This window comes from Streptomyces sp. NPDC088745 (genome assembly GCF_044751045.1).
Classification (GTDB): domain Bacteria; phylum Actinomycetota; class Actinomycetes; order Streptomycetales; family Streptomycetaceae; genus Streptomyces; species Streptomyces cremeus.
The window spans coordinates 121,904-235,254 of the sequence record NZ_JBIVLB010000008.1; the positions used below are offsets into that span (position 1 = coordinate 121,904).

A 113,351-nucleotide genomic window follows, 5' to 3' on the forward strand; every position below is an offset into this window, starting at 1 on the left:
TGTTGCCGATGATCGCGTCGCCGCCCGCGGCCATGAAGGTCGCGATCTTGTTGACGAACGCCCCGAAGGACTCACGGCCGAGCATGTCGGGCTGGCCGAGGCGGATGAGCAGCGCGCCGGCGGGCAGCACCGCGACCGGCAGCATGAGGCTGCGGCCGATGCGCTGCATGACCGACATCACGCCCGCGCCCTTCTTCTTCTCGGCCGCGGGGGCGGCGGCGCTGGCCTTGGGCATCTGATCCTCCAGGGGGGCAAGGCGCCGCCAGGGGACAGGAAAGAAGAGGGGACGGCGGCGTCTCCGGGGGTACGCGGCCCGAGGACTTCGGGGTCGCGTGGTCTAAACCACTCAGTGGTTTAGACCAGTTGTAACACGATGAGGGCGAGATAAGGAACCGCCGATTCCGGGGAGCCCTCCATAGCGCAAGAAAGCAGACAAAAGCCCCCGGACCGCAAGGGTCCGAGGGCCTGGGGGAGGAGGGGAGGAAGCCCCTAACCCGTTGCCATGTGCAGTTACTTGGCCGGTGTCCGCGGCGGGTGCGCCGCCGTGGTCACTTCGTGTTCTCCTTCTCCAGTTCCTCCTCCAGCTCCTCGGGCTCGCGGCCCGGGGTCGGCAGGTTGAACCTGGTGATCGCGAACCGGAAGAGCACGTAGTACACGACCGCGAAGCACAGTCCGATCGGGATGATCAGCCAGGGGTTCGTCGCCAGCTTCCAGTTGAGCAGGTAGTCGATCAGCCCCGCCGAGAAGGTGAACCCGTCCTTCACTCCGAGCGCCCACGAGACCGCCATCGACACACCCGTCAGCACGGCGTGGATCGCGTACAGCACCGGGGCGATGAACAGGAACGAGTACTCCAGCGGCTCCGTGATGCCGGTGACGAACGACGTCAGGCCCACCGACAGCATCAGACCGCCGACGGCCTTGCGCCGGTGCGGCTTGGCGCAGTGCGCGATGGCCAGCGCCGCCGCCGGGAGGGCGAACATCATGATCGGGAAGAAGCCCGTGGTGAACTGGCCCGCCGTCGGGTCGCCCGCCAGGAACCGTCCGATGTCCCCGTGCGCCTCGGTGCCGTCCGGCTTCTCGTAGCTGCCGAACTGGAACCAGATCGGCACGTTCAGGAACTGGTGCAGGCCGATCACCAGCAGGGCGCGGTTGGTGACGCCGAAGATCCCCGCGCCGATCGAGCCGAGCCCGATCATCCAGTCGCTGAAGCTCTCCAGCGCGTTGCCCACCGGCGGCCACACCCACAGGCACACCACGGCGAACAGGACCGCGACGAACGACATGATGATCGGCACCAGCCGCCGCCCGTTGAAGAAGCCCAGCCAGTCGACGAGCTTCGTGCGGTGGTACTTCTGCCAGAAGTACGCGGCCAGCAGCCCCATGACGATGCCGCCGAACACCCCCGGATTCTGGTACGTGAAGGCGCTCACCGTGCCGTCCGCCGCCTGGCACCCGGTGGCCGCGGCCTTCGCGCCGTCCACGCAGTCCTTCGGGAACTGGCGCAGCACGTTGTAGTACACGAGGAAGCCCGCCACCGCGGCCAGCGCGGTCGAGCCGTCCGCCTTCTTGGCCATGCCGATCGCGACACCGATGCAGAACAGCAGGGGCAGCCCGATGTTGGCGTCCAGCAGGGCGCCGCCCGCTCCGGCCATCACCTTGGCGACGTTGGTCCACCCGAGCCCGTCGTCGCCGAAGACGTCCGGCTGGCCCAGCCGGAGCAGGATTCCCGCCGCGGGCAGGACCGCGATCGGCAACTGGAGGCTGCGGCCCATCTTCTGGAGCCCCTGGAAGAGGCCGTTCCACCACTTCGGCGACGATGCCGTCGTGCTCTGCACACTCATGGGCGTCCTCCCGGAACAAGCCGACCTGCACGGGTGTTGCACACTGGTGTAGACCAGTTGCGATACGGTCCCCGGAGTACGACCGACCACGCACCACCGGTGATCGTCATCTTTCGTCACCGCCCGCACGTGCGCCCGAGAAGTTGGGCCAACCGTGGGTTAACGTGACAAAGCGGCCAACGCTGGGCCGACGCAGCGTGACGCAGCGACCTGTGACCACTCAAGGAGAAACACCATGGCCACCAAGGCTGAGAAGATCGTCGCCGGGCTCGGCGGGCTCGACAACATCGAAGAGGTCGAGGGCTGCATCACGCGCCTGCGCACCGAGGTCGTCGACCCCGAGCTCGTCGACGAGGCCGCGCTGAAGGCCGCCGGCGCCCACGGCGTCGTCAAGATGGGCACCGCCATCCAGGTCGTCATCGGCACCGACGCCGACCCGATCGCCGGCGAGATCGAAGACATGATGTGAGCCGCTGAGCTCCTCGCCGTGAGGGCCCGTTTCCAGCCACGGAAACGGGCCCTCACGCATGCGCGGAACAGCCCCCTCACCCGCACCCACTAGGCTCGGCCCCATGTCTCGAATCGACGGCCGCACCCCCGAACAGCTCCGCCCGGTCACCATCGAACGCGGATGGAGCAAGCACGCCGAGGGCTCCGTCCTCGTCTCCTTCGGCGACACCAAGGTCTTCTGCACCGCCTCCTTCACCGAGGGCGTCCCCCGCTGGCGCAAGGGCAGCGGCGAGGGCTGGGTCACCGGCGAGTACTCCATGCTGCCGCGCGCCACCAACACCCGCGGCGACCGCGAGTCCGTCCGGGGCAAGATCGGCGGCCGCACCCACGAGATCAGCCGCCTGATCGGCCGCTCCCTGCGCGCCGTCGTCGACTACAAGGCCCTCGGCGAGAACACCATTGTCCTGGACTGCGACGTCCTGCAGGCCGACGGCGGCACCCGCACCGCCGCCATCACCGGCGCCTACGTCGCCCTCGCCGACGCCATCGCCTGGGGCAAGTCCAAGAAGCTCGTCAAGCACAACCGCCAGCCCCTCACCGGCACCGTCGCCGCCGTCTCCGTCGGCATCGTCGACGGCGTCCCCCTCCTCGACCTCTGCTACGAGGAGGACGTGCGCGCCGACACCGACATGAACGTCGTCTGCACCGGCGACGGCCGCTTCGTCGAGGTCCAGGGCACCGCCGAGGCCGAGCCCTTCGACCGCAAGGAGCTCAACGCCCTCCTCGACCTCGCCGCCGGCGGCTGCGCCGACCTCTCCGCGCTCCAGGCACGCGCGCTGGCAACCGTGGACACCCCCGACGCGTCCTGACGGGTACGGGCGTACGGCCTCAACCCCGTACGCCCGTCCAGCCGCCGCAGTCCCTCGGGGGAGGAACCGCTTCCATGCAGTCGTACGCACGCCGCACCGCCCTGGCCCTGGCCGCCACCACGCTCACCCTCGGCGCGCTCACCGGCTGCGAAGCCGTGAACAAGGTCCTGGACTGCGCCGGCACGGCCGCCACCATCGCCGCGAGCGTGGACCGCCTCCAGACGGCCGTCTCCAACGCCGCGAACGACCCCCTCGCCTCCCAGCAGGCCCTCAACGACATCGACCGCGAGCTGAAGTCCCTCGGCGACAGGACCGACAACGCGGACCTCGCCAAGGCGGTCAAGGACCTCGGCACCGGCGTCGACAACGTCCGCAAGGCCGTCGACGGCGGCGACCCGACCCCCGACCTCACCCCCGTCACCAGCGCCGCGGGCGAGATCGGCAAGATCTGCACCCCGTAACTTGGGACGCATGACGACCCGCCTCATCCTCGCCACCCGCAACGCGGGCAAGATCACCGAACTCCGCACGATCCTCGCGGACGCGCAGCTCGGGTACGACTTGGTCGGCACGGACGCCTACCCCGACATCCCCGACGTCAAGGAGACCGGCGTCACCTTCGCCGAGAACGCCCTCCTGAAGGCCCACGCCATGGCTCGCGCGACGGGCCTGCCCGCCGTCGCCGACGACTCGGGCCTCGCGGTCGACGTCCTGCACGGCGCCCCCGGCATCTTCTCCGCCCGCTGGTCCGGCACCCACGGCGACGACCGCGCCAACCTGGACCTCCTGCTGGCCCAGCTCGCGGACATCGGCCCCGACCACCGCGCCGCCCACTTCGCCTGCGCGGCCGCCCTCGCCCTCCCCGACGGCACGGAACGCGTGGTCTCCGGCACGATGCCGGGCACCCTGCGCTACGCCCCGGCGGGCACGAACGGCTTCGGCTACGACCCGATCCTCCAGCCGGACGGCTACGACATCACCTGCGCCGAACTGACCCCCGCCGAGAAGAACGCCATCTCCCACCGCGGCAAGGCGTTCCGGGGACTGGTCCCGGTGCTGCGGGAACTGCTGGGCTGACGCCCGGCACCGTGCAGACGCCGAAGGGCCGCCCGTACCCGACGGGCGGCCCTTCGTGCTGTGTGCGGCCGGGGGGACTCGAACCCCCACGGGTTTTACCCCACTGGGACCTAAACCCAGCGTGACTGCCAATTCCACCACGGCCGCCTGCGCGCCCCCATCGTAAGGTGCGCGCACCGCCGGGCGGTGCGGGCCGTCAGAACTTCGGCTCGCGGGCCTGGGCCTCGACCAGTTCCGCCGCCTCCTCCTTGGTCCCGACCGAAGGGGGCGAGCCCTCCAGGGGCTGCTGGGCGGTCTCCTTCATGCAGGCCACCGCGATGATGCCGACCAGGGCCGCCGCCATCGAGTAGTAGGCCGGCATCAGGTTGTCGCCGGTCCAGGCGATCAGGCCGGTGACCACCAGCGGCGTCGTGCCGCCGAAGATCGAGGCGGAGAGGTTGTAGCCGACCGACAGGGAGCCGTACCGGACCGGGGTCGGGAAGAGGGCCGGGAGGGCGGCGGACATCGTGCCCAGGAGGCAGACCAGGGAGAGGCCCAGCATCAGCAGGCCCCCGACGACCGCCGGGATGCTGCCCTGGCCCAGCAGGAGGAAGGCCGGCAGGGAGAGGACGAAGAAGCCCACCATGCCGGTCATCAGGAGCGGCTTGCGGCCGAAGCGGTCGCTCAGCCTGCCGACCTGGCTGATGATCACCATGAGGAAGGCCATGACGGCCAGGAGGATCAGGAGGCCGTGGGTCTCCGAGTAGCCTAGCTCCTTGGAGAGGTAGGTGGGCATGTAGGAGAGCAGCATGTAGTCGGTGATGTTGTACGCGCCGACCAGGCAGATGCAGAGGATGAGGGTGGGCCAGTAGTCGCGGAAGATGCGGCCGAGGTCGCCCTTGGTGGACTTCTCGACGGCGTCGGCGGCCTCCGAGGCGCGGGCGTTCTCGGCTTCGAGCTTCTGGAAGGCCGGGGTCTCGTCCAGCCTCATCCGCAGGTAGAGCCCGATGAGGCCCATCGGCGCGGCGACGAGGAACGGGACGCGCCAGCCCCACTCGCGCATGACGTCGTTGCCCAGGAGCGCGGTCAGCGCCGTGACCAGGCCGGCCGCGCCGACGTAACCGGCGAGCGTGCCGAACTCCAGGAAGCTGCCGAAGAAGCCGCGGCGCTTGTCGGGCGCGTACTCGGCGATGAAGGTGGACGCTCCGCCGTACTCGCCGCCGGTCGAGAAGCCCTGGAGCATGCGGAAGAAGATCAGCAGGATCGGCGCCCAGACGCCGATGGAGTCCCAGGACGGGATGAGGCCGATGGCGAGCGTGCCGACCGACATCAGGATCATCGTGAGGGCGAGGACCTTCTTGCGGCCGATCTTGTCGCCCATCGGGCCGAAGAACATGCCGCCGAGCGGCCGCACCAGGAAGGCCACCGCGAAGGTCGCGAAGGAGGAGAGGAGCTGGGCCGTGTCGTTCCCGGACGGGAAGAAGACCTGACCGAGGGTGACCGCCAGATAGGAGTAGATGCCGAAGTCGAACCACTCCATGGCATTGCCGAGGGAGGCGGCCTTCACGGCTCTCTTCACGGCCGCTTCGTCGGTGACGGTGATGTCGGAGCGGCGCAGCGGCGGGTTCCTGCGGCGGTTCAGGGCGCGGAAGAGGACGCGGTGACGCTTGACCGCCTCGGGGTCCTCGGCCCGGCGGGGGGCGGTGGGCGTCATGGTCGGGTCCTCCTGGGGCAGGTGATGCGGGTGTTCCAGGAGGTACGTCTGCACGATTGCGCCGGGGGCAAACAAAAATCCCACCGCCCGGCGGTGGGATTTCCATCACGCGGTTCTTACACAGGGTGATAAGGGTCAGATCTTCAGGTCCTTCATGATCTTCGCGACATGGCCCGTGGCCTTGACGTTGTAGAAGGCGTGCTCGACCTTGCCGTCCTCGTCGACGACGACGGTGGAGCGGATGACGCCGGTCACCGTCTTGCCGTACAGCTTCTTCTCGCCGTACGCGCCGTACGCCTCCAGCACCGTCTTGTCCGGGTCGCCGACCAGGGTGACCTTCAGGGACTCCTTCTCGCGGAACTTCGCGAGCTTCTCCGGCTTGTCGGGGGAGACGCCGATGACGTCGTACCCGGCGGCGGCCAGCACGTCGAGGTTGTCGGTGAAGTCGCAGGCCTGCTTGGTGCAGCCGGGGGTCAGGGCGGCCGGGTAGAAGTAGACGACGACCTTGCGGCCCCGGTGGGAGGCGAGGGAGACGTCCTTGCCGTCGGCGTCGGGCAGGGTGAAGTCGGGGGCGGTGTCGCCGGGCGCGAGGCGCTCGCTCATGAGGACTCCCGGGAGGGGGTAGGGGGCGGGTGATGGCTTGAGCGTAATGGGGGTGCCGATGGGTGCGAGCGCCCGGGAGCTGACAGACTGTCGTGACGGATTACCGGACCGGACCACGGAGGCGGCGCAGTGTCGGAAGCCAGGACCCCTGCGCAGATCGAGGCGGACATCGTCCGCAGGCGCGACCAGCTCGCTGTGACGCTGGACGAGATCGGTGTACGGCTGCACCCCAGGACCATCGTGGGGGACGCCAAGGCGAAGGCGAGGTCGGCTGTCGACGAGACCGCCGGGCGGGCGTTCGTGGCCGTGAACCGCAAGGTCACGGAGGTGCGGTCGCAGTTCGTGGACGCCGACGGCGCGCCCCGCGTCGACCGGCTGGTGCCGGTGGCGGTGGTCGCGGTGGCGGTCGTGGGGCTGCTGCTGGTGTCCTCGCGCCGTCGTAAGGGCTGACCCGCTCTCGGCCGGCGCCGGTCCGCAGAGGTAGGTTCGTGGTGTGAGCGAGAAGAACCAGCACGACGACAAACTGCCCATCCGGATGCTGCACGACCGTGTGCTGGTCTCCTCGGACACCCCCGAGGGCGAGCGCCGTTCGGGCGGCGGCATCCTGATTCCGGCCACGGCGGCCGTCGGCAAGCGCCTGGCGTGGGCCGAGGTGGTCGCCGTCGGGCAGAACGTGCGGAGTGTGGTGCCCGGCGACCGGGTGCTGTACGACCCGGAGGACCGGGCCGAGGTCGAGGTGCGCGGCACGGCGTACGTGCTGATGCGCGAGCGCGACCTGCACGCGGTGGCGTCGGAGCGGGTCTCCGAGGACGCGACAGGGTTGTACCTGTAGAGCCATACCGCTGGATTCGTACTTCCGGAGCCATACCTCCAGAACCGTGCGCCGAGGGCCTGGTGACCGTTGTCACCAGGCCCTTTCGCATGCCCTTTGCTACCGTGGAGGGACCCCGACGAGACGCGCCGTACCGGGACGGGCCCTGGGCTCATCGCAAAGACGACGCACCCGTGAGTTGTTCCGCGTTCTCGTTCTCGGAGGTGCCGTCATGGCATGGGTCCTGTTGGTCGTCGCCGGTCTGCTCGAAGTCGCCTGGTCGATCGGGATGAAGTTCACCGACGGGTTCACCCGGCTGTGGCCGAGCGTGTTCACCGGCGCCGGGATCGTCGTCAGCATGCTGCTGCTCTCGCAGGCCGCCAAGACGCTGCCCATCGGCACGGCGTACGGCGTGTGGGTCGGGATCGGTGCGGCCGGTGCGGCGGTGGTCGGGATGATCGTGCTGAACGAGCCCGTCACCGCCGCCCGGATCTTCTTCGTCTGTCTGCTGCTGGTGGCCGTGGTCGGCCTGAAGGCGACCTCGGGGCACTGACGTCAGCGCGGCGGCGCGTTCCCGTCGGCCGCCGGGCGGCGGCCCTGTTCGCCGCCGCCGATCAGGCCGCCGACCGGGTCGGGGACGCCGCCGTCGCCGCCCCCGTTGTCGCCGCCGCCCTGGTCGCCGCCTCCGTCGGCGGCGGCGGCGCCGTCGTTGCCGCCGGTCGGACCGCCGCCGGTGTCGTTGCCTCCGTCGGCGGCCGCACCGCCGTTGTCGCCGCCGCCCTGGTCGCCGCCGGTGGCCGCCGCGCCGCCGGTCCGGCCGCCCTGCTGGCCGCCGTCCGCCGCCGCGCCGCCGTTGTCGGTGCCGGGCCGCTGTCCGCCCGTGTCCTCGCTCGGCGGGGGCGCGACGGGCGGTGCGACCGGCGGCGGGACGACCGGGGCCTCGGAGCCCGCCTCGACCTCCAGGTCGAACTCCTTGGCCTCCTTGTCCTTGAGAGCGGCGGCCGTGTACTGCGCCCAGGTCTCGGCGGGCGCGCCGCCGCCGTTGATCCGGTCCTGGCCGAGCGCTCCGTACAGCGGCTTCTGGACGGCCGTGTCGGGGTCGGCCCCCATGACCGCCACGACGGTCGCCAGGTCCGGGGTGTAGCCCGCGAACCAGGCGGCCTTGTCCTCCTCGGCGGTGCCGGTCTTGCCCGCCGCCGGGCGTCCCGCGGCCTTCGCCGCGGCGCCCGTGCCGCCGTCGACGACGCTCCGCAGGATCGAGGTGGTGGTGTCGGCGGCGGTCCGCGAGACGACCTGCTTGGTCTCCTGTTGGGGCAGGGGCAGGTCCTCGCCGTTCTTGGAGATCTTTTCGACGAGTGAGTACGTGCCGCGCTTGCCGTGGTTGGCCAGGGTGGCGTACGCCTCGGTCATGTCGAGCACGCTCGCGGTGGCGACGCCGAGCGCGATGGAGGGGTAGGCGTTGAGCTCGGGCGTCTCCTCCGGCAGGCCCAGCGCGACCGCGGTCTCCTTGACCTTCGTGGGGCCGACGTCCACGGCCAGCTGCGCGTACACGGCGTTCACGGACTTGTCGGTGGCGGTGCGCACGGAGATGTTCCCGTACGACACGTCGTCCTCGTTCTCGGGCGCGAAGGGGATGGCGCTGCCGACCACGGGCCGCCTGTTGGTGCCGTCGTACACGGTGTTGGGGGTGATGGGCGTCCCGGCCTGGGTGGTGGAGCCGTTCTCGACGGCCGCGGTGAAGACGAAGGGCTTGAAGGTGGAGCCGACCTGGAAGTCGCGCCGGGTGGCGTTGGAGACGTACTGCTTGGTGTAGTCGATGCCGCCGTACAGGGCGACGACCTTGCCGGTGACCGGGTCGATGGAGGCGCCGCCGACGCGCACGTTGCGGTCGGCCCTGCGCTTCGCGGCGTCGGCCTTCTTCATGACGTTGTCCTCGACCGCCTGCACGAAGGCGTCCTGGCGGGGCTTGTCCAGGGTGGTGGTGATGCGGTAGCCGCCGGAGTTGAGGGTCTCGTCGTCGATGACCTTGTGGGCGGTCAGGTAGTCCTCGACGGCCTGCACGATGTAGCCGCGCTGCCCGGAGAGCCCGGCGGCGGGCCTGGCCTGCTGGGGCTGCGGGAACGTGATCTTCGTCCGGGCGGCCTGCTTGAGCCAGCCCTCCTTGACCATGCCGTCCAGGACGTAGTTCCAGCGGCCGAGCGCCTTGCCCCGGTTCTCGGGGTGGGTGGCGACGTCGTAGGCGTTGGGGGCGTTGAGCAGGGAGGCGAGGTAGGCGCCCTCGGGGGCGCCGAGCTGCTCGATGTCCTTGCCGTAGTAGGCCTGGGCGGCGGCCTGGATGCCGTAGGCGTTGCGGCCGAAGTAGCTGGTGTTGAGGTAGCCCTCCAGGATGTAGTCCTTGGACTTCTCCCGGTTGAGCTTGATCGCGATGAAGAACTCCTTCACCTTGCGGGTGACGGTCTGTTCCTGGGCCAGGTAGTAGTTCTTCACGTACTGCTGGGTGATGGTGGAGCCGGACTGCTTGCCCTTGCCGGTGGCGGTGTTCCAGGCGGCGCGGATCATGGCCTGCGGGTCGACGGCGGGCTCGCCGTAGAAGCCGCGGTCCTCGGCGGCCAGGACGGCGTGCTGGATCGCCTTGGGGACCTGGGAGAGCTGGACGTTCTCCCGGTTGACCTCGCCGTCGCGGGCCAGCGGGGTGCCGTCGGCGTATAGGTAGACGTTGGACTGGGCGGTCGCGGTGTCGTTGGCCGCGGGGATCTTGACCATGGTGTAGCCGGCGACGAACGCGCCGCAGAGCAGCACCGCGACGAGCAGGAACGCGGCGAGCAGCATCCGCCAGGTGGGGAGGAGGCGCCGCCAGCCGGTGCGCCGGGGGCGCTTCTTCTTGCCCGGGGCGTCCTCGGGAGCGTCGGGGCCCGGCCCCCGATCCGGGTCCGGGTCCGGGACGGAGGGGTCCCGGGGGGCCCAGCCCGGCTGCTGCTGCGGCTCGTCGCTCATGCCTGTGGAGACTCCTCGGACGCGGCCAGAGGTTCACACTCCGGCATAACGGTGTCGTGTCGGGCGATTCGCATGTTCTCCCATGAAACACCGTGTTCCACCGCGAATCCCACTCGTCCTCACGGGGGGCGAGTAATCGCTCGCGGGCGGTGACCCCGTTGGGCTAGGGTCGTGCGCTTCGGTGCCGGGCGGCCTGCGGTGAGCCAAGTGGCACAACGAGCGAGGGGGTGGGGAGGTGCGGGTGCGCTCGCGGCTGTACGCACTGGTGGCCGCCGGCGGGTTCCGCCGGTACGCCACCTACCGCGCGGCGACCTGGGCGGGGGTCTTCACCAACACCGTCTTCGGCTTCATCCTCGCGTACACGTATACGGCCCTGTGGACCCAGCGTCCGCACCTGGGCGGCTACGAGCTCCCCCAGGCCCTCGCGTACGTGTGGATCGGCCAAGCCCTGCTGGCCGCGGCCTCGTTGATGGGCGGCGGCTTCGAGAACGACCTGATGGAACGCATCCGCACCGGCGAGATCGTCACCGACCTCTACCGGCCCGCCGACCTCCAACTCTGGTGGCTGGCAGCCGACTTGGGCCGCAGCGCCTTCCAGCTCCTGGGACGCGGCGTGGTGCCGATGGCGGTCGGCTCGCTCGCCTTCGAGGTGGCCGTGCCGTCGCCGTGGTGGCGCTGGCCCGCCTTCCTGGTCTCCGTCTTCCTGGGGTTCGTGGTGAGTTTCGCGCTGCGCTACCTGGTGGCGCTGAGCGCGTTCTGGCTGCTGGACGGGGCCGGGGTCAGCCAGCTCTCGTGGCTGGCGGGGATGTTCTTCTCCGGGATGCTGCTGCCGCTCAACCTCTTCCCCGGCACGCTGGGCGAGGTGGCGCGGGCGCTGCCGTGGTCCGCGCTGCTCCAGGTCCCGGCGGACGTGTACCTGGGGGTGCGCTCCGGATGGGACCTGCTGGTCGCGTACGCCTTCCAGGCGGGCTGGGCGGTCGCGCTGTTGACGGTGGGGCGGCTGCTGCAGGCGGCGGCGACCCGTCGGGTGGTGGTGCAGGGTGGCTGAGGAACGGCTGGTGCCCGCGCGCGGGCGGGCGGCGCTCGCGCGCGACGGGTTCCGTGCGTACGGGCTCATCGCGATGATGTGGATCCGCTCCACGATGGCCTACCGGACCTCCTTCGCGCTGACGACCGTCGCGCACTTCGCGGGGACCGGGCTCGACTTCGTGGCCGTGCTGCTGATGTTCGGGCACGTGGAGCGGCTCGGCGGCTTCTCGCTGGGCGAGGTGGCCTTCCTGTACGGGGTGGCGGGGGCGGCCCTGGGGATCGGCGACCTGGCGATGGGCACCATGGGCCGGGTGGGCCAGCGGGTCCGCGACGGCACGCTGGACACGCTGCTGGTACGGCCGGCGCCGGTGCTGGCGCAGCTCGCGGCGGACCACTTCGCGCTGCGCAGGATCGGCCGGATCACCCAGGGGCTGGCCGTGCTGGCGTACGCGATCACACAGTTGGACGAGGTGGAGTGGACGCCGCTGAAGGCGTTGCTGGTGCCGGTGATGATGCTGAGCGGCGGGGCGATCTTCGCGGCGCTGTTCACGATGGGCGGCGCGTTCCAGTTCCTGGCGCAGGACGCGGCGGAGGTGCAGTCCGCGTTCACCTTCGGGGGCAACACGCTGCTCCAGTACCCGCCGACGGTCTTCGCGAAGGACCTGGTGCGCGGGGTGACCTTCCTGCTGCCGCTGGCGTTCGTGAACTGGATTCCGGTGATGTACGTGCTGGGGCGGCCGTATCCGCTGGAGGTGCCCGGGTGGTTCGCCTTCCTGTCGCCGGTGGTGGCGGTGGGGTTCTGGGTGGCGGCGGGGCTGTTGTGGCGGCTGGGCCTGCGGTCGTACCGCAGTACGGGGAGCTGACTTCGGGTGGAGGCGGGATGGATCTCATCGAACTGGACAACGTCGAGAAGGTCTTCGACGTACGCCGCAAGAAGGGCTTGCTGCGCAGGGAGAAACGGCAGGTCAGGGCGGTCGACGGGATCAGCTTCACGATTCCGCGCGGTGAGGTGGTCGGTTGCATCGGCCCCAACGGGGCGGGCAAGTCCACCACCATCAAGATGCTCACCGGCATCCTCACCCCCAGCGGCGGCCGGCTGCGGGTCGCGGGCATCGACCCGGCGCGGGAGCGCACCCGGCTCGCCTCCCGGATCGGGGTGGTCTTCGGACAGCGCACGACGCTGTGGTGGGACCTGCCGCTGAAGGACTCCTACCGGCTGATGCACCGCATGTACCGCATCCCGGACGCCCGGTTCGCGGCGAACCTGGCGCGGTGCGTGGAGCTGCTGGACCTCGCCGAGCTGCTCGACGTTCCGGTACGGCAGCTCTCGCTCGGGCAGCGGATGCGGGGCGACATCGCGGCGGCGCTGCTGCACGACCCCGAGGTGCTGTACCTGGACGAGCCGACGATCGGACTCGATGTCGTCTCCAAGTCCAAGGTCCGCCAGTTCCTGCGGGACCTGAACGCGGAGCTGGGCACGACGGTGCTGCTGACCACCCACGACCTGACCGACATCGAGCAGCTCTGCAAGCGGGTGATGGTCATCGACCACGGGCGGCTGATGTACGACGGGGCGCTCGCCGGGCTGCACGAGGTGGGGGAGAGCGAGCGGACGCTGGTGGTGGACCTGGAGCGGGAACTCCCGCCCCTGGTCACGCGGTTGGCGCGGGTGGTGAAGGTGGAGGGCCCGCGGCAGTGGCTCGCCTTCCCGGCGTCCGTTTCGGCGGCCCCGCTGGTGGCCGAACTGGCCGCCGCGTACCCCTTGTTGGACCTGTCGGTGCGCGAGCCGGACATCGAGGCGGTGATCGCGAAGATGTACGCGGGCGGGGCGGACGGGGCGCGGGGAGCACGGCTAACCTGACCGGTATGACGAGTGCTGGGGACCACCACCTGCCCGAACTGCGTTCCGAACTGCGGGCTTCCGACGCCGACCGCGAGCGGGTGGCCGAGGTGCTGCGCGAGGCCGTCGCCGAGGGGCGGCTCGACATGGAGGAGTTCGACGAGCGTCTCGGCGCGGCGTACACGTCCCGTACGCAGGGGGAGCTGCAGGTGCTCGTACGGGACCTGCCGGCCGCCGCCGGGACGGCGCCGATGGTGCTTCCCGGGGAGCGGGGGGACGCCTCCCCGGCGTCCTGGGCCTCGCGGATCGGGGTTCCGGCGACCTCGAAGGGGGCGTTCGCCTTCTGGGGCGGCTTCAAGCGGTGGGGGCAGTGGAGCGTGCCGCGGGTCTTCACCTCCTTCGCGATGTGGGGCGGCGGGGAGATCGACCTGCGCGAGGCGCGGTTCGCGGAGCGCGAGGTGACGATCCGGTGCGTCACGATCATGGGCGGCATCGTGGTGAAGGTCCCCAACGACCTGCACGTGGAGGTGCGGGGCGTCGGCATCATGGGCGGCTTCGACGACAAGGCCACGGGCGAGGGCACACCGGGCTCCCCGCGCGTGACGGTGACGGGCTTCGCCCTGATGGGCGGCGTGGGCGTCGAACGCAAGCTCCGCCGCGCGGAGAAGGAGAGGCTGCGGGGGGAGCGCCGCAAGGAACTCTGACGGGGGTTCGCTGCCGCGGAGGCCGGGAGGGCTGCCGACGGCACCCCCCTCCCGGCCTCGGGCTCCCCACCCCGCCCCTCCTGGGCCAACGCAGCCGCCCTCGCCCCGTCCCCTTGGCCCCCTTGGCCTCCTTGGGCGACGGGCCGCCCCAAGGGGGCGAGGGGGGTCCCCTGCTCAAGCGAAGCCGAGAGCTTGGGGGAGGGCGGGCAAGGGGGCGGCCCCTCCCGCTCCCCGCTCACCGGGTGCCGCCCCCGCCCCAGCGCCTGTGCCGGGTACGCTCCTCCGCCAAGGCCCGGACCCCCGCTCCGATACCGGACGCGTCAGCCCCGCCCGGCTCGGACAGAGAGGCCCCGGACCCTTCCCCAAGCTCTCGACTCCGTCCGAGCAGGGGAGACCCCGTCCTTTCCCTGAAGCGCTCGCCGCACGGCCGCCTCCGGTTCCCGTGCAGGAGCGTCGTGGCTGGGCGCGCAGTTCCCCGCGCCCCCGGCGGGGCGCATCGCCGGACAGGAGCCGTGCAGGAGCGTCGTGGCTCAGCGCGCAGTTCTCCGCGCCCCTGAACGGGGCTCCGCCCCCGGGCGGCCCCGGGCCGGGAGGTCAGGAACGTAGCGGCGAAGCCTCCGGGCGGCCCGCCCGCAGGGTCCGCCAGTCCAGCGTCAGCCCCATCCGCCGATACCCCGCGTCGCTCGGATGCAGATGGTCCCCCGAGTCGTACACCGCCGCCATCCGCACCCCCTCGGCCCCCTCCCCCCGCACCGCCCGGTCGAAGTCGACCACCGCGTCGAAGACCCGCCCCGCGCGGATCTCCGCGTTCACCGCGCCCCGTACCGCCTCCCGCTCCCAGGTCCACGCCGGATGCCCGCCGAAGGGCAGCAGCGTTCCGCCGATCACCCGCTGCCCCCGCGCGTGCCCCTGCCGCACCAGTTCCCGCAGCCCGGCCACGATCCGTCCCGCGTCCCGCTCGTGCGGCGGCGCGATGATGTCGTTGATCCCCAGCAGCACCACCACCGCCTTCACTCCCGGCCGGCCCGCCGCGTCCGCCTCGAAGCGGGACAGGCCCCGCGGGCCCCGGCCGTCCGTCAGGAGCCGGTTGCCGCTGATGCCCTGGTTGAGGACGCCGTAACGCGGCGCCCCCGGCTCCGCCCGCAGCCGGTCCGCGAAGACGTCCGGCCAGCGGCGGTTCGCGTCCACCGTCGACGTCATGCCGTCCGTGATCGAGTCGCCGAACATCACCACCGCCCCTTCGGCGTCCGCGTTCAGCACGTCCACGCCGGTCAGGTAGCGCCAGTTGTTCGTCCGCGTCCGGTACCCGGCGCCGGACACGTCCTCGGTGTGGTCGCCCAGCGCGCTGTACCCGGTCTGCTGGGCGTGCGGGTGGTACGTCACCGAGCCGCTCGGCTGCGGCGAGTAGGTCGTCACCAGCAGGTCCCCGTCGTACGGCACCCGGAGCGCCGTCCGGTCGCCGACCACGCTCCCGCCCGCCGGGACGGTCACGGACGGCTTCCCCCCGAAGGTGACCTGCCGCATGGTCCCCGGCGCGGCCGCCGGAGCGCCCTGCTGGGCGGCCACGGCCACCGAGGCGTGCGATATGAGGAGCGGCCGGTCCCCGAAGCGGTTCGAGAGGGTGATGCGGGCACTGGTGCCCCCGATGCTGGTGTGCACCACATTGCGTACGGAATGACCGGCCAGCCCTCCCGCGGTCCGCGGTTCGGGGCCCACCGGGGAGGCCGCCCACGTCCCGATCCACCGCTCGGAGCCGGCGGGCACCGACCCGGCCCCGCCGTGCTGCCCGGCGCGCGCGGAGCCGTCGCCGACGAGACCGGTGAGGGCGAAGATGCCGCAGGAGATGAGCACGACCACTGCCGCCAGAGCGGCCAGCAGGGTGTAACCGTGGCGCCGGGTCATGCTGGTGGGCACTCCTCGTATCGCTGTCCGTACGTTCGTGATCTCCGCACGGTTCGTGCGGTTCGTGCGGGATCGTCCGAGCACCATGATGCGGTACGCCGACGAGGACCGGGAGGTCGGGAACTCGGCGCGCGTTCCGGGAGTAGGACAGGTAAGGACGGTACGGGGGAGTCTTCGGGTACGGAGGTCTCCCTCCGCCCCGCGGGGCCGCGCCCCGCGCGTACGCGGGCCGGGACACGGGAACCGGAAGCAGGACGGCAACGGGCCGGGACGGCGAAGGGCGACGGACGAAGCGCATGGACGAACGCAACGACAACGGGCGGACGGAGCCCGCACGGGCACCGGGGAGCGGCGCTTCCCGGACCGACGGGCCTGCCCACGCCACCCCGCCCGCCGCTCCGCCCCCCACTCCCCGCCAACCCTTCGCGTTCAGCGAGGCGGACGCGGAGAAGCAGCGGGGCGTACGCCGCATGAAGGCGACGGCGACGGGTCTGCTGCTCTTCGTCGCCCTGGTCTACGTCCTGGCCAAATGGGCGCAGCACAGCGGGCTCGGCGGCTGGGCGGGCTACGTCGCGGCGGCGGCGGAGGCGGGGATGGTGGGCGCGATGGCGGACTGGTTCGCCGTCACGGCGCTCTTCAAGCACCCGCTCGGCATCCCCATCCCGCACACCGCGATCATCCCCACCAAGAAGGACCAGTTGGGGGTGTCCCTCGCGGACTTCGTCGGCGAGAACTTCCTCTCCGAGGACGTCATCCGCGCCCGCCTCGCCCCCCTCGACCTGGGCGGCCGGCTGGGCGCCTGGCTGGCCGACCCGGCGCACGCCGACCGGGTCACCGAGGAACTCGCCACGGCGCTGCGCGGGGCCCTCACCGTCCTGCGCGACTCCGACGTGCAGGCGGTCGTGGGCGAGGCCATCACCCGCCGCGCGGAATCGGCCGAGATCGCCCCGGGCCTGGGCAAGGCCCTGGACAAGGTCGTCGCCGACGGCGCCCACCACCGCGCCGTGGACCTGATCTGCACCCGCGCCCACGACTGGCTCGTCGAGCACGGCGACTCGGTCATGGACGCGGTCCAGGGCGGCGCCCCCGGCTGGACCCCGCGCTTCGTGGACCGCAAGATCGGCGACCGCGTCTACCGCGAACTGCTGCGTTTCGTCACCGAGATCCGCGACATGCCCACCCACCCGGCCCGCGGCGCCATCGACCGCTTCCTCGCCGACTTCGCCACGGACCTGCAGTCGGACTCCGAGACCCGCGCCCGCACCGAACGCCTGAAGTCCGACATCCTCAACCGCCCCGAAGTCCAGGACGTGATCGCGTCCGCCTGGTCCGCCGTCCGCGCGATGATCATCGCCGCCGCCGACGACGACCGCTCGGAACTGCGCCTGCGCGTCCGCGCCTCCCTCATCTCGCTGGGCACCCGCCTGGCCACGGACGACCGCCTGCAACGCAAACTCGAAGGCTGGGTCGAAGGCGCGGCGGTCTACGTCATCACCACCTACCGCTCCGAGATCACGTCCCTCATCACCGACACCGTCGCGGGCTGGGACGCGACCCACACCTCCCGCAAGATCGAGGCGCACATCGGCCGCGACCTGCAGTTCATCCGTATCAACGGAACGGTGGTCGGCGCGCTGGTGGGGCTGGTGATCTACACGGTCTCCAAGGCCTTCGGAGCCTGACCCCGCCGCCGGCGGGGCCGGGCCGGGCGCCCCTTGCTCACAACCGGGCGCCCCTTACTCACAGCACCGACGGCCCCGGGTCGCGGCCCACGAAGCGACGGCGACCCCGCCCGCCACCGCGAACACGGAGGGCCACGCCCCGACCTTCTTCGCCAGCGGATGCGACCCGGCGAACCCGGCGACGTACAGCCCCGTCAGCCCGGCCGCGACCTTCCCCCCGGCCTCCTGCTGCCACTGCCGCGCGGCCACGGCCCCCGCCGCCGCCAGGGCCACACCCCCGAGCGGCCGCTTCTTCGTCCACCGGGCCACCCCGTACCCACCGACGAGCCCGGTGGCGGCGACGAGGGATGCGGGCACCTTGACCATGACTTCTGCCTCCAGCTGTGACGCGAATGTGTACTGCGAGGCTATCGACCACTCTCCTGGCTCGGTTCGGCACATGCACCGCCGCGTCATCCGCTGCGGAGCGCGACGAGCGGACGCGGAATTGGTTACGCACAGTCACTCTTAGTGGTGGTTGGAGCGGGTGCGACGAACCGGGGACCGGCCGTTCGGAGTCATGTCGGGCCAGTGATCCAAACGAGCTGGGGAGTCTCATGCAGATCTTCAATGCCGCCCGATTCAACGCCACCCGATTCAAGACCGTCGCGGTGCTCACCGCCGCCCTCAGCTTCACCGCACCCGCCGTGCCGGCCGAAGCCTCAGCGGCCGGGTCAACCGCGGTGAACACCTTCACGTACACGGTCGGGGGAGCGGCTGTGAAGGTGCCGACGGGGTGTTTCTTCACGCACATCATCAAGGGGAGCGGCAAGCGGATCGAGTACCAGAATGCAGGCGTGGACTGCGGTTTCGTGGCTGCGCTCGGACCCGGTTTCTGCAACTGGCGTATTGATTTCACGTACGTGGACACCAACAACAGGACCTACAAGACGTCCAGGGGCAAGACGCACCCCGAGTGCAAGATTGACCCCATGAGGAACAACTCGCCCCAGACGCTCCCGCGTTACGGCAAGTCGTGCACGCACCTCTACGTCAATGGAGTTCGCCGCTCCAGCCAGTGCCACTACATCAAGAAGTAGGCGACGCATCGTGAAGCTGAAGCAATCGCAAGAGCGCCGTCACCTGCTCATGGGTGTCGGCTTCGGAGTCGGCCTGTTGGCCTCACTCGCCTTCTTCGCTTTCGCTCCCGGACTTCCCCACGTGATCGACGGTGGTGCACTGTTGGTGTCCGCCGGGGTGGGGGCATTGTCCGCGTGGGCGTGCGGGCGGCGGTTCGGAGCAGGGGACTGACCCGTACGTGCGCGAGACGGGACGGCGTTGCAAGCGGGTGCGCCACCCGGCGCACCCGCACAGAACGTCGACTTCACTCGAGTTCTACCGCTCGCAGGCGACCCCGTCGCCGTCGCGGTCGAGGTGGGCGCCGAAGCCCGGCTGGCCCGTGCGGATCGGGGCGGCGCCGGCGGCGCGTACGGCGGCGCAGTTCTTGTAGGTGAAGCCGGTGCCGGTGCCGCCGGAAGTCTTCTTGGGCGTACCGGCCGCGCCGGACCCGTCCGTCGTCCGGGCGGGCTTCCTGAGGGGCTTCTTGGTGGGCTTCTGGGCGGGCTTCTTCGCGGAGGAGGGCGCGGGGGTGTTCATGGTGACGCGTACGACGGCCGTGCCCTCGACGGGCTTGGCGCCGACGGGCTTGCCCTTGAACTCCTTGACCTTCACCTCGTACATGAAGTCGTCCTCGCCCACATAGGCGGCGGACGGCGTGTACGTGACGCGGGTGCCGTCGACGACGGCGGACCCGTGCCGGGGCTTGCTGTGCAGGGTGAGCTCGTACCCGGACTCGTCCACAGCGCCGAGGAAGGGCGCGGCGGGCGTGCCGGCCGGGGAGAGGGTGTCGTTCTTGAGCACGTCGACGACGACCTTCTTGCCGCCCTCGGTGTCGTCGGCGTCGTCGACGAGCTGCATCCAGGGCGGCCCGGCCTTCGCCGCCTGCGCGACGACACCGTCACTGGTGCCCGCGGTGGGCTTCGCGGCGCCCGCGTCCTTCTCGCAGGCGACCAGGGCTGAGGCCATGCCCATGACAGCTCCACCGACGACCACGGACCGCCGAAGGGCGGCACCTCTCACCCACTGCATGTGCCCCCCAGGGCATTCGATCCGGAACGCGGTATTCGTCCGGAGGTTCGAAAGCGAATCAAGAGGCTGATGATGACAGTGTGACGGGGGCGCGGGCAGGGCCGGGGCGGCTCAATGACCGAAAGTCGCCGCTCGAAACCCTCAAAAAGGACACTCAGCCTCTTCGCTCTCCCCTCCCGACCGCGCTCCCGCGGCCCCGGCGGCACGATTTCTCGCCACCGGGGCCGCGAGACCGACGGGCCACCGGGACGTGCGGGACCTTCAGGGCCTGCACACGGCCCACGGGGGCCATGAAACCTACGTGGCCCGCGTCGGGCCGACCCCGCCGGTACTACTACTCGCAGCCGACCCCGTCCCCGTCGCGGTCGAGGTGACGCCCGTACCCGGGGTCGCCGCGCCGGATGGGCGCGGCGCCGGCGGCCCGCACGGCGGAGCAGTTCTTGTACGAGACACTCCCGCCGCCCCCGGACCCGCTGCCGCCGGAAGCCGACCCGCCGCCGGAAGCGGACCCGCTTCCGCCACCGGACCCACTCCCGCCACCGGACCCGGTCCTCCCCTCATTGGCCTCACAGCCGACCCCGTCCCCGTCCCGGTCGAGGTGCGGCCCGTACCCGGCCTGCCCCTCCCGGATCGGCGCGGCACCGGCCGCCCGTACGGCGGAACAGTTCTTGTAGGACGCCTTCACCGGCGGCTTCTTGGGCTTGGCGGGAGTCTTGACCGGTGCGGGTTTGGCCGCGGCCACCTGCAACCGCACGACCGCCGTCCCGCTCACGTCCTCGGCGCCGCCCGCACCGTCGACGGTGACCTTGTACGTGAACTCGTCCTCGCCGCCGAACCCCGCCTGCGGCGTGTACGTGAAGCTGCTCCCGCCGGCCCCGACCACGGCGGTCCCGACCTTGGGCGCGACCTCCACCGCCAGCGTGAACTTCCCCTTCCCCACCGCTTCCTTGAAGGCCTCGGCGGCACCGCCCGCCGCCTTGAAGGTGTCGTTCACCAGCACATCCACGACCACCGGCCGGACACTCTTCACGCTCGCGGTGTCGTCCACGGCCCCGACCACCCCGGCAGCGGCCGCGGACGCGGTCTTGCTGGGCGACGGCGTCGCCGTCACGCTCCCCGTCGCCGTCGGCGTGGACACACCCCCCACCGGCTTCGCGTCGACCGCACTGCCACCCCCGCACCCGGCCAGGGTCACCGCCGCCACGACGGCGACGGCACCCCCCACCGCTCCACGCTGCCGCACCCCACCTGCGCGTATCCCGAACAACATGAGCCCCCCAAGGCATCAGAAACAACCGAGACGCCGATGATGACAGTGGTGTGGAGGCCATGTGCCCACACTGTGAACACTTGGCTTGAAGCAGCCGTTTATGGCGGCCTCTGCGCGGAAGCCCGCTGTCTCAACATCCTCAGGAAGAAGGCCCATTGCCTCGGAGTGCTGCGGTGAACTGAAGTCAGGGGCCATCGGTGCAGCTAACCGGAGCCCTCAGCCGCTCTGCCAACCAGCTCGCTGTTCCTAGCTCCTGCGGCTTCTGGGCATTCAGTGCCCGCGCCTACGCTGCACGAGAGATCTGAACCAGCCAAGAATCGCGCAAGTCCCGGCCACCGCCAGGACCCGGTGTCAAGAGCCGGACCATCGGCCGCGGGTCCGGTTCGGCCGGCAGTTCCTGCCTGCTCACACGCATGATGATGAGTCCACTGCACCTACGAGGCGCTGGACCTGGCGCACACGTACTTGGAGGCCGGCGCCGCGTAGCGATTCCGGCGAGCGGGCTGCGCGCGTCACTCGGCGTCCTCACCCAGGTGTGCGAGGAGCGCGTTGCGGTCTGCCGTGTCCATGCCCCAGAAGCCTGTCTCTTCGGCTGGATCAGCCAGTTCCTGCACTGAAGGATCATCGAGGATCTGCCCCATGAACTCCAGCTTGCGGCTGAGACGTTCATGGACACGGTCATCGATCGTCCTGGCAGCAGTCAGCACGGTGATGTGGGTGTGCGTGTCCGGGCTGAGGCCGAGACGGTGAATCCTGTCGAGGCTCTGGAGGAATCTTCCGGCAGAGAAGTCACGGTCCACGTAGATGGCGTCGTGGCATTCGTGATGGAGGCTGATGCCTTCACCGAGCGTGGCAGGGTTCGACAGCAGCACAGTGCAGTCGGGATCAGTGCGGAAACGATGAATCTGCTCATCGCGGTCCAGGGTCCCGCCATGGACCATGGCGGGCTGGAAATCGTGCAGGGCGCTCTTCAAGGTGGTGAGATTGCGGATGAAAGTGGACCAGACGAGGGTTTTTCTCCCTTGGCGGCTGTTCTCCGTTACCAGGTCGAGAACCGCCTTGTATTTCGGAGACAGCTCGTAGTGAGGAAGGTTGCGCAGCAGCTCCCGCAGTGAGGAGTCCACTGGAGTGCGGAACTCAGAGGTCAAAACCGTTACCGGCTCATACCGGTCCGTTCTGTCATCCAGCAGAGCAGGGTTCGTACTGGCCATCATGAGGTAAGACAAGACTTTGCCAAGCCGGGCAAACTCCTCCTGGTCCGGGCTCTCCAGCTCCAGACCCTTTTTCTGCAAGGCCCTGTACACCCGGCGGTGGGCGGGCGGGAGTTCCACGGAAAGCCGTTTGACGTCCAGCGGAGGAAGGCCGAGCTCCTTCTTCGTGGTCCGGGTGAACAGCGGCCTGAGCACCTTGCTCGCGTGGGCTAGGTCGCCGCCGGCCATCGCCCGGTCTACCGCACGGCGGCCGTGTCCGGGCCAGACGAAGGAGAGCAGGCTCTCCAAGTCCTTGGCACCATTGGGGGCGGGTGTGCCGGTGAGGATCAGCCGGTGGCGGGCCAGGGGGCCGAGTGCCATGCAGGTGGCACCGAAGGTTCCCCTGATGCCGAGCTTCATCCGGTGCGCCTCGTCCAGCACCATGAGGGCCGGCGCCGCACTCAGCCAGTCCGCCAATTCGGTCTGGTACCGGTAGAGCCGCTCGTAATTCACCAGCAGGACGTCCACGGCCTCTTCCGGGCGGCGTTCGAAGACCTGTACTTCCAGTGGTGACGTGAAGCAATGGCCGCTCTCTTCACGCCACGCCTCATAAGCGGATTTGGGACTGACGACGAGTAGCCGCTTCACCTTGCCCGCGTGCCGGAGGGCCGCGAAGACGGCCATGCTGGCACGGGTCTTGCCGGCGCCTGGCACACTGAAGTTCGCCCCGTGTGTCAGGGACAGCAGCCTGGCGATATCACGCTTCTGGAAACCGGTCAGCGGGGCCCTCCAGTCAGGCCCCAGTCGTATCGGCACCTCTTCCGGAGAGAGTTCCCCGGCTACCGCCTCGCCCTGGGTGCCCGCGGCCAGCCGCGATTCGACCGCGCTCGCGTCTCGTACGGAGCCTTCTGCCAGCGCCCGCAGATCCGCGTCAAAGCTCACTCCAGCCGGGTCGTACCAGGTGGCGAGCAGGGGGAGCTGGGCGAGGAAGTCCTCCAGACCGACCTCCGCTGTGTACCTTCCCCGCTGGCTGCCGGTGCCGTACCGGGCGCTCAGCCGGACCAGGTGTCCATGGTCGACGGGTTCCGCGCGCAGGAGCACCTTGGTGCGGGTCGGGTCGAAGCCGATCCGCAGCGAGGGCTGCCCGGCCCCGGTCACGCCTCGTATCCGCTCGCCTTGAGCAGCCACGTCATGCCCTCATCCCGAGAGGACACACCGCGGTGCGCCGACCTGGCGAGTTTGGCCAGGCTGTCCTTGAGCCGGACGAGCGCGGCGTCAAACGCTTCCTCGTCCAGGCTGCTGGCGGAGAAGGCCACGGTGAGGTCGCTGACGCACTGGTCAACGGAGGCGCGCGCGTCGTCGAGCCGTTCGGCGGCGGTCTGCTGCACCTTCTTGAGCCGGTCGTCGCGGGCAGCGGCGTCCAGCGCGCGCCGCACTCCCTTGCTTACGTCGGCGACCACCTTCTGCGCCTCCTGGCGGGTTTCCGCCGGGACGGCGCGGGCCGTGGCCAGGGCCTTCGCCTGCAGAACCTGATCGGTGACGGCACGCGCTTGAGCCACAGAGCCTGAGGGGGCGGATACGGACACACTGAGTCCTGGAATGCCGATGGTTCCGGAACCCTCAGGAGCCGTCCTGATGTTCTGAGGCAGGGATTTTTCCAGATACTTGCTGTGGAACTGGTCGCCGATCAGGCGGGTCTGAGTCTTCGCGAAATCCAGAATGATCGCGACGATTCGATTCTCTTTGATCTGATCAGCGAGATCCTGGTTGCTCGCAGCGGCCTTGGAGTAGATCCGATGCAGTTCCTTCAGGTTTTCCTGGTGCCCTTCGAAATCAGAAAACGCGAGCTGAACTCCTTCGCCCGTCCTGCTGCGCCCGATCATGTCCTGGATTACTCCGAGGATCCAGCGTTCCTGGTAGAAGGTCTTCTTCTGGATATGGAAAGACCGGGCGATGTCCTCCGCTGAACGCCCCATCAGTTCCTGCTCCTCCATCGCGAGCAGCCGGTTGATGTAGGAGTACTCCCTGCGCCGGTCGGGCCTCAGCTGGAGGGAGAGCTCCACCTCGTTGATGTCCTCCCAGGTGAAGGAGGGCGGAAGGACACCGACCCGGATGGAAGTCTTCTTCAGCTCCCTGAGGGCGGCTGCTCGCGTGTTTCCGTTGACCAGGATTCCAGCATGGGTGATCAGTCCCGGCTCCTGCTGTTCCACTTCCCTCAGGCTGTCCATGAGGGCCACGAACTCAGGGTCCGGTTCATCCGGGTTGGTTGGCTTCCCGACGAGCAGACGGTTCAGGTAGTCCTGGCTCTCATCCAGCCAGGGCTCGGCTTCCAGGCGTGCGGCCAGCGCCGGGTCGTGGTCGCGCTGGGCCCGGATGCGGTGGGTCGCCGGGTTGTAGTACAGGTCACGCAGCGGCATGTCGATGACGCCGACGTGCAAGGGCCGGCCATGCCACTCGACAGTCACCGTCTCCTTGGGGCCGTCCCCTTCCATGACGTCCTTGAGCCGCCTCGCTACGAACTCCGTGTTCTGGGCGGCCCTGGGCGGGAGGACGAACTTCAGCATCTGCACTTCTCCTTGGTATCCCGTCCGAGACTGGCGCCGGCCGGGGTGGGTCTCCGCCGGTCGTCCACAAGCTGGACTAGGCCTTGTTCACAGCATCCCGGACGGCTTTCCGGGATTCCGCCGGCAGGGTGCGGTACTCGCCCCAAAGGCGTTCCATCAAGCTGAAATCCCTGCGGTCGGCCGCCAGCCACTGGGCGAAGTGCTCACGCTCGATGCCGCCCATCTGTTCCATTCTCCCGATCAGCCCGGCCAGGTCCGCCGTGTGCCCCCGGCCGCCGACCCGGCAGCGCCGGCACTCGGTGACCATCTCGGTCACCACGCTTCCGCCGGGCTTCAGTACGTCGCGTCGCGCCACGTCGAGCTGGGCGGTCTCCGGGCTTCCGTCATACGGCTCGCCGGCCGCGATCCCGCAGACGCGGCACAGGTGGTCGTCGGCATCGAAGATCTCGCGGCGCTGCGTGCCCGTGATCGCGGCGGCCGGCGTCTTCGCTCTCGCCTGTCCCGGCTTCCAGACCTCGGCGCCCATGGAGACGAAGCGGTGCTCCTTGGAGGTCAGCGTGGGGTCCTCCCGGCTGGTGGCGATGACCCACCCCCGGTCACGCAGATCCCGCATGCGGCGGTCGATCTGCGACGTTTCGGGAAAGGCCTCCCGGAGGTCGGTCTTGGTGAAGACCTCGCCCTCGCCCACCTCGCTGACGAGCCACAGGGCGCACCGGATCATGGTGCCCCGCTTTGTGTCCTGCCACGAGGGAATCTCCTGAGAAGTCACGCTCTGTCCTTCCGTGGTGCTGGGATCCACTGGTGCTGGGGTCCTGGGCGGCTGCCGTCCATTGGAAGGGGAGAGGCGAAGGAAAAGCAAGTTTTTAGCTGTCCTTCTCGGATAAATGCAAACATGTCGCCCGAGGTGCTCTAAATGAAACCGCCCTAAATGAAAACCCCAGGGCTAATTGCAAACAGGATGGATGAAGTTTTCTGGAGTCCAGGCTTGCGCTTGCCCGCTCAGGGCGGGCGACAATGGTCGCTATTCGTTCTGCGTCTGCGTAAGGGGTGCTTGTGGCTGTGCAGGGGGATGTTGACGACGTCTGCGGGGAGGAAGGCGGGGCGGACCGCAGACGGTTCGCGGACGCTCTGCGTGACCTGTATGCGGCGATGCCGGGCGACAAGCAGGTGGCGTGCGCGAAGCGCTGGGGCATTCCGACCAGCACTTTGTCCCTTTATCTGACGGGTCAGCGGGTGCCGCGCCGTGCCCGTCTCCAGCAGATTGTCCGGTGCGCTGCCGAGGCGAGCCAGGGGGAACTGCCTTTCGCGCTTTCCGAGATGGAACGCCTGCGCGCGGCAGCACACCGCCGCCCGCAGCGCGCGGCGGCCAAGGTGGACGTGAACGCTGCGACGGCCATCGGGCGGCAGACCGATGCTGGCACCGTTTCGGTACGCCGACCGGCAAGCGTTTCAGCGGGGGACCGGCAGGGCGGATTTTCACTTCCGTCGGCAGTGAGCGTGACGGTCCAGGAACTGCTCGCGGCGGAGGCGGCGGGGGAGCAGCGGCGCATGGTCGGCCTTATCTGGTCGGTCAGCAGGACAAAGGCTCCTGAGGAGCTGAGCGGGGTCATCGCGAGGCTCCACGCCCTGCGGCGGGAGGACCTCGCCGAAGAGGTGCTCCGCGGGGGCCGTGAGCGTTCCCAGGCCGACGCCCTGCGCCTCAGCCTCGCTCTCATCCGGCGCGGCCTCACCGCGCACGCCGAACTCGTCATGAGTGCCGCCGTGCCTGAGTCCACTGCCTGACCGCGTTCCGCCCCGCGGTTTGAGCCCATCCGCATTGCCCACAGACAGGGAGAGCACGTCATGGAGAACCCCGGCAAGCGTTCCGGCTGGCTGGAGACGACGACCCGCTACGAATGGGAGACCCCGGAGGAGCCCACCACATACGAGGGCGGCATGTGGTCCACCCAGCAGAAGATCACGATGACCATCACCCGCTGTGGCAGCGCTGACACCAAGCCGCCCGGAGAGGCCAGCTGACACCCCGCCCTGCATGCTCACGCGTCGCGTGATGGTATTTCTGTGCATCCCTGGGGCGGGTGTGCTGTCAGTGGAATGCTGGCAGCACACCCGCCACGGGGGTGTCCGGAGCTGGGCCGGCGTAGCGCACACTTAGAGGGCGTTGTCAGTGGGGCATGTCACCCTCTGTGAGGGCTGGTTGCAAGATGTGGCCGCCGCGCAAGTGTGTAAGGAGGGTGCATGTACAGCACTGAGAAGGAATTCACCTCGATCGAGATCTGCGCAGGTGCCGGCGGTCAGGCGATCGGACTGCACCAAGCCGGGTTCCGTCATCTCGCACTGGTGGAGATCGACCCCTATGCCGCGCGCACGCTGGCGGAGAACGTCAGGGTGCAGGACGGCTGGGAGTGGGAGAGAGCCCATTGCGATGTGCTGCCACCCACAGACGTCAAGGACTTCAAGCCCTCCCGGGATCTCCCCAAGAGCGGTGACGTGCTCGCGAACGAGGGACTCGACCTGCTGGCCGGCGGGGTGCCCTGCCCGCCGTTCTCCCATGCGGGAAAGCAGCTCGGCAGGGATGATGAGCGTGACCTCTTCCCGAGAATGCTTGAACTCGTGGAGGAGCTCAACCCGCGCGCGGTGATGATTGAGAACGTACGGGGGATCATGGATCCGAAGTTCTCCGATTACCGCGACTGGATTACCGCCCGCCTCCAAGGCGGCGATTACCGAGAAGAAGACGGCAGCGAGGCATCCGATCCGGGCCTCGGTTACACCGTCTGCAACTGGGGCGTGCTGGAGGCCAGCAACTTCGGTGTGCCGCAACTTCGGCCCCGCGCCATTCTGGTCGCGATCAGGGACGACGTACTCAAGGGCCTCACGTATCAGTGGCCGACTGCTACGCACACGGAACCCGTCAGCGTGGCCGACGCGCTTCGGGAAAGCATGCTGGAACGGTACGAGAAGTACTTCGGTGGCGTGCACGACGAAATCGCCCGCGCGAAGTACGCGCACTGGTACGAGCGGGCGAGCATCCGGCGCGATGAGCTGAAGGGCAAGGGCGGCGGTGTCGCTCCGACCCTGGTGGGTGGCTCGAAGAAGCACGGTGGAGCCGATCTGGGCCCCAGCCGGGCGAAGGCCGCGTGGAAGCAGCTGGGGGTATCAGGCCTGGGTGTGGCCAATGACATCGACCTCTGCCGCGACAAGGAGTCCCACGAGCGGGACCTTTTCGGGCCCGACGGCCCCATGCTCACCGTGCAGCAGGCCGCCATCATCCAGGGTTTCCCCAGCGGCTGGGTTTTCTCGGGCGGCAAGACCGCACAGTACCGGCAGGTCGGCAATGCCTTCCCGCCGCCCGTAGCGGCAGCGGTCGGCAAGTCGGTCATCGATGTGCTTCGCGCGGCCCGCAGGCGCGACGGGCACTAGGCCACAGCTCAGCCGCTGAGGTCCCGCTCGCGCGGCCGGTTCCGGCGTTCGCGGACCTCGGCGGCGATCTGGGCCGCGCAGACATCGGCTGGCTCATGTTCCCAGAAGCGGAGCACGAGCCAGCCGGCCTCCGTGAGCTGCGCGTTGGTGTCAGCGTCGCGCGACCTGTTGCGCGCCACCTTGCCGGACCAGTAACCGGAGTTGGACTTCGGCGGCACGTAGTGTTCCGGGCAGCCGTGCCAGTAGCAGCCGTCGATGAACACCGCGACCCGCACGGGCCGGAACACGAGGTCCGCGGTGCGCCGCAGGCCGGGCAGGGGCTTGGCCGAGACCCGGTAACGCAGGCCCTGGGCGTGGAGCAGCCGCCGGACCAGGAGTTCAGGCGTGGTGTCGCGGCTGCGGATCGCCTGCATGTTGCGGCGGCGTGCGGCCGACGTGGCCCATGACCCGGCGGGCGGCTCCCACTGTTCTTCAGACATGTACTCCGGGCCTCCCGTCAGGTATCCGGTTCGCAGGTCTTGCCCTGGCAGGCTATCCAATGCCTTCCGGGCCCGCCCACGGCGAGCGGAGGGACGCCTGCCGTCTACTTCGTGTGTTTCGGCAGCTCCGGTGCCACGCAGGGCTCGTCCTCCGGCATGGCCACCGCCCAGCGGCGGCCGTCCAGCACCGCGGCGGGGCGGGCCGTCGTCCCCGCGGAGATCTCTGTCACACGTACGCTGACGAACTCGCCTTCGCCGGGTACCGGCACGCCGAGACTCGCGGCGACCGCACGGTGACTGTCGTAGTCACCCATGATGAGGATGCCTTCTGGGCGCAGAGCCGAGCGGGCTCCACCGTTGCCCCTGACTCTCTTCATGTAGTCCTTCTGCTGTGCGACGGTGCGCACCACATTGCGGCCGATACGCCGGCCCTGGGCCCGGCGGAACAGCTCGTTGAGGCGGGTCTGGCCGGACTTCTGGGCGAAGACGGCTGCCCGGTCGACGGGATCGAGATGCAGAAGGACGTTCTCCGGGAGTTCCGCGTTGTGCCAGAGCCAGAGAATCTTGTTCCGGTGCTCAGCTTTCACCGTCAGCTTCTTGTCACGGTTGTTTCCCGTGTTGAGCCACCCCCGGTCTATGCGGAGAAGGCCCGCGCTCCAGCAGCTCCGGTAGTCGTCGGCCCAGACGAGCAGGCACAGGTGCCCTGCTGCCTCCGGTGGGATCATCCAGCCGCCGAAGGTCTGGGAGTATTTGCAGTCGACGTCGACACCGGCGATCCGGTAGTCCATCTCGGCGCCGTCGTCGAACCTGAACTCCCGCTGGAGGTTGATCTCCACGATCGTACCGGCGTGCGTCTTCTCGGTTTTGAAAAGGTCCTTCCAGTCGTAGCGGCCCGTGACTTCGCCGTTCAGCAACTGGTCGACCGTCTCCCGCAGGACGGCTGCGAAGCGCTGACCCGTGGGGTCGAGTTGCCTCAGGCGTGCGTAGACCGCCGCTAGTTCTGGGTCTTCCTGGAGGAAGACCTGTGAGCGCACGTTGACAGCGGCGGATATGTCTGGCTGGAGCACGGCGTGTTCCTGTCCGGGGTGTCGGCCTGGGAGCGGTGGCGAGGCTATGGGGCGATGGGCTAGTGCGAGCGCATCGCCCGGTAGCGGAGCAACTGGCGTTTGGAGTCGATCGCGGAGCGAGGAGACGTGACCGTGAAGGCCATGATGGTCTGAGTGGGGCTCACTGTGCCGCTGGAGGCGACTTCCTTGAGGGCTGCGTGCGTCGGCGCCTCGATCACTGGATAGAGCAGCACCACTCCGCGATGGGGGCCGACGGCGAGAGAGGAGCCTGCGGCCGGCCCGTGGCCTGCCGTGTCGGTCAACTGTTGTGCGTACATGCGGTGATCGGCGCTCGCGATGCGGTTGAAGGGCTTCTTGTCCTCGCGGGTACGGCGGTGCAGCGGGAGACGCTGGCCGTTCAGCTGTGCTTCGACGTGGAAGCTGCTGGTGAGGTGCGGGGTGATGACGAGCCAGTCGTCGACCCTCGCCAGTCTTCCGTCCAGCTGGGAAAGGTAGGTGAGGTGCGGGGCGAGGAACGCGCCTCCGTCCTCCCATTCCAAGGAGCCCAGCACTCCCAGGAGGCCGGCGTGCGAGACGACCGCGGCGGATGCCTGGAACGTGCGTGTCAAGGCGTCGGCGCCGGTGGGCAGAAGCCGGCAGACCGAGACCGGGCCGCTGAGGGCTTCGAGAACGGGGCGCCACCGCTCCGTGTTACGGCCGATGGCGGAGGTATCGCGGGGGTACACCCGCGGCTCGATCGGCTGGCCCGGAGAGCGGATCTCCAGCAGTTCGGCGTTGAACATCTTGTTGCGGGCGGAGGGTTTCATCAGCGGCAGGTGCTGGGAAACGAGAGGCGGAATCTGGTTGGGGGTGACCTGCGGCTTGCCGTCTACCAGGGCCGAGTAGCGGGCGAGCTCCGCGCGGAAGTCCTCCTCGTCCTGGCACACCGCCTCGAACGCCTCATAGAGGTCGACGGACTTGCTGCGGCCGAAGGACTCCTCGCGTCCGATGTACAGGCGTACCAAGTCCCGGTAGTTCGGGCGGAAGCCGAACCAGCGGCCCATCTGCATCAGGGTGTCCGCGGCCTGGGTGGTGCGGCGGTAGTAGGTGATGGTGAGGCCCTCGACGGTGAAGCCGCGGGAGAGTTTGGTGCCGCCGACCAGGATCTTCCAGACGTTCGGGGTGCGGTCGAAGTCCAGGTCGAGCTGGTCGAAGTAGCGGTCGGAGTCGCCGTTGACGACGACGACCGGGCGGCCGCCCGAGCCGATCAGCTGGCGGGCGCGGCTGATGTAGGGGCGGAGGTCGTCGTAGGAGGTGGGGGAGGGGAGTACGGGGGCGCGGGCCGCGGAGACCGGGGCGAAGTCGGTCTGCCAGAGGTGTGCGAGGCGGGTGTGGCCGGTGGGGGAGGTGTAGCCCGCCTCGTGCCACATGGTGTTCAGCCGCAGCGCGAGTTCGGCGTGGTCGTCCTGCTTGACGGATTCGTGGACCAGCATCGTGTGGTGGCGGAAGGGGGCTTCCGGGACGCCGTGGGCCGTGCGGAAGAGTTTGAGCGCGCCCGAGAGGACGAAGGCGTCCATGGCTTCCTGGAGACGGTCGTCGGTGCTGCCGTCCTCCGGGTCGTAGATGCCGCGTACGTGCGCCTTCTCCTGGGAGTCGGCGTACGTACGGTCCTCGAAGGGGACGGGGGAGTCCAGGTCGTGGAAGTCCTGGACTCCCATGTAGCCCTGCGGACGGGGGAGCGAGATCAGGAAGTCCGAGGGGAAGATGTCCTCGGCGTCGGCGGGGTCGACGAAGACGTTGGCGAAGGGGGTCGCCGTGTAGCCGACGTACTGGGCACGCGGGAGCAGCCCCAGGAGCTGGGAGAGCAGTCCGTTGATGGCGGTGCGATCCGTGCTGTCCTTCTGCCACTTCTTGGGGTCGGAGGTGTTGACGGATGCCTGGTCGGACTCGTCGTCGATGATCAGGGTAGGGATCTCGCCGAGGATGCTGTGGATCTGCTTGAGGTCCTTGACCAGTTTGGTGAGGACGGCCTTGTTCTTCTTCACGACCAGCACGCGGGCCGCGGCGTGATGCAGGTTGACGGGGTCGTACAGCGGGCGGTTGGTGTCGCGCTTCTCGTCGAAGGCGAGGGCCCGGATGCCCTGAGCCAGACGGACGTAGTCCTTGTCGCGTGTGGTGAGGCGTTCGATGTCGAAGGCGCCGAGCGTGGAGGGGCGGGCTCCGTGGCGTACGAAATGCGGCCAGTCGGCGTCGCCGTCGCCCACGTAGTCCACCCCGACCAGGGTGTCGACGTCCGCGGGGTCCGCGCCGCGCAGGATGTTCTCCTGGCCGATCAGTTCCATGTCGAGGCGGCGTTGGGTCTGGGCGCGCAGGAGGTTGAGGGTGCCGCCCAGGACGATGACGAGACGGTAGCCGGCGTCGATGGCCTTGGCGGTCACGCCGGTGAAGTTGGCGGTCTTGCCGGACTGTACGTAGCCGACGACGAGGCCCTTCGCCTGGCGGGCGGCCTCCTGCTCGGGGTCGCAGAGGCGTTCGACGACGGCGCGGCTCGCTTCGTCCAGGCTCGCCACGGCCTCGTCCGGCCAGCCCTTGGCGCGGAGCTTGCGCTCGTACGCCGTCCAGTAGAAGGAGCGTGCGGAGGCGCGTTCCGGGGTGTACCAGGGGATGTACTCGGCGGTGATCACCGTGGGGCTCTGCACGCGGGCGACCGGAGCGGCGCAGTCCAGCGCCTTGCGCAGGTCAGGGCCCAGACGCAGCCGGTCGTAGACGGCCGTGCGGCGCGCGTCGGTGTGCGGGGCGGTGTCCGGGGACCAGGCGGGGGACTCGGCGAAGTCCCAGGTGGTGAGGTGGCGTTTCCAGAGAGTCTTCAGTTCCTCGTCGCCCTGTGCGATGTGCTCGCGGAACGTCTCCTCGGAAAGATTCGCGTCCGGGTGGTCCTCGTCGGCGGCGAGCGCGGCCCAACGGGCGAACTGACGGGGCCCGTTGACCATGCCGGCGAGGGCGGAGGTGTGGATCTCCAGGAGTACGTGCGTCACGAGGTGGTCCTTGGCAGGAGAGGAGCGCGGGTCAGGAACGGGGTGCGCGGGTGAGGAGTGCGGGGTGCGCGTGAGGAGCGTGGGAGTGCGCGTGTGTGATGGCGCGGGGTGCGCGCGTGTGGAGCGTGGGGGTGCGCGTGCGGTGGCGCCGGTCAAGGGCGTCCCGGTCAGGAAGAGGCGCGGGCGCGCCGGTCCCGTTCGGCGCGCGCCGAGGTCAGCAGGATCGTGTTCCAGTAGTCGATCCGGTCCTGGCGGGCACGCTCCCAGCGGCCCAGGCCGAAGCAGTCCTCCAGGAGGAGGTAGAGAAGCGTCTTGAGCATGGGGGTGTCGTTGGAGCCGCCCCGGCGGCCGTCGGTGAAGTCCTCGCGGAAGGTCTTGTTGAGGAGGACCGCGTTGTTCTCGCGGTCCAGGTCGAAGAAGACGTCCTCGGGGAGCGCGGTCCAGGTGAACGCGATGGGCTCCTCGCCCGGCTTCTCCGGCAGCTCCTCCTTGATGACCCGCTTGATCTTCGGGTCCAGGCCCTTGCCCGGAGCCGTCACCGCCTTGCGTACGATCTCGGTCCGCTTCGCCCCGTCGCGGTACGCGTTCTCCGCGTCGGCGAGATACCCGTGGAACGTGACGCCGTTGGCGGCCTGCGCCTTGTCGAGGCCGAGGGTGAACGCGGGCGTGACCGTCACCCCCTCCTTCTTCACGTCCAGGCTGAAGACGTCATTGGACGGGGACGGCAGGTCCACCGCGATGCGGGCCAGCGCGAGGTGGCCTTCGGGGCTGCGCAACCCGTTCCACCCGCCCGCCTGGACGAGACGGTCGTTGCGGTAGAAGTAGAAACCCTGCCGCTCGTTGAGCGAGCCGACCTGACGGAAACCCGCCTGCTTGGACTTGGCCGGCCAGATGTGCGCCGTCAGGTCCACGTCCCCGACGCCCTCCACCGGGGCGGTGATGACCAGCGGGTACCCGGCCTTGCCCGGCACCTTGTAGCCGAACGGGTCCAGCGCCTCCACCGCGATGTGGTCCACCTCTTCGCCGAGCGAGCCCCGTACTCCGTCGGTGGCGCTCACGTCCCACACCGCGATGTCCAGCTTCAGGCCCTGCTGGAGGAAGCGGTGCAGGTAGAGACCGAGGTGGGTTTCCAGCCGGGCGATCGCCCTGGACAGGTACTGATCGCTCTGGCCGCGTGCGACCGTGTCGAAGTTGCTCACCCTGTCCCAGCGCACGACCGTGCCGTGCCACTCGATGATCCCGTCGTAACGGTCGATGAGGTCCTGCGCGTACCGCGGGTCAACGGTGTCGCAGCGGAAACCGTCCTCCATGCCCTCGGCGGTGAGCAGACGGCCCGCCGCGCGGCTGCGCCGGGTACGGCTGACGACGGTGAGCGAACCCGCCCGCGACAGGGACGCCGCCTTGAGGCCCGTCCCGTACATGCCGAGTGCTCCGTCGCCGTACTCACGGCGGCGGCCCACCGTCATCGCGGCGTCCAGCGACGCGTCGTCCATGCCGCGGCCGTTGTCGATGATGAGGAGCGTGAGGATGCGCTCGGCGTCGCGCAGGAAGTGCACGACGACCTTGTCCGCGCCCGCGTCGATCGAGTTGTCGATCAGGTCCGCGACGGCCACTTCGAATCCGTAACCCTGGCTGCGCAAGGCCTTGCCGTATCCGGCGTCGGGCGGCAGGTGGGTGCTGCCGGTGGTCGGGACGTCGTACTGCCAGTCGGCACCGGACTCGTAAGGCATGGCTTTTCCTCGCACACACAGGACATGGCCATGCGTGGGGGAGGCGGCCAGTCGGATCAGACAAAGCAAAAGATCATTGTGAAGCTACTGCAAAGACCTCCTGTGGGGCAGGAGGTCTTTGAGTTCTGTCCGAAAGGCCGGGGTTCAGACCGCTTCCGGCGTCCCGTGGCAGGTGCGGTAGGGGGATTTTGAGCCACACCAGCAGGGGGCGGTCGCCGTCGGGGGCCACGAAAGGGCGCGGCCGCGGGCGGCGAGGGTGGTGGCGTATTCGGCGAGGAGGGAGGGGGAGTCGGGGGAGGTGCGTTCGGAGGCGGCGAAGGCCTCGTAGGAGGGGATGGAGCCCGTGACGATGCCGAGGTTGGGGGTGCCGGCCGCGGCGAGTTCGCGGAGGGAGGACTCCAGGGCGGACAGGTGCTCGGTGTGCGTGGCGGGGTACTCGGCGGCCAGGGCGGGGTGGGCGGCCAGCAGCTCGGCGTACTCCGCGGCCGGCCAGTGCAGCAGGGCGACCGGGAAGGGGCGGGAGAGGGCGGCGCGGTAGGAGCCCAGTTCCGCCTGGAGGCGGGTGATCTCGGCGCGCAGTTCGGCGGGGTCGGAGGAGCCCAGGGCCCACAGCCGCTTCGGGTCGTGCAGCTCGTCCAGGGGGACCGGGCCCGGGTTGACCGTGTCCGCGAGCGCGTCCCAGCTGTCGTGCGCCTTGCCGAGCATCCGGCGTACGCGGTGGCGGCCCGTGAGGAGGGGGCGGGTGGAGTACGGGACCTCTTCGGCGGGGTCGACGAGGAGGGTGAGGGCGGTGGTGTACGCCTCGTGGGCCTGGGGGAGTTCGTCGTGGTTCTCCAGCGCCTCGGCCAGGACCACCCAGGGCTGGGGGGTGCGCGGGGCCGAGGCGCGGATGCCGTCGATGATCGCGCGGGCCTCGGCCTCGTGGCCGTACTCCCAGAGGTTGGCCGCCTTGAGGGCCTTGATGAGCGGCGTGCCCTCGGGGGAGGGCGCGGTGAGGAGCTGGTCGTAGAGGGTCGCGGCGCGGGCGCGGTCGCCGGCGAGCTCCAGGTGGGCCGCTGCTTGCAGGAGCAGGGGCTCCTGGTCCTCCGGGTACTGCGCCGCGGTGCGCAGCAGACGCTCGGCTTCGGTCGTGTGGTCGGCGGGCGAAGGCGTGTCGGGGCGCATGGGGGACACCGTACTGCGGTAGGGGGCGCGGGTGAGAGGGAGCTGCGCGGGCGGGTTCGGGGCGGGAGCGGGGGTGTGCATGCCGGGAGCGTTCCCCGGTGGGGAGGCGGCGGAACGTGGTTTTCGGGGTGGTGAGTTGCGGGGGCGGGGGCTATCTTGCGGGGCGGTTGTGGGGGCCCGTCCGGGTACGGGGGTGGGTTCGTGGACCGGCTCGTGCACGGGTGCGGGTTCGTGGACCGGTTCCCGTCCGTGCAAGGGTGCGGGTCCGTGGGCCGGTTCGCGTGCGGGTGCGCGGACGGGAGGGTCGGTGCCCCCGGTGACGGGCAGGGACCGCTCCCTGCGGAGGGGGCGGGCCGGTGCATCCGGTACGGGCCGGCCCGCCCCCTGCGGAGCCAGCGGGCCGAGGCGTGGTGAGCCGGGAGGCGGTGGGGTGCGGGTGAGGAGCCGGGGGCGGCCCGCGTCGGGGGTCAGGGTGCCGGGCGGGGGCCGGCCGGTGCCGGGGGTGCGGGCGGGGAGGGGGGCCGCCCGGCGGGGAGGGGGCCGTCCCGGGCGGCGTACCGGACTCGCCCGGTGCCTGTGGGGTGCCGCCGAGGCCGTCGTCACCTGCGGGGTCGTGCTACTGCTCCTCGTCGTGCACCAGGTGTGGTGGACGAACCGGGAGGCCCGGGCCGGGGCCCAGGAGGCCGTACGGTCCCTCGTGCGGGAGTGGGAGGACCCGGACGGCGGGGCGCCCGCCCCGGAGGGTCCGGGAGAGCAGGCACGTCCGGAACTCCCCGGGGACCTTCCCGAAGACCTCCCCGGCGGCCCTCCCGAGCAGACCGCCCCCGGCGGCCGGGCCGCCCCCCGCCCCCACCCCGTCGGCAAGGTCCCCCAGCCCCCCGACGCGCCCCGCTGGGACCAGGCGTACGCGGTGCTGCGCATCCCCGGGCTCGGCGTCGTCGCCCCCGTCGCCCGGGGCGTCGCCAAGCGCGGGGTCCTCGACAAGGGGTACGTCGGGCACTACCCCGGCACCGCCCTACCCGGCCGGGCCGGGAACGTCGCGCTCGCCGGGCACCGCAACACCCACGGCGAGCCCTTCCGGCGCCTCGACCGCCTGGGGAAGGGCGACGAGGTCGTCGTCGAGACGCGGGACGCGGTCCACACGTACGTCGTCAGCGGCGGCGTCCCGCAGACCTCCGCCCGGGACGTGGGCGTCATCGCCCCCGTGCCGCGCAGCGCGGTGCATCCCGGGCGCGGCTTCAGCGAGCCCGGCCACTACCTCACCCTCACCACCTGCACCCCCGAGTTCACCTCGACGCACCGCCTGGTGATCTGGGCGACGTTGGCCAGGACGACGCCGAAGTAGCGGCTAGGGTCACCCGCGTGGCGAGTGACGATCATCGTGAAGAAGGCCCGGGAACCCGGCGCGGGCGGCCGCAACTGCTGTGGCTGGCCGTCCCCTACGTCCTCCACCTCGGCGCGCTGCCCCTGGTGAACCGGGTGCGGCCCGTCGTGTTCGGGCTCCCCTTCCTGTTCGTGTGGCTGCTGGGAGCGACCCTGCTCACGCCCGTCGCCGTGTGGCTGACCTGGCGGGGGGACCACAGGCGATGAGTTCCGCAGCGGTGGCGACCTCCGTCTTCGGCGTCTTCATGGCCGCGACGGTCGGGCTCGGCCTGCTCGCCGTGCGCGGTCGCGGGGGCGGCCAGGGAGGGCTCGCCGAGTGGTCGGTCGGCGGGCGCAGCCTCGGGGCCGTCTTCATCTGGGTGCTGATGGCCGGCGAGGGATACACGAGCTTCAGCTATCTCGGCGCCGCGGGCTGGGGGTACAACTACGGGGCTCCCGTGCTGTACGTCGTGGCGTACATGTCCTGTGGTTACGCGGTCGGTTATGTCGTCGGGCCGATGCTGTGGAGTTACGCGCGCAGGCATTCCCTCGTCGGCATCACGGACATGGTGGCCCACCGGTACGGAAAGAAGTGGGCCGGGGCGCTCGTCGCGATTCTCGCCTCCGTTTTCCTGCTGCCGTACATCCAGTTGCAGATCACCGGAATGGGGGTGGTCGTGTCGACGATTTCGTACGGCGCCATCAGTCTCGACTGGGCGTACTTCATCGGCTTCGCGGTGACCGTCGGGTTCGTGGTCGTCAGCGGGCTGCGCGGAAGCGCCTGGGTCTCCGTGCTGAAGGACGTCCTGGTGATCCTCACCCTCGGATTCCTGGCCGTTTACGTGCCCCTCCACTATTTCGGCGGATACGAGAACTTCCTCGACCGGATCGTGACCGAGAAGGCGGACTGGCTCACGCTTCCCGGGCACGGGGAGAGCGGGTTCGGGCAGTGGTGGTTCATCACCACGTCGTTCCTGAACTCGCTGACGGTGGTCATCTTCCCGACCACCGTGGCCGGATATCTCGGCGCGAGGTCCGCCGACGGCCTGCGGCGCAACGCCATGTGGCTGCCCGCCTACAACGTGCTGCTCTTCGTGCCCATGCTGCTCGGCATGGCCGCGCTCTTCGTCGTCCCCGGGCTGACTGGCGCGGACTCCAACCTCGCCCTCTTCAAGCTGGTCGTCGACTCGCTGCCCGCCTGGCTGGTGGGGGTCGTCGGGGTCGCCGCCGCCCTCTCCTCGATCGTCCCGATGGCGGTGTTCATGCTGGTCATCGGCACGATGTGGGGACGCAGCGTGCTCGGGCCCATGCCCCGGTGGCGGGGGCGGGAGAAGACCGCGTCGCAGATCGTGGTGGTCGTCGCCGGGACCCTCGCGCTGGTCCTCACGTACACCGCGCCCACCACGCTCGTACGGCTCTCGCTCATCTCGTACGAGGGGATGGCCCAGCTCCTGCCCATGCTGCTGCTGGGGCTGCTGTGGCGGAAGATCACGCTCGCCGGGGCGCTCAGCGGGCTCGTGGTGGGGGTGGGGGCGGTGTGCGCGCTGGTGTTCACCGGGAACGACCCGCTGTGGGGGACCAACGCGGGAATGGTGGCGCTGGCACTCAACCTTCTGGTCGCGCTCGCCGTCTCCTACGGTGGGCCGGCCGACAGCGACGGCCGGCCCGACGACCAGGTGCTCGCCCGCGACCCGCTGGCGGAGCCACTGGCCAAGGACGCCGGACCCGTGGCACGCTGAGCCGCACCGTACGAGGAACAGAAACACCGTACGAGGAACAGAAAGAGGAGGGGTGGGAGTGGTCGGGAACGTGGCGCGTGCGCGCGGTGCGCTGCTGATGTTCTTCCTGCTCGCCCAGGTCCTCTTCGACCTCGGCGGCTTCGGCTTCGCGGGTGCCGTCGCGCTCGCCGCCACCGCCACCGCGGGCGCCGCGCTCATCGCCTGCGCGCTCCTCGCCGGGCGCACGGCCCCCGCCGTACCGCGGACGAAGGTGCGCACCGCCCTGCGCGACCGGGAACGGCGCACCGCCTTCCTCGCCCAGCGCGACCCCGACGCGGCGGGCCGGGCCCGCCCCAGGGCGCCGGGGCAGCTGTCTCCGACGGCCGCGTAGGGGACTCGTACACACACCGCCCGATCCGTGAGTGCCCCCTCGTGGGCCGTCTGCCGACGCGCGCTTTCGCGCGCTTCTCATCCTCGGTACGACGAGACCCCCGGAGGGCTCTTTCCGTGTTTTCCCTTTTCGCTTCCCTGGTCGAAATCCTCGCCCGTGTTCTTGAACCGCTGTTCGCCGCATCGGCGACGGCCGCCGCCATCGTCGTCTTCACGATGCTGGTGCGTATCGCCCTGCATCCGCTGTCCCGCGCCGCGGTGCGCGGTGAGAAGGCGCGGCAGGCGCTCGCCCCGAAGGTCGCCGCGCTGCGGAAGAAGCACGCGAAGGATCCCGAGCGGATGCAGAAGGCGATTCTCGCGCTGCACGCGGAAGCGAAGGTGTCGCCGTTCTCCGGAATACTGCCGATGCTGGTGCAGTTGCCGGTGTTCTTCGTCATGTACCACGTCTTCTCGTCGGCGGAGGTCGGCGGAGAGGCGAACGAACTGCTCGGGCACCGGCTTCTCGCCGCGCCGCTCGGCTCGCGGTGGAGCGACGCGCTGGCGCACGGCGGGGTGTCCGGTGCGCAGGGGCTCGTCTACCTCGCGCTCTTCGCGGTGATCGCGGGGGTGGCGACGTGGTCGTTCCGGCGGGCGCGGCGGAACGCGGCGGCTTCGGAGTTCGCGCAGATGGCGAGCGCGTCCGGGGGGACTCCGGGGGCCGGGATGTTCAAGTGGCTGCCGCTGCTGTCGTTCGGGACGGTCGTCACGGCGGCCATCGTGCCGCTGGCGGCCGGGCTCTACCTGGTGACGACGACGGCATGGACGGTCGCGGAGCGGGCCTGGCTGCAACGGGAGCGGCCCGTCGCGGGCGCCGCTTCGACCGGATGAGGGCTGTTTCGCGGCGTATGGGCGGTCGGTCCAGTCGGTGAACGAGGGCTTGCGGAGCGGGCGTCGACCTTGGAGGATCGAACAATTCTCCGGTGGCCGGGCCGCGGCGTGCGAGCGGTCGGGTTGGGCGCGACCTTCGACCACAAGGAGATCGTCAGTATGAAGCTGCTGCGTGTGGGGCCCGTCGGTGCGGAACGCCCGGCGTTGCTCGACGAGGACGGCGTGACCGTACGGGACCTGTCCGGGGTCGTGACGGAGATCGACGGAGCCCTGCTCGCCGACTCCGCCGCGCTGGAGCGTGTCCGCGCGGCCGCGCGGGCGGGAACGCTACCCGTGCTGGACACGGCCGGACTGCGGATCGGGGCGCCGCTGGCGCGGATCGGCAAGGTCGTGTGCGTCGGGCTGAACTACTTCGACCACGCGAAGGAGGTCGGGGCGGAGATTCCGGCGGAGCCGATCCTCTTCCTGAAGGCCCCCGACACGGTCGTCGGCCCGAACGACACCGTCCTGGTGCCGCGCGGCAGCGTGAAGACGGACTGGGAGGTCGAGCTGGCCGTCGTCATCGGGCGGACCGCGCGGTACGTGGAGAGCGCGGAGGCCGGTCTGTCGTACGTCGCCGGGTACGCGACCTCCCACGACGTGTCCGAGCGGGAGTGGCAGATCGAGCGGGGCGGGACCTGGGACAAGGGCAAGAACTGCGAGACGTTCAACCCGCTGGGGCCGTGGCTGGTGACGGCGGACGAGGTGCCGGACCCGCAGGGGCTGACGGTACGGCTGTGGGTGAACGGGGAGCTGAAGCAGGACGGGACGACGGCGGAGCAGATCTTCGGGGTGGGGGAGGTGGTGCGGTACGTGTCCCAGTTCATGACGCTGTACCCCGGGGACGTGATCAACACGGGGACGCCGGCGGGGGTGGCGATGGGGCAGCCGGAGCCGAAGCCGTTCCTCCGGGAGGGGGATGTGGTGGAGCTGGAGGTCGAGGGGCTGGGCCGCCAGCGCCAGCCCCTGAAGGGCGCCTGAGGCCCCTTCAGGGGCGCGGGGAACTGCGCGACCAGCCACGACGGATCTGCACGGGAACCGTTCCCCTTGGCCGCGCGGCGAGCGCTTTAGGGAAAGGGGCGGGTCCGGGGCCTCTCTGCCCGAGCCGGGCGGGGCTGCCTGACCCGGTGCCGGGGCTGAGCTCTTGGCCTTGGCAGAGACTCTTGCCCCGCACAGGCGCTCACGCGAGGGGCGGCACCCGGGTGGGCCGGGAGCGGGAGGGGCCGCCCCCTTGCCCGCCCGTCCCGCCCCCTTGGGGCGGCCCCGTCGCCCAAGGGGGCGGGGGTGACAGGGCGGCTGCGCAAGCCCAAGGGGGGCGGGGGCGGCAGGGTAGCTGTGAAGGCCCAAAGGGGCGAGGGTGGAGGGGCCCCGGGTCCCCGGGGCTCAGGGGAGAGGGACCACGGTTCCCGTCGTGGCCGAGTGCCTGGCCGCCTCCAGGACCGCGAGCGTGCCCGCCGCCTCCCCCGCCGTGACCGGCGGCGCCCCTCCGCTCAGGAGAGCCTGCGCGACCCCCGCGTAGTAGGCGCGGTAGTCACCCGGGACGGTGGGGACCGGCGTGCCGCCCCCCGTGAGCGGGGACTCCCCGGCGCCCAGCCGCCCCCAGAGTTCCTCGGGCTCCTCGCCCCACGCCTCCGGGTCCGACGGCCGCCTGCCCTCCCGCAGCGCCGCCTCCTGCGGGTCGAGGCCGTACTTCACGTACCCGGCCCGTGATCCGAGGACCCGGAAGCGCGGCCCGAGCTGGGCCGTCGTCGCGCTCACGTAGAGGTGGGAGCGGACCCCGCCCGCATGGGTGAGCGCGATGAAGGTGTCGTCGTCCGCCGCCGCGCCGGGACGGCGGACGTCGGACTCCGCGTACACCTGGGTGACCGGACCGAAGAGGGTGAGCGCCTGGTCGACGACGTGGCTGCCCAGGTCGTACAGGAGCCCCCCGATCTCCGCCGGGTCGCCGGACTCGCGCCAGCCGCCCTTCGGCTGCGGCCGCCACCGCTCGAAGCGGGACTCGAAGCGCTGTACGTCGCCCAGCTCGCCCTTCTCGACGAGTGCGCGCAGGGTGAGGAAGTCGTTGTCCCAGCGGCGGTTCTGGAAGACGGAGAGCAGCAGTCCCCGCTCCTCGGCGAGCGCGGCCAGCTCGCGGGCCTCGGCCGCGGTGCCGGCGAGCGGCTTGTCGACGACCACCGGCAGCCCCGCCCCCAGGGCGGCCCGCGCCAGCGGTACGTGCGTCTTGTTCGGGGTGGCGACGACCACCAGGTCCAGCTCGGCGGCCCGCGCCCACACCTCGTCCGGTGAGCCGGCGAACGAGACGTCCGGGAACTCCTCCCGGGCCTGTGCCCTGCGCTCCTCGTTCGAGGTGACGACCGTGTCGAGCACCAGGCCCTCGGTCGCCGCGATCATCGGCGCGTGGAACACGGAACCGGCCAGCCCGTATCCGAGCAGTGCCACTTTCAGGGGTGCGGCGGAAGACGGATCGGACGAGGTGGGAGCAACTGTGGACGTCATGGTTTCCACTTAAACAACACGCCTGGACAAGTGCAAAAAGGACCCGGAACGCCTCCTCGGGTTCTCCAGGGTTCCGGGCTGCCGCACGAGACGTCTCTCCGCTATTCACACGGGCGGAAAATAGGCTGATGGAGGGGCTTTCGCGCCGAATTGGGCCATACGGGTGTGCGGCGCTGTGAGCGCGGGCCGCCGACGGGGCAGGTACACCGAGGCATGCCCGACCCCCGGGACCGGACCGCGCGCACGCGACCGTCCGCTCCGCCGTCCGGCCCCGCGACCAGAAGGACCCCGCCCATGCGACTGCGTGACGCACTCGTCCTGACAGTCGCCGCCGCCACCCTCGCCGCGGCACCGGGCGCGATCGGGTCCGCCGCCGCCCTCCCGCCGCGCCCCCACCCCCAGGAAGCCGCGGCCCCGAGACTCCTCGCGGCCGGTGCGCGGCCGACCGCCACCCCCGTCTGCGGCGACCCGGGCAGCGCCGGCTTCCCCCTCACCACCCGCATCCACCGGGCCCCCGCCGCCTATCGCGCCGGCGGCGACAGCGCCGCCTGGGACCTGGACCTCGCCAACACCACCGACAGGCCGTGCGCGGGCGTGCACCCCGTACTCGTCCTCGTCGACGAGGCCCGCACCCTGCGCCCCGAACACATCGCCGCCGCCTTCCACGCGGACGGCGCCTGGCACCGCGTCCCCTTCGTCCGCACCGACCACGACGAACTCATCGGGGTCTTCGCCGAGGACCTCCCCGGTTTCGCCGTGGGACCGGGAGGGACGCACACCGTACGGGTGCGGCTCGGGTTCGCCGAGGGGGCGCGGGCCACCGGCGTCGTCGCCAACGCGGCGATCGTGCAGCGCGACGGCGACGACGGCGACTGGGTCGGTCAGTCCGACGACTACCGGTTCGCCGTCACCGACTCACCCGAGCCCGAGCCCGAGCCCGAGCAGGAGCAGGAGCAGGAGAGCGGTGACGCGGCGGACGCCGACAGCGTGCGCCGGCTCGCCCAGTCGGGTCCGGGCCCCCTGCTCGGACTCGGGGGCACCGCCGTCGCCCTCCTCCTCGGCGGCGGCGCGCTCGTGGCGGGTTCCCGCCGGACGCGCGCACCCGCGCGGCGCTGAGCAGCCGCCCCCGCCGCCCGCCGCCCGCCGCCCGGTCGCCCTGCCGTCCCCGCCGCCCGGCGGGCCGGCTCCCCGTACACCGTCGTCTGCGACGATCCCTGTCGTGGACTACCCGAACACGCACCACCAGGACCCCGGCGCGCCCGTCCGGTCCGGCATCCCGGAGCACGGACGCATCCCCAAGTACTACGCCGTGAAGGCCCGTCTCGCCGAGCTGCTCGGGGAGTTGGCCGAGGGCGAGCCGCTGCCCACCGAACGCGATCTCGCCGTCCGGTACGAGGTCGCCCGGGACACCGTGCGCCAGGCCCTGCGCGAACTGCTGCTGGAGGGGCGGGTGCGCCGGCAGGGGCGGGGCACGGTGGCCGCCGGTCCGAAACTGGAGCAGCCCCTGGCGTTGGCCAGTTATACAGAAGGCGTACGCCGGCAGGGCCGCCGCCCGGGCCGCAACCTGATCGGCCTGGAACGCTTCCCCTGCCCCGCCGCCCTCGCCCCGGACGTCGGCGTACGGCCGGGCGCACCGGTCTGGCACCTGGAACGGGTGCTGCTCGCCGACGACGAGCGGGTGGGGCTGGAGAGCTGTTACGTCGCGGTGGAGCGCGTCCCGCGTCTCGACGTGGACTTCGCACCCGACTCCTCCTTCTACGCCTACCTCGGCGATGAGGTCGGGATCGGCCTGGGGAAGGCGGGGGAGCGCATCGAGACCGTCCTCGCCACCCCGCGCGAGGCGCTGCTGATCGGCACCCCGCCCGCCCTGCCGATGCTGCTGCTGCACCGGTGGACGCGCGACGTGACGGGCCGGCCGCTGGAGCGGGTGCGGACGCTCTTCCGGGGCGACCGGTTCAGCTTCTCCACCCAGCTCGGCGGCTAGCGGGCCGGGGTGGCGCGGCGCGGTAACCCCGAGGTGTTTTGGTAACGAAAGCATAACGGGTCTGGGCCAGCCTTGGGGGGCTGTTCACCATGCCGTTGCCGGGCGGATTCGGCCGCGTCACCCGTCCCGAGGACCGTGGCGGCCGTGAGAGTCATAGTTGTTGGAGCCGGCGTGGTGGGAACCATGCACGCCTGGCACGCAGTGGAACGCGGCCACGAGGTCGTACAGATCGAGCGCGAGAGCGAGGCACGCGGCGCGAGCCTGCGCAACTTCGGCCAGATATGGGTCAGCGGGCGGGCCGGTGGCGAGGAACTCGACACCGCGCTGCGGGCCCGCGAACTGTGGGAGGGCATCGGGGCCCGCGTCCCCGGCCTGGGCTTCCGGCCCAACGGATCGCTCACCCCGGTCCGCACCGCACTCGAACTCGCCGTGGCCGAGGCGGCGCTGACCCGCGACGACGCCCCGGCGCGCGGCTACAAGCTGCTCACCGCCGACGAGGCGCGGGGTCTCAACCCCGCCCTGCGCGGCGACTTCCGCGCCGCCCTGTGGTGCGAGCGGGACGCGGCCGTCGAGCCGCGCACCGCGCAGCTCGCCCTCAAGGAGGCCCTGCTGGCGTCCGGGCGGTACACCTTCCTCGGCGGGCGTGAGGTCCGTGAGGTGGTCGGCGACGCCGCCGTCCGCGACGACCACGGCGACGTGCACCGGGGCGACGCCGTCGTGCTCTGCACCGGCGCCTGGCTCGGCGGACTCGTCCGCGAGCTGGCCCCCGAACTGCCGGTGCGCCGGGTGCGCCTGCAGATGATGCAGACCGAGCCCCTCGGCGAGACCCTCACCACCTCCGTCGCCGACGCGGACAGCTTCCGCTACTACCCGGCGTACGCGGGCGGGGCCCTGGACGCCCTCAACGCCGGGCAGGACCAGACGCCCACCGCCGCCGCCCACAGGATGCAGCTCCTCATGGTGCAGCGCCGGGACGGCGGACTGACCATCGGCGACACCCACGAGTACGAGCACCCCTTCCGCTTCGATCTGGAGGAGGAGCCGTACGAGCACGTCGCAGCCGTGGCGGAGAGCTTCCTGGGCCGTCCGCTGCCGAGGATCCGACGGCGCTGGGCCGGGGTGTACGCCCAGTGCGTCGACACCGGCCGCGTCGTGCACCGGCAGCAGGTGCGGGGCGGCGCCTGGCTGGTGACCGGGCCGGGCGGGCGCGGGATGACCTGCTCGCCCGCCATCGCCGAGCAGACCGCGAACGAACTGGGCTGGTGACGGGAAACATGAGCAGCAACCGCGTGAACCTCGTCGTACTCGACATGGCCGGCACCACCGTCGCCGACGGCGGCCTCGTCGAGCAGGCCTTCGCCGCGGCCGCCGAGAAGCTCGGCGTCGTGGCCGGGACGGCCGACTTCGACAGCAAGCTGGACTACGTCCGCGCCACCATGGGCGAGTCCAAGATCTCCGTCTTCCGGCACCTCTTCGCCGACGAGGCGAAGGCCCAGCGGGCCAACACCGCCTTCGAGGAGGCGTACGGGGACCTGGTCGACGGCGGCCGGATCGCCGGCCTCCCCGGGGCGCGGGAAACCGTCGAGCGACTGACCGCCGACGGCCGTACCGTCGTCCTGACCACCGGGTTCGCCCGGGTCACCCAGGACGCGATCCTCACCGCGCTCGGCTGGCAGGACCTGGTGGAACTCACCCTGTGCCCCGCCGACGCCGGCGGCCGGGGCCGCCCCTACCCGGACATGGTGCTCACCGCGTTCCTGCGCACCGGCGCGGTGGCGTCGGTCGCCGACGTGGCCGTCGTCGGCGACACCTCGTACGACATGCTCAGCGGCACACGGGCCGGGGCGGGCGTCGTCGCCGGGGTGCTGACCGGCGCGCACGGCCGCACCCGGCTGGAGGCGCACGGGGCCGGTCACGTGCTCGGCTCCGTCGCCGAACTCCCCGGCCTGCTCGCGGAGCTGGGACGATGAGCAGCGGCATCCGCTTCGACGCGGTGTCGGTGGCGTACGGGAAGAACGTCGTCCTGGACCGCCTCGACCTGACCGTCGAACCCGGCGAGGTCATGGCGCTGCTCGGGCCCTCCGGCTCCGGCAAGACCACCGCGCTGCGGGCGGTCGCGGGCTTCGTGAAGCCGGCCTCCGGGCGCGTCTTCATCGGGGACCGGGACGTCACCGCGCTGCCCCCGTACCAGCGGGGCATCGGGATGGTCGTCCAGAGCTACGCGCTCTTCCCGCACCTGCGGGTCGAGGACAACGTGGCCTTCGGGCTGAAGGCGCAGAAGGCCGACAGGGCCGGGATTCCGGCGCGGGTCGCCGAGGCGCTGGAGATGACCGGGATGGCGTCCTACGCCCGGCGCCACCCCCGGGAGCTGTCCGGCGGCCAGCAGCAGCGCGTCGCCATCGCACGGGCGTTGGCGATCCGGCCGGGGGTGCTGCTGCTGGACGAGCCGCTGTCGGCGCTGGACGCGCAGCTCAGGTCCGGGATGCTGGCCGAACTGGCCCGGCTGCACCGGGAGTTGCCCGACGTGTCGATCCTCTACGTCACGCACGACCAGGTCGAGGCGCTGACGCTGGCGGACCGGATCGCCGTCATGGACAAGGCGCGGCTCCAGGACTGCGGAACCCCGCAGGAGCTGTACCGGCGGCCCCGGACGGAGTTCACGGCGTCCTTCGTGGGCAACGCGAACCTGCTGCCGGTGGAGGTGGGCCCGGGGGGAGTCCGCTTCGACGGGATCGAGCTGACGGTCGACACCGGGAGCCTGTCGGCCGGGACCACGGCCACGCTGTGCGTCAGGCCGCACCTGGTCGGGCTCGGGGAGGGGCCGAACGCCCTGCGCGGGACGGTCGGCGAGGTGCAGTGGCGGGGGTCCACGCACCGGCTGTACGTGGACGTCGCCGGGGGGCGGCACCGGGTCAAGGCGGATGTGCGGGAGCTGCGGGAGACACCGGCGCTCGGGTCGGACGTGGTCCTCCACTTCGCGGCCGAGGACGCGGTGCTGCTCGGGGCGGGGGTGTCCGGTGGCTGAGGCCGACGTGGACCGGGGCCCGGCCCCCGCCGCCCCGGCGGGCGGCCGGACCGCCCCGGGGGCGGAACGGCGGGGCATCCGGACGGCCTCCGGCGAGGCCGCGTCCCCCCGCACCGGGACGGCCCCCGGGGAAGCCGCACCTCCCCGCACCGGTGCGCCTCCCGGCCCGCCCCCGCGCACCTCGCGCGGTGTCCCCCGCTGGGTGTGGGCCCTGCCGCCGGTGGCCGTGCTGGCGCTGGTGTTCCTGTACCCGCTCGCCCTCGTCGTGCGGCAGTCGTTCACCTCGGACACCGGCGAGGTCTCCCTCGCCCCCTACGGTGACGTCTTCGCCTCCGAGGCGTTCCGGGAGGCGTTGACCACCACCGTCTGGCTCGCGCTCGGCGCGACCGCCGGATGCCTCGTCCTCGGCTTCGCCCTGGCGCTGGTCATCGCCTTCGTGCCCTTCCCCGGCGGGAAGGCCGTCGCGAAGTTCATCGACGTGTTCCTGTCCTTCCCGTCCTTCCTCATCACGCTCGCCCTGCTGTTCGTCTACGGCACCGTGGGCATGGCCAACGGGGTCTGGACCGGGGTGACCGGAGCCGCCGAGGGGCCCTTCCACTTCCTCACCACCCCCTGGGGCGTCCTCCTCGCGGAGATCACGTACTTCACGCCCTTCGTGATGCGCCCGCTGCTCGCCGCGTTCTCCCAGATCGACCCCGCGCAACTGGAGGTCGCCTCCTCCCTCGGGGCGCGGACCTGGCGGATCGTGCGGCAGGTGATCCTGCCCGAGGCGCTGCCCGCGCTCGCCGCCGGCGGAGCGCTCGTCCTGGTGATGTGCCTCAACGAATTCGGGATCGTGCTCTTCACCGGGGCGAAGGGCGTGACGACCCTGCCGATGCTCGTCTACGGCAAGGCGATCCTGGAATCCGACTATCCGGCCGCCTGCGTGGTCGCCGTCGTCAACATCGCGATATCCGTGGGACTCTACGGAACGTACCGGGTGGTGAGCCGTCGTGTTGGTGCATAGCCGCACCGGGAAATGGGCGACCTGGGCCGTCTTCCTCCTCCTCTTCCTTCCGCTGTTCGCCCTGCCCCTGCTGGTGATCCTCGCCGCGTCCTTCGCCACCCACTGGTCCGGCGCCTTCCCGTCCGGGCCGACCGTCGAGAACTACGGGGCGGCCGTGCGCGGCGAGTCCCTCCAGGCGCTGACCACCAGCCTCGTCACCGCGCTCGCCGCCAGCGTCCTCGCGCTGGTCCTCGGGAGCTGGGCGGCGCTCGCCGCCGCCTCCTTGCGGAAGGGCGGGAAGCGGGTCCTGGACGCCCTGTTCATGCTGCCGGTCGCGGTGCCGTCGGTGGTCGTCGGACTCGCGGTGCTGGTCGCCTTCTCCCAGCCGCCGTTCCTGCTCAACGGCACCCGCTGGATCGTCATCCTGGCGCACACCGTTCTTGTCACGGCGTTCGCCCACCAGTCGGTCTCGGCCGCGATCGTACGACTGGACCCGATGTACGAGCAGGCCGCCGCCTCCCTGGGGGCCCGGCCCGCGTACGTCCTGTGGCGGGTGAAGCTGCCGCTCCTGCTGCCGTCCCTGAACGCGGCCGCCGGACTCTGCTTCGCCCTGTCCATGGGCGAGCTGAGCGCCACGATGATGCTCTACCCGCCGGACTGGATGCCGCTGCCGGTGCAGATCTTCACCGCCACCGACCGGGGCTCCCTCTTCGCCGGATCGGCCGTCGCGGTCGTCCTCATGGGCACCACGCTGCTCGTCCTGCTCGCGGTCTCCCGCATCCGCACCAAAGCCTCCTTCCGCTGAGCCCCCTCCCGCCGACCCCTGCCCTGGAGACACGAAACGCCATGCACCGCACCCTCAAGCCGCTCGCCGCCGTCACCGGCAGCCTCGCCCTCGCCGCCTCCCTCTCCGCCTGCGGCGGGTCCTCCGCCGCCTCCTCCGACGAGAAGACCGTCACCGTCTACAGCGCCGACGGCCTCAAGGGCGAGAAGGGCGACGGCTGGTACGACAAGGTCTTCAAGGACTTCGAGAAGAAGACCGGCATCAAGGTCAAGTACGTGGAGGGCGGCTCCGGCGAGATGGTGCAGCGCGCCCTGCGCGAGAAGTCCAACACGCAGGCCGACGTCATCGTCACGCTGCCGCCGTTCATCCAGCAGGCCGACTCCAAGGGGCTGCTCCAGGCGTACAAGCCCGTCAACTCCGACATGGTCGAGCCCGCCAACAAGTCAGCCGACGGCAAGTGGACCTCCGTCGTCAACAACTACTTCGGCTTCATCAAGAACAAGAAGGAGCTCCCCGGCGACAGCCCCGAGACCTGGCAGGACCTCCTCGACCCCAAGTTCAAGGGCAAGATCCAGTACTCGACGCCGGGCGTCGCGGGCGACGGCACCGCCGTCGTCATCAAGGCCATGCACGACTTCGGCGGCAAGGACGCCGCGATGGCGTACCTGAAGAAGCTCCAGGCCAACAACGTCGGTCCGTCCTCCTCGACCTCCAAGCTGGCGCCCAAGGTCGACAAGGGCGAGATCCTGGTGGCCAACGGCGACGTGCAGATGAACTTCGCGCAGTCCAAGTCCGCCCCCAACCTGGGCATCTGGTTCCCGGCGCGGGCGGACGGCGTCAAGCCCACCACCTTCGCGCTGCCGTACGCCGCGGGTCTCCTCGACAAGGCCCCGCACGCCGAGAACGGCAAGAAGCTCCTCGACTTCCTGCTGTCCGACGCGGCCCAGCAGGAGGTCAGCTCCATCGGCGGCGGCTTCCCGTCCCGCGCGAACGTCCAGCCGAACGACGCCAACGCCCGCGCACTCGGCCGGATCCTCGACGGCGTCGACGTCTTCACCCCGGACTGGGCCGACATCGACAAGAACCTCAAGGAGTACGTCGACGCCTGGAAGACCGCCACCGGCAGCTGACCCGGACGCCGCCGGCAACCGTCCGGCCGCGCTCCGCCCCGAAGATCCGGACCCGGCGCTCTGATCACATGAAGGTAACGGGTCTGGTCCATACCCTCACGCCCCCGGGGGAGCCCCGACGCCCCGGGGGCGGTGCGCCGCCCCCACCCTCGCCCCCGCCCCCTGCTCCCCGCCCACGCGCCACCCGTCTCCCTGGAGAAAGACATGCCCCGAGGCATCCCGCGCCGCGCCGTCCTGCTCGGCGCCGCCGCCGTCGCCGCCACGGCGGGCCCGCTCGCCGCCACCGCCCGGGCGGCCAGGACTCCGAAGGTGCTGGTCATCGGCCTGGACGGGGCGATGATCCGCCGGATCAAGGACGCCGACACCCCGCACCTGGACGCGCTGATGGCCGCCGGGATCACCGCGCCCTCCAGCATCTACAGCAACCCGATGGCGCCGACCTCCTCCGGCCCCGGCTGGACCACCCTCATCACGGGCGTGTGGCCGGACAAGCACAAGGTGGTCGACAACGACTTCACCGGCCACGACCTGGCCCGGTACCCGGACTTCCTGACCCGCGCCGAGACCGCCGATCCGGCCCTGAAGACGTACGCGGTGGCGTCCTGGAACCCGGTCACCGACGTCATCTTCTCCGCGAAGGTCGACCAGCGGGTCTCCACCCCGTCCGCCGAGTACGACACGGGCACCACCCGGCGCGCCGTCGCCCGGGTCGCGACCGACGTCGACGCGGTCTTCGTGCACCTCGACAACGTCGACCACGCGGGCCACGGCCACGGCAGCGCCAGCCGGCAGTACCTGGACGCGCTGCACGCGGCCGACACCCAGGTGGGCGAGATCCTCACCGCCGTGCGGTCCCGTCCGACGTACGCCGGCGAGGACTGGCTCGTCATGATCACCGCCGACCACGGGCACACCGCGGCCGGCGGCCACGGCGGCGACAGCTGGGACGAGCGCCAGACTTTCCTGATCGCCACCGGCGCCGGCCTGCCCGCCGGCGTCACCCGCCACGACGTGAGGATGCCCGACGTCGCCGTCTCCGCCCTGCACCACCTGGGCGTCGCGATCAGCCCCACCTGGAACCTGGACGGCCGCCCCGTGCAGCAGCCCGTCCCCGACGCCTTCGACGCGCTGCGCGGCTCGCTCCGCCAACGCGTGGACGAGACCGGGATCGGCACGGACGTCCTCGGCTTCACCCATGTCGCGCCCAGCGGCTGGTCCGTGGACAACTCCCGGATGGGCACGGGCGGCGTCACCGAGTGGCGCGGCTGGTCCTTCACCACCGACGAGTTCTGGACCAGGGCCGAGAAGGGCCAGCAGCGCGAGCTGAACGTCCGGGCCCGCAACGTCTTCGCGGTCTGCGACGGCGACGAGTGGGCCGACAAGACCTTCACCGGCGCCTTCGACTCGACGCTGGTCAGCCCGGAGTTCCCGGTGACCCCGGGGGCGTCGGCCACCCTCACGTACACGACGTACTACCGCCACGAGTCCCCGCAGCGGGCCGAGGTCCTCGTCGCCTACGGCGACGCGGCCCCGGTCGCGGTGAAGACGTACACCGCCGACACCCCGTCCCGCGTCGAGAGGATCACGCTCCGGGTCCCGGCGGGCGCCACCACCGCCCAGGTCCGCTTCCGCTACACCGGCGGCAACAACTGGTACTGGACGATCGACGGCGTCTCCGTCACCGCCTGAGACTAGGCTGGGGGCGTGCACAGGGTTGTGCGCGCCCCTTGTCTCATGTGTGTACGTACGGCGGGAGTCCCACCAGATGGCAGAGCGCAAGCCGATCGAGTCCTGGCTCACCGACATGGACGGAGTCCTCATCCACGAGGGCGTCCCGATCCCCGGCGCCGACGCCTTCATCCGCAGGCTCCGCGACACGGAGAAGCCCTTCCTGGTCCTGACGAACAACTCCATCTACACCGCCCGTGACCTGCACGCCCGCCTCGCCCGGATGGGCCTGGACGTGCCGGTGGAGAACATCTGGACCTCGGCGCTGGCCACCGCCCAGTTCCTGGACGACCAGCGCCCCGGCGGCACCGCGTACGTCATCGGCGAGGCGGGCCTGACCACCGCCCTGCACGACATCGGGTACGTCCTCACCGACCACGAGCCCGACTACGTGGTCCTCGGCGAGACCCGTACGTACTCCTTCGAGGCCCTCACCAAGGCGATCCGCCTGATCAACGGCGGCGCCCGCTTCATCTGCACCAACCCCGACGAGACCGGCCCCTCCGCCGAGGGCCCGCTGCCCGCCACCGGCGCCGTCGCCGCCCTGATCACCAAGGCGACCGGCAAGAAGCCGTACTTCGCGGGCAAGCCCAACCCGCTGATGATGCGCACCGGCCTCAACGCCATCGGCGCGCACTCCGAGACCAGCGCCATGATCGGCGACCGGATGGACACCGACGTGCTGGCCGGTCTGGAGGCCGGGATGGAGACCTTCCTGGTCCTCACCGGGCTCACCGGCAAGGACGACATCGACCGGTACCCGTTCCGGCCGTCCTGGGTGGTCGACTCGATCGCGGACCTGGTCGAGCGCGTCTGAGCCGACCCCCCTTATCACCCGCGGGGGCCCGTACGGCGCAGTGACGGGCCCCTGCGGATGCGCAATCACCCCCATGCGTGGATCTTCTGAAGTACCAGGAGGTTCACTATGCGCTCAGCACGACTCACCCTGTGTGCGGGTGCGGTGTTCGCGGCGGTACTCGCCCCCGCGCCCATCGCCCTCGCCGCAGCCGGACCGGCCGCACCCGCGCCGGCCGCCGTGGCCAACAATGACGAGTCCCACGGCACCGTCACCGTCACCCCGTCCACCGTCGCGGCCGGCGGGGAGGTGGATCTGCGGGTCGACGTGTGCGAGGGCAGGAAGGCCATCGGCACATCGGAGGCGTTCTCCTCGCCCGCCCACTTCAGCCCCGCCGCCGACGGCGGTCTCTTCGCCGAGGCCCACATCCGTTCGGACGCGAGGGGCCGCGACTACGGCATCACCGTCAAGTGCAAGGACGGCTCCGGCTCCGCCAACGGCAACGTCACCGTCGTGCACCACCGGGTCGACCCGACCGCCCCGGTCCGCGCGGGCGGCGGCGGCACCGCACTGGCCGCCGAGTCCGCGGGACCCGGCACCCGGCACACCCTGATCGGCCTCGGCCTCGCGGGTGCGGCGGCGGTCGCCGTCGCGGCCCGGTCGGCGCGCAAGCGCCGCAACGGCACGCACTGACGGCGCCGGGAACCCGGGACCGTCCGTCCCTCGACACGCACAGGGGAGTGACATGACCACCGACCGAGCGCCCGGCAAGGGCCGCGCCCTGACGGGCACCGCCTGGGCGGTGCTGCTCCTCGGACTGTGGCTGTGGGGCCGCGACATCACCGACGCGCCGGGCGGCCGGGCCGCACCGACCACCGGTGACGTGGCCGCGGTGGGACGCCCACTGCTGCAGGTCGAGCTCCCCGAGGCGCACGAACCGGTCGCGGGCGTGCGCCCGGCCCGCGTGGAGATCCCCTCGCTCGGCATCACCGCCCCCGTCAGCGCCCGCGGGCTCGACGGGACGGGGGCGGTCGATCCGCCGCCGTACGACCGGCCCCGCGAGGTCGGCTGGTTCCGGGACGGCGCCCGCCCCGGCGCGAGCGGGGTGGCGCTGATGGTCGGGCACGTGGACACCCGGAGCAAGCCGGCCGTCTTCTACGGCCTCAGCTCCGCCCGCCCCGGCGAGCGGGTCGAGGTCACCGCGGCGGACGGCTCCGTGACCGAGTTCACCATCGACGACGTCCAGGTCTTCAGCCGGGACAGGTTCGACGCGAAGAAGGTCTACGGCCCCCGCGAGGACGGCCGCGCCGAGCTGCGGCTGATCACCTGCGGCGGCACCTACGACCACGAGGCCAAGCACTACACGGCTAACGTGGTCGTCTCCGCCTACCTGACGGACGCCGCGGAGGCCCCGGCCAGGTCCTGAGCGCCGCCGGGGGAACCCGCCCCCGCCACCACCGCCGTTCGCCGCGGGCACCTGGCCCGGCCGACTGCTCGCTCCCCCCGGAGCTGTCGGCCGGGCCGGTCCTCGACCGCGTGCGCACGAACTGCGGGAGAAGCCCGGCGCCGACGCGGGAGGCCGGGTGGCAGAGCCGACTCGGACGCCCGGGCCGGGGGCCGGGGCCGCATTCCCACTGTAGAGCGGCCAAGCCCCGTTCTCCAGAGGGTTTCTGACGTGAAGTCACGGAAAGGCCGCAGGGCGTGTCCCGGGCCGCGGGCCCGGCTGCCGCCGGGTCCGCCGTGCGGGCCCCGCGCCGCCGCCGCGTGCCCGGGGCGGGCCGCCGGGCCGAAGAAGCAGGTTGCGCGGGGTGTGCCGGCGTCCGTACGAACGGGAACGCACCGAGTGGGGCACACGTTCCATGTGGAAGGATTGGATTCGACCGGCTGTGTCCGGGCAGGGGCGGCTGGGGGGCTGCCTCGGGAACTTCTTTCATCTTCGAGACAGTCAGTCACTTTGAGACGTTCATTCATTTCGAGCAGTCACTTCGAGACGGTCAGTCCTCGGCAGGCGCCCAAGGGGGAGTCGATGTACGGCAGTAACAACGGACGTGTGCGCACACTCGGGGCGGTGGTGGTGGGGGCCGCCCTGCTCCTGACGGGCTGCACCTCGGACGGCGGCGGCGACGCCGGGGGCGCCGGCGGCGAGGCCCCGATCACGCAGCTCCCCAAGGGCGACGACCCGTACTGGGTCAATCCGCAGGCCAAGGCCGCCAAGGCGCTCGCCGAGGAGGGCGACCCGGCCAAGAAGGAACTGATCAAGAAGATCGCCCAGCAGCCGGCCGGTGAGTGGCTGATCCCGGAGAACGCCAAGGAGCAGGCCCAGGGCTTCACCGAGGCCGCCGCCAAGGCCGACCGCGAGGCCATCCTCGTCCTCTACAACATCCCGCACCGTGACTGCGGCCAGTACTCCGGCGGCGGCGCCGCCGACGGCGACGCGTACCGGAAGTTCGTCAAGGAGGTCGCCGAGGGCATCGGCGACCGCCCGGCCACCGTCATCCTGGAGCCGGACGCGGTGCTGCACATGGTCGACTCCTGCACCCCGGGGAAGTTCCACGAGGAGCGCTACGACCTCCTCAAGGGCGCCATCAAGACCCTCAAGCAGCAGCCGAAGACCAAGGTCTACCTGGACGCGGGCAACGCGGGCTGGGGCAAGCCGGACCAGATCTTCGAGCCGCTGAAGTGGTCGGGCGTCGACCAGGCCGACGGCTTCTCGGTGAACGTCTCGAACTACTACACCACCGAGGCCAGCAAGAAGTACGGCAAGGAGCTCTCGGCGAAGGTCGGCAACAAGCCCTTCGTGATCGACACCAGCCGCAACGGCAACGGCCCGTACACCAAGGGCGACCCCAAGGAGCGCTGGTGCAACCCGCCGGGACGCGCCCTCGGCGAGGCCCCCACCACCGAGACCGGCGATCCGCAGGTGCACGCCCTGCTCTGGGTGAAGCGCCCCGGCGAGTCCGACGGCACCTGCAAGGGCGGCCCGGAGGCCGGCCGCTGGTACGGGGACTACGCGCTGGGCCTGGCCAAGAACGCCAAGTAGGTCCCGTACGGGAAAGCAGCCGGAAAGCAGCCGGGAAGCGGCCGGGAGAACAGTAAGGGGCGCCCTCCAGGGAGGGCGCCCCTTACGCGTGCCTACTGCCGGATGCCTACTGGACGTCCACCCAGACCGCCTCGGAGGGCGTGCCTTGGTCGTCCGTCACGAAGAGCATGTAGTACCCGGAGGGCACCAGCGCGCGGTTCTTCGGGACGGTGACGGAGACGCCGTCGGCCGTCTTCTTGAACTCCAGCGCGATGCTGCGCTGGTCCATGTCGGTCATGTGCGTCACCGCGCTCGGCCGCATCAGCTTCGCCGTCTTGATGGACGAGGCCTGCGCGGACTTGAAGGTGGCGGTGGCGCCCCGCTTGATCTCCTTGGGTCCTTCGGTCAGCTTCGGCCGCGAGTCCCGGTAGAGGTAGGGCGGGGTGTAGATCTCGATGCGCTGCTCGAAGACGCCCGGCCGGGTGTTGGCCTTGTCCGAGAACAGGGAGTCCGAGCCCGCGCTCATCACCCGGCCGTCGGGCAGCAGCACCGTCTGCGAGTGGTAGTTGCGGCCCACGTTCGGGTCGGCGACCTGCTTGAACTTGTTGGTCTTCGGGTCGTAGATGCGCGCCTCCTTGACGTTGGAGTCGCTGCGACCGCGGTAGTCCTCCGAGCCGCCGGACACCAGCACGGTGTCGTCGGGCAGCAGGGACGCGCTCGGGTACCGGGTGCCCTTGGCCAGCGAGGGGCCGTCCTTGAAGGCCGGGTTCGGCTCGGTGGCGTCGACCAGGCGGGTCTTCTCGCTGGACTTCTCCGACTCGCCGACCCCGCCGCCGCCGATGACCATGAACTTCTGGTCCTGCGCCGGGGGCAGCATGACCGAGGCCGAGGTCTCCAGCTGGTCCGGGTCGCTCATGCCCGGGATCTTCTGGAACTTGTTGTTGGACAGGTCCCAGATGCCGGGGTCACGGCCGACGTCGGCCGGGCCGTACCCGGCGTTCGAGCCGGTGTAGATCAGCTTGCCGCTGCCCAGCAGGAAGAGCGACGGGTACGTCGGCAGCCGCCGCTCGAAGCCCGTGTACTTCCAGGTCTTCGTCTTCGGGTCGTAGATCTCGTCCTTGCCCGGGACGATCTGGCCGATGTCGTCCAGGCCCGAGGTGGCCAGGACCTTGCCGTCCTTGAGCGTGGTGAGCGAGGGGTACCAGCGGGCCTCGTTCATCGGGTCGACGGTGATGTACTTCTCCGCCACCGGGTCGAACTCGTAGGCCTCCCGGATGCCCTGGAAGTCCTTCTTGTCCAGCGCGAGCTTCTCGGCGACGCCGTAGGTGTTCTGGGCTTCCTTGCCGGTCAGCGAGGGGATCGCGTAGTTGTCCTGGGCGCCCGACTCGTACTGCTTGCCGGACTGCTGCGCCTCGACGTAGGTGCGTCCCAGGCCCGCCTCGGTGCGCAGGAACTTGCCCTTGTTGGGCCCGGAGGTGGCGAAGACCTTCTTGGCCTTCTCCACCAGGACCGGGTCCTTGGAGACGAACGTCTTGCCGTTCTTCTTGCCCTTGAAGACGGTCCCGGCGGGGATGGTGATCGGCTTGTCCGGGTTCTCGTTGTGCACCACCATCAGGCCGCCGGCCTTGGTGACGTCGCCTTCGAGCTTCTCGTACCGCTTGGTGCCGCCGGCGACGAGCAGCTTGCCGTCGCCCAGCTGCGTGTGACCCGAGCAGAACATGTCCTTCGGGGTCTTGATCATCTTGTACGTGTTGTTCTTCGGGTCCCACAGGACCGACTCGAACTTGCCCGCGTCGAAGTTCTTCTGGTTGTTGCCGGAACCCGCGATGAGCAGGACCTTGCCGGTGTGCAGCAGTGCCGAGTGAATCGTGTTGATCTTGAACTTGGTCGGGACGTCCAGGAAGTCCCAGTGTCCGTTCTCCGCCTTGTACTCGGGGCGGTTGATCTTGTACTCGTGGTACTGCTCCGACCCGAAGCGGTACAGCGCGGGCCCGTTGAACGCCGCCACGGCGACGACCACGGCCGCCGTGATGGAGAGTCGCTTGGCCCGGCGGCTCGGACGGAAACTCATTTCTTACGTCCCCCAAGGGAAGAAATCTGCATGGTCTGGTCGGCCGGGGCCCAGCTCGGCCGCTGCTGCGGTGCGTGGCCGCCGTCGCCGTACTGACCCGGGTACTGACCCTGGTTCTGGCCCGGGAAGGCCTGCTGGTCGCCGTACTCCGGGGCGCCGCCCGCGGAACCGGGACCCTGCTGCGGGCCGGGCCTGCCGTTCTTCTTCTCCATCCGCATGCCGATCCGCCAGGCGATGATCGGCGCCGCCGTGACGAGCATGGCGAGCGTCGCCCAGGTGACCATCGCCGGGTGCGAGTGGCCGCGCCAGAACGAGACGCCGATGGAGCCCGCGAAGATCGCGATGAAGAACAGGTGGATGCGGAAGGTGCCGAAGAGGGTGTCGGGGCTGGCCGACTCGCCCTTGGGCGTCACCACGAAGCTGGACTTGCGGCGCAGCACGGAGTCCATGAGGGCGCGCGCGTACAGCGGCGCGGACATCGCGGACATCGCCATGCCGGCCAGACCGCCGGAGCCCTCGGGCTCGTGCGGGGAGACGTTGTGGCGGCGGTTCCAGATGTAGAGGCCGACCTGGAGGGCCGAGGCGTTGCCGTACAGCATCATCCAGATGACCGGGTCGATCTGGACGCCCGAGGCGCCCATGCCCAGGAACAGCGCACAGGAGAGCGCGGCCAGGATCCAGTTCATGGCGGACATCGGGTAGAAGATGATCATCATCGTGTAGTTGAAGAGCTTGCCGGGGGGAAGCGTGCCCCAGCCCCTCCAGTACTGCTTGAGGATCGTCTCGTAGGTGCCGCGCGACCAGCGGAGCTGCTGGGTGAAGAAGTCCGTCCAGGCGGACGGGCCCTCGCCGACGGCCAGCACGTCCGGGGTGTAGACCGAGCGCCACTTCTTGCCCGTCGCCGGGTTCTTGGCGCGGTGGATCTCGAAGCCGGTCGCCATGTCCTCGGTGATCGAGTCGTACAGACCGCCGATCTGCTTCAGCGCCTTGATGCGCACGGCGTTGGAGGTGCCGACGAACATCGGCGCGCCGTAGCGGTTGCCCGCGCGCTGGATCAGGGCGTGGAAGAGGAACTGCTGCGACTCGGCGGCCTTGGTGACGAAGGAGTCGTAGTTGCCGTAGACCTGCGGGCCGATGACGAAGCCGACGTCCGGGTCGCGGAAGTAGCCGAGCATGCGCTCCAGGTAGTTCGGGAGCGGGATGTGGTCGGTGTCGACCGAGGCGAAGTAGTCGTAGTCGTCGCCGTGCGCGTCCAGCCACGCGTTGTAGTTGCCGTGCTTGGTCTTGGCGCGGTGCGGACCCTTCTTCTGGTTCCACTTCGCGACGCCCTTGCGGGAGAAGTGGTGCACGCCGAGGCGCTCGCAGACGGCCTTGACCTCGGGGTCGTCGCCCTCGTCGAGCAGCCAGATGTGCAGCAGGCCCCGGTGGCGGATCTTGACGGCCGCCTCCAGGGTCTTGGTGACCATCTCCAGCGGCTCCTTGCCGGGCACGAAGGAGGTCATAAAGGCGACCCGGGTGCCGGACTCGGGGACGACCGGGATCGGGTCACGGGCCACCAGGGTGGCGTGCGCGTTGGAGATCACGTTCATCGTGCGGAAGAGCTCGATGAGGCCGATCGCCACGAGCATGACGACGTCGAGCGCGCGCAGCAGGTCGTCCTGCAGGTTCGGGTCGCGGTCGGTCCAGTGGCCCGGCTGCATCAGCCAGATGAAGAGACCGAGGGAGAGCAGCGGGGCGGCGCCGAGGAGGAGCGCGGCACGTATGCGGTGCGGCTCCTGGGAGATCAGCGAGCGGTACTGGACCTTGTACGGCCTGGAGGGGTCCGGCTGGGTCAGCGGACCGGCCAGCCGGCTGTAGTGCTCGTAGTCGTACTTGGGCAGCGCCTTCTGCTGTCGGCGCCCCTGTCCGCCGGACGGAGGCGGCGGAACCCGCAGCTGCGTCGTCTGGGTGGGGTCGTGGGTAGGGTCGTGGTACTGCCCGGCGCCGCTCGGCGTCGACGTCATGAGTCATCCCCCCGCACGCAAGACTGGCTGCGTGAGTTCGTAGGTCTCTTCGCTCGCTGGCGGTCCCCCTCGACCGTCCCGAACGCATCCATGGGCAGGCCGCCATCACCACAGACACAGGACGACAACCTTCCGGTTGCATGATGCCCGCCCTGACATCGGTCGGCGAAAGGGGCCCCTCTCCATTCTGGGGGAGGGGCACGCTGACGCGTCCCGCATGGCCCGGCCGTCCCCCCGTCGGCTGTCCGAGCCTCAACTCGGCGAACCGTCCGCCCCATTGGAGCCACTGGCTCCAGGATAGATTCCCCGACTCTTCATGTGATCGCAAGGGTCGCTGATCGCACGGGTCGCCGGGACCCGGGGCGGGCCCGGGGAGGGCCCGGACCCGTGGGAACGACCGAGACCCTCCCACCGGTGGTGGGAGGGTCTCGGTTGCGCGTGCGCCGCCAGGGACTCGAACCCCGGACCCGCTGATTAAGAGTCAGCTGCTCTAACCAACTGAGCTAGCGGCGCCTGCTGACATCGAGAACTCTACCGGATGTTCGAGAGTGGTTTGAACCAGCGAGTGTCCAGGATGTCTTTCATGAGATATTTCACTCCGTCAAGATGCGGTATGTCCGGGCAGTTGGGACACTCGGCGTGTGATCCAGTTCGAGGAAATTCAGCCCGCCGCCGACTGTCCCTGCGCCGGATGTGCCGCCCGTCGGCGGGAACGCCGGTCGGGCGGACCTTGTGCACGTGACGGGGGTCACGCCGCGCGGACGGCGCTGGTACTGGTCACCGCGGCCGGAGCGGTGCTGGGCGGCGGGGGAGCGGCCGGGGCCGCACCGTGGACGCCGGCGGCGACGGAGCGGGTTCCCCACGACCAGCGTGACAAACACGACAGAAGTCATAAAAGCGACCACCGCGACCACGGTGCGCACCGGACCGGGCGGGTCGAGGAGAAGCGAGCCGAGGAGAAGCGGGCCGAGGAGAAGCGGGCCGGGGCGGCCGAACGGGCGGAACGGCGGAAGGGCGGCCGGGCCGAGCGGCGGAAGGACGGCCGGGAGGCGCGCGACGTGCCCGTTCCGCAGGGCCGCACCGCTCCCCTGCACGGCGGTTCCGCTTCCGCTTCTGCCTCCCGGGTGCCCGGGGCGACAGGCACCCCCGGCCCCTCCGGGGTGGCCGCCGCGCCGAAGCTGAAGCCCGCCACCCGGGCCCAGATCATCAAGCGCGCCCAGACCTGGGTGGCGGCCGGAGTGCCGTACAGCATGGACAAGTACTGGAGCGACGGCTACCGGCAGGACTGCTCGGGGTACGTCTCGATGGCCTGGGGACTGCCCGGCAACGAGTGGACCGGCAGCCTCGCCCAGTACGGGGTGCGGGTGCCCCGCGACCAGCTCCAGCCCGGTGACATCCTGCTCTTCCACAACACCAGGGACCCGCACGACGGCTCCCACGTCACCATCTTCGGCGGCTGGACCGACTACACCCACGACCACTACCTCGCCTACGAGCAGACCCGCCCCAAGACCCGCCACCAGGCCACCCCGCTCGGCTACTGGAACAACGCGGACCGCTATCTGGCCTACCGCTACAAGGGCCTCGTCGGCGGCGCCCAGGTGCAGGGCGCTCCCGGCGCCCCCGTCTACCCGGGCGCGCGGTACTTCCGGCCCGGCCAGTCCAACGCGTACGTCAAGCAGCTCGGGCAGCGGCTGACGGAGAAGGGCTTCGGCCGGCACTACACGGTGGGCCCCGGGCCCCGCTGGACCGAGGCCGACCGGCGCAACGTCGAGGCGTTCCAGCGGGCCCAGGGGTGGCGGGGCGCGGAGGCCGACGGCTACCCGGGACCGGAGACCTGGCGGCGGCTGTTCGCCACGACGGCGACGACGGAGGGTGCGCGGTGACGACCGATTCCACGAGTACGAGTACGGGAACGGGGGCGGCCGGAGTGGTGAGCGCCGCGAGCCGCCACCCGGTGATCAGGAACGAAGCCACCACCGAGATCCCGGTGCACCTGCTCTTCCGCGACGAGGCGGAACGGACGGGCGCGCCCGCGCCGCGCGCCGCCGGGGCCGCGGACCGGGCGCCGGTGGAACGGCCGGGACCGGCGGGCCCCGGCTGGGCGGCGGTCGCCGTGGGGCTGGCGGCGCTGGCCGGGAGTGCGGCGGTGCTGTGGTGGGCGGGGCTCGCCCCGGGGCCGGTGCGGGGAGTGCTCGGGCTGCCCCCGCGCCGTTACGACGGCATGGGAACCGCCGCGTGGGGGGCGCTGGCCGGGCTTTTCATGGTCGGGCTGGGCGCGTTCGGCGGGCTGACCCGGGGGAGGGAGGGGCAGGCGTCCGTGCTCACCCTCTTCGGGGCGTACCGGGGGAGCGTGCGGCGCACCGGGCTGATGTGGCTGAGCCCGCTGCTGGTGCGCCGCCGGGTGGACGTCACGCTCAAGCACTGGCGGAGCGAGCCGCTGCCGGTGGCCGACCGCAGCGGCATTCCGCTGCGGGTCGTCGTGCTGGTGGTGTGGCGGGTCGCGGACACCGCGCGGGCCACCCTCGCGGTGACCGACCACGCCGGGCACCTGCGCGGTCAGGTCGAGGCGGGGCTCGCCCGGGTGTTCTCGCGGCTGCCCGCCGACGCGTTCGGGACCAAGGGGAGCGGCGAGGTGCGCACCGTGCGGGACGCGGCGGCGGTCGGGGACGCGCTGACCCGGCAGGTGGCGGCGCGGGCGGCGGCGGCCGGGATCGAGGTGTTCTCGGTGCAGCCGCTGCGGATCGAGTACGCGCCGGAGGTGGCCGAGGCGATGCGCCGCAGGAGGTTCGCCGCCCTGGACGCGGTGGACCGGGAGCGGGCCCTGGCGGGCGCGGTCGACGCGGTGGAGGACACGGTGCGCGGGCTCACCGGGCGCGGGCTGGTGGGGGAGCTCGACGCCTACGAACGCCACGCGCTCGTCCGGGAGTTGACGGTCGCGTACCTCGGCGGGAGGTAGCACGGGAGGCGCCGGTTCCGGACGAGTTCCGGCAAGTCTCCTCGAGTTCGGACATTGGTCTGGACATGTCCAACTGGCGTCCCTACATTGGGCCTTGGTCTAGACCGCAATCCCCAAGGCCGTCATCCTCAGCAGTGCCACGCGCGCGTGTCCGTACCTCCTGTACAGCTCACAGAGCCCCCCCACGTTCTCCTGGAGCGATCATGCGTAAAAGGGCACTCAGTGCTGCCGTCGTAGGACTCGCCGTCGCGGGCAGCGCCGTGCTGGCCACCGGCAGCGCCACCAGCCACGGGTACACCGACTCACCCATCAGCCGGCAGAAACTCTGCAGCAACGGCACCGTCAAGAACTGCGGCTCCATCCAGTGGGAGCCGCAGAGCGTCGAGGGCCTCAAGGGCTTCCCGGCGGCGGGACCGGCCGACGGCCGGATCTGTGCGGGCGGCAACAGCCAGTTCGCCCAGCTCGACGACCCGCGGGCCGGCGCCTGGCCGGCCACGAAGGTGACCGGTGGGCAGGGCTACTCCTTCCGCTGGCAGTTCACGGCGCGGCACGCCACGTCGGACTTCCGGTACTACATCACCAAGCAGGGCTGGGACCCGAACCGGCCGCTCACCCGGGCCTCGCTCGACCCGCAGCCGTTCCTGAACGTGCCCTACGGCGGCAAGCAGCCGCCCGCGACGCTGACCCACCAGGGGACGATCCCCGCCGGCAAGTCGGGCCGGCACGTCGTGCTGGCGGTGTGGAACGTCGCGGACACGCCGAACGCCTTCTACGCGTGCTCGGACGTGCAGTTCTGATTCGTCGCGTCACCGGGCGCACGTCATCTCGCGTGCGTCACCCGGAGCACGTGCGGGCCGCCCCCGGAACCGACCGGGGGCGGCCCGCCCCGTTTCCGGCCCCTTCCCCGAAGCGCTCGCCGCGCGGCCGGTGCACGGTTCCCCGCGGGCGCGTCGTGGCTGGTCGCGCGGTTCCCCGCACCCTTCAAGGGGGCGCGGCCCCGGGCCTCCGCGTGAGGAGCCGCCGTCCGGCCGGTACGCTCGGGGGCGTACGCGATCGGTCCCGGAGACCAGTGACCCATGAACATCCTTCTCACCGGCGGCGCCGGCTTCATCGGCTCCGCCTATGCCCGGCTCCTGCTCGGCGGGCGGATTCCGGGGCGTGAGCAGGACCGGGTGACCGTGCTCGACCTGCTCACCTACGCCGGACGCCGCGACAACCTCCCCGCCGAGCACCCGCGCCTCACCTTCGTGCACGGCGACGTCTGCGACCGGTCCCTGCTCCTTGACCTCCTCCCCGGGCACGACGCCGTCGTCCACTTCGCCGCCGAGTCCCACGTGGACCGCTCCATCGACTCCGCCGCCGCCTTCGTCCGTACGAACGTCCTCGGCACCCAGACCCTCCTCGACGCCTGCCTGCGCACCGGCGTCGGGCCGGTCGTCGTCGTCTCCACCGACGAGGTCTACGGGTCGATCGACCACGGGAGGTGGACGGAGGAGTCCCCGCTCGCCCCCAATTCCCCGTACGCCGCGTCCAAGGCGAGCGGGGATCTCGTCGCCCGCGCCTACGGGCGTACGCACGGACTCGACGTCCGGATCACCCGCTGCTGCAACAACTACGGGCCCCGCCAGCACCCCGAGAAGCTCATCCCGCACTTCACCTCCCGCCTCCTCGCCGGCGAGAGCGTCCCGCTGTACGGCACCGGACGAAACGTCCGCGAGTGGCTGCACGTCGACGACCACGCGCGGGCGGTGGACCTGGTGCTGGCCAAGGGAGCCCCGGGGGCCGTCTACAACATCGGAAGCGGGGACGCCCTGACCAACGCCCGGCTGGCCGCCCTGCTGGTCGAGCTCACCGGGGCCGACCCGGGCCTGGTGCGGCGGGTGGCGGACCGCAAGGGGCACGACCTGCGGTACGCGCTCGACGACAGCCGGATCAGGCGGGAGCTGGGGTACGCCCCCCAGATCCCCTTCGCCGAGGGTCTCGCGGCCACCGTCGACTGGCACCGGGCCCACCCCGCATGGCGGTAGGCGGAGCCGGCGGACGGCGACGCGAGGAGGCCCGGTACCGAACGCATCGGTACCGGGCCTCCTCGTCAAGTGCGCCGCCAGGGACTCGAACCCCGGACCCGCTGATTAAGAGTCAGCTGCTCTAACCAACTGAGCTAGCGGCGCTTGACTCATCAATCGTACCTGGTCCGAGCGGGTGCTCGCGACCACGGGCCCGCCGGTGGCTCAGAGGGAGAGCGAGAGCGCCATCGGGGTCGCCCGCCGGTTCAGCGCGTCCGCCGCCTGGCGCAGGCGGTGCGCGTGCTCCAGCGGGAGCGAGAGGGCGAGGCAGCCCACGGCGGCGCCCGCCGTGAGGGGGACCGCCGCGCAGACCGTGCCCAGCGCGTACTCCTGGATGTCCAGCACCGGAACGGTCGGGGGCTGGGCGTCCAGCGCGGAGAACAGCACGCGTTCGTCGGTGATCGTGCGGGAGGTCAGGCGGGCCGTCCGGTGCCGGGAGAGGTGGTCGCGGCGGCCGTCCCGGTCGAGCTGGGTGAGCAGGCACTTGCCGACCGCGCTGGCGTGCGCCGAGGAGCGGAAGTCGACCCACTCGTTGACCTTGGGGGTCAGCGGGCCCTCCGCGACCTGGGTCACCTTGATCTCGCCGTCCACGTAACGCCCCAGGTATATGGCCGCGCCCACCGAGTCGCGGAGCTGGTCCAGGGCCTGCTGGAGCCGCTGCTCGACCAGCTCGCGGCGGGTGGTGCCGGGCGTGCCGACGAGTTCGAGGGCCTCGCCGGACACATAGGCGCCGTCGGCGAGCTGCCCGACGTACCCCTCGCGGCGGAGCATCAGCAGCAGGGGGCGCAGTTCGGCGGGGTCCAGGCCGGTCTCGCGGGCGATGCGGTCGGCGGTGGTGCCGCCGCCGTGCCGGGAGACCGTCTCCAGTACGCGCAGGGCGTGCCGCACCTGGCGTTGCGGGCTCTGCGGCGTGGTCGGCTCGGGCTTCAGCGCCACGGTGTCCCCCTACGGCAGGTGAGGTATGGCTGCGGGTCGGCTGCGGCTGCGTCGGTCGTGCGTCGTCACGCGCCACGATAGCCGCCAACCACCGCCGACGGGACGGGGGTTGACAAATTGACTCCGGGAGGCGTGGCACCGTCACCCCGGTGACCTGCGGTGCGCCGCTCCTGGCATATGCCGGAGGCAGATCACGATTTCGGGCGGAGGGGGACGCGCGAGGGTTCCGAGGGGGACCTTCCCGGCCAGGAAGGAGTCCTGCACGCCGGGCGCGCATGCGGCGCGAGGGCTCGGGCACCCGAACTCAGCGCCGCAGCAGGGAAGTTGAACGGCGCGCGCCGTGCCGCCGACCGCCTCTGGAGGAGCTCGCGATGTCCACCGCGTACCCCGATGCCCCCGACACGTCCGAGGACGGATCCGACCTGGGCTTCGACTGGGAGGCGGAGCGGCGGTGGAGCGACAACATGGGGGTCCTGCTGGGGGTCGTGGCGGGACTCTGCGTCCTGGCCGTCGTGTTCGCGGCGCTGTTCCTGGACCTCGCGTACGTGGTGGGGTTCAGTGCCGGGGCGGTGGTCCTGTGGGGCGGGTGCGCCTGGGCCGGACGGCGACTGCGGCACAGGTGGAGCGAGGAGATGGGGGTGCCGCCCGCCGCGGTGCCGGTGCTCTCCCGCCGCCTGGCCAAGGAGCGCGTCCCGCAGTCGGCGCGGGCCCGCGCGGCGATGGCGGTGCTGGCGCGGCGGGCCGTGCCGAACCCACTCATGCTGAAGTGGCTGTACCCGGTGTTGATCGCCCTCTTCCTGCTGAGCGCCGTATTCCGGGGCCTGGACGGGGAGTGGGCGTGGATGGGCTACTGGCTCGCCATGGCGGCCGTGCAGGTCGCGGCCTGGATCTCCGTGCGCCGCGCACGCGGGCGGGCCCTGCGCGTGCTGGCGGAGCTGGAGGGGCCCCGCTGACGCCGGGCGGACACAGGTCCGCCCGGCGCCCGTTCCCGCCCCGGCCGGCTCACGGCCCGACCGGCACCGCCCGGGCCCACGCCCTGGCCGGGTCCACGTACCCCGTCACGGACAGCCCCGCCTCCTCCAGCGCCGCCTCGAACTCCGCGTCCGTCAACGCGCACGACAGGTAGGTCTGCGTCCACTTCGCGTCGGGGTACGTGTACTCGCACAGCAACTGCCGCGCCCCCGGCCGCCCGACCCCCTCCGGCGGCCGGGACGACGAGATCCGGATGAGCCCCTCGCCCTCCCGCCGTTCGTACGGCAGCTTCGCGTCCTGCTCGGCCGGCTTCCGCTGGATCACCACGACTCCGCCCTCGGCGACGTGCCGCCGGCAGGTCCGCAGGATCGCCTCGCGCACGCCCTCGGTTCCCGCGTGCACCAGGAAGGAGGCGAGCAGGACGACGTCGAAGCGCTCGACGCCGCCCGCCCCGCCCAGCTCCAGGTCCTCGATGGAGCTGCGTACGGTACGCACGCCCGGCAGGGCATCCCGCACGGCGGCGAGCATCTCCGGCGACTCGTCCACGGCGGTCACCTCGAACCCCAGCTCGATGAGCGGCCGGGTCAACCGGCCCACCCCGCAGCCGAGTTCGAGCAGCCGCAGCCCCCGGGTCCGCTCGCCGGCCGCCCGGGCGATCCACTGCGGCTCGTCCCTGACCCCGATCCGCCGGTACAGCTCCACGGCGCACCCGTCCGGGGTGATCGCCCCGGGTCCGGTGCCCTGGTATCCCTCGCGCACGATGTGGTTCATGGGGCGCATCGCAGCACGGCGGGCGCGGTGGGGAAAAGGCGTTCTCCAGCCGTTCGGAACAGCTCCGGGAACCCGTTCCGCCCGAGGGGCCGGTACGGCTGATCTGCGCAGGTCCGCCAAGGGGTGGGGGCCGGTGGAGCAATCGGGGGAACGGTGTCGGTCGGGCGTGCGTGGAGAATCCTGCCGGCGATCGGCGGCGGGGCGGTGCTGCTGGTCGTCGCCGCCCTGCGGCTGCACACCCAGTTGACCGGAGTCGAAGGCTCCCTCACCGGGATCCGCTGCCAGGTCTCCGACACGTCCGACAGGGACGACCCCGCCTACACATGCGCGGGTTCCTTCCACCCGGCGGACCGCACCTTCTTCATCCCGTACCTGGAGGTCGACACGACCTTCCCGACGGCGAAGCCGCAGGAGCCGGTCACCGTGCTCGTGGACGGCCCCGGCGCGGACACGGCCGTCGTCCCCGGCAAGGAGGCGTGGCTCCCGCAGGGCCTGGCGGGCCTGGTGCTGCTGCCCGCCGGGATCTTCATGGCGGTGCGCGGCGGAGGGCGGCGCACGCCCGCGGTGGCCTGAACCCGCCCCCGCGCCGCCCGCGCAGGTGACCACGTGGTGGGAAATCCCGGCGCAGGCCGTGCCCCCGGGCCCGCTCATTCGTCAGGCGGGGTAGGCGACATTCTCGTGTGGCCGCCCGACCTGGACATGGGGAGCAGCACCGTGAAAACCGTTGACACCGAGCAGACCGTGGTGAACCGGGCCGGCGGCGCGACCGGCCGCTTCCGGAACGTACGGCGTCCGCACCCGAGGAACCCCCGGCCGCGCCGCGCCCCGGTGCTCGCCGTGACGGCCGCCGCCACCGCCTCCTCGGTGCTCGCCGCCGGAGTCGCGGCCGCCCCCGCGCAGGCCGCCCCCGTGCCCGCCGTCGCCGTCGGAGCCCCGGCGGCCGCTCCCCGGGCCCCCGCCGTCACCGCCAGGGGCGCCTTCCTGATGAACGCGGGAAGCGGCCGGACCCTCTACGCCAAGGCCGCCGACAGCCGCCTGCCCACCGGCTCCACCACCAAGATCATGACGGCGAAGGTGGTCCTGGAGTCCAAGGGCCTCGACCTCGATTCCAAGGTCGTGGTCCAGAAGGCGTACAGCGACCACATCGTCAAGAACACCGCCTCGTCGGCCCGCCTCATCGTCGGCGACAGGGTCACCGTCCGTCAGCTCCTGTACGGGCTGATGCTCCCCTCCGGCTGCGACGCCGCGTACGCCCTCGCCGACACGTTCGGTACGGGGAAAACCCGCGAGGCCCGGGTGAAGTCCTTCATCGGCAGGATGAACGCCTCCGCCCGCTCCCTCGGCCTGAAGAACACCCACTTCGACTCCTTCGACGGACTCGGCGGCAACGGCAACTACTCCACCCCCCGCGACCTCACCCGGCTCGCCGTGAGCGCGATGAAGAACACCACCTTCCGCGCGGTGGTCGCCACCAGGTCGACCACCCAGCGCACGGTCACCAAATCCGGCGGCCGCCGCGACATGAAGTGGACCAACACCAACCCGCTGCTCGCCAGTTACCGCGGCACCCTCGGCATCAAGACCGGCTCCGGGCCCTCCGCCAAGTACTGCCTGGTCTTCGCCGTCAAGCGCGGCTCCACGACCCTGTACGGAACCGTCCTCGCCGCGTCCTCCGACGTGAACCGCGCCAAGGACGCCGGCAGGCTCCTCGACCACGGCTTCAAGGGCTAGCCGCCCCCTGGCCTCAGACCCCTGCCGCTCCCGCCACCCCCGCCCCGTACAGCGCGTGCGCCACGCGCAGGACCAGGGCGTCGTGGTGGCGGGCCGCGACCAGTTGCACCCCGACCGGCAGACCGGCGGCGTCCGTCCCGCAGGGGACCGTCGCCGCGGGCTGCTGGGTGAGGTTGAAGGGGTACGTGAACGGGGTCCACCCCGTCCACCTGCGCTTCCCGAGCCGCCGCGGCACCTCCGTCCCCGCCTCGAAGGCCGTGACGGGAAGGGTCGGGGTGACCAGCACGTCGTACGTCCGGTGGAAGGCGCCCATCCGCCGCCCCAGCTCCATCCGCGCGTCCACCGCCGCCAGGTAGTCGAGGGCGCTCATCCGCGCCCCGGCCCCGGCGATCTCCCGCAGCCCCGGGTCGAGCGCCTCCCGCTGCTCGCGGTTCAGGCGCTGCGCCACCCGGGCCGCGCCGCTGAACCACAGCACGTGGAACGCCTCCACCGGGTCCGCGAAGTCCGGGTCCGCCTCCTCCACGTACGCGCCGAGCGAAGCCAGCGCCGCGACCGCGTTCCGCACCCGGGCCGCCACCTCCGGGTGCACGTTGACCTGTCCGCCCAGCGTGGCGGAGTAGGCGACGCGCAGGCCCCGTACGCCGTCGTCCAGGCCGGTGCGCACCCCGTCGTCCGTCACCGGGGACTGCGACCAGTCGCGGTGGTCCGCCTCCCCGGCCATCACGTCCAGCATCAGCGCCGCGTCCGCCGCGTCCCGCGTCATCGGCCCCGCGTGCGTGAGCGTCCCGAAGGGGGAGGACGGATAGAGCGGGACGCGGCCGTGGGTGGGCTTCATGCCGAAGACGCCGCAGAACGACGCCGGTATGCGGACCGAGCCGCCCCCGTCCGTGCCCACCGACAGCGGTCCCGCCCCCGCCGCGACCGCCGCCGCGCTGCCGCCGCTGGAACCCCCTGCGGTACGGGACGGGTCGTGCGGGTTGCGGGTGATCCCGAAGCGGGGGGAGTCGGTGACGCCCTTCCAGCCGAACTCCGGTGTCGTCGTCTTGCCCACGAACACCGCCCCGTGCTCGCGCAGCCGGGCCACCGAGGGGGAGTCCTCGTCCCACCTCCCGTCGGCGGACGTGGAGTACGAACCGCGCAGCGTCGGCGTGCCCCGGGTGAGGAGGAGGTCCTTGACCGTCACCGGCACCCCGTCCAGCAGCCCCTGCGGCTGCCGCCTGCGCCACCGCTCCTCCGACGCGCGGGCCTGGGCGAGGGCGCCCTCCCGGTCGATCGACACGAAGGCGTTCAGCGCGGGCTGGATCTCCTCGGCCCGGTCCAGGACGGCCCGGGCGGCTTCGACGGGCGACAGCTCCCCCTTCTCGTAGGCGGCGAGGAGCCGACGGGCGGTGAACGCGGTCAGGGCGGTCGGTTCAGTGGGTTCCGTCATGCAGGGGGACGTACCCAACATTCTTGTCGACTACATTCGGAAGCGGCTTCCCGGCCGCCCACAGGTCGAACAACTCCAGGAACTGGCGGGCCAGTTCGTCGCGCCATCCCACCACGTCCCCGCTCATGTGCGGCGAGACCACCAGGCCGGGGGCGTCCCACAGCGGGCTGTCGGGGGGAAGGGGCTCCCGCTCGAAGACGTCGAGCGCGGCCCCGCCGATCCAGCGCCTGCGCAGCGCGGCCAACAGGTCCTCCTCCACCACGAGTTGACCGCGTCCGACGTTGATGAAGTACGCGCTCGGGCTCATCGCGCCGAAGGCCCGCGCGTCGAACATCCCCCGTGTCGTACCGGTGAGCGGCGCCGCCGCCACCACCCAGTCCGCGCCGGCGAGCAGCGGCAGGAGGTCCTCGGGTCCGTGCACCCCCGCGCGGGCCGTGCGCCCCGTCAGCGCCACCTTCACCCCGAGGCCCTTCAGGGTGCCGGCGACGGCCCGCCCGACCGGGCCCGCACCGACCACCACCGCCCGCGTCCCGGCCACCCTGCGGGTCTCCCGGTGCCGCCAACGACGCCCGCGCTGCGCCTCGTCGGTGCCGCGGAAGTCCTTCGCCGCGGCCAGGACCAGCCCTGCCACGTACTCGGCGATCGGCGTCTCGAAGACGCCCCGCGCGTTCGTCACGACCGTGTCCGACGCGGTCAGCTCCGGGCACATCAGGTGATCCACCCCGGCGCTCGCCGTGTGCACCCAGCGCGGCCGCGCACCGGGCCCCGGCCAGGCGCGCCGTACCGCGTCCGAGAGGAAGTCCCACACCAGCACGGCGTCCGCCTCGGGGAGCCGGCGGGCGAACACCGCCTCGTCGCCGTGCAGGACGCGGACCCGTCCGGTGAGGCTGCCCAGGCGGGGCGGCGGCTCGGCGTCCAGCACGAGAAGGGTCACGTCGCGCGCGCCGGGCGCGGGGGCCGCGTCGTTCACAGCTGTCATGGCGGAGGAACCATTTCGTCGCGTCCGGCTTGCACGGATGGCGTACGGATCGACCACACCCGTACCCGCGCTCCACGGTCGCCAACACCCGGCGTCCCGTCCTGGCGGTCACCTGTTCCGCACCGGCCGCACGCCCTCGCCGGGGCCGCGAGCCCAGCCCCGTGCCGGACGTTTCAGCCCGTGCCGCTCAGGCAGGAGAGGCCCCGGACCCGCCCCTCTCCCCGGAGCGCTCGCCGCGCGGCTGCCTCCGGGTCCCGTACGGGAGCGTCGTGGCTGGTCGCGGAGTTCCCCGCGCCCCCGAAGGGGCGGTGCCGTCCCGCGGCGGGGAATATCCGGAGTCGGCCTCCTGTTGGCCGGGGGACGACGTTCGAACGAACCGCCCCGCACCCCGCAGGAGGAACCCCGGTGGAAACCGCCCCCCACCCCGTCCGCGCCACCCCCCAGGGCTCCGCCCCCACCCCCCTCTCCGTCCTCGACCTCGCGACCGTCGGCGTCGGCAGCACCCCCACCGCCTCCCTCCGCACCAGCGTCGAGATCGCCCGGCTCGCCGAAGCCCGCGGCTTCCACCGGTACTGGGTCGCCGAGCACCACTCCATGCCCGGCGTCGCCAGCTCCTCCCCGGCCGTGATCCTGGCCCACCTCGCCGCCCACACCACCCGCATCCGCCTCGGTTCCGGCGGCGTCATGCTCCCCAACCACGCCCCGCTCGTCATCGCCGAGCAGTTCGGGACGCTGGAGGCGATGGCCCCGGGACGGGTGGACCTCGGCCTCGGCCGCGCCCCGGGCACCGACGGAGCCACCGCCGCCGCCCTGCGACGCACCCAGAACCCCCACGAGGGCGCCGACGAGTTCCCGCGGCAGCTCGCCGAGCTGACCCGCTTCCTCAAGGACGACTTCCCCGACGGGCACCCCTACTCCCGCATCCACGCCGTCCCCGGCCCGGTGCAGGGCCACGGCAACACCCCCCAGATCTGGCTCCTCGGCAGTTCCGGCTTCAGCGCCCGCCTCGCCGGCACCCTCGGCCTGCCCTTCGCCTTCGCGCACCACTTCTCCGCGCAGAACACCGTCCCCGCCCTCGACCTCTACCGCGAGTCCTTCCGCCCGTCGGAGGTCCTGGACGCCCCGTACGCGGTGATCGGCGTCTCCGCCCTCGCCACCGAGGACGAGGCCGAGGCCCGCCGCCAGGTGCTCACCGGCGCGCTCAACATGCTCCGGCTGCGTACCGGCAGGCCCGGCCTCATCCCGACGCCGGACGAGGCCGCCGCGTACCCGTTCAGCTCGCTGGAGCGGGAGTTCGTGGACTCCTGGCTCGGCAACGTCGTCCACGGCACCCCCGACGCCGTGCGCGCCGGACTCGACGACCTCGCCAAGCGGACCGGGGCCGACGAGCTGATGCTCACCGCCAACGCCCACACCGGCGCCGTCCGGCTGCGTTCGTACGAGCTGATCGCCGACGCCTACGGACTGCCCCGCGGCTAACCCCGCGCGGTCAGCATCGCCGCGATCCGGTCCGGCGTCGCCGGGCGCGAGTACAGCCAGCCCTGGCCCGTGTCGCAGCCGATGCGGCGCAGCCGCGCCGCCTGGCCCGCCGTCTCCACGCACTCCGCGGTGACGGTGAGGCCCAGGCGGTGCGCGAGCTGCACCAGCGCCTCGACGATCGTCTCGTCGGCCGGGTTGGGGTGCGCCTCGTCCTGGAAGCCGCGGACGAAGGAGCCGTCCAGCTTGAGGACGGAGACCGGCAGCCGGCTCAGGTAGGCGAGGTTCGAGTAGCCGGTGCCGAAGTCGTCGATGGCGATGAGGACGCCCATGTCGCTCAGCGCCTGGAGCGCCTGGAGCGGCCGGCCCGCCGAACCCATCACGGCCGATTCGGTCAGCTCCAGTTGCAGCAGACCGGGTTCGAGGCCGGTCTCGGCGAGGATCTCCGCCACGTCCGCCACCAGGTCGGAGTCCCAGACCTGCCGCACCGCCACGTTCACCGACACGAACAGGGGCTCCGCCTCCGGGTGCTCCAGTTGCCACCGCCGCGCCTGCCGGCACGCCGTGCGCAGCACCCAGCGGCCGAGGTGGACGATCGATCCGTCCTCCTCCGCGATGCCGATGAACCGATTCGGCGCGAGCGTCCCGAACTGCGGATGCCGCCACCGCACCAGGGCCTCCACTCCCCGTACGAGCCCGCCCTCCAGGTCCACCAGCGGCTGGTACTCCAGGACGAACTCGCCCCGCTCCAGGGCCGGGCGCAGCGTCGAGGACAGGGCCTGGCGGGTCATCCGGTGCGCGTTGCGCTCCGGGTCGAAGAGGGTCCAGCGGCCCTTGCCGTCCGCCTTCGCCCAGTACAGCGTCGTGTCCGCCGCCTGCATCAGGCCGGTCGCCGTCGTGCCCACCGCCGGCCGCTCCACCACCCCGATCGACGCCGACACCGACAGCCGCTGCCCCGCCAGGTCGAAGGGCTGCTGAAGCGCCGTCAGGACGGTCTGCGCCAGCTCCGCGAGCTGGTCCGTCCCCGTCGAGTCCTCCACCAGCAGCGCGAACTCGTCGCCGCCCAGGCGCGCCACCAGGTGGCCGCCCCCGGGGCCGTACCCGTTCTGCTCGGCACACCGCGTCAGCCGCGTCGCGACGGCGGTGAGCAGCCGGTCGCCGACCCGGTGTCCGAGCGTGTCGTTGACCGCCTTGAAGCCGTCCAGGTCCAGGTAGCACAGCCCGACCCGCCCGGTCCCGCCGCGCTCGTACGTCGACGCCTCCAGCGCGGCCGACAGCCGCTCGAAGAACAGCGCCCGGTTGGGCAGCCGGGTCACCGGATCGTGCATCTGGAGGTGCCGGAGCCGCGCCTGCAGCTCGCGCCAGTCGCTGATGTCGGACACCGACAGCAGGACGTTCGCACTGTCCGGTACGGGTGCCAGCGCGACCTCCACCCAGAGGGCGTGCCCGTCGTGGTGCTTGAGGCGGCGCGTGCAGCGGAACCGGGGGCGGCGGCCGTCCAGGACCTCCCGGTACGCCTGCCAGGTGCGGGCGTCGGAGGCCAGGTCCACCAGGTCGGCGGCGTCCGTGCCGTTGAGCTGCGCCGGGTCCGCGCCGAGCAGCGCGCCCAGCGCGGCGTTCGCGGCGACGACCGTGCCGCGCGGGGTGACCAGAGCCATCGCGGCCTGTGCGGCCCGGAAGGCGGCCCGGTAGTCGCGGGCCCCCGCGTCCGTCCGCGGATGGGGCTCCAGGGGGAGTCCGAGCAGCCCCTCCGGATCACTCACCAGCACGCCCGCCCTCTCACTCTCCGTGATGAACGCTGGGGCGAGTGAGGCGGAAGGGGCGAGGTCGGGCCCACAGCCGGACTCTTCGGGATTTCCGCTCACCGTGTGCTCCCGCAGGGCGATTGAGTCGTACAGGTGTCGTCGCGTGATGTCAGGGGTCCTGATGGTCGGCGTTGCCGGGGGCGGAACGGACGAAGGGTGATCGCAGGGGACCGGGGGGGATCGGACGAGGAATCCACTGCCCTGGAACGGATTCCGCGCGGGAAAGTGTGCCGATCATAGAGGCTGCCGTGAGGGCCGATCCAGCTCTGTGCCCGCGTTATCGCCGTCCGGTACGGACCCGCCGCCCGCCCCGCGCCCTCCGGCTGATCGTTTCTGCACGGGTCTGCCTTGACCTGCCGCCCTCCTGACCATTTGTGACTTTCCGTGAGGTGCCGGAGTGTCGCGGCAGGTTGCCCCGAGCACCCGAGTGGCGCACCGTAACAGGGCATACCCTCCTCAAACCCCACATTGTGGGCGAGATGTCCCGAATTCCACCGCGGAGGACCCGGAGGTCGATGTGCAGGACGAGTTGACGCCCGGCGCAGCCGAGCCCTCCCGGGCCGGCGCCACGGAACACCGGGCGGCAGACGCCGCACTCTCTTCCGCACCTCCCGGGGACGGGGCCGGGGCCGCGCCCAGAGGCGAGACCGGGCCCGCGCCCAGAGGCGAGACCGGGGCCGGGGGCGCCGGCCGGGCCGGGGACGCGGACGGGGAGCAGGACCGGGGTCAGGACCCGGCCGCGGGCCGGCAGCGGGGCCGGGACGGCGGCCCGGAAGCGGGCCGGGGCCGGGGTGCGGGCCGGAACGGGAGGCGGCGCCGGGACCGCGCGCACGGGTGGTCGCGGGTGCGGCTGCGGGGGTCGGCCGCGTTGCTGACCGCGCTGGCCGCCCTCGTCGCCACCGGGCTCGTCGCCGGGCCCGCCGCCGCCGGCGACCGGCAGTCCGGGCGGTGCGCCCTGCCGCGCACCTCCGCCCACCACTCCCTCGGCGTCGACACCTGGAACGAGGACTACCCCCGCCCCGCCCGGTCCCTCGACGCGGTGATGATCTTCCTGTCCTTCCCCGACTCCGAGCCCCTGCTCACCCCGCGCGAACTCGCCTCCGACCACTTCCCCGCCACCAGCGACTTCTTCCGCCGCGCCTCGTACGGCAAGTTCGCCCTGCGGCCGCACCCGCTGCCGGGCTGGGTCCCGATGCCGGCCGACTCCACCTCGTACGCGATACAGCGCGACTGGAGCGCCGAGAACCGCACCGCCTATCTGCGGGACGCGGTGGCCGCCGCCGACTCCCGGGTCGACTTCTCGCAGTACGACATCGTCTACCTGGTCGCCGACCCGGACGCCCCGGGCGTCGACTCCGACGCGACGAAGGTGGTCAACTTCGACACCGCGCTGCGGGCCGACGGCACCGACATCCGGCGCGTCGTCACCGTCTTCGAGAAGCACCCCCCGGACCGCCACGTCCTCGCCCACGAGACCGGCCACGTCTTCGACCTGCCCGACCTCTACCACCGCCCCTCCGACGGCAAGGGCGACTGGGACACCCACGTCGGCGACTGGGACCTCATGGGCAGCCAGTTCGGGCTGGCCCCCGACCCCTTCGGCTGGCACAAGTGGAAGCTGGGCTGGCTCGACGCCGGCCAGGTGGAGTGCGTCCCGTGGGGCACCACGAGCCGCTTCACCCTCGACCCGCTGTCCGCCCCGCCCCCGGCGGGCGGCCAGCGCGGCAACGCGCGCCTGGCGGTCGTCCGCACCGGAGAGAACACCGCTCTCGCCGTCGAGGCCCGCGACAGCACCGGCAACGACCGGGGAGCCTGCTCCGAGGGCGTCCTGATCTACCGGGTGCGCAACGGCACGGCCTCCGGCGGCGGCCCCATCGAGGTCGTCGACACCCACCCGCGCACCGAGGCATGCTGGGACAGCTCGGTCTACCCGCCGCTCGCGGACGCGCCGCTGGGCGTCGGCGAGCGGTTCACGGTGGCGCCGGAGGGAGCGCGGGTGGAGGTGGCCGAGCGGACCGGGTCGGGCGGGTGGACGGTGCAGATCACCACGGGCTGAGCCACGGCGATCCGTACCGGACGCGAAAGCCCCGTACCGGGCGTGGGAAACCCGGTGCCGGACATGAGGAAGTCCCGTACCGGACACGAGAAAGGCCCCCGAGCCGAAGCTCGGGGGCCTTTCCTGTCGGTGCGCCGCCAGGGACTCGAACCCCGGACCCGCTGATTAAGAGTCAGCTGCTCTAACCAACTGAGCTAGCGGCGCCTGCTGACGTCGTAGACATTAGCACCCTGATCGGCGGGGAGAAAAATCGATAACCGCGAGGCCCGCACACACGCCCAGAACAGCACCTCGGGACCCGGCAGCCAGGGGTGCCGCACGTCGGGCGCGACCACCCAGCGCGGCTCCTTCTCCGCCGCCCCGGGCCGCAGCGCCGGCACCGTCACCGCGTCGCCCGCCCCGTGGCACAGGAGCGGCGGTACGGCGTCCGCCCGCCGCTCCCACGCCAGCAGCGCGGGCAGCCGCTGGGCCGTCCCCGGCGCGGCGAACAGCAGCATCCGCCCCCGCTGCCCGGCCACCGGACCCGACCCCGGCCCCTCCGCCCACAGCGCGTCCAGCATCCGCCGCCCGAACACCGCCGGCACGTTCACCACGTCGAAGACCCTTCCGCAGGGCAGCACGGCCGGGGCGCCGGGCCGGGACTCCCAGGCGGACAGGGTGCTGCGCGGATACGCGGTCGCGGACACCAGCCAGGCGGCTCCGGCGTTCGTGACACGGTCGAGGGGCGGGGACGTGGGGACGGGGGCGTGTGTGGTCATACGCCCAGGTGTACTGGCGGTAAGCGGACCGTTTCCGAGAGTTGTCGGAAACGGGGACAGCGGGGCCGACGGAGGCGTATCTTGCCCGCCCGCACAAGGCGGAGGCATATGCCTCGCACACGTGTTCCCGCGGCGGCCGGTCCGCGCGGGGCCCGCCGCCTACGTCACGGGCCTCTCGCGCAGCAGCCCCCGCCCGAACTCCACCATCTTCTCGGCGTAGTCCTCGGTCCACCCCGCCCGCTCGGCGATGTCCCCCACCGCCAGCCGGTCGAACCGCTTCGGGTCCGCGAGCTGCGCCGCCGCGACCGCCTGGAACTCCACGGCCCGGTCCGTCGCGGCCCGGAACGCGTGCGTCAGCTCGGTCGCCCGGGCCAGCAGCTCCTTGGGGTCCTCCATCGACTCCAGGTCGAAGAAGTGGTCGGGGTCGGCGGCGGCCTCGGCAGGCTCGAAGAGCAGCGGTGCGGGACGCAGCCGCCGTTCGGTCCGCTCGGTTTCCGCCATGTGCTTCCTCCTGATCGGGCCGTCCAGGGGTCGGACGGCCACCCTCCATTGTCCGGATGCGCGCAAGTACGCCTCGGGCGCCCACCGCACCCGGCGCCCGGCGCGGTCCGCCGTCACGGCGCCCGCCGCCCCCGGCGCCCGGCGCGGTGCGCCGTCAGGGCGTCCACCGCACCCGGTGCTCGCCCAGGTGGGCCAGCACCGAGTGGTTCGCCTCCCACCCGTCCGGGAACTTCACCGTCACCCCCAGTTGCACCGGCTCCGTCGAGGGGTGCTCGTCCAGCAGGTCCGTCACGCCCTCCCGGCACACCACGACGCACGCGTGCCGGTGCCGGGAGGCCAGGACGCACAGGCGGCCCGTCTCCAGGTGGAAGGCCGTCGCGTCCGGCCGGCCCGACAGCGGGTGCAGGACGACCGTGACGTCGAACTCCCGCCCCTGGAGCCGGTTCGCGGTGTCGACCGCGACCCCCGTCACCCCGAGCCCGGCGAGCGCCGCCCGTACCGCGGCCGCCTGGTCGCGGTGGGCGGTGCCGACCGCGACGCGGTCCGCCGTCAGCGGGGCGGGCGTCTCGGAGCGCTCGCTGAGCGCGGCCCCGCCCCGGTCCAGCAGACGGCGCACCACGGCCGCGACGACCCCCACCGCCTCCGGGTCCGTGCGCGGGGTGTGCCGGGCGGGCAGCTCCAGCAGCCCCCACCCGGAGTGCGCGGCCTCGTCCACCACCCGGTCCACGGCCGACCCGTCCGACGGCACCCCGAAGGTGAGCCTCCGGTCGCCCGGGCCCGTACCGCTGCGGAAGGGCGTGTACGGGTAGAACGCGTCCGAGACGAGCGGCGCGGCCGACGCGGGCAGCCGCCAGGACACCGGCAGCCGGTGCTGCGGCAGCTCCGGGTTGTGCGCGAGGAGCGTGGAGACCGCGCTCGCGGACGGGTCGTACGACAGCCCCGCCCACTGCTCGGCCCCCACGATCGAGAACGGGTCGAGCTGCCCCGGGTCGCCCACGAACAGCGCCCGCTCGAACAGGCTCGCCACCGCCAGCAGCGCGTCCGACCGCATCTGGTACGCCTCGTCCACGATCGCGTGCCGCCACGGCTCGACCCCCTTGACGTGCGCCCACTTGGCCGCCGTCGAGATCACCACGTCCAGCCCGGCCAGATCGGCCGCCTTCGCGGACTTCTTCACCTGGGGGAGGTCGTCCAGCGCCTTGTCGTACGGGTCGGGGTCGGAGCTGTGCAGCCGCCCCACGGGGAGGCCGGGGCGCTTCTCGGCGAGCCGCAGCACGAGGTCGTCCACCTGGGCGTTGGTCTGCGCGACGACCATCAACGGCCGCCCGGCGTCGGCCAGTTCGAGTGCGGCGCGCACCACAAGCGTCGACTTCCCGGCCCCGGGCGGCGAGTCCACGACCACGCCCCGGTGGGTGCCGTGCAGGGTGTCGTGCAGGATCGCGGCGGTGGCGCGCGCGGCCTCGGCCCCGGGGTCGAACCCGGTGCGGTCGCTGGAGTCGGGGGAGTGGTTCATGGCTCTTCCTCGGGAGGGGCGGGGCGGGGGCGGCGGAACGGGGCGGGAGGCGGGGCGACGCGGACGCACCCGGCCGCGACGCACCCGTACGGGAACCGCGCGTGCTGACGCGGGCTCAGGTGGCGGGGCGGCGCCGGTGACTCCTCGCCCGGACCGGCCGGACCCGCCCGCCCGGCACCGGGCGGACCGGCACTCCTGCCCGCCCCCACCGCCCCCGCCGGGTCACAGCAGGTCCTCCGACGTCACCGGATCGGGACGCTCCGCCAGGACCACGCCGTCCGGCGCCGCGTCCGGGGGGCCGCCGTGGGTCCAGGGGGTCTCCTCCGGGTCGGGCAACCGGGCCCCGCCGCGCGGCTCGTGCTCGAACAGGGTCCAGCAGATCCGGTCCCCGGCCTCCGGCACGGTCCCGGGCGCGGGCTCCTTGCCGCGCCCCATCCCGTTGACGACGCGCAGCACGAGCCGCCCCCCGTCCGCCCGCCCCACGAACTCCGCGGCCTGCGCCTTCCCCTCCAGCGACCGGTACACCTTCTCGCCGCCGCCGAGCTGCGGCAGGTCGTCGGTGGTGACGGTCACCAGCGGCCGGGGACTGGGCCGCCTGCCCTCGCTCCAGCTCATCTCCACCGCCACCACCTCACTGGTGAACGCCTCCCCGGCCAGCCGCCGCGCCGCCATCGCCAGCGGGTCGTCCAGCGCCTCCTGGGCCTCCAGCCGGGCCTGCTCGGTCTCCCGCGAGGCCAGCTTCTGGGCGGCCCCCACCGCGCTGTCCCGCCGGGGCTGCGGCGGCTCACCGGCACGCACCCGGTCCCGGTGGGAGGTGTACGACCACCGGTCCCGCGTCCAGCGCTCGCCCGCCCGCACCCCCTCGGGCAGCCGCCGCATCACGTCCAGGGCCTGCCACACCGCGTCCCAGGTGGGCCGCAGCTGCGCGGCCAGCAGTTCCCTGATGCGGCGCTCGGCGGCGGCCAGTTCGCCCAGCCGCTCGTCGGCCGCCCCGCCGTCCTCGGCGGCGGCCAGCCGCTGCCGGGCCAGGTCGTAGGCGTCGATCGCGGGCGCGAGCAGCGCGTTGTCGAAGGCGGGATCGGTGGCGGGCCCGGCCGGCGGGCACACCAACTGCCCCGCCGCGTCCCGCCCGTTCTCGGCCCGCAGCGCGGCCTCGGCCCCGCTCCGCCCCTCGGGCGGGTCGATCCAGGCGAGCAGCGCACCGAGGTGCTGGTCCTCCAGGTTGCTCTGCCCGGTGGCCCAGTGCCGCCCCAGGAGGTCGGTGGCGGACAGCAGCAGCGAGGACCCGGGCACCCGGGCGCGCTCCCCGTAGTGCGTCAGCCAGCGGCCGAGCAACGGAATGTGCGGCGGCGCGGGGTAGGGCGTGTCCGGGTCCTGCTCGGCGGTCCGCCGGAACCGCGTCGACCGCCCGAGCAGCCGCACGTACGCGACGCCCGCCCGGCTGGGCACGACGATCTGCGGCGCGTCCCGGCACAGCTCGACCTCCACCGTGACCCGCTTCCCGGTCTCCGGGTCGGTCTCGGTGCGCTCGGCGGGCTCGACGTCGTCGGCACAGGAGTCCAGGTACGGCAGGACGGTCCCGGCCAGCTCGGCGAGGAACGCGAAGCGGAGTTCCCGGTCGCGCGGCTGCGGGACCGTCAGCAGCCGGGGGCTGTCCCGGTCGGTCCCGACGAGCGCCCCGAGCGGGGCCCCGGCCTCACCGGCGGTGGTCAACGGGACCAGGACCAGGGGCCGGTGGGACAGATGCCGGTGCCGGACGGTGGCGAGCGGCTGCGCCCGTCCGCTGCGGGCCGCTTCGAGCCGGGCGAGCGTGGTGATGAGGGACATGGGAGTGCGGTGCCTGGTTTCTAGTCGGTACGGAGACGGGTGCGGGGCCGCGCCCCGCCGGGGGGCGCGGGGGCGAGCGGTCGTGTCCGGGGCCGGGACCTCACACGCCCGCCCCCGCCGGGGCCGCCGCCCCGCCGAGGGCCTCGGCCCGCAGCGCCGCCGCCCGGCGCAGCGCGGCGACCGTGGGGTCGGCGGGGTCGCCGGCCCGCCCCTCCGCCGCGTCCAGCACCGCCGCGACCGTCGTCAGGCCGCCCAGTTCGCCCCGCACCCCCCGGCCCAGCGTCTCCACCGCCCCGGCCTCCCGCGCCCGCTCCCGGCAGTGGAAGGCCAGTTCGCACGCCGACAGGCACTCGGGGGCGTAGGCGGCCTCCACCGCCTCGACCGCCGCCGCCAGTTCCGACGGCTCCTCGGACAGGTCGAAGGTGGTCCCCGGCGGAAGGGCGGACGCCAGCTCCGCCACCCCGCGCATCCGCCGCAACTGCCGCACGGTCACCGAGCGTTGCTTGCGCACGTCGACCAGCGAGGCGGTCGGCAGGTTGGAGAAGTCCTTCGGGCACACCAGCAGCACCCGGTGCCCGACCTCCGCGCCCGCGACCCGCTCCGCGATCCGCTCCAGCGCCAGTACGTACACCGCCGCCTGCCGGGCCGCCGCCCCCACCTTCGCCGGGTCCGCCGAACCGTCCAGCATCGGGAAGGACTTGATCTCCACGACCGTCCACCGCCCGTCCGGGTGGACGACCACCGCGTCCGGCTCCAGATAGGCGGGCGTGCCCGCCACCTCCAGCGCCAGCATCGGATGGTCCAGCAGCGTCCAGGTCTTCTCGGCCGTCGCCTCCCGCAGGGCGAGCGCGGTCCGCGCCGTGCGCCCCTCGGGGCCCGCCGCCGACACGTCGGGCGTGCGCGCGGCGGCCGGGTCGTCGGCGCCCAGCAGCCGCAGCAGTTCCGTGCCCCCGTCGGACTTCACCCGCGCCTCGAAGGCGTTCCCGCGCATGAAGGCGAACTGCGACTGCCCGTACGCCGCGGGGGAGCCCAACGCCTGTGCCAGGGCGGTCTTGTTCACCCCCGCCCCGTCCAGCAGCGCCCGCCGTTCGCACCCCGGGTTCGCGGCCAGCGCCGCCAGCGCGCGGGCGTCCATCGGGTGCGGCGCGACGGCCGGGCCTCTCAGCTCGGCGAGTCTCTGACGTACGGGAACGGCAGCCGCGCCGGAAGCCGGAACGGCCGTTTCACGACGTGCGTGCGGAGGCTGGGGATCGGGTCCGCTGCCCAGGGTTGCGTTCACCCTCGGAAGTCTCCCATCCGCCACTGACAACACCCCCGCACCGGCCCTCCCACCCCGTGAGCGATGATGGAACCGGCCGGCCCCAATCCGGCTCGTACGCCGCAAACAGGGAGAGATCGCCATGGCACCCCGCATCCTGCTGGCCCGGCACGGTCAGACGGAGTGGTCGCTGTCCGGCCAGCACACCGGCCGGACCGACATCCCGCTCCTCGACGAGGGCCGCGACGGTGCGAAGTTGCTGGGCGAGCGACTGCACCGCGCCCCCTGGAACGGCCTGCCCGACGTCGAGGTCCGCACCAGCCCCCTGCTGCGCGCCAGCGAGACCTGCGCGATCGCGGGCTTCGGCGAGCGCGCCGAGAACTGGGACGCGCTCATGGAGTGGGACTACGGCGCGTTCGAGGGCCTCGCCCCGGACGCGATCCAGGCCCGCCGTCCCGGCTGGCAGGTCTGGCGCGACGGCGCCCCCGACGGCGAGACGCTCGCCGACGTCACCGCCCGCGTGGACGAGGTGATCGCGTGGGCCCGCTCCGCCGACCGCGACGTCCTGGTGTTCGCCCACGGACACGTCCTGCGCGCCCTCGGCGCCCGCTGGCTGGGCCTGGACGTCGGCTTCGGCGCGCACCTGCGCCTCGACCCGACCTCGCTGTCGGTCCTCGGCTGGGCGTACGGGGAGCCCGCCGTCGAGCGGTGGAACGACACCGGCCACCTGGACGCCCGCCGCTGAGCCGGGCATCCGCTCAGATCCGCCGCACCGTGTTCGCGTGCCGGGCCAGGAACGCCCCGATCACCGGGGAGCGACGGTGCGGCAGCAGCGTCCGGATGGTCTGCGCGAGCATGGTGTGCACCCGCGAGGACTGCACCTGATCCAGCAGGTCCAGCACCTTCTGCCCGACGGCCGCCGCCTCGTCCGGCACCCCCGACCTGGCCAGGTCGTCGGCCAGTTCGGCCTGGTAGAGCGCCAGGTTGCGGGCGAAGTGCGGGTCCTGGAGGGCGGCGGCCCGGTGCGCGAACCGGGCCGCCCTGCGCCAGTCGCCCAGCGCCGACCAGCACTGCGCCTCCAGGCCCGCCAGCTCGGCCGCCCCGAAGAAGCTCATCCACTCCGGGTCGTTCTCCGAAGCGCCGCACTGGAACAGCGACTTCGCCCGGACGAGCGCCTCCACACAGCCCGTGCGGTCGCCGAGCGCCGCCCAGCCGGCCGCCTCCCGCAGCGTCAGCAACGACATCAGCCGCATCGAGCCGAGCCCACGTGCCGCCCGCTGCCCGGCCTGCGCCGCCCGCAGCGCCTCCCGGGGCCGGCCCGCGTCCCTGGCCAGGAACGACGTGTTGCAGAAGGCGTGCGCCTCCAGCGCCGGGTCCCCGGCCATCCGGGCCGTCGCGAGCGCCTCCGCGTAGTGCGAACGGGCCTCCTCGAAGCGCCCCGAGTCGTGCGCCAACCAGCCCACCGACAGGGCCAGTTCCCCGGTCCCGGTGTGCAGGCGGTCCGACACCGCGCGCCGCACCGTGCCCGCGTCCAGCAGGGCGTACGCCGCCTGGAGCGGCTTGCCGGCGTGCCGGTACAGGGCGTCCGCGCCGTGCCGGTCGTCCAGCAGACGGATCTGCCGCACCGCCTCCTCGACGGCGGCGGCCTCGGCCGTGCCGGCCTGCCGGACCCCTCTGCCCGTGGCCGCCCGGGCCCGGTCCAGCGGCCCGAGCGGACCCAGCGGCCCCAGGGCGGCGGTGGCCGCCACCGTGGCGGACCCGTGTGCGATGAACGCGCGACGCAGCACGTCGCTCTCCTCGTCGGTATGGGACGGATGGGGTGGACGAGCACCGGGCGCCGAAAGACGTGCGGCAGGACCCGCGTCGGGCGTACCGGGGCGCGCCGGCAGGCCGGCGCCTCCGCGCGCCCCGCGTCCGCGCACCTCCTCCCGGGCCGTGAACCCCAGGTCCGTCAGGGCCAGACCGGGGAACATGTGCAGGAACACCCGCTCGTACGCGTAGTTGGGGCAGCGGATCTCGCCCGCCTCCACTCGCCCGATGTACCGGGCGTCGCACGCCACCTGTTCGCCGATCTCCCGGGCCGCGCGCCGCACCGCGGCGGCGAACTCACCGGGCGAGCGGTGTCCCCGCAGGGCCCGGAAGACGAGGTTGGGCTCGCCCCGCCGGGGGAGGGGCCCGGGACGCGCGGACGCGGTGGGCCGACGATTCGCCGGTGACGACGCCATGGCCACGCCCTCTCGTGCGGATGGTGCCGTGGTGCTCTCCGGGACGGATGTGCTCGCCCCGGACGGGGCACGAACGTACCGGCTGTGACGGGTCGGACACACGGAGTTCACTGACAAACCGGAAATCTCATCCACGATCTGCCATGAACTGCCATCCTTTGCGGCGGCGCGTTGCCGTAGCCGTTGACGCCGTCGCGGCGTTGACAGGGAACGGAGGGGGTGCGGCTCCCTCCCGAACGAGGAGAGTTCCCTTGTTGGAGGCCGGCATGGAGACCGTTGTTCCGGATGCTTCGGGGCCCGCTGAGGGGCGCGCGGGCCGTACGGGCGCCCCGGACGCGGCGGCGCAGCAGTGGTCGGGCCCGCGGTCCGGCGCGGCTCCCGGGGCCGAGCCGCTCGACCTGGTCACCGTGCCCGCGCGGCAGGGCCTGGAGGCGGTGGACATCCTGCGCAGGGCGTCGGCGGTGTCCGGCGAGGTGGGGCCCGTGCTGCACGACGGGCCGTGCGACACGGTCGGCTTCCTGGTCCCGCCGGGGACGGCCGACGGCTGGGACATGCCGGGCAGCGCGTGCACGCAGACGCTCGGGCGCGGGATGTCCTTCGCCGTCCCGGCCCCCGGGCAGGAGCCTGCCCCGGCCCCCGCGCACGTCCCCGAGCCGCCCGTCACGGGCACCGGCTGGCTGCTGCCCCCCACGGACGCGGTCCCGGTCACCGACCCGGACGCGCTGCGCCGGGCCCTGGGCGAGGCGGCCCGCCTCATCGAGGCCGCCGACCGCTGCCGCTGAACCCCTCCCGCACCGGGCGGGAGCGCGGCCCCCGGCCCGGGTGGCGCGCCCGCACCCCCGGAGGGACACGTTCCGCGCGGGGGCGGGGGCGCCGGGCGGCGTCGATACTGGGGGCGTGGCCAAGAAGAACTCCCCGAAGTCCCGGGCCCGCGGGACCGCCCCCGACGCCGTCGTCGAGAAGGTGGACGGCGGTCTCGCCGAGCTCATACCCGACCGGGACCGCCCCCGCTCCTGGACCCTGCTCCTCGACGGCGCCCCCCAGTCCCACGTCGACCTGGACGACCCCGCCCGCCTCGACTTCGCCTACCAGCGCCGCCTCGGCCACGTGGTCGACCTCGTCGCCCCCGCCAAGCAGCCGCTGACGGTTCTGCACCTCGGCGGCGGCGCCTTCACCCTGGCGCGGTACGTCGCCGCCACCCGGCCCCGTTCCACCCAGCAGGTGGTGGAGATCGACGTGCCGCTCGCCCAGTTGGTGCGCAGGGAACTGCCGCTGGACCCCGGGGCCCGCATCCGGGTGCGGGGGGCCGACGCCCGCGAAGGGCTCGCCAAGGCCGCCGACGGGTGGGCGGACCTCGTGATCGCCGACGTGTTCAGCGGGGCCCGCACCCCCGCCCACCTCACCAGCACCGAGTTCCTGGCCGACGTACGACGCGTGCTGAAGCCGGGCGGGCACTACGCCGCGAACCTGGCCGACGGGCCGCCGCTCGCCCATCTGCGGGGGCAGATCGCCACCGCCGCCGCCCTCTTCCCGCAGCTCGCGCTCGCCGCCGACCCCGCCGTGCTGCGCGGCAAGCGCTTCGGGAACGCCGTGCTGCTCGCCTCCGCGTCCGCGCTCCCCGTCGCCGAGTGGACCCGGCGGGTCGCCACCGACCCGCACCCGGGCCGCGTCGAGCACGGGCGCGACCTCGTCGACTTCACCGGAGGGGCCGCCCCGGTCGTGGACGTGAGCGCCCAGCCCTCACCCGCGCCCCCGTCGTCCGTCTTCAAGTGACCCTGGCGCACGTGACGCGGCGGACTCCTGAGGCGGACGTCAAGCCTCCGACGCCGCGCAACCACCCCCGTACGGCTAGGACTTGACGACCTCCACCAGCGGCGGGTGGTTGTGCCACGAGCAGAAGACCGACAGCCGGGCCGTCCCCGCGGTGAACTCCACCCGGATCCAGGACGGGTTCTTCCACACCTGCATCGCCCACCCGGAGTTCGGAGTCGCCGACTCCAGCGTCGCCGAGTCCGCCTCCAGGGAGAACAGCACCCGCCCCGCCTCCGTGTTCACCGGCTTCAGCCGGCCGGAGGAGGAGGAACCCGCCGGCGGGGAGGGCGGCGCGGGGGGCTTCGGGCTCTTCCGGGCGGCGGGCGGAGTGCGGCGTTCCGGCGGCCGGGACGGCGTCCGCCGCGCGGCGGGCGGCTCCGAGGGGCGGTGCGTGGAGGAGGACTGCGGGGGCGCGACCTCGGCCAGGCTGCCGCGCTCCGGGGCGGCGCCCGGGATCGGCAGGGCGCGCGGCGGGTCGTACGCCGTACCGGACATCACCGTGTGCACGCCCCACCACGACAGGGTGACCGCGGCCCCGGTGGCCAGCAGCCACGCCCCGGTGTGCAGGAGTCCTCGTCGCATCCGTGTCATCCTGCACCACGCGTCACCCGGCCCGCGGCAGGGGGGCCGCGCACCGGGTCACGGGGCGGTCGCGGCCACCGTCCCTGGGGGCGTCCGGCGGACGCCGATGGCGTACGGTGCGGCCCATGGCAAGTGTGCTCGTGGTCGAGGACGACCAGTTCGTGCGCTCCGCCCTCATCCGGCACCTGACCGAGGCGTCCCACACCGTGCGGAGCGTCGGAACGGCCCTGGAGGCGTTGCGCGAGGTCGCCCATTTCCGCTTCGACGTGGTCGTACTGGACCTCGGACTGCCCGACCTGGACGGGGCCGAAGCGCTCAAGATGCTGCGCTCGATCACCGACGTACCGGTGATCATCGCGACCGCGCGGGACGACGAGGCCGAGATCGTACGGCTGCTGAACGACGGCGCGGACGACTACCTGACGAAACCTTTCTCGGTCGAGCACCTGTCCGCCCGCATGGCCGCGGTGCTGCGCAGGTCGCGTTCCTCCGCGAGCGCCGAGCCCGCGCCCAGCGTGCTGCGGGTGGGCGCGCTCGCCATCGACCCGCTGCGCCGGCAGGCCGAGCTGGACGGCGTGCGCCTCGACCTGACCCGGCGGGAGTTCGACCTGCTGACCTTCCTCGCCGGGCGGCCCGGCGTCGTGGTGCCGCGCAAGGAACTCCTCGCCGAGGTCTGGCAGCAGAGCTACGGCGACGACCAGACCATCGACGTGCATCTGTCCTGGCTGCGCCGCAAACTGGGCGAGACCGCCGCCAACCCCCGCTATCTGCACACCCTTCGGGGGGTCGGCGTCAAACTGGAGCCTCCCGCGTGAGGTGGGCGCTGGTGAAGGTCTGCCTGGCCGTCACCGCCATGGTCGTGGTCGCCTTCGCGGTGCCGCTGGGCCTGGTGGTACGGGAGATGGCCGGCGACCGCGCCATCACCGGCGCCGAGCGGCAGGCCGCGTCCATCGGGCCGACCCTGTCCATCACCACCGACAGCGGGCCGCTGGAACGGGCGATGGCCATCACCGAGCCCGGCAGCAGGGGCTGGATGGCCATCCACGTCCCCGCGGTGCGGGAGGCGGGCCGGGTGGTGCGCCCCGAGCAGGAGATCGGCACGGGCCGGTCCTCCGCCGAGGACGTCGCCGCCACCCGGCGCAGCGGACGCGCGTACACGGCCGCCGTCCCCGGCGGCTCGGTGCTCCTCCAGCCGACGGCGCTGGCCGGCGGCAGCATCGCCGTCGTGGAGGTCTTCGTCCCCGAGTCGGACGTCAGCAACGGCGTCGCCACGGCGTGGCTGGTGCTGGCGGGCGTCGGTCTCGCGCTGATCGTCGGATCGGTGGCGGTCGCGGACCGGCTGGGCGTACGGATGGTCCAGCCCGCCCAGCGGCTCGCGGGCGCGGCGCAGGACCTGGGCGAGGGGAAGCTCGGCGCGCGGGTGCCGGAGGAGGGGCCGGCCGAGCTGAAGTCGGCCGCCGTCGCCTTCAACTCCATGGCCGACCAGGTCGTACAACTGCTGGAGAACGAGCGGGAGCTGGCCGCCGACCTCTCGCACCGGCTCCGCACCCCGCTCACCGTGCTGCGGCTCAACGCGGCCTCGCTCGGGGACGGCCCGGCGGCCGACCAGACGCGGGCCGCCGTCGAACAGTTGGAGCGGGAGGTCGACACCATCATCCGCACCGCGCGCGAACACCGCCCGCGAACGCTCCCGGTGGGGGCGGGCGCCGGGTGCGACGTCTCGGAGGTCGTCCGGGAGCGGATGGAGTTCTGGTCGGCGCTCGCCGAGGACGAGGGCCGCGAGGTGCGGCTCGCCGGTGTGGACCGTCCGGTGCGGATTCCGGTCGCCCGGCCCGAACTGGTGGCGGCGCTGGACGCGCTCCTGGGCAACATCTTCCGGCACACGCCCGAGGGCACGCCCTTCTCCCTCGACGTCCACAACGGGGAGGACGCGGTGATCGTGCTGGTCTCGGACGCGGGCCCCGGCATCGCCGACCCCGAGGCGGCGCTCGCCCGCGGCAACAAGGGCGACCGGGCGGGCTCGACGGGCCTGGGCCTGGACATCGTCCGCCGGGTGGCGGAGTCGACCGGGGGCGACCTGCGGATAGGCCGCTCCGTGCTCGGCGGTACCGAAGTCCGCATCTGGCTCGCCCTGGGAACGGGGCGCGGACCCCGCTCCGCCCGGCGCGGGCACCGGGTGGTGCGCCGCGCCTCCCGGCTGCGGCGGCGGGGAGTCGCCGGGCCCCACTGACCCGGCACGGGGCCCGCGCGGGGGGCGGTCGTGGCCTCCGTCCCGCGCGGGCGCGCCGTTCCCGCACCCCCCGTCGGCCTGCCCGCTGGGAAGCCGTCCCCGTCCCGCTCGCCCGGGCCCCGTACCGCGCGCGTCACTCCCGGACCGGCGGCGGCAGCACCCCCGTCCGTGCCAGCTCCCCGTACCAGCGCGCGCTCGCCTTCGGCGTCCGCTTCTGGGTGGCGAAGTCCACGTACACCGCGCCGAAGCGCTTGCTGTAGCCGTACGACCACTCGAAGTTGTCCAGCAGCGACCACAGGAAGTAGCCGCGCACGTCCGCGCCGACCGCCAGCGCCCGCCGCACCGCCTCCAGATGGGCGTGCAGGTAGGCGATGCGCTCCGGGTCCTGGACCGTGCCGTCGGCCTCCGGCTTGTCGTCGTACGCCGCCCCGTTCTCGGTGATGTACAACGGCACCCCCGGCGCTTCCCGCCCGTACTGGACGAGGAGTTCGTACAGCCCGGACGGGTCGATGGACCAGCCCATCGCGGTGCGCTCGCCCGGCGGCTGGTGGAAGGCGACGGAGTCCGCGCCCGGCCAGGGGGAGTGGTCGCTCGCCCCGTGGCCGTCCGAGCGCGGCACGTCGCCGCCGGGGGCGTGCGAGACGAGCGCCGGGGTGTAGTAGTTGATGCCCAGCCAGTCCAGCCGCTGTTGGGCCAGCTTCGCGTCGTCGCAGCCGACGAAGGACCAGTCGGTGATGCCGGCCGTGTCCGCGAGGAGGTCGTCGGGGTAGGCCCCGTGCAACAGCGGGCCCGTGAAGACCCGGTTGGCGAGGGCGTCGATGCGGCGGGCCGCGTCCACGTCCGCCGCCGACGACGGGTCCAGCGGGCGTACGACGCTGGGGTTGAGGCTGATCCCGATCCTCGCCCGCGCCGGGAGGCGGGAGCGCAGCGCCTGGGCGCCGAGGCCGTGCGCGAGGTTGAGGTGGTGGGCGGCCCGCAGGGCGGCGAGGGGCTCGGTGCGGCCGGGCGCGTGCACCCCGGACCCGTAGCCCAGGAAGGCGCTGCACCAGGGCTCGTTCAGGGTGGTCCACAGGTCGACCCGGTCGTCCAGGGCCCCGGCCACCAGGTCCGCGTACTCCGCGAACCGGTACGCGGTGTCCCGCTCCGGCCAGCCGCCCGCGTCCTCCAGTTCCTGCGGGAGGTCCCAGTGGTAGAGGGTGACGGCCGGGGTGATGCCGTGCTCCAGGAGGTCGTCGACCAGGGCGCGGTAGAAGTCCAGGCCGCGCTGGACGGCCGGGCCCCGGCCGGTCGGCTGCACGCGCGGCCAGGAGACCGAGAAGCGGTACGCGTTCAGGCCCAGGTCCGCCATCATCGCGACGTCGTCGGCCCGCCGGTGGTAGTGGTCGCAGGCCACGTCACCGGTGTCGCCGTTCTCGGTGCGGCCGGGGGTGTGCGAGAAGCGGTCCCAGATGGAGGGCGTGCGGCCGCCCTCCGCCGCCGCCCCCTCGACCTGGTAGGCGGCGGTCGCGGACCCCCACAGGAAGCCGGACGGAAAGCTGCCAGAAGACCTGTCAGAAGACCTGTCAGAAGACATGGTTCAACTCCGTTGGAAGGAAGGGGTGGTGGGGGCGCGGCGGGCGGCTCAGCCCTTGACCGCGCCCTGCATGATGCCGCCGACGATCTGCTTGCCGAACAGCACGAAGGCGATCAGCAGCGGCAGCGTGCCCAGCAGCGCGCCCGCCATGATCACCGACTGGTCCGGGATGAAGCCCCGGCCGAGCCCGGTCAGCGCCACCTGCACGGTCGGGCTGCCGTTCTGGGTGAGCGCGATGATCGGCCAGAAGAAGTCGTTCCAGGCCATCACGAAGGTCAGCATCCCGAGCACGGCCATCGCCGGCCTGGCCGCCGGGAAGACGATGTGCCACATCACCCGGATGCTGCTCGCCCCGTCCACCCGGGCCGCCTCGATCAGCTCGGTCGGCAGGGCCTCCGTCAGGTACTGCCGCATGAAGAACACCCCGAAGGCGCTCACCAGCGTCGGCAGGATCACGGACTGGAGCTGGTCGGTCCACTCCAGCTTCGCGATCATCATGTACAGCGGTACGACGCTGAGCTGCGGCGGCACCATCATCGTGCCGATCACCAGCAGCAGCAGCAGGTTCTTGAAGCGGAACCGCAGCTTGGCGAAGGCGAACCCGGCGAAGGTCGAGAAGAGCACCGTGCCCGCCGCCACCGAACCCGCCACCACCGTGGTGTTCAGCAGCGCCGTGCCCATGTTGGCGTCGGTCCAGGCGATGCCGAGGTTCTTGAACAGGTTCCCGCCGAACCAGAACGGCGGCGGGGTCTGCGCCAGCCGGGTGTTGTTGCGGGACGCGGCGATCGCCGTCCACACCAGGGGGAACAGCGAGCCGAGGGTGAAGACGACCAGGATCGCGTACGTCAGCTTCCCCGCGTACCGCTGCCGCCCGGCCTGGTGCACCCCGCGCGCCCCGCGGGCCCGCCCCGGCTTCCGGTCACCGGTCTTCCGCACCTCTTCGCGTACGGCCGTCGCGCTCATGACCGGCTCCCCTTCTCGCTCTTGGTCAGGCGGCGCGAGATCAGCCAGTTGACCACCCCGATCAGCACCAGGATCAGGAACATCGTCCAGGCGATGGCCGAGGCCCGCCCCAGGTGCAGGTTCACCCACCCCTGCTCGTACAGGTACAGGCCCAGCGTCTGGAACTGGTGCTCCGAACCGCCGGTGGCCCCCGCGCTGCCGCTGAACAGCAGCGGCTCGCCGAAGAGCTGCGTGGCGCCGATGGTGGAGACGACCACCGTGAACAGGATCGTCGGCCGCAGCGACGGGATCGTCACATGCCGGAACTGCTGCCAGCGCGAGGCCCCGTCCAGCTCCGCCGACTCGTACAGGTCGGGCGAGATGGCCTGCATCGCGGCCAGGTAGATCAGCGCGTTGTACCCCGTCCAGCGCCAGATGACGATGGTGGAGACGGCCAACTGCGAGGTCCAGTCGCCGTTCTGCCAGTCGACCGGGTCGATGCCGACCATCCCGATCGCCCAGTTGATCATTCCGTAGTCGCGTCCGAAGAGGAGCACGAAGACCAGGGTGGCCGCCGCGACGGACGTGGCGTACGGAGTCAGCACCGCGACCCGGAAGAACGACGAGCCGCGCAGCTTGAAGTGCAGCAGATGGGCGATCCCCAGGGCGATCACCAACTGCGGGACGGTGGACAGGATGCCGATGGTGACGGTGTTGCCGAGCGCGTTCCAGAAGAACTCGTCGCTCATCAGCCTGCTGAAGTTGCGCAGGCCCACCCAGTTCATGTCGGTCGGCGCGGTCAGCTCCACCTGGTGGAGCGAGGCCCAGCCGGTGTAGAGGAGCGGGAAGAGGCCGAAGGCGACGAAGAAGACGAAGAACGGCGCCACATAGGCGTACGGACTGAACTTCATGTCCCACCGGTAGCGGCGGCTGCGCCACGCGCCGCGCGCACCGGCGGACTTCGCGGCGCCCCGCCGGGCGGCCCCGCCCTCCGCCCCCTCGGGGGAGGGGGAGGACGGGGCCTGGACGGACTTGATGCTCGGGCTGCTCATCACAGATGTCCGCTCACTGGTCCAGTGCGTTGTCGATCGCCTTCACCGCCGCGTTCCAGCCGTCCTCGGACGAGCGGCCCTTCTGGTCGACCTGGAGCATGCCGATGTCCGCGAGGTTCTGCGCGATGACGAGGTCCTTGGGGCCGAGGATCTGCACCGGCACGCCCTTGGCGGCGGCCGAGAAGATCGTCCCGATGGGCGCGTCGTTGAAGTACGCGTGCTTGGCGCCGGACACCTCCGGCATCGTGTACGCCGCCTGGGCGCTCGGGAAGCTGCCGCGCTCGGCGAAGAACTTCGCCTGCTGCTCGGGCGCGGTCAGCCAGGCGGCGAGCTTCGCCGCCGCCGCCTTGTTCTTGCCCGCCTCGGGCACGGTCAGGAACGCCCCGCCCCAGTTGGAGGGCTTCGGCGCGGCCGCCACGTCCCACTTGCCCTTGCCCGCGTCGCCGGCCTTGTCCTGGATGTAGCCGAGCATCCACGGCGGGCAGGACACGGTGGCGAACTGGCCGTTGGCGAAGCCCTGGTCCCAGCCCTTCTGGAACTGCTGGTGCTTGGCCGTCAGGCCCGCCCCGGCGGCCTCCGCCGCGATGTCCCAGGCCTCCTTGACCACCGGGTTCGTCTTGTAGACGACCTTGCCGTCGGCGTCGTAGTACCGCTGCTCGGAGCCGCCCGTGACGGCCGCCATCAGCCCGGCCGCCGAGTCCAGGAACTTCGTCCCGTCCGGCGCCTTCGCCTGGTACCGCTTGCCGACCTCCAGGTACTTCTTCCAGTCCCCGGCCCACAGCTTGCCGACCGCCTCGCGGTCCGTCGGCAGACCGGCCTTCTCGAAGAGGTCCTTGCGGTAGCACAGGCCCATCGGACCGACGTCGGTGCCCAGCCCCACCGTCTTGCCGTCCTTGCTGGTGCCCTGCGCCCACTTCCACGGCAGGAAGGCGTCCTTCCGCACCCCCGCGACCTTGCCCAGGTCCATCAGCTTCGCGGACTGGGTGGCCGTGATCTCGGCGATGTTGTTGATCTCGACGGCCTGGATGTCGGAGAGGCCGCTTCCGCTGGTCAGGTGATTGAGCAGCTGCGGGTAGTAGTTCTCGTTGCGCTCGATGGAGTTCTGCTCGATGACGACGTCCGGGTTCTCCTTCATGTACTGGTCGTACAGTCCGGCCTCCTTCAGGCCGAAGGCCCCGAAGACCCCGACCTTCAGTACGGTCTTGCCCTTCTGCCCGGCGGCCGAGCTGCCGGTGCCCCCGGCGGGGCCGGGGTCGTCCGACGCGCAGCCCGACAGCAGCGCGCCGCCCAGCAGCACGGCGGCGGACGTCCACGCGACGGCGGTCCTGGAGCGGTTCCTGCGTAGAGCGGTGATCCTGGTGATCTGCATTGCGTCCTCCTGAAGCCCGACGGGTCAGGTACGGTGGGAGCGCTCCCACGGGTGATGTGTTGAAGGTTCGCGGCTCCCCCCGGGGGTGTCAAGGCAACGGACAGAGAGACTTGGCGTCACAACCGTGCGGACACGTCCTACCATCGGGCGTCCGGTACGCGCGGACGGGCCGGGAGGGGTCGATCAATGGCGATACGGGAAACGGGCGGCCGGAACGCGGCACGCGGCACACGCGGCGGCCGCCGCCCCACACTGGAAGAGGTCGCCGCACGGGCGGGCGTCGGCCGGGGCACGGTGTCCCGCGTGGTCAACGGCTCGCCGAGGGTCAGCGAACGCACCAGGGCCGCCGTCGAGGCCGCCGTCGCGGAACTGGGCTACGTGCCCAACCGGGCGGCCCGCGCCCTGGCCGCCAACCGCACCGACGCCATCGCCCTGGTGGTCCCCGAAGTCGAGAACCGCTTCTTCGCCGAGCCGTACTTCTCCGACATCCTGCGCGGCGTCAACAGCGCCCTGGACGACACCGAGATGCAGCTCCTGCTCACCATCGTCGGCAACGACCGCGACCGCGCCCGCCTCGCCCACTACCTGGCCGGCCACCGGGTCGACGGCGTCCTGGTCGTCTCGCTGCGCGCCGACGACCCGCTGCCCGACCTGCTCGCCGAACTGGGCATCCCGGCCGTCATCAGCGGCCGCCGCTCCGCCGCCGAGCCTCTGCCGTGGGTGGACGCCGACAACGTCTCCGGCGCCCGCCAGGCCGTCGCCCACCTGGCCGCCCGGGGCCGCCGCCGGATAGCCACCATCACCGGCGGCCTGGACATCTACGGCGCCCAGTGCCGGCTGGCCGGCTACCGCGACGGCCTCGCGGAAGCGGGCCTGGTCGCCGACGAGGCGCTGATCGCCCCGGCCGACTTCACCGAGGAGGGCGGCCGCCGCGCCATGGAGACCCTGCTGGGCGTCACCCCCGCCCCCGACGCGGTCTTCGTCGCCTCCGACGTGATGGCCGTCGGCGCCCGCCAGGTCCTGCGCGAACACGGCCTGCGGGTACCCGAGGACCTCGCCATGGTCGGCTTCGACGACACATCGATCGCCCGCCAGATGGACCCGCCGCTCACCAGCGTGCGCCAGCCCATCGAGGAGATGGGCCGCCTGATGGCGGTCACCCTGCTCTCCGAGCTGGCCCGCGCCTCGCTCCCGGTGGGCGTCCCGCGCCCGCCGCAGCCGCAGTTGTTGCTCCCGACGGAACTGGTCGCCCGCACCTCGTCCTGAGCGGCCGGCCCGGAGAACGACCAAGGCCCCGATGCGAGGGAATCGCATCGGGGCCTTGACCCTTCAGGGTGAGTGACGGGACTTGAACCCGCGGCCACCTGGACCACAACCAGGTGCTCTACCAACTGAGCTACACCCACCATGACCGGTCTTCTTGCTGCGTTCTTCCGACCGGCTGAGAAAAAGTGTACAGGGTTCGCGAGGGTGCTCGCGCCCAGGTTTTCCGGGGCCCGCGGCGGGGCCCCCTCAACCTCCTACTTGCCCCCCTCACCAGGGATGACGTACTTGGCCGCGATCTGCTTCGCGGTGTCCGAGTCCGGTCCCGGCCGCGGTACGAAGACCGCCTCCCGGTAGTAGCGCAGCTCCGCGATCGAATCGCGGATGTCGGCCAGCGCCCGGTGGTTCCCGTTCTTGTCCGGACTGTTGAAGTACGCCCGCGGGAACCAGCGCCGCGCGAGCTCCTTCACCGAGGACACGTCGACGATCCGGTAGTGGAGGTAACCCTCCAGCTCCTTCATGTCCCGCGCCAGGAAGCCGCGGTCGGTGCCCACGGAGTTCCCGCACAGCGGGGCCTTCCCGGGTTCCTTCACGTGCTCCTTGACGTACGCGAGGACCTGCTCCTCGGCGTCGGCCAGCGTCGTCCCGCCCGCCAGCTCGTCCAGCAGCCCGGAGGAGGTGTGCATCTGCCGCACGATCTCCGGCATGGTCTCCAGGGCGGCGTCCGGCGGGCGGATCACGATGTCCACGCCGTCGCCGAGCACGTTGAGCTCCGAGTCGGTGACCAGTGCGGCCACCTCGATAAGTGCGTCGTCCGTCAGCGAGAGCCCGGTCATCTCGCAGTCGATCCACACCATGCGATCGTTCATGCGCCTCACCCTACGGGGCGCCCGGGCCTCCCGGGACTGCGCGGTGCGCCCCGGGCCCCGCCGGGCCCGCCCCGGCGGAGGCGGACCGGAGGCGGACCGGGGGCGGGCCCGGACCGGGCCCGCCCCCGGCCTCCGCCGTGTCAGCCGCGCCGGGCGTACGCCTCGGGCTTGCCCGGCTCGGACGCCGCGGCGGAGGCCCCCAGGGACAGCGAGGCCGAGGCGGCGGCCGCCCGCCGCACCTGCTGCGGCACGGCCTCCGTGAGGGGCGCGCCCAGCGACACCGCGTCACCCGCGGGCCGCCGGGCCCGGTAGGCGGCCCGGTACGCGGCGGGGGAGGACCCCAACTGCCGCCGGAAGTGCCCGCGCAGCGCCACCGGAGAACGGAACCCGCACCGCCCGGCGACCTCGTCGACCGAGTAGTCGGAGGTCTCCAGGAGCCGCTGCGCCTGGAGCACCCGCTGGGTGATCAGCCACTGCAGTGGAGCGCTCCCAGTGAGCGACCTGAACCGCCGGTCGAAGGTCCGCCGGCTCATGTACGCCCGTGCGGCGAGCGTCTCCACGTCGAACTGTTCGTGCAGGTGCTCCAGTGCCCAGGCGACGACCTCCGCGAGCGGGTCCGCCCCGATCTCCTCGGGTAAAGACCGGTCGAGGTAGCGCTCCTGCCCGCCGGTGCGCCGGGGCGGCACGACCAGCCGGCGCGCCAGCGCGCCCGCGGCCTCCGTCCCGTGGTCCGTGCGCACGATGTGCAGGCACAGGTCGATCCCGGCGGCGGTGCCCGCCGACGTCAGCACGTCGCCGTCGTCGACGAACAGCTCCCGCGGATCGACGTGTACCGACGGATAGCGCTTGGCGAGCGTCGGCGCGTACATCCAGTGCGTGGTGGCGGGCCGGCCGTCGAGCAGGCCGGCGGCGGCGAGCACAAAGGCCCCCGTGCACAGCCCGACGATCCGGGCGCCCTCCTCGTGCGCGCGGCGCAGCGCCTCCAGCGCCTCCGCCGGCGGCGGCGAGGTGATGGAGCGCCACGCCGGCACGACGACCGTCCCGGCGCGGCTCATCGCCTCCAGGCCGTAGGGCGCGGAGAGTTCGAGTCCCCCTGTGGTCCGCAGGGGTCCTTCCTCACCGGCGCACACCAGCAGCCGGTAGCGCGGAACGCCCGCGTCCTGGCGGTCGATGCCGAACACCGAGAGCGGGATGGAGCTCTCGAAGATGGGCCCCCCGCTGAAAAGCAGCACCGCTACGATCTCCCGGCGGCGGCGCCCGGAGAGCTTCCGGGCGGCCTCCGGCGGTGCGGCCAAGTCCTGGCTCATGGCGCTAAGCCCCCCTCGCTGGTCGCGGCTCCCTGTTCGTGACGGGCCTGTCGCTCCTGCACACTGCTCCTCGAAGTCGCAGTCCCTCTAGGTCCTGCACGGTTCCCCCGCCGTCGAATAACCCATGATCGAATCTACTGTGTTGCATGGCGCCGCCGTGACAAGTTCCCCGAGCGCCGCTATGTCGACATGGCAACTTGGCGTGAAGCATTCGATCAGGAAGCGTTCCACTCCCGAGCGCCGCAGGGAAGTGCGCCTCTCACTCATGGCCCGTCCCCGTAGGGTGCGCGGGCCGCCTGCGGTCCTTTCTTCCCTGGTGGCACCAGGGTTGGCGGGCCATTTCGCCAAGGGTACGGATGGCCGGAGAAGTTGGCTGAAAAACTACGGGCGCGCATGTGCGATCCCGTCACTCACCCGACGCACGAGCCCGCTCAGAGGGCGGGATTCCGTTGATTCTTCACGCATTGTTCTCGATGCGGGCTCGAGTGGATCTCCAGTGGAACTCGGCTGGGACTCGACCGAAACCAGGCTGTTGGGCAGACGTCCGCCGGACAGCTCCTACCGGCCGCCGCGATGCGCCCCGGAGCCGGTGCGGCTGTGCCGTCCGCGGTGGGTGCCCGTCTGGAGTTCCTCGGCCGCCGCGCGGGCCGCGAGCCGCTCGGAGCGGCGCAGCAGGAACCGGCAGACGGCGGTGACTCCGCCGAGCCCCACCGCCGCGAGCGCGGCACCGCCGGGCGGGGCTCCGTACCCGAGGAGGACGAGGGGGACGAGCAGACAGCTGAAGGCCGCCCAGCGGACGAGATCCGCCACCGAGCGGGAGACGGCCGCCGGTGAGGAATCCGTACCGGCGGACCAGTGGTCCCCCGGGGGGCCGGGGGGCGCGTGCGTGGCGTGGGGGATGTGAGGGGAGCGGGGGCTGCGGGGGCTGCGGGGGCTGCGGGGGTCGTGGGTGTCGTGGGACACATGCGTTTCGTGCGCGCCATGGGGGCCGTGGGCGTCGTGGGGCGCATGGGTTTCGTGCGTGCCGTGGGCCCGGTGCGTCCCGTGCGTCTCGTGCGCCGTGTGTGTCCTCTGCGCTCCCTGCGCCCCCTGCGCTCCGTGGGAGGGGTCGTACGGAGAGGGGAAGGGCAAGGGGCCGGGCACGGGGCGACCTCCTCCGGGGAGCGGGGCGGAGCCTGACCAACGAACGGGTCACCCGTACGGTCACGTTCCGCGGCGTCCGTACGGACCAGCGGCAGACGCCTGTACGGGGCAGCGGGCATTGCGGTACGGCCCCACGTCGTGCATGCTCCAGGAACCCCGCGGCCAAGTGGGGGCTGGGCAGTGGAGGAGTGCGGTCGTACCCTTGGGGGTATGGGCCCGGGAAGACGATTCCCGGACAGCTCCGCCGCCGCGGGGCCGCCGCCCGTCCCGCCGCACCAGTTGTTCCGCCGTCCCTTCCACCCGCTCCTTATGTCAGCTCCCTGAGGATTCAGACGCCGAGACACCGATGGCCGGTCACGAAACTCCCGAACCCGCGGACCGCAAGCAGGTCGCCGATCCCCGCGCCGAGCACGGCGCGGAACGCGGCGGCGACCTCTACGCGCTGGCAGAGCCGCGACACTCCTGCGATCCCGCCTTCCGGCACGGTGTCGTCGTCGGCTTCGACGGCTCCACCTCCAGCGAGCGGGCCCTCGCCTACGCCATCGGCATGGCCCGCCGGCTCGGCCAGGGGCTGATCATCGTCCACGTCGCCAACCGGCTGCCGACCACCGTGTGGGCGGGCTGCGAGCCCCCGGTCTTCGTGGACGTCCCCGACCACCGCACCGAGGTCCTCGGACTCGAACTGGCCTGCGCGGACTACCTCGCCGAGGTGCCGTGGATCCTGGTCGAGCGGGGCGGCGACATCTGCCACGAGCTGGAGGAGGTCGGCCGCGAGTACGAGGCCGACGCGATCGTGGTGGGCTCGACCCAGGGCATCGTCGGGCGGCTCTTCGGCTCGGTCGCGGGACGGCTGGCCAAGCGGGCGCAGCGGCCGGTCGTGGTCATTCCGTGACGGTTCCTCAGGAGGCGTCCCGTGCCCGGCGGTCGGCGGCTCCCCGCCCTTGACGGCGTGCGGCGGTTCCTGCGACCTGCCGCCCCCATGAGGAGCGGAAGGGCCCCGTACGGCCGCGGTGGCGGCGTACGGGGCCCTTCTTCGTACCGTGTGCCGGGACTACTCGACGGTGACGGACTTCGCCAGGTTGCGCGGCTTGTCGATGTCGCGGCCCATCGCCAACGCGGTGTGGTAGGCGAGGAGTTGCAGCGGGATGCCCATCAGGATCGGGTCCAGCTCCGGCTCGTTCTTCGGGACCACGATGGTGTGGTCGGCCTTCTCCTGCTCGCGGTGCGCGACCGCCAGGATGCGGCCGCTGCGGGCCTTGATCTCCTCCAGGGCGGCGCGGTTCTTCTCCAGCAGGTCGTCGTCGGGGACGATGGCGACCGTCGGCAGGGCGGGCTCGATGAGGGCGAGCGGGCCGTGCTTGAGCTCGGAGGCGGGGTAGGCCTCGGCGTGGATGTAGGAGATCTCCTTGAGCTTCAGGGAGGCCTCCAGGGCGACCGGGTAACCGCGCACGCGCCCGATGAACATCATCGACTGGGCGCCGGCGTACGCCTCGGCGATCTCCTTGACCTTGTCCTCGTCGGCGAGGATCTCGGAGATCTGCTCGGGCAGCCTGCGCAGGCCCTCGATGATCCGCTTGCCGTCGGAGACCGACAGGTCGCGGATGCGGCCCAGGTGCAGGGCGAGCAGCGCGAAGGCGACGACGGTGTTGGTGAAGCACTTGGTGGACACGACGCAGACCTCGGGCCCGGCGTGCACGTACACGCCGCCGTCGGCCTCGCGGGCGATCGCCGAGCCGACCACGTTGACGACGCCGAGCACGCGGGCGCCCTTGCGCTTCAGCTCCTGCACGGCCGCCAGCACGTCGTACGTCTCACCGGACTGGGAGACCGCGATGTAGAGGGTGTCGGGGTCCACGACCGGGTTGCGGTAGCGGAACTCCGACGCGGGCTCGGCGTCGGCGGGGATGCGGGCCAGGGACTCGATGAGCCCGGCGCCGATCAGACCGGCGTGGTACGACGTGCCGCAGCCGAGGATCTTGATCCGGCGCACCCCGCGGGCCTCGCGGGCGTCGAGGTTGAGGCCGCCCAGGTGCACGGTGGAGAAGCGGTCGTCGATGCGGCCGCGCAGCACACGGTCCACCGCGTCGGCCTGCTCGCTGATCTCCTTGTGCATGTACGTGTCGTGGCCGCCCATGTCGTACGACTCGGCCTCCCACTCCACGGTGGTCGGCGTCGAGGAGGTGGTCGAGCCCTCGGTGGTGTACGTGCGGAAGTCGTCGGCCTTGAGGGTGGCCATCTCGCCGTCGCCCAGGGTGACGATCTGGCGGGTGTGCGAGACCAGGGCGGCGACGTCGGAGGCGACGAACATCTCCTTCTCGCCGATGCCGAGGACGACCGGGGAGCCGTTGCGGGCGACGACGATGCGGTCGGGGAAGTCGGCGTGCATCACGGCCAGGCCGTAGGTGCCCTCGACGTGGCGCAGCGCCTCGCGGACCTTCTCCTCCAGGGTCTCGGCCTGGGCGCGGGCGATCAGGTGCACGACCGTCTCGGTGTCCGTGTCGGAGGCGAAGACCACGCCGTCGGCGAGCAGCTTGGCGCGCAGGTCGTCGGCGTTGTCGATGATGCCGTTGTGGACGACGGCGACCTTGGACTCGGCGTCCAGGTGCGGGTGCGAGTTCTCGTCGGAGGGCGCGCCGTGGGTGGCCCAGCGGGTGTGCGCGATGCCGGTGGTGCCGGCGAAGCGCTTGGGGACCTTGGCCTCCAGGTCGCGGACCCGGCCCTTGGCCTTGACCATCCGCAGGGCGGGGGCCTTGGGGGTGTTGATCACGACGCCCGCCGAGTCGTAACCCCGGTACTCCAGGCGCTGGAGGCCTTCGAGCAGCAGGGGCGCGACATCACGCTTGCCGATGTAACCGACGATTCCACACATAAAGGTCTGTTCCTCCGAGTTTCAGGGGTGCTGCTCAGCCGTAGACGATGCGCCGGAGCTGGCGCAGCGAGAGCTCCGGGGGAGCGACCGCGCGGTGCGGCAGCTCGGCGGCGATCCGGTCGAAGATCTCCGTGTTCACGAGGCCGCCGGACTGGAGCTCGCGATGGCGGCGGCGGACGAACCCCTCGGTCGTCTCGTCGAAGTACGCCAGCACGTCGAGCACGACCCGGGCCGCCTCACCGCGCGGCAGGGCGGTGGAGCGGACCAGATGGTCGACGAGATCGGCGTGGGAGTAGGACGACTCCGCAGGCGTACGGCGTTCAAGCACCTGTCGATAGTGGGGGAGCGTGTCCTCTTGTGCAAGAATCCTGCCCGATATCGGGCAGGATTCTTCTTGATCGCGCTACGTTTCTCTCTTGGTCTGGACCTTGGCCCCCTCCGGGAGCGGTCACAGCCGCTTCAGGACCGCCTGCTTCGCCAGCGTGAACTCCTCCTCGGTGAGGATCCCGGACCGGTGCAGCTCGCCCAGTTCCCGCAGCCGGCGCAGCAGGACGTCGTGGTCCTCGGCGGCGGGCGCCGCATCCCGCGCGGCGGCTTCCAGGGCGGCGGGCGCCTCGGGCGCCGTGTCCTCGGCCGCGTGCGGGTGCGGCATCCGGGCCGCCACGGCCGCCGCGGCCAGCGCCATCAGGGGGTCCTTCTTGAAGCCGTACACCTCCACGGCGAACCGGTCGAGGCTCGCCCGGAGCGCCGGCGGCGACTGGGCGGTGCGGAAGCGCAGGTACCCCTCCTCCAGGCCCATGGCGGGCAGCCACTCCACGGCCAGCACGTCCTTCAGGGCGATGGTCTGCGGTCCGCCGGAGGACTTGGCCTCGTCGGTCTTCCAGTTCCACTCCAGCCGGACCGTTTCGCCGTCGAAGGTGAGCACGCCGTCGCCCGCGCCCACGGTCAGCGGGACGTGCGGGCCGCGCAGGAGGTAGTGGTCCACCGGGCCCTTGTCGACCTGTTCCAGCAGCAGGGCGTTGCGCACCGCGTCCACGAAGTACTCGGCGGCGCCCTGGAGGTCCTTGCCGACCGTCAGCAGGTAGGGGTTCGACACGTCGTCCAGCCGCCCGCCCGTGATCTGGGTCAGCGCGCACGCGCCCTCGCGCATCCGCAGCTTCAGCCGCCCGGTCTTGCGCCCCGGTTCGAAGGAGGCGCCCGCCAGCGCCTCCAGCGGTACGACCACCTCGCCCAGCGTCCGGCGCAGCAGGCCGACCCCCTTGTCGCCGCTCGGCTCGATCCGGACCGCGTCGCCGTCGAAGGTCCAGGTGCCGTCTTTCGAGAAGATCTCCGCCATCGCCATACGGGGGATTCTCCCACCGGGCGGATTGGGCCAGTGGTGTGGGGAATTGGTCTACACCCTTGACCCGGGGTGAGGGGGCGGGTAGCCATGAATCCTGCCAGACACGTGCCACGTACATGCCACATCCGCGATGCCCGTCGAAGGGACGCTTTGTGAGACACCGTCGTACGCTCTCCCGCCTGCTCGCCCCGATGCTGCTGGTCGCCGTCGCGGGCACGGCCGCCGTCGGCGCCGCGCCCGCCCCCGGGGCGGCCGAGCCGCCCCGCCCGCTGGGCCAGATCGTCCCGGCCCCCTCCGAGGTGCGGGCGGGCGGCCAGGCGTACACGATCGACCGCGCGACCGACATCCGGGTGGGCCACTCCCGGGAGGCCCGCCAGGTCGGCGAGGCGCTCGCCCGGGTGCTGCGCCCGTCCACCGGCTACCGGCTGCCGGTCACCTCGCGCGAGGGCCACGGCGGCATCCGCCTGAAGCTCGCCGACGAGAGGTCCCTCGGCGACGAGGGCTACCGCCTGCAGTCCGGCCGCGGCGGCGTCACCATCACCGCCCGCAGGGCCGCCGGCCTCTTCCACGGCGTCCAGACGCTGCGGCAGCAACTGCCCGCCGCCGTCGAGAAACCGACGAAACAGGCCGGGCCCTGGCAGGTCGCCGGTGGCACGATCAAGGACGTCCCGCGCTTCGCCTACCGGGCGGTGATGCTCGACGTCGGACGCCACTTCCTCTCCGTGGAGCAGGTCAAGCGGTACATCGACCAGGCCGCGCTCTACAAGATCAACACCCTGCGGCTGCACCTCACCGAGGACCAGGGCTGGCGCATCGCCGTCGACTCCTGGCCGAGGCTGGCCACGTACGGCGGCTCCACCCAGGTCGGCGGCGGCCCCGGCGGCCACTACACCAAGGCCCAGTACAAGGAGCTGGTGACGTACGCGGCCTCCCGCCGGATGGACGTCATCCCCGAGATCGACATGCCGGGCCACACCAACGCGGCGCTCGCCAGTTACGCCGAACTGAACTGCGACGGCGTCGCGCCGCCCCTCTACACGGGCACCGAGGTCGGCTTCAGCAGCCTGTGCGCGAGCAAGCCGGTCACGTACCGGTTCATCGACGACGTGGTGCGGGAGATCGCGGCGATCACCCCGGGCAGGTACCTCAACATCGGCGGCGACGAGGCGCACTCCACCAGTGACGCCGACTTCGCCAAGATCATGAACCACGCGCAGAAGGTGGTCGGCAAGTACGGCAAGAAGGTCATGGGCTGGCACCAGCTCGTCGGCGCCGACCAGGTCGAGGACAAGGTCGTCCAGTACTGGGGCTACGACAAGACGAGTGCGGCCGAGCGGCAGAAGGTCGTGGACGCCGCGAAGGGCGGCACCCGGCTGGTGCTCTCCCCGGCCGACCGCAGCTACCTGGACATGAAGTACCACAAGGACACCCCGCTCGGCCTGAAGTGGGCGGGTTACGTCGAGGTCCGGCGCTCGTACGACTGGGACCCCGGCACCTACCTGGCGGGCGCGCCGGAGTCCTCGGTGCTGGGCGTGGAGGCCCCGCTGTGGACCGAGACCCTCGCCACCAGCGACCAACTGGAGTTCATGGCGTACCCGCGGCTGCCCGGTATCGCCGAGCTGGGCTGGTCGCCGAGGTCCACGCACGACTGGGAGAAGTACCGGCTGCGGCTGGCGCAGCAGGGGCCGCGCTTCGACGCGCTCGGCATCGACTACTACCGGTCGGCGCAGGTGCCGTGGCCGGCGCGGTGAGGTGATCCCGTACGGGGGGAGGGGCGCGCCGGGACCGTCCGGCGCGCCCCTCCCTGCTCATGGGGGTTACGACACCTCGTGCTCGGAGGTGGCCTCGCGGAGGCCGTCCTCGGTGAGGCCCTGGCGCCAGTAGCCGGTGAAGGTGATGCGGCGGCGGTCGACGCCGCGGTCGTTGACGAAGTGCCGACGCAGGGCGCGCACGCAGGAGGCCTCCCCGGCGATCCAGACGTACGGGGCGCCGGGGGCGTCGATGTCGGCGGCGGCGATCGCCTCGACGGGGGCGGGGGCGTCCTCGTCCCGGACCAGGTAGGTGATCTCGGCCCGGTCGGGCGCCGTCAGCTCCGTGGCGTCGCCCCGGTGCTGGACGGTGATCCATGCCTTGACGGGCAGGTCGGCGGGGAGCTGCTCCAGGGCGGCGGAGGCGGCCGGGAGCGCGGTCTCGTCCGCCCAGATGACGACGTGGCCGGTGTCGTCGGCGGGCCGGAACCGCACCCCGGTGTTGTCGGCGGCGGTGGGGCCGAGGACGGCCACGCGCTGTCCGGGCGCGGCCTGCTGTGCCCAGCGGCAGGCGGGGCCGCCGTCGGGGTGGAGGGCGAAGTCGATGTCCAGCTCGGGTCCTGCGGGGCCGTCGCGGTGGGCGCGGGCGGTGTAGGAGCGCATGACGGCGCGTATGCCGTCGGGCATGTTCCGGTACGAGGTGAACCAGTCGGGGTCGGTCTCCGCGGGGAGGGCGGGCTCGTCCTGGCCGGGGTGCGGGAGGAAGAGGGAGAGGGACTGGTCCCGGCCACCGGAGACGAAGCCGCTGAGCCCGGGCTCGCCGTGACCGCCGAAGGTGACGCGGAGGAGGGAGGGGGAGAGGGGGGCGGTGCGCAGGACGCGGAGCGCGAAGAGACGGAAGGGGACGGTCACGGGAGCCTCCTGGCGGTGTATGGGAACCGGCCGGAGGCTACCCGGCCGGAAGTGACGCCCCTTCAGGGGCGCGGGGAACTGCGCGACCGGCCACGACGCTCCCGCGGTGAACCGGAGGCAGCCGCGCGGCGAGCGCTTCAGGTGGAGGGGCGGGTCCGGGGCCTCTCCCGCGTGAGCAGAACGGGGTTGACGCGTCCGGTGCCGGGGCTGGGCTCTCGGCCCTGGCGGAGGAGCTTGCCCGGCACCGGCGCTTGCGCGAGGGGCGGCACCCGGGCGGGCCGGGAGCGGGAAGGGCGGCCCCGCCGCCCAAGGAGGGCTGGGGCGGCGGGGGACGGCTGCCCGGAGGGCATGCCGTCGCGGGCGCGAGCAACCACGACGTGCCCGCACGGGATCGAGGTCACGACCGTGTCCGTGCGGGGCGAGGCCCGAGGGCGGTACCCGGCGTCGGGGACGTTCCGTCAGGAGACCTTCTTGGCGGATTCGATCGCCTTCGCCAGGTCCTCCAGGACCGGAGCGCACTTCGCGTAGGAGTAGATCGGCTCCGTCACCCGCGGGACGACCTGCCCCGCCTTGACCGCCGGCAGCCCCGCCCACGTCGGCTTGTCCGCGATGTCCTGGGGCTGGAGGACCGCCGACCGGTTGTCCATCATGATGATGTCGGCCTGGTACTTCCCGACGTTCTCCCAGCTCAGCGCCTCGAAGAAGCCCGCCTTGTCCACCTTCGGCTCGACGAACCGCACGCCCAGCTCCTGGAAGTACAGCGTGTCCGCGCTCATCTTGGCGAGGGAGACGTAGAACAGCTCGGCGGAGGCGGAGCCGATCAGCACCTTCACGTCGGGGTGCGCCTTGGCCGCCGCCCGCAGCCGCGCGGCGGCCTTCTCGAAGCGGGACTTCGCCGCCACGGTCTTCGGGGCCTCCAGGTCCGCGCCCAGGGACGCGGCCAGGGCCGCCCGGCGCGCGAGGGCCTTCTCCATGTTGGTCTGCGAGGCCCACAGCGCGACCTGCGGAGCGAGCGAGGCGATCTTCGCGGCGGACTTCTCCGGCACGTACCAGAGCTTGTCCTTCTCCCACATGTCGGAGATCAGCAGCTCGGGCACCAGCTTGGCGTACTTCTCCACGTCGAACTCGCCGAAGGTGTTGCCGATGATCTCGACCTTGGAGATGTCCAGGTCCCCGGCCTGCACGTCGGCCTTGCCGTCCTTGCCCCTGGTCGGGCCGAAGACGCCCTTGACCTCGACGCCGTAGTCGTGGAGGGCGGCGGCCATGCCGGTGAAGGCGACGATGTTCCTGGGGAGGGACTTCGTCCCGGCCTTCGTCCCGCGGTCGTCGGTGAAGGACCAGGGGCCGGACTTCTCGCCCGCGCCGGTGCCGGACGCACCGCCGGAGGACTTCCCGCCGCACGCGGCCAGGGCGGCGCCGACGCCGAGCGCACCGCCGACGGCGAGCAGGCCCCGGCGGGTGGGACGGGAAGGACGGGGCGAGGGGGACGAGGAGGACATGGCGGAGTCTGCTTTCGTACGGGCGAAACCATGGACGACGGAACCGGAACCGGGAAGTCCAGGTCAGGTTAGCCTAACCTTCCAAGATCCCCGGGCCCGTCCGCCTTCCGCCCGTACGAAAGCACCCGAAAGCTACCGAAGGGTCGTGCGTCAGGCAGGCAGGCCCAGCTCCCGCGCGATCAGCATCCGCTGCACCTCGCTGGTCCCCTCGCCGATCTCCAGGATCTTGGAGTCCCGCCACATGCGGGCCACCGGGTACTCGTTCATGAAGCCGTACCCGCCGTGGATCTGCGTGGCCTCCCGCGCGTTGTCCACGGCGACGGTGGACGAGTACAGCTTCGCGATGGCCGCCTGCTTCTTGAACGGCTCGCCGTTCACCAGCCGGGAAGCCGCGTCGTACCAGCCGATCCGGGCCATGTGCGCCCGCGTCTCCATGTCGGCGATCTTGAACTGGACGGCCTGGTTCTCGCCGATCGCCCTGCCGAAGGCGTGCCGCTCCTTCGCGTACCGCAGCGACTCGTCCACACAGCCCTGGGCCAGCCCGGTGGCGAGCGCCGAGATGGCGACGCGGCCCTCGTCGAGGATGCGCAGGAACTGGGCGTACCCCCGGCCCTCCTCGCCGAGCAGGTTCCCCGCCGGGACCCGGACGTCGGAGAAGGACAGCTCCCGGGTGTCGGACGCGTTCCAGCCGACCTTGGAGTACGGCGCCGCGACCGTGAAGCCGGGGGTGCCGGAGGGGACGATGATCGAGGAGATCAGCGGCTTGCCGTCGGGCTTGCGGCCGGTGACGGCGGTGACCGTGACCAGGGCGGTGATGTCGGTGCCGGAGTTGGTGATGAAGCACTTGGAGCCGTTGATCACCCACTCGCCCGTCGCCTCGTCCCGGACGGCCGTCGTCCGGGTCCCGCCCGCGTCCGACCCGCCGTCCGGCTCGGTCAGCCCGAACGCGCCCAGCGCCTCCCCGGCGCACAGCCTCGGCAGCCACTCCCGCTTCTGCTCCTCGGTGCCGAACCGGAAGATCGGCATCGCGCCGAGCGAGACACCGGCTTCGAGGGTGATGGCGACGGAGGAGTCGACCCGGGCCAGTTCCTCCAGGGCGATGCCGAGGGCGAGGTAGTCGCCGCCCATGCCGCCGTACTCCTCGGGGATCGGCAGGCCGAACAGGCCCATCCGGCCCATCTCGCGGACGATCTCGTACGGGAACTCGTGCCGCTCGTACAGGTCGCCGATCTTCGGGGCGACGACGTCGTGCGCGAACTCCTCGACGGTGCGCCGGAGTTCTTCGTGCTCGGGGGTCAGGCGGTGGTCCATCGTCAGTCCTAGGGGGTGTCAGTCCTGGTGGGACAGGGCGCGAACGGTGCGGGACGGGCTGGGTCGGCCCAGGTGCTCCGCCATCCACCCGCTGGTGGCGGTGAGGCGGGAGAGGTCGACGCCGGTGTCGATGCCGAGGCCGTGCAGCATCCACACCAGGTCCTCGGTGGCGAGGTTGCCGGTGGCGGACTTCGCGTACGGGCAGCCGCCGAGCCCGCCGGCGGAGGCGTCGACGGTGGTGACGCCGTGCCGCAGGGCGGTCAGGGTGTTGGACAGGGCCTGGCCGTACGTGTCGTGGAAGTGGACGCCGATGCGGTCGGTGGGCACCCCGGCGGTGTTCAGGGCGGTCAGCAGGGAGGCGACCTGGCCGGGCGTGGCGACGCCGACGGTGTCGCCGAGGGAGAGCTCGTCGCAGCCCATGTCGATCAGCGCCCGGCAGACCCGCACGACCTGAGCCTCGGGCACGGCCCCTTCCCAGGGGTCGCCGAAGCACATCGACAGATAGCCCCGGACCCGCGCCCGCTCCGCCTTCGCCCGGGTGACGACCGGCTCGAACATGGCGAGCGCCTCGTCGACCGTACGGTTCAGATTGGCCTTCGCGAAGGACTCGGTCGCGCTGGCGAACACGGCGACGTGCCGCGCGCCGAGTGCCAGCGCACGGTCGAGCCCGCGCTCGTTGGGGACGAGGACGGGCAGGTCGACCGTGTCCCCGAGGCCGGCCAGCAGCGGGAACAGGTCCTCGGCGTCGGCGAGTTGGGGCACCCACTTGGGGTGCACGAAGCTCGTCGCCTCAATGGTGGTGAGGCCGGACGCGGCGAGGCGGTGGACGAACTCCGCCTTGACGCCGGTCGGGACGACGCCCTTCTCGTTCTGGAGCCCGTCGCGGGCCCCGACCTCGTGGATCCGCACCCGGGAGGGAAGCCGGGGGTCGCGCACGACCATGGGAAGGGTCATTTCTGCTCGTCCTCCTCGTCGGGGGCCACCACGGCCAGCACCTGGTCCATGGCGACGGTGGCCCCGGCCGTCACGTCGAGCTCGGTGACGGTCCCGGCGTGGGGGGCGGAGATGACGTGCTCCATCTTCATCGCCTCCACCACGAGCAGGCTCTGCCCCGCGCCGACCCGGTCCCCGACGGCCACCTTCACCACCGTCACCGTGCCCGGCATGGGCGCGGTGAGCGCGTCCGCGCCGCCGTGCGCGGCACCGGTGAGGCCGGCCGCGACGGGGTCGTACGCCGGCAGGTGCCAGGCGTCGCCGTCCCGGCCGAACCAGTCGCCGTGGTGGTGGAGGGTGTGGGTGAGCCCGCCGACCTCCACGGTGAGGGCGCGCTGCCCGTGCGGGGCGCGCGCGATGCGGGCCGGGAGGGCCTCGGCGGCGTCGACGCGCACCTCGCCCGCCCGGACCCGTACCGTCACCGGCTCCTGGCCGGACGCCTTGACGTGGTGCGCGGTCCACGCGGGCGTGCCCCCGAGCCGCCATCCGCTGGGCGCGTCGAAGGGGTCGGCCCACCCCCGCGCCGGGGGCGACAGCTCCGCCTGCGCCAGCAGGCCCGCCGCCGCGTACACCTCGGGCGGGACGGGCGCCTCGGCCAGCGACTGCGCGTCCCGCTCGACCAGCCCGGTGTCCAGGTCGCCCGCGACCACGTCCGGGTGGGCGAGCAGCCGGCGCAGGAAGCCCGCGTTGGTCTGGACGCCCAGGGTCACCGTCTCGGCCAGCGCCGCGCGCAGCCTGCGCAGGGCGGTGGGGCGGTCGGGACCGTACGCGATGACCTTGGACAGCATCGGGTCGTACAGGCTGCCGATCTCGGTCCCCACGGACAGCCCGGAGTCGGTCCGCACCCCGTCGCCCTGCGGCTCGTGCAGGGCGAGGATCGTGCCGCCGGAGGGGAGGAAGCCCCGGGCGGGGTCCTCGGCGCAGATCCGGGCCTCGACGGCGTGCCCGGTGAGGGCGATGTCGGCCTGCGCGAAGGGGAGTTCGGCCCCCGAGGCCACGCGTAGCTGCCACTCCACCAGGTCGATGCCGGTGACCAGCTCGGTCACCGGGTGCTCGACCTGGAGGCGGGTGTTCATCTCCATGAAGTAGTACGAGGACGGATCGTCGCCCGGCACGATGAACTCCACCGTGCCCGCCCCGCTGTAACCGCACGAGCGGGCCGCCTGCACGGCCGCCTCGCCCATCGCGGCGCGCGTCGCCCCGTCCAGCAGGACGGACGGGGCCTCCTCGATGACCTTCTGGTGGCGCCGCTGGAGGGAGCACTCGCGCTCGCCGAGGTGGACGACGTTGCCGTGCCCGTCGGCCAGGACCTGGATCTCGATGTGCCGGGGGCGGTCGACCCACCGCTCCACCAGGAGGGTGTCGTCGCCGAAGGAGGACCGGGCCTCGCGGCGGGCGGCGGCGATCTCCTCGGCGAGCAGGGCCTCCTCGCGGACCAGCCGCATGCCCTTGCCGCCGCCGCCGGCGCTCGGCTTGAGCAGCACCGGCATGCCGATCTCCCGTGCCGACGCGGCGAGCTGGGCGTCCGTCAGCCCGGAGCCCGACGAGCCGGGGACGACGGGCACGCCCGCCGCCCGCACCGTCTCCTTCGCCCGGATCTTGTCGCCCATGAGCGCGATCGCGGACGGCGGGGGCCCGATGAAGACCAGCCCGGCGGAGGCGCACACGGACGCGAACTCGGCGTTCTCCGCGAGGAATCCGTACCCCGGGTGGACGGCCTGCGCGCCCGAGCGCACCGCCGCCTCGACCAGGCGGTCGGCGCGCAGATAGCTCTCGGCGGCGGCGGGCGGTCCGATGCGCACCGCCGTGTCCGCCTCGTGCACGTGCCGCGCGTCGGCGTCGGCGTCGCTGAACACGGCGACCGAGCGGATGCCCAGTGCGCGCAGCGTGCGGATGACGCGGACGGCGATCTCGCCACGGTTGGCGACCAGCACGGTGTCAAAAAGCGAAGTCATCACGTCTCACATCCGGAAGACGCCGAAGGCGGGGTCGGCGAGCGGGGCGTTGGCGCAGGCGGTCAGGGCGAGGCCGAGGACCTGCCGGGTCTCCAGCGGGTCGATCACGCCGTCGTCCCACAGGCGGGCGGAGGCGTAGTAGGCGTTGCCCTGGGTCTCGTACTGGGCGCGGATCGGGTCCTTGAACTCCTCCTCGGCCTCGGCGGACCACTCCTCGCCCCGCCCCTCGATCTGGTCGCGCTTGACGGTGGCGAGGACGGAGGCGGCCTGCTCGCCGCCCATCACGGAGATCTTGGCGTTGGGCCACATCCACAGGAAGCGGGGGGAGTAGGCGCGCCCGCACATCGAGTAGTTCCCGGCCCCGTAGGAGCCGCCGACGACGACGGTCAGCTTCGGCACGCGCGTGCAGGCGACGGCGGTGACCATCTTCGCGCCGTGCTTGGCGATGCCGCCCGCCTCGTAGTCCCGGCCGACCATGAACCCGGAGATGTTCTGGAGGAAGAGCAGCGGAATGCCGCGCTGGTCGCACAGCTCGACGAAGTGCGCGCCCTTCTGGGCGGACTCGGAGAAGAGGATGCCGTTGTTGGCGACGATGCCGACGGGGTGGCCGTGGACCCGGGCGAAACCGGTGACCAGGGTCTGCCCGTACTCCGACTTGAACTCCTGGAAGCGCGAGCCGTCCACGATGCGCGCGATCACTTCGCGCACGTCGTAGGGGGTGCGGGAGTCGACGGGCACCGCCCCGTACAGCCCGGCCGGGTCGGCCTTCGGCTCCTCCACGGGCGTGACGGACCAGGGCAGCGGGCCGCGGCCGGGCAGCGTGGCGACGATGTTCCGCACGATCCGCAGCGCGTGCGCGTCGTCCTCGGCGAGGTGGTCGGTGACGCCCGAGGTGCGGGAGTGGACCTCGCCGCCGCCCAGCTCCTCGGCGGTGACGACCTCGCCGGTGGCCGCCTTCACCAGCGGCGGCCCGCCGAGGAAGATCGTGCCCTGGTTGCGGACGATCACGGCCTCGTCGCTCATCGCCGGGACGTACGCCCCGCCGGCCGTGCAGGACCCCAGCACGGCGGCGATCTGCGGAATGCCGGCGCCCGACATGCGGGCCTGGTTGTAGAAGATCCGCCCGAAGTGCTCGCGGTCGGGGAAGACCTCGTCCTGCATCGGCAGGAAAGCGCCGCCGGAGTCCACGAGGTAGAGGCACGGGAGGCGGTTCTCCAGCGCCACCTCCTGCGCCCGCAGGTGCTTCTTCACCGTCATCGGGTAGTACGTACCGCCCTTGACGGTGGCGTCGTTGGCGACGACGACACACTCGCGGCCGCTCACCCTGCCGATCCCGGCGATCACCCCGGCGGCCGGGGCCCGGCCGTCGTACATGCCGTCCGCGGCGAAGGGGGC

General features: G+C 71.9%; 99 protein-coding genes, 5 tRNA genes, 1 pseudogene and 1 riboswitch (2 of these 106 running past the window's edge). Of the genes and pseudogenes, 52 read left to right on the top strand and 53 right to left on the bottom strand.

Features of this window, described 5'->3' with window-relative positions; all coding sequences use genetic code 11:
* Both ACIP93_RS22035 and ACIP93_RS22040 read right to left on the bottom strand, forming a co-directional pair.
* Positions 1 to 235, bottom strand: the beginning of a protein-coding gene (locus ACIP93_RS22035) for a PTS transporter subunit EIIC (protein ID WP_345222589.1). It extends 1,034 nt beyond the left edge of the window; only the first 235 of its 1,269 coding nucleotides appear in the window; the start codon lies at positions 233 to 235; the stop codon falls past the left edge of the window.
* Between the two features lie 313 nt (positions 236 to 548).
* The gene (locus ACIP93_RS22040; protein ID WP_345222592.1) at positions 549 to 1,844 is read right to left on the bottom strand and encodes a PTS transporter subunit EIIC; all 1,296 of its coding nucleotides are present in this window, start codon (positions 1,842 to 1,844) and stop codon (positions 549 to 551) included.
* Between the two features lie 196 nt (positions 1,845 to 2,040).
* On the opposite strand from ACIP93_RS22040, the pseudogene ACIP93_RS22045 reads away from it, so the two are divergent.
* From ACIP93_RS22045 to rdgB, 4 genes and pseudogenes are all read left to right on the top strand, one after another.
* A pseudogene (locus ACIP93_RS22045) lies at positions 2,041 to 2,313 on the top strand (glucose PTS transporter subunit EIIB); the annotation flags it as partial.
* Positions 2,314 to 2,416: 103 nt separating this feature from the next.
* Positions 2,417 to 3,163, top strand: coding sequence for a ribonuclease PH (gene rph, locus ACIP93_RS22050; RefSeq protein ID WP_345222595.1), 747 nt, complete (start codon positions 2,417 to 2,419; stop codon positions 3,161 to 3,163).
* A 74-nt stretch (positions 3,164 to 3,237) separates the two neighbouring features.
* Positions 3,238 to 3,624, top strand: coding sequence for a hypothetical protein (locus ACIP93_RS22055; protein ID WP_345222596.1), 387 nt, complete (start codon positions 3,238 to 3,240; stop codon positions 3,622 to 3,624).
* A gap of 10 nt (positions 3,625 to 3,634) precedes the next feature.
* Complete coding sequence (gene rdgB / locus ACIP93_RS22060; RefSeq protein WP_401761146.1) at positions 3,635 to 4,240, top strand: RdgB/HAM1 family non-canonical purine NTP pyrophosphatase; 606 nt, start codon at positions 3,635 to 3,637, stop codon at positions 4,238 to 4,240.
* 63 nt (positions 4,241 to 4,303) lie between these two features.
* On the opposite strand, the gene ACIP93_RS22065 is transcribed toward rdgB, so the two are convergent.
* The 3 genes from ACIP93_RS22065 to bcp all read right to left on the bottom strand — a co-directional run bounded on the left by ACIP93_RS22065 (position 4,304) and on the right by bcp (position 6,536).
* A tRNA-Leu gene (locus tag ACIP93_RS22065) sits at positions 4,304 to 4,387 on the bottom strand.
* A 49-nt stretch (positions 4,388 to 4,436) separates the two neighbouring features.
* Positions 4,437 to 5,933: a glycine betaine/L-proline transporter ProP gene (gene proP, locus ACIP93_RS22070; RefSeq protein ID WP_345222601.1), complete on the bottom strand. Its 1,497-nt coding sequence runs from the start codon at positions 5,931 to 5,933 to the stop codon at positions 4,437 to 4,439.
* Between the two features lie 135 nt (positions 5,934 to 6,068).
* Positions 6,069 to 6,536, bottom strand: a complete 468-nt coding sequence (gene bcp, locus ACIP93_RS22075) for a thioredoxin-dependent thiol peroxidase (protein ID WP_345222603.1) — start codon at positions 6,534 to 6,536, stop codon at positions 6,069 to 6,071.
* Positions 6,537 to 6,665: 129 nt separating this feature from the next.
* Between bcp and ACIP93_RS22080 the strand changes: the two genes are divergently transcribed.
* From ACIP93_RS22080 to ACIP93_RS22090, 3 genes are all read left to right on the top strand, one after another.
* The gene (locus ACIP93_RS22080) at positions 6,666 to 6,986 is read left to right on the top strand and encodes a DUF3618 domain-containing protein (RefSeq protein ID WP_345222605.1); all 321 of its coding nucleotides are present in this window, start codon (positions 6,666 to 6,668) and stop codon (positions 6,984 to 6,986) included.
* Between the two features lie 85 nt (positions 6,987 to 7,071).
* A complete protein-coding gene (locus ACIP93_RS22085; protein ID WP_345226434.1) occupies positions 7,072 to 7,368 on the top strand; it encodes a co-chaperone GroES in 297 nt (98 codons plus the stop codon).
* Between the two features lie 87 nt (positions 7,369 to 7,455).
* Positions 7,456 to 7,540: riboswitch (guanidine-III (ykkC-III) riboswitch) on the top strand.
* A 39-nt stretch (positions 7,541 to 7,579) separates the two neighbouring features.
* Complete coding sequence (locus tag ACIP93_RS22090; protein WP_345222607.1) at positions 7,580 to 7,900, top strand: multidrug efflux SMR transporter; 321 nt, start codon at positions 7,580 to 7,582, stop codon at positions 7,898 to 7,900.
* Between the two features lie 2 nt (positions 7,901 to 7,902).
* On the opposite strand, the gene ACIP93_RS22095 is transcribed toward ACIP93_RS22090, so the two are convergent.
* Positions 7,903 to 10,341 (bottom strand): transglycosylase domain-containing protein, encoded by a 2,439-nt coding sequence (locus ACIP93_RS22095; protein ID WP_401761149.1) that lies wholly within the window; start codon positions 10,339 to 10,341, stop codon positions 7,903 to 7,905.
* A gap of 241 nt (positions 10,342 to 10,582) precedes the next feature.
* Between ACIP93_RS22095 and ACIP93_RS22100 the strand changes: the two genes are divergently transcribed.
* The 4 genes from ACIP93_RS22100 to ACIP93_RS22115 are packed head-to-tail and all read left to right on the top strand — an operon-like array spanning position 10,583 to position 13,914.
* Positions 10,583 to 11,389, top strand: a complete 807-nt coding sequence (locus ACIP93_RS22100; protein WP_401761151.1) for an ABC transporter permease — start codon at positions 10,583 to 10,585, stop codon at positions 11,387 to 11,389.
* Entirely contained in the window at positions 11,382 to 12,233 is an 852-nt protein-coding gene (locus ACIP93_RS22105; RefSeq protein ID WP_345222615.1) for an ABC transporter permease, read from the top strand. Before ACIP93_RS22100 ends, ACIP93_RS22105 begins: the two co-directional genes overlap by 8 nt.
* A 17-nt stretch (positions 12,234 to 12,250) precedes the next feature.
* Complete coding sequence (locus ACIP93_RS22110; protein ID WP_401761153.1) at positions 12,251 to 13,231, top strand: ATP-binding cassette domain-containing protein; 981 nt, start codon at positions 12,251 to 12,253, stop codon at positions 13,229 to 13,231.
* 50 nt (positions 13,232 to 13,281) lie between these two features.
* Entirely contained in the window at positions 13,282 to 13,914 is a 633-nt protein-coding gene (locus ACIP93_RS22115) for a DUF1707 domain-containing protein (RefSeq protein WP_345226435.1), read from the top strand.
* A 594-nt stretch (positions 13,915 to 14,508) separates the two neighbouring features.
* On the opposite strand, the gene ACIP93_RS22120 is transcribed toward ACIP93_RS22115, so the two are convergent.
* Positions 14,509 to 15,816, bottom strand: a complete 1,308-nt coding sequence (locus tag ACIP93_RS22120; protein ID WP_401761155.1) for an SGNH/GDSL hydrolase family protein — start codon at positions 15,814 to 15,816, stop codon at positions 14,509 to 14,511.
* 296 nt (positions 15,817 to 16,112) lie between these two features.
* Between ACIP93_RS22120 and ACIP93_RS22125 the strand changes: the two genes are divergently transcribed.
* On the top strand, positions 16,113 to 17,498 hold the full coding sequence (locus ACIP93_RS22125; protein ID WP_401761157.1) for a DUF445 domain-containing protein: 1,386 nt from the start codon (positions 16,113 to 16,115) through the stop codon (positions 17,496 to 17,498).
* Positions 17,499 to 17,552: 54 nt separating this feature from the next.
* On the opposite strand, the gene ACIP93_RS22130 is transcribed toward ACIP93_RS22125, so the two are convergent.
* Positions 17,553 to 17,864: a hypothetical protein gene (locus ACIP93_RS22130; protein WP_345226436.1), complete on the bottom strand. Its 312-nt coding sequence runs from the start codon at positions 17,862 to 17,864 to the stop codon at positions 17,553 to 17,555.
* Between the two features lie 230 nt (positions 17,865 to 18,094).
* Between ACIP93_RS22130 and ACIP93_RS22135 the strand changes: the two genes are divergently transcribed.
* Positions 18,095 to 18,577, top strand: a complete 483-nt coding sequence (locus ACIP93_RS22135) for a hypothetical protein (RefSeq protein ID WP_401761158.1) — start codon at positions 18,095 to 18,097, stop codon at positions 18,575 to 18,577.
* A 295-nt stretch (positions 18,578 to 18,872) separates the two neighbouring features.
* On the opposite strand, the gene ACIP93_RS22140 is transcribed toward ACIP93_RS22135, so the two are convergent.
* The 5 genes from ACIP93_RS22140 to ACIP93_RS22160 all read right to left on the bottom strand — a co-directional run bounded on the left by ACIP93_RS22140 (position 18,873) and on the right by ACIP93_RS22160 (position 25,418).
* Positions 18,873 to 19,568 carry an excalibur calcium-binding domain-containing protein gene (locus ACIP93_RS22140; protein ID WP_401761160.1) on the bottom strand — a complete coding sequence of 232 codons (696 nt, stop codon included), beginning with the start codon at positions 19,566 to 19,568 and terminating at the stop codon, positions 18,873 to 18,875.
* Between the two features lie 391 nt (positions 19,569 to 19,959).
* The gene (locus tag ACIP93_RS22145; RefSeq protein WP_401761161.1) at positions 19,960 to 20,850 is read right to left on the bottom strand and encodes an excalibur calcium-binding domain-containing protein; all 891 of its coding nucleotides are present in this window, start codon (positions 20,848 to 20,850) and stop codon (positions 19,960 to 19,962) included.
* Positions 20,851 to 21,407: 557 nt separating this feature from the next.
* The gene (locus ACIP93_RS22150; RefSeq protein WP_401761398.1) at positions 21,408 to 23,243 is read right to left on the bottom strand and encodes a DEAD/DEAH box helicase; all 1,836 of its coding nucleotides are present in this window, start codon (positions 23,241 to 23,243) and stop codon (positions 21,408 to 21,410) included.
* Positions 23,240 to 24,649, bottom strand: a complete 1,410-nt coding sequence (locus tag ACIP93_RS22155) for a transcriptional regulator (protein ID WP_401761163.1) — start codon at positions 24,647 to 24,649, stop codon at positions 23,240 to 23,242. Before ACIP93_RS22155 ends, ACIP93_RS22150 begins: the two co-directional genes overlap by 4 nt.
* Positions 24,650 to 24,725: 76 nt before the next feature.
* The gene (locus tag ACIP93_RS22160; protein ID WP_401761165.1) at positions 24,726 to 25,418 is read right to left on the bottom strand and encodes a hypothetical protein; all 693 of its coding nucleotides are present in this window, start codon (positions 25,416 to 25,418) and stop codon (positions 24,726 to 24,728) included.
* 284 nt (positions 25,419 to 25,702) lie between these two features.
* On the opposite strand from ACIP93_RS22160, the gene ACIP93_RS22165 reads away from it, so the two are divergent.
* From ACIP93_RS22165 to ACIP93_RS22175, 3 genes are all read left to right on the top strand, one after another.
* A complete protein-coding gene (locus ACIP93_RS22165; protein ID WP_401761167.1) occupies positions 25,703 to 26,431 on the top strand; it encodes a hypothetical protein in 729 nt (242 codons plus the stop codon).
* Between the two features lie 60 nt (positions 26,432 to 26,491).
* Entirely contained in the window at positions 26,492 to 26,668 is a 177-nt protein-coding gene (locus ACIP93_RS22170) for a hypothetical protein (protein WP_401761168.1), read from the top strand.
* 219 nt (positions 26,669 to 26,887) lie between these two features.
* Positions 26,888 to 28,072 carry a DNA cytosine methyltransferase gene (locus ACIP93_RS22175; RefSeq protein ID WP_401761169.1) on the top strand — a complete coding sequence of 395 codons (1,185 nt, stop codon included), beginning with the start codon at positions 26,888 to 26,890 and terminating at the stop codon, positions 28,070 to 28,072.
* Between the two features lie 8 nt (positions 28,073 to 28,080).
* Here the strand turns inward: ACIP93_RS22175 and ACIP93_RS22180 are convergent, their stop codons facing one another.
* The 5 genes from ACIP93_RS22180 to ACIP93_RS22200 form a co-directional block, all read right to left on the bottom strand.
* Entirely contained in the window at positions 28,081 to 28,551 is a 471-nt protein-coding gene (locus ACIP93_RS22180; RefSeq protein WP_401761171.1) for a very short patch repair endonuclease, read from the bottom strand.
* Positions 28,552 to 28,655: 104 nt separating this feature from the next.
* Entirely contained in the window at positions 28,656 to 29,618 is a 963-nt protein-coding gene (locus ACIP93_RS22185; RefSeq protein WP_401761173.1) for a NaeI family type II restriction endonuclease, read from the bottom strand.
* Between the two features lie 59 nt (positions 29,619 to 29,677).
* Complete coding sequence (locus ACIP93_RS22190; RefSeq protein WP_401761175.1) at positions 29,678 to 32,632, bottom strand: Z1 domain-containing protein; 2,955 nt, start codon at positions 32,630 to 32,632, stop codon at positions 29,678 to 29,680.
* Positions 32,633 to 32,799: 167 nt separating this feature from the next.
* Entirely contained in the window at positions 32,800 to 34,362 is a 1,563-nt protein-coding gene (locus ACIP93_RS22195; protein ID WP_401761176.1) for an ATP-binding protein, read from the bottom strand.
* Between the two features lie 144 nt (positions 34,363 to 34,506).
* Positions 34,507 to 35,526 carry an SEC-C metal-binding domain-containing protein gene (locus ACIP93_RS22200; protein ID WP_401761400.1) on the bottom strand — a complete coding sequence of 340 codons (1,020 nt, stop codon included), beginning with the start codon at positions 35,524 to 35,526 and terminating at the stop codon, positions 34,507 to 34,509.
* Between the two features lie 613 nt (positions 35,527 to 36,139).
* Here ACIP93_RS22200 and ACIP93_RS22205 point away from each other — a divergent pair.
* From ACIP93_RS22205 to ACIP93_RS22230, 6 genes are all read left to right on the top strand, one after another.
* Positions 36,140 to 36,871 (top strand): class E sortase, encoded by a 732-nt coding sequence (locus ACIP93_RS22205; protein WP_401761177.1) that lies wholly within the window; start codon positions 36,140 to 36,142, stop codon positions 36,869 to 36,871.
* Positions 36,872 to 36,888: 17 nt separating this feature from the next.
* A complete protein-coding gene (locus ACIP93_RS22210; RefSeq protein WP_345222640.1) occupies positions 36,889 to 37,116 on the top strand; it encodes a DUF3311 domain-containing protein in 228 nt (75 codons plus the stop codon).
* On the top strand, positions 37,113 to 38,627 hold the full coding sequence (locus ACIP93_RS22215; protein WP_401761179.1) for a sodium:solute symporter: 1,515 nt from the start codon (positions 37,113 to 37,115) through the stop codon (positions 38,625 to 38,627). Before ACIP93_RS22210 ends, ACIP93_RS22215 begins: the two co-directional genes overlap by 4 nt.
* Before the next feature lie 97 nt (positions 38,628 to 38,724).
* Positions 38,725 to 38,997: a DUF6412 domain-containing protein gene (locus ACIP93_RS22220; protein WP_345226438.1), complete on the top strand. Its 273-nt coding sequence runs from the start codon at positions 38,725 to 38,727 to the stop codon at positions 38,995 to 38,997.
* A gap of 116 nt (positions 38,998 to 39,113) precedes the next feature.
* Positions 39,114 to 39,863: a YidC/Oxa1 family membrane protein insertase gene (locus ACIP93_RS22225; RefSeq protein WP_401761180.1), complete on the top strand. Its 750-nt coding sequence runs from the start codon at positions 39,114 to 39,116 to the stop codon at positions 39,861 to 39,863.
* A gap of 159 nt (positions 39,864 to 40,022) precedes the next feature.
* On the top strand, positions 40,023 to 40,883 hold the full coding sequence (locus tag ACIP93_RS22230; protein ID WP_401761182.1) for a fumarylacetoacetate hydrolase family protein: 861 nt from the start codon (positions 40,023 to 40,025) through the stop codon (positions 40,881 to 40,883).
* Positions 40,884 to 41,285: 402 nt separating this feature from the next.
* Here the strand turns inward: ACIP93_RS22230 and ACIP93_RS22235 are convergent, their stop codons facing one another.
* Positions 41,286 to 42,398: a Gfo/Idh/MocA family oxidoreductase gene (locus tag ACIP93_RS22235; RefSeq protein WP_401761183.1), complete on the bottom strand. Its 1,113-nt coding sequence runs from the start codon at positions 42,396 to 42,398 to the stop codon at positions 41,286 to 41,288.
* Between the two features lie 294 nt (positions 42,399 to 42,692).
* On the opposite strand from ACIP93_RS22235, the gene ACIP93_RS22240 reads away from it, so the two are divergent.
* From ACIP93_RS22240 to ACIP93_RS22300, 13 genes are all read left to right on the top strand, one after another.
* Entirely contained in the window at positions 42,693 to 43,514 is an 822-nt protein-coding gene (locus ACIP93_RS22240) for a hypothetical protein (protein WP_401761185.1), read from the top strand.
* Positions 43,515 to 43,617: 103 nt separating this feature from the next.
* Positions 43,618 to 44,382: a GntR family transcriptional regulator gene (locus ACIP93_RS22245; protein ID WP_401761186.1), complete on the top strand. Its 765-nt coding sequence runs from the start codon at positions 43,618 to 43,620 to the stop codon at positions 44,380 to 44,382.
* 144 nt (positions 44,383 to 44,526) lie between these two features.
* Positions 44,527 to 45,648, top strand: a complete 1,122-nt coding sequence (locus ACIP93_RS22250) for a TIGR03364 family FAD-dependent oxidoreductase (RefSeq protein ID WP_345222655.1) — start codon at positions 44,527 to 44,529, stop codon at positions 45,646 to 45,648.
* Positions 45,649 to 45,656: 8 nt separating this feature from the next.
* Positions 45,657 to 46,352, top strand: a complete 696-nt coding sequence (locus ACIP93_RS22255; RefSeq protein WP_401761189.1) for a phosphonatase-like hydrolase — start codon at positions 45,657 to 45,659, stop codon at positions 46,350 to 46,352.
* Positions 46,349 to 47,407, top strand: a complete 1,059-nt coding sequence (locus ACIP93_RS22260) for an ABC transporter ATP-binding protein (protein WP_401761191.1) — start codon at positions 46,349 to 46,351, stop codon at positions 47,405 to 47,407. Before ACIP93_RS22255 ends, ACIP93_RS22260 begins: the two co-directional genes overlap by 4 nt.
* 76 nt (positions 47,408 to 47,483) lie before the next feature.
* Positions 47,484 to 48,413 (top strand): 2-aminoethylphosphonate ABC transporter permease subunit, encoded by a 930-nt coding sequence (locus tag ACIP93_RS22265; RefSeq protein WP_401761401.1) that lies wholly within the window; start codon positions 47,484 to 47,486, stop codon positions 48,411 to 48,413.
* Positions 48,400 to 49,197, top strand: a complete 798-nt coding sequence (locus ACIP93_RS22270) for an ABC transporter permease (protein ID WP_401761192.1) — start codon at positions 48,400 to 48,402, stop codon at positions 49,195 to 49,197. Before ACIP93_RS22265 ends, ACIP93_RS22270 begins: the two co-directional genes overlap by 14 nt.
* 41 nt (positions 49,198 to 49,238) lie before the next feature.
* Positions 49,239 to 50,306, top strand: coding sequence for a 2-aminoethylphosphonate ABC transporter substrate-binding protein (locus ACIP93_RS22275; protein ID WP_345222664.1), 1,068 nt, complete (start codon positions 49,239 to 49,241; stop codon positions 50,304 to 50,306).
* 204 nt (positions 50,307 to 50,510) lie between these two features.
* Positions 50,511 to 51,995 (top strand): alkaline phosphatase family protein, encoded by a 1,485-nt coding sequence (locus ACIP93_RS22280; RefSeq protein WP_401761194.1) that lies wholly within the window; start codon positions 50,511 to 50,513, stop codon positions 51,993 to 51,995.
* 76 nt (positions 51,996 to 52,071) lie between these two features.
* Positions 52,072 to 52,851: an HAD-IIA family hydrolase gene (locus tag ACIP93_RS22285; RefSeq protein WP_345222668.1), complete on the top strand. Its 780-nt coding sequence runs from the start codon at positions 52,072 to 52,074 to the stop codon at positions 52,849 to 52,851.
* Between the two features lie 108 nt (positions 52,852 to 52,959).
* Positions 52,960 to 53,523, top strand: a complete 564-nt coding sequence (locus ACIP93_RS22290; RefSeq protein WP_401761196.1) for a hypothetical protein — start codon at positions 52,960 to 52,962, stop codon at positions 53,521 to 53,523.
* Positions 53,524 to 53,575: 52 nt separating this feature from the next.
* Entirely contained in the window at positions 53,576 to 54,256 is a 681-nt protein-coding gene (locus ACIP93_RS22295; protein ID WP_345222672.1) for a class F sortase, read from the top strand.
* 600 nt (positions 54,257 to 54,856) lie between these two features.
* Complete coding sequence (locus tag ACIP93_RS22300) at positions 54,857 to 55,870, top strand: glycoside hydrolase family 6 protein (protein ID WP_401761197.1); 1,014 nt, start codon at positions 54,857 to 54,859, stop codon at positions 55,868 to 55,870.
* Between the two features lie 106 nt (positions 55,871 to 55,976).
* Here ACIP93_RS22300 and ACIP93_RS22305 read toward each other — a convergent pair whose 3' ends face one another.
* The 3 genes from ACIP93_RS22305 to ACIP93_RS22315 form a co-directional block, all read right to left on the bottom strand.
* Entirely contained in the window at positions 55,977 to 57,920 is a 1,944-nt protein-coding gene (locus ACIP93_RS22305) for a galactose oxidase-like domain-containing protein (RefSeq protein ID WP_345222678.1), read from the bottom strand.
* Positions 57,917 to 59,923, bottom strand: a complete 2,007-nt coding sequence (locus ACIP93_RS22310; RefSeq protein ID WP_345222680.1) for a cellulose synthase catalytic subunit — start codon at positions 59,921 to 59,923, stop codon at positions 57,917 to 57,919. Before ACIP93_RS22310 ends, ACIP93_RS22305 begins: the two co-directional genes overlap by 4 nt.
* 439 nt (positions 59,924 to 60,362) lie before the next feature.
* Positions 60,363 to 60,436: transfer RNA gene (locus ACIP93_RS22315), tRNA-Lys, on the bottom strand.
* A gap of 128 nt (positions 60,437 to 60,564) precedes the next feature.
* On the opposite strand from ACIP93_RS22315, the gene ACIP93_RS22320 reads away from it, so the two are divergent.
* From ACIP93_RS22320 to rfbB, 4 genes are all read left to right on the top strand, one after another.
* On the top strand, positions 60,565 to 61,809 hold the full coding sequence (locus tag ACIP93_RS22320; protein ID WP_401761199.1) for a peptidoglycan-binding protein: 1,245 nt from the start codon (positions 60,565 to 60,567) through the stop codon (positions 61,807 to 61,809).
* On the top strand, positions 61,806 to 62,882 hold the full coding sequence (locus ACIP93_RS22325; RefSeq protein WP_401761201.1) for an SPFH domain-containing protein: 1,077 nt from the start codon (positions 61,806 to 61,808) through the stop codon (positions 62,880 to 62,882). Before ACIP93_RS22320 ends, ACIP93_RS22325 begins: the two co-directional genes overlap by 4 nt.
* Positions 62,883 to 63,085: 203 nt before the next feature.
* Positions 63,086 to 63,679: a lytic polysaccharide monooxygenase gene (locus tag ACIP93_RS22330; RefSeq protein ID WP_345222688.1), complete on the top strand. Its 594-nt coding sequence runs from the start codon at positions 63,086 to 63,088 to the stop codon at positions 63,677 to 63,679.
* Positions 63,680 to 63,958: 279 nt separating this feature from the next.
* Entirely contained in the window at positions 63,959 to 64,909 is a 951-nt protein-coding gene (gene rfbB / locus ACIP93_RS22335; protein ID WP_401761203.1) for a dTDP-glucose 4,6-dehydratase, read from the top strand.
* A 70-nt stretch (positions 64,910 to 64,979) separates the two neighbouring features.
* Here the strand turns inward: rfbB and ACIP93_RS22340 are convergent.
* Both ACIP93_RS22340 and ACIP93_RS22345 read right to left on the bottom strand, forming a co-directional pair.
* Positions 64,980 to 65,053 (bottom strand) — tRNA-Lys (locus ACIP93_RS22340).
* 60 nt (positions 65,054 to 65,113) lie between these two features.
* A complete protein-coding gene (locus tag ACIP93_RS22345; RefSeq protein WP_345222692.1) occupies positions 65,114 to 65,884 on the bottom strand; it encodes an IclR family transcriptional regulator C-terminal domain-containing protein in 771 nt (256 codons plus the stop codon).
* Positions 65,885 to 66,255: 371 nt separating this feature from the next.
* On the opposite strand from ACIP93_RS22345, the gene ACIP93_RS22350 reads away from it, so the two are divergent.
* Entirely contained in the window at positions 66,256 to 66,837 is a 582-nt protein-coding gene (locus ACIP93_RS22350; RefSeq protein WP_401761205.1) for a hypothetical protein, read from the top strand.
* Positions 66,838 to 66,886: 49 nt separating this feature from the next.
* Here ACIP93_RS22350 and ACIP93_RS22355 read toward each other — a convergent pair whose 3' ends face one another.
* Positions 66,887 to 67,615, bottom strand: a complete 729-nt coding sequence (locus tag ACIP93_RS22355; protein ID WP_401761402.1) for a class I SAM-dependent methyltransferase — start codon at positions 67,613 to 67,615, stop codon at positions 66,887 to 66,889.
* Between the two features lie 165 nt (positions 67,616 to 67,780).
* Between ACIP93_RS22355 and ACIP93_RS22360 the strand changes: the two genes are divergently transcribed.
* Both ACIP93_RS22360 and ACIP93_RS22365 read left to right on the top strand, forming a co-directional pair.
* Positions 67,781 to 68,200, top strand: a complete 420-nt coding sequence (locus tag ACIP93_RS22360) for a hypothetical protein (RefSeq protein ID WP_401761207.1) — start codon at positions 67,781 to 67,783, stop codon at positions 68,198 to 68,200.
* Between the two features lie 255 nt (positions 68,201 to 68,455).
* The gene (locus tag ACIP93_RS22365) at positions 68,456 to 69,358 is read left to right on the top strand and encodes a D-alanyl-D-alanine carboxypeptidase family protein (protein WP_401761403.1); all 903 of its coding nucleotides are present in this window, start codon (positions 68,456 to 68,458) and stop codon (positions 69,356 to 69,358) included.
* Positions 69,359 to 69,371: 13 nt separating this feature from the next.
* Here ACIP93_RS22365 and ACIP93_RS22370 read toward each other — a convergent pair whose 3' ends face one another.
* Both ACIP93_RS22370 and ACIP93_RS22375 read right to left on the bottom strand, forming a co-directional pair.
* Complete coding sequence (locus ACIP93_RS22370) at positions 69,372 to 70,787, bottom strand: amidase (protein ID WP_401761209.1); 1,416 nt, start codon at positions 70,785 to 70,787, stop codon at positions 69,372 to 69,374.
* Positions 70,771 to 71,766, bottom strand: a complete 996-nt coding sequence (locus tag ACIP93_RS22375; RefSeq protein WP_401761211.1) for a D-2-hydroxyacid dehydrogenase — start codon at positions 71,764 to 71,766, stop codon at positions 70,771 to 70,773. Before ACIP93_RS22375 ends, ACIP93_RS22370 begins: the two co-directional genes overlap by 17 nt.
* A 405-nt stretch (positions 71,767 to 72,171) precedes the next feature.
* Here ACIP93_RS22375 and ACIP93_RS22380 point away from each other — a divergent pair, with 405 nt between their 5' ends.
* The gene (locus ACIP93_RS22380) at positions 72,172 to 73,245 is read left to right on the top strand and encodes an LLM class flavin-dependent oxidoreductase (protein WP_345222702.1); all 1,074 of its coding nucleotides are present in this window, start codon (positions 72,172 to 72,174) and stop codon (positions 73,243 to 73,245) included.
* On the opposite strand, the gene ACIP93_RS22385 is transcribed toward ACIP93_RS22380, so the two are convergent.
* A complete protein-coding gene (locus ACIP93_RS22385; protein ID WP_345226442.1) occupies positions 73,242 to 74,987 on the bottom strand; it encodes an EAL domain-containing protein in 1,746 nt (581 codons plus the stop codon). The two genes, ACIP93_RS22380 and ACIP93_RS22385, sit on opposite strands and share 4 nt — an antisense overlap.
* A gap of 904 nt (positions 74,988 to 75,891) precedes the next feature.
* Here ACIP93_RS22385 and ACIP93_RS22390 point away from each other — a divergent pair.
* Positions 75,892 to 77,103 (top strand): M6 family metalloprotease domain-containing protein, encoded by a 1,212-nt coding sequence (locus ACIP93_RS22390; RefSeq protein ID WP_401761213.1) that lies wholly within the window; start codon positions 75,892 to 75,894, stop codon positions 77,101 to 77,103.
* A 130-nt stretch (positions 77,104 to 77,233) separates the two neighbouring features.
* On the opposite strand, the gene ACIP93_RS22395 is transcribed toward ACIP93_RS22390, so the two are convergent.
* From ACIP93_RS22395 to ACIP93_RS22420, 6 genes are all read right to left on the bottom strand, one after another.
* Positions 77,234 to 77,307, bottom strand: a tRNA-Lys gene (locus tag ACIP93_RS22395).
* On the bottom strand, positions 77,298 to 77,861 hold the full coding sequence (locus ACIP93_RS22400; RefSeq protein WP_345222707.1) for a bifunctional DNA primase/polymerase: 564 nt from the start codon (positions 77,859 to 77,861) through the stop codon (positions 77,298 to 77,300). The genes ACIP93_RS22395 and ACIP93_RS22400 overlap by 10 nt, the downstream gene beginning before the upstream one ends.
* Positions 77,862 to 78,020: 159 nt before the next feature.
* Positions 78,021 to 78,362 carry a hypothetical protein gene (locus tag ACIP93_RS22405; RefSeq protein ID WP_345222710.1) on the bottom strand — a complete coding sequence of 114 codons (342 nt, stop codon included), beginning with the start codon at positions 78,360 to 78,362 and terminating at the stop codon, positions 78,021 to 78,023.
* Positions 78,363 to 78,516: 154 nt separating this feature from the next.
* Positions 78,517 to 79,875, bottom strand: coding sequence for an AAA family ATPase (locus ACIP93_RS22410; RefSeq protein ID WP_345222712.1), 1,359 nt, complete (start codon positions 79,873 to 79,875; stop codon positions 78,517 to 78,519).
* Between the two features lie 222 nt (positions 79,876 to 80,097).
* Positions 80,098 to 81,702, bottom strand: coding sequence for a hypothetical protein (locus tag ACIP93_RS22415; RefSeq protein ID WP_345222714.1), 1,605 nt, complete (start codon positions 81,700 to 81,702; stop codon positions 80,098 to 80,100).
* 100 nt (positions 81,703 to 81,802) lie between these two features.
* Positions 81,803 to 82,981, bottom strand: coding sequence for a hypothetical protein (locus ACIP93_RS22420; protein ID WP_401761216.1), 1,179 nt, complete (start codon positions 82,979 to 82,981; stop codon positions 81,803 to 81,805).
* A 121-nt stretch (positions 82,982 to 83,102) separates the two neighbouring features.
* Between ACIP93_RS22420 and ACIP93_RS22425 the strand changes: the two genes are divergently transcribed.
* A complete protein-coding gene (locus ACIP93_RS22425; RefSeq protein WP_345222718.1) occupies positions 83,103 to 83,705 on the top strand; it encodes a histidine phosphatase family protein in 603 nt (200 codons plus the stop codon).
* Positions 83,706 to 83,718: 13 nt separating this feature from the next.
* Here ACIP93_RS22425 and ACIP93_RS22430 read toward each other — a convergent pair whose 3' ends face one another.
* A complete protein-coding gene (locus tag ACIP93_RS22430) occupies positions 83,719 to 85,185 on the bottom strand; it encodes a tetratricopeptide repeat protein (RefSeq protein WP_401761217.1) in 1,467 nt (488 codons plus the stop codon).
* A 266-nt stretch (positions 85,186 to 85,451) separates the two neighbouring features.
* Here ACIP93_RS22430 and ACIP93_RS22435 point away from each other — a divergent pair, with 266 nt between their 5' ends.
* Both ACIP93_RS22435 and ACIP93_RS22440 read left to right on the top strand, forming a co-directional pair.
* Positions 85,452 to 85,967: a hypothetical protein gene (locus tag ACIP93_RS22435; RefSeq protein ID WP_401761219.1), complete on the top strand. Its 516-nt coding sequence runs from the start codon at positions 85,452 to 85,454 to the stop codon at positions 85,965 to 85,967.
* A gap of 115 nt (positions 85,968 to 86,082) precedes the next feature.
* The gene (locus ACIP93_RS22440; RefSeq protein ID WP_401761220.1) at positions 86,083 to 86,958 is read left to right on the top strand and encodes a spermidine synthase; all 876 of its coding nucleotides are present in this window, start codon (positions 86,083 to 86,085) and stop codon (positions 86,956 to 86,958) included.
* A gap of 75 nt (positions 86,959 to 87,033) precedes the next feature.
* On the opposite strand, the gene ACIP93_RS22445 is transcribed toward ACIP93_RS22440, so the two are convergent.
* Positions 87,034 to 87,579 carry a hypothetical protein gene (locus tag ACIP93_RS22445; protein WP_345222725.1) on the bottom strand — a complete coding sequence of 182 codons (546 nt, stop codon included), beginning with the start codon at positions 87,577 to 87,579 and terminating at the stop codon, positions 87,034 to 87,036.
* A gap of 125 nt (positions 87,580 to 87,704) precedes the next feature.
* On the opposite strand from ACIP93_RS22445, the gene ACIP93_RS22450 reads away from it, so the two are divergent.
* Complete coding sequence (locus ACIP93_RS22450; RefSeq protein WP_345222727.1) at positions 87,705 to 88,394, top strand: response regulator transcription factor; 690 nt, start codon at positions 87,705 to 87,707, stop codon at positions 88,392 to 88,394.
* Complete coding sequence (locus ACIP93_RS22455) at positions 88,391 to 89,809, top strand: HAMP domain-containing sensor histidine kinase (RefSeq protein WP_345222729.1); 1,419 nt, start codon at positions 88,391 to 88,393, stop codon at positions 89,807 to 89,809. The genes ACIP93_RS22450 and ACIP93_RS22455 overlap by 4 nt, the downstream gene beginning before the upstream one ends.
* A 133-nt stretch (positions 89,810 to 89,942) precedes the next feature.
* Here the strand turns inward: ACIP93_RS22455 and ACIP93_RS22460 are convergent, their stop codons facing one another.
* The 4 genes from ACIP93_RS22460 to ACIP93_RS22475 are packed head-to-tail and all read right to left on the bottom strand — an operon-like array spanning position 89,943 to position 94,745.
* The gene (locus ACIP93_RS22460; RefSeq protein WP_345222731.1) at positions 89,943 to 91,382 is read right to left on the bottom strand and encodes a GH1 family beta-glucosidase; all 1,440 of its coding nucleotides are present in this window, start codon (positions 91,380 to 91,382) and stop codon (positions 89,943 to 89,945) included.
* A 48-nt stretch (positions 91,383 to 91,430) separates the two neighbouring features.
* A complete protein-coding gene (locus tag ACIP93_RS22465) occupies positions 91,431 to 92,345 on the bottom strand; it encodes a carbohydrate ABC transporter permease (protein ID WP_345222734.1) in 915 nt (304 codons plus the stop codon).
* On the bottom strand, positions 92,342 to 93,376 hold the full coding sequence (locus ACIP93_RS22470) for a carbohydrate ABC transporter permease (protein ID WP_401761223.1): 1,035 nt from the start codon (positions 93,374 to 93,376) through the stop codon (positions 92,342 to 92,344). Before ACIP93_RS22470 ends, ACIP93_RS22465 begins: the two co-directional genes overlap by 4 nt.
* 13 nt (positions 93,377 to 93,389) lie before the next feature.
* Positions 93,390 to 94,745 (bottom strand): ABC transporter substrate-binding protein, encoded by a 1,356-nt coding sequence (locus ACIP93_RS22475; protein WP_345222739.1) that lies wholly within the window; start codon positions 94,743 to 94,745, stop codon positions 93,390 to 93,392.
* Between the two features lie 186 nt (positions 94,746 to 94,931).
* On the opposite strand from ACIP93_RS22475, the gene ACIP93_RS22480 reads away from it, so the two are divergent.
* On the top strand, positions 94,932 to 96,011 hold the full coding sequence (locus tag ACIP93_RS22480; protein WP_345222742.1) for a LacI family DNA-binding transcriptional regulator: 1,080 nt from the start codon (positions 94,932 to 94,934) through the stop codon (positions 96,009 to 96,011).
* 67 nt (positions 96,012 to 96,078) lie between these two features.
* On the opposite strand, the gene ACIP93_RS22485 is transcribed toward ACIP93_RS22480, so the two are convergent.
* The 4 genes from ACIP93_RS22485 to ACIP93_RS22500 form a co-directional block, all read right to left on the bottom strand.
* Positions 96,079 to 96,151, bottom strand: a tRNA-His gene (locus ACIP93_RS22485).
* A gap of 114 nt (positions 96,152 to 96,265) precedes the next feature.
* Positions 96,266 to 96,877 (bottom strand): oligoribonuclease, encoded by a 612-nt coding sequence (orn, locus tag ACIP93_RS22490; RefSeq protein ID WP_345222744.1) that lies wholly within the window; start codon positions 96,875 to 96,877, stop codon positions 96,266 to 96,268.
* Between the two features lie 140 nt (positions 96,878 to 97,017).
* Positions 97,018 to 98,184 carry a helix-turn-helix domain-containing protein gene (locus ACIP93_RS22495; RefSeq protein WP_345222745.1) on the bottom strand — a complete coding sequence of 389 codons (1,167 nt, stop codon included), beginning with the start codon at positions 98,182 to 98,184 and terminating at the stop codon, positions 97,018 to 97,020.
* Positions 98,185 to 98,742: 558 nt separating this feature from the next.
* Positions 98,743 to 99,147, bottom strand: coding sequence for a hypothetical protein (locus ACIP93_RS22500; protein ID WP_401761225.1), 405 nt, complete (start codon positions 99,145 to 99,147; stop codon positions 98,743 to 98,745).
* Positions 99,148 to 99,673: 526 nt separating this feature from the next.
* Here ACIP93_RS22500 and ACIP93_RS22505 point away from each other — a divergent pair.
* Positions 99,674 to 100,219, top strand: a complete 546-nt coding sequence (locus tag ACIP93_RS22505; RefSeq protein WP_345222748.1) for a universal stress protein — start codon at positions 99,674 to 99,676, stop codon at positions 100,217 to 100,219.
* A 159-nt stretch (positions 100,220 to 100,378) separates the two neighbouring features.
* Here the strand turns inward: ACIP93_RS22505 and glmS are convergent, their stop codons facing one another.
* The 3 genes from glmS to ACIP93_RS22520 form a co-directional block, all read right to left on the bottom strand.
* The gene (glmS, locus tag ACIP93_RS22510; RefSeq protein WP_345222751.1) at positions 100,379 to 102,196 is read right to left on the bottom strand and encodes a glutamine--fructose-6-phosphate transaminase (isomerizing); all 1,818 of its coding nucleotides are present in this window, start codon (positions 102,194 to 102,196) and stop codon (positions 100,379 to 100,381) included.
* 34 nt (positions 102,197 to 102,230) lie between these two features.
* Positions 102,231 to 102,524, bottom strand: a complete 294-nt coding sequence (locus ACIP93_RS22515) for a hypothetical protein (protein ID WP_345222753.1) — start codon at positions 102,522 to 102,524, stop codon at positions 102,231 to 102,233.
* Between the two features lie 120 nt (positions 102,525 to 102,644).
* Entirely contained in the window at positions 102,645 to 103,532 is an 888-nt protein-coding gene (locus tag ACIP93_RS22520) for a DUF4429 domain-containing protein (protein WP_345226446.1), read from the bottom strand.
* A gap of 122 nt (positions 103,533 to 103,654) precedes the next feature.
* On the opposite strand from ACIP93_RS22520, the gene ACIP93_RS22525 reads away from it, so the two are divergent.
* Positions 103,655 to 105,289: a beta-N-acetylhexosaminidase gene (locus ACIP93_RS22525; RefSeq protein WP_401761228.1), complete on the top strand. Its 1,635-nt coding sequence runs from the start codon at positions 103,655 to 103,657 to the stop codon at positions 105,287 to 105,289.
* A 66-nt stretch (positions 105,290 to 105,355) separates the two neighbouring features.
* Here ACIP93_RS22525 and ACIP93_RS22530 read toward each other — a convergent pair whose 3' ends face one another.
* The 6 genes from ACIP93_RS22530 to ACIP93_RS22555 all read right to left on the bottom strand — a co-directional run.
* A complete protein-coding gene (locus ACIP93_RS22530) occupies positions 105,356 to 106,198 on the bottom strand; it encodes a siderophore-interacting protein (RefSeq protein WP_401761229.1) in 843 nt (280 codons plus the stop codon).
* Positions 106,199 to 106,656: 458 nt separating this feature from the next.
* Complete coding sequence (locus tag ACIP93_RS22535) at positions 106,657 to 107,697, bottom strand: ABC transporter substrate-binding protein (protein ID WP_345222762.1); 1,041 nt, start codon at positions 107,695 to 107,697, stop codon at positions 106,657 to 106,659.
* 150 nt (positions 107,698 to 107,847) lie between these two features.
* Complete coding sequence (locus ACIP93_RS22540) at positions 107,848 to 109,014, bottom strand: acyl-CoA dehydrogenase family protein (RefSeq protein WP_401761405.1); 1,167 nt, start codon at positions 109,012 to 109,014, stop codon at positions 107,848 to 107,850.
* Positions 109,015 to 109,026: 12 nt separating this feature from the next.
* Positions 109,027 to 109,962: a hydroxymethylglutaryl-CoA lyase gene (locus tag ACIP93_RS22545; RefSeq protein WP_401761230.1), complete on the bottom strand. Its 936-nt coding sequence runs from the start codon at positions 109,960 to 109,962 to the stop codon at positions 109,027 to 109,029.
* On the bottom strand, positions 109,959 to 111,956 hold the full coding sequence (locus tag ACIP93_RS22550) for an acetyl/propionyl/methylcrotonyl-CoA carboxylase subunit alpha (protein ID WP_401761232.1): 1,998 nt from the start codon (positions 111,954 to 111,956) through the stop codon (positions 109,959 to 109,961). The genes ACIP93_RS22545 and ACIP93_RS22550 overlap by 4 nt, the downstream gene beginning before the upstream one ends.
* Before the next feature lie 6 nt (positions 111,957 to 111,962).
* A protein-coding gene (locus tag ACIP93_RS22555; protein ID WP_401761233.1) for a carboxyl transferase domain-containing protein crosses the window boundary here: on the bottom strand, positions 111,963 to 113,351 show its 3' portion. The gene runs 228 nt beyond the window's last position; only the last 1,389 of its 1,617 coding nucleotides appear in the window; its start codon lies beyond the right edge, outside the window; the stop codon is at positions 111,963 to 111,965.

Excerpts from the sequence above, each read along its gene's own strand:
- orn (WP_345222744.1), bottom strand. The coding sequence starts at position 96,877 with ATGAACGATCGCATGGTGTGGATCGACTGCGAGATGACCGGGCTCTCG.
- ACIP93_RS22275 (WP_345222664.1), top strand. The coding sequence starts at position 49,239 with ATGCACCGCACCCTCAAGCCGCTCGCCGCCGTCACCGGCAGCCTCGCC.
- ACIP93_RS22375 (WP_401761211.1), bottom strand. The coding sequence starts at position 71,766 with ATGACAGCTGTGAACGACGCGGCCCCCGCGCCCGGCGCGCGCGACGTG.
- ACIP93_RS22240 (WP_401761185.1), top strand. The coding sequence starts at position 42,693 with ATGCGACTGCGTGACGCACTCGTCCTGACAGTCGCCGCCGCCACCCTC.
- ACIP93_RS22415 (WP_345222714.1), bottom strand. The coding sequence starts at position 81,702 with ATGTCCCTCATCACCACGCTCGCCCGGCTCGAAGCGGCCCGCAGCGGA.
- glmS (WP_345222751.1), bottom strand. The coding sequence starts at position 102,196 with ATGTGTGGAATCGTCGGTTACATCGGCAAGCGTGATGTCGCGCCCCTG.
- rph (WP_345222595.1), top strand. The coding sequence starts at position 2,417 with ATGTCTCGAATCGACGGCCGCACCCCCGAACAGCTCCGCCCGGTCACC.
- ACIP93_RS22405 (WP_345222710.1), bottom strand. The coding sequence starts at position 78,362 with ATGGCGGAAACCGAGCGGACCGAACGGCGGCTGCGTCCCGCACCGCTG.
- ACIP93_RS22475 (WP_345222739.1), bottom strand. The coding sequence starts at position 94,745 with ATGCAGATCACCAGGATCACCGCTCTACGCAGGAACCGCTCCAGGACC.
- ACIP93_RS22090 (WP_345222607.1), top strand. The coding sequence starts at position 7,580 with ATGGCATGGGTCCTGTTGGTCGTCGCCGGTCTGCTCGAAGTCGCCTGG.
- ACIP93_RS22125 (WP_401761157.1), top strand. The coding sequence starts at position 16,113 with ATGGACGAACGCAACGACAACGGGCGGACGGAGCCCGCACGGGCACCG.
- ACIP93_RS22430 (WP_401761217.1), bottom strand. The coding sequence starts at position 85,185 with ATGGCGTCGTCACCGGCGAATCGTCGGCCCACCGCGTCCGCGCGTCCC.
- ACIP93_RS22040 (WP_345222592.1), bottom strand. The coding sequence starts at position 1,844 with ATGAGTGTGCAGAGCACGACGGCATCGTCGCCGAAGTGGTGGAACGGC.
- ACIP93_RS22310 (WP_345222680.1), bottom strand. The coding sequence starts at position 59,923 with ATGACGTCGACGCCGAGCGGCGCCGGGCAGTACCACGACCCTACCCAC.
- ACIP93_RS22055 (WP_345222596.1), top strand. The coding sequence starts at position 3,238 with ATGCAGTCGTACGCACGCCGCACCGCCCTGGCCCTGGCCGCCACCACG.
- ACIP93_RS22480 (WP_345222742.1), top strand. The coding sequence starts at position 94,932 with ATGGCGATACGGGAAACGGGCGGCCGGAACGCGGCACGCGGCACACGC.
- ACIP93_RS22520 (WP_345226446.1), bottom strand. The coding sequence starts at position 103,532 with ATGGCGGAGATCTTCTCGAAAGACGGCACCTGGACCTTCGACGGCGAC.
- ACIP93_RS22300 (WP_401761197.1), top strand. The coding sequence starts at position 54,857 with ATGTACGGCAGTAACAACGGACGTGTGCGCACACTCGGGGCGGTGGTG.
- ACIP93_RS22370 (WP_401761209.1), bottom strand. The coding sequence starts at position 70,787 with ATGACGGAACCCACTGAACCGACCGCCCTGACCGCGTTCACCGCCCGT.
- ACIP93_RS22260 (WP_401761191.1), top strand. The coding sequence starts at position 46,349 with ATGAGCAGCGGCATCCGCTTCGACGCGGTGTCGGTGGCGTACGGGAAG.
- ACIP93_RS22295 (WP_345222672.1), top strand. The coding sequence starts at position 53,576 with ATGACCACCGACCGAGCGCCCGGCAAGGGCCGCGCCCTGACGGGCACC.
- ACIP93_RS22450 (WP_345222727.1), top strand. The coding sequence starts at position 87,705 with ATGGCAAGTGTGCTCGTGGTCGAGGACGACCAGTTCGTGCGCTCCGCC.
- ACIP93_RS22285 (WP_345222668.1), top strand. The coding sequence starts at position 52,072 with ATGGCAGAGCGCAAGCCGATCGAGTCCTGGCTCACCGACATGGACGGA.
- ACIP93_RS22525 (WP_401761228.1), top strand. The coding sequence starts at position 103,655 with ATGCCACATCCGCGATGCCCGTCGAAGGGACGCTTTGTGAGACACCGT.
- rfbB (WP_401761203.1), top strand. The coding sequence starts at position 63,959 with ATGAACATCCTTCTCACCGGCGGCGCCGGCTTCATCGGCTCCGCCTAT.
- ACIP93_RS22175 (WP_401761169.1), top strand. The coding sequence starts at position 26,888 with ATGTACAGCACTGAGAAGGAATTCACCTCGATCGAGATCTGCGCAGGT.
- ACIP93_RS22155 (WP_401761163.1), bottom strand. The coding sequence starts at position 24,649 with ATGCTGAAGTTCGTCCTCCCGCCCAGGGCCGCCCAGAACACGGAGTTC.
- ACIP93_RS22465 (WP_345222734.1), bottom strand. The coding sequence starts at position 92,345 with ATGAGCGCGACGGCCGTACGCGAAGAGGTGCGGAAGACCGGTGACCGG.
- ACIP93_RS22200 (WP_401761400.1), bottom strand. The coding sequence starts at position 35,526 with ATGCGCCCCGACACGCCTTCGCCCGCCGACCACACGACCGAAGCCGAG.
- ACIP93_RS22255 (WP_401761189.1), top strand. The coding sequence starts at position 45,657 with ATGAGCAGCAACCGCGTGAACCTCGTCGTACTCGACATGGCCGGCACC.
- ACIP93_RS22085 (WP_345226434.1), top strand. The coding sequence starts at position 7,072 with ATGCTGCACGACCGTGTGCTGGTCTCCTCGGACACCCCCGAGGGCGAG.
- bcp (WP_345222603.1), bottom strand. The coding sequence starts at position 6,536 with ATGAGCGAGCGCCTCGCGCCCGGCGACACCGCCCCCGACTTCACCCTG.
- ACIP93_RS22130 (WP_345226436.1), bottom strand. The coding sequence starts at position 17,864 with ATGGTCAAGGTGCCCGCATCCCTCGTCGCCGCCACCGGGCTCGTCGGT.
- ACIP93_RS22230 (WP_401761182.1), top strand. The coding sequence starts at position 40,023 with ATGAAGCTGCTGCGTGTGGGGCCCGTCGGTGCGGAACGCCCGGCGTTG.
- ACIP93_RS22140 (WP_401761160.1), bottom strand. The coding sequence starts at position 19,568 with ATGGGCATGGCCTCAGCCCTGGTCGCCTGCGAGAAGGACGCGGGCGCC.
- ACIP93_RS22305 (WP_345222678.1), bottom strand. The coding sequence starts at position 57,920 with ATGAGTTTCCGTCCGAGCCGCCGGGCCAAGCGACTCTCCATCACGGCG.
- ACIP93_RS22400 (WP_345222707.1), bottom strand. The coding sequence starts at position 77,861 with ATGACCACACACGCCCCCGTCCCCACGTCCCCGCCCCTCGACCGTGTC.
- ACIP93_RS22120 (WP_401761155.1), bottom strand. The coding sequence starts at position 15,816 with ATGACCCGGCGCCACGGTTACACCCTGCTGGCCGCTCTGGCGGCAGTG.
- ACIP93_RS22445 (WP_345222725.1), bottom strand. The coding sequence starts at position 87,579 with ATGCGACGAGGACTCCTGCACACCGGGGCGTGGCTGCTGGCCACCGGG.
- proP (WP_345222601.1), bottom strand. The coding sequence starts at position 5,933 with ATGACGCCCACCGCCCCCCGCCGGGCCGAGGACCCCGAGGCGGTCAAG.
- ACIP93_RS22280 (WP_401761194.1), top strand. The coding sequence starts at position 50,511 with ATGCCCCGAGGCATCCCGCGCCGCGCCGTCCTGCTCGGCGCCGCCGCC.
- ACIP93_RS22330 (WP_345222688.1), top strand. The coding sequence starts at position 63,086 with ATGCGTAAAAGGGCACTCAGTGCTGCCGTCGTAGGACTCGCCGTCGCG.
- ACIP93_RS22505 (WP_345222748.1), top strand. The coding sequence starts at position 99,674 with ATGGCCGGTCACGAAACTCCCGAACCCGCGGACCGCAAGCAGGTCGCC.
- ACIP93_RS22215 (WP_401761179.1), top strand. The coding sequence starts at position 37,113 with ATGAGTTCCGCAGCGGTGGCGACCTCCGTCTTCGGCGTCTTCATGGCC.
- ACIP93_RS22425 (WP_345222718.1), top strand. The coding sequence starts at position 83,103 with ATGGCACCCCGCATCCTGCTGGCCCGGCACGGTCAGACGGAGTGGTCG.
- ACIP93_RS22110 (WP_401761153.1), top strand. The coding sequence starts at position 12,251 with ATGGATCTCATCGAACTGGACAACGTCGAGAAGGTCTTCGACGTACGC.
- ACIP93_RS22410 (WP_345222712.1), bottom strand. The coding sequence starts at position 79,875 with ATGAACCACTCCCCCGACTCCAGCGACCGCACCGGGTTCGACCCCGGG.
- ACIP93_RS22220 (WP_345226438.1), top strand. The coding sequence starts at position 38,725 with ATGTTCTTCCTGCTCGCCCAGGTCCTCTTCGACCTCGGCGGCTTCGGC.
- ACIP93_RS22350 (WP_401761205.1), top strand. The coding sequence starts at position 66,256 with ATGTCCACCGCGTACCCCGATGCCCCCGACACGTCCGAGGACGGATCC.
- ACIP93_RS22195 (WP_401761176.1), bottom strand. The coding sequence starts at position 34,362 with ATGCCTTACGAGTCCGGTGCCGACTGGCAGTACGACGTCCCGACCACC.
- ACIP93_RS22550 (WP_401761232.1), bottom strand. The coding sequence starts at position 111,956 with ATGACTTCGCTTTTTGACACCGTGCTGGTCGCCAACCGTGGCGAGATC.
- rdgB (WP_401761146.1), top strand. The coding sequence starts at position 3,635 with ATGACGACCCGCCTCATCCTCGCCACCCGCAACGCGGGCAAGATCACC.
- ACIP93_RS22235 (WP_401761183.1), bottom strand. The coding sequence starts at position 42,398 with ATGACGTCCACAGTTGCTCCCACCTCGTCCGATCCGTCTTCCGCCGCA.
- ACIP93_RS22535 (WP_345222762.1), bottom strand. The coding sequence starts at position 107,697 with ATGTCCTCCTCGTCCCCCTCGCCCCGTCCTTCCCGTCCCACCCGCCGG.
- ACIP93_RS22290 (WP_401761196.1), top strand. The coding sequence starts at position 52,960 with ATGCGCTCAGCACGACTCACCCTGTGTGCGGGTGCGGTGTTCGCGGCG.
- ACIP93_RS22460 (WP_345222731.1), bottom strand. The coding sequence starts at position 91,382 with ATGTCTTCTGACAGGTCTTCTGACAGGTCTTCTGGCAGCTTTCCGTCC.
- ACIP93_RS22545 (WP_401761230.1), bottom strand. The coding sequence starts at position 109,962 with ATGACCCTTCCCATGGTCGTGCGCGACCCCCGGCTTCCCTCCCGGGTG.
- ACIP93_RS22495 (WP_345222745.1), bottom strand. The coding sequence starts at position 98,184 with ATGAGCCAGGACTTGGCCGCACCGCCGGAGGCCGCCCGGAAGCTCTCC.
- ACIP93_RS22170 (WP_401761168.1), top strand. The coding sequence starts at position 26,492 with ATGGAGAACCCCGGCAAGCGTTCCGGCTGGCTGGAGACGACGACCCGC.
- ACIP93_RS22135 (WP_401761158.1), top strand. The coding sequence starts at position 18,095 with ATGCAGATCTTCAATGCCGCCCGATTCAACGCCACCCGATTCAAGACC.
- ACIP93_RS22095 (WP_401761149.1), bottom strand. The coding sequence starts at position 10,341 with ATGAGCGACGAGCCGCAGCAGCAGCCGGGCTGGGCCCCCCGGGACCCC.
- ACIP93_RS22180 (WP_401761171.1), bottom strand. The coding sequence starts at position 28,551 with ATGTCTGAAGAACAGTGGGAGCCGCCCGCCGGGTCATGGGCCACGTCG.
- ACIP93_RS22470 (WP_401761223.1), bottom strand. The coding sequence starts at position 93,376 with ATGAGCAGCCCGAGCATCAAGTCCGTCCAGGCCCCGTCCTCCCCCTCC.
- ACIP93_RS22435 (WP_401761219.1), top strand. The coding sequence starts at position 85,452 with ATGGAGACCGTTGTTCCGGATGCTTCGGGGCCCGCTGAGGGGCGCGCG.